Raw genomic sequence first — 115343 nt, forward strand, 5'->3', positions numbered from 1 at the left:
TCCGCTGCTGACCATCGACAAACTCTTCATCATCGGAGGTGATAAAGGCGATGTTGCGATGACCGGCATCCAGCAAGTGCTGGCACGCGGTGGTGATCCCCGCCTGGTTATCGAGCCAGACGCAGCGATCTTCAGCGCCCGGCACCTGACGGTTGATGAACACGATGGGGGTAGAGCCTGCCGCCAGCTCGCTCAGCTCCTCGTCCGGGAGCGCCTTGCTGTGGAGGATCAGCGCATCGCACTGGCGCTGCAGCAGCGCCTGAATGGCATGACGCTCGCGCGCGATATCGTGGTTGCCAGACATGACGATGGTGAACTTGTTGGCCTGATCGACCATGGTTTCGATGCCACGCATCATCTGGGCAAAGAAGGGGCCGCCGCAGAGGTCGCCAACCAGCACGCCAATGCAGTTGGAACGCTTGCTGACCAGTGCCTGGGCAAAACTGTTGGGTCGAAAATTCAGTTCCTTCATGGCCGCCAGTACGGCCTCACGCTTTTCCGGTGCTACCTGTGCCGTGTTGTTGATAACCCGCGACACGGTGGAGATAGACACATTTGCCAGCTGAGAAACGTCTTTAATCGTTGCCACTATCCATTCCTTTATTGTGGGGGAACCTGTCGGTGCCGACGCCCGAGTATACCCTGCGGCCTGATGCAATTCCCGGAGCCAGGTCACCAGGCATGTTTCCTTTGGTAACAAAACCTTACCCGATGATACCCGGCAGCAGGGAAATTTGAAAACAGGGGCCGGCTGGCGGCCCCCGACTCAATAGGCGTGATTGAGCTCCCGCTCTGACATGAAGCGCAGCGGCTGCTGCAGCTTGTGCTGATAGATGAGATCGAACGACAACACGTTTTGCACGTAGTTGCGGGTCTCCTTGTAGGGAATACTCTCGACCCACACGTCCATCGGCTTGTTGTCACTCTGCTCTCGCCAGCGTTTTACCCGTCCCGGCCCGGCGTTGTAGGCGGCCGCCGCCAGGATCCGGTTGCCGTCATAGACATCCAGCAAGCGCTTGAGATAGGCGCTCCCCAGACGAATATTCATCGTCGGATCAAACAGTTGCTGCTCGTTGCGATAGGGCACCCCCAGCTTGCCGGCAGTCTCTTTGGCAGTAGCAGGCATCAGCTGCATCAGACCGCGCGCCCCCACCGGCGACTGGGCCAGCGGATAGAGGGCACTCTCCTGACGGGAGATGGCATAGAGCAAACTGGTGTTCATGGTGCGCTCTTGCGCCATCTGGGAGAAGGTGCGTTTGAGCGGCAGCGGGAAGCGCAGGTCGAGGGCATCCCACGCTTCGGCGCGAATGCTGGCGAGAATGGCCAGCTCGTGCCAGCCCTGATTGAGGGCGATATGACCAAACTCGATGCGCTGGGCCACCGGATTGCGATCCATGTTGTGGATCCACTCCGAGCGGGCCGCCGCAATCTCGTTCATCGACAGCAGCTCACGCACCCGCAACAGGAAGGGCCAGCGCTGACTGGCCGTGCGCCAGTCCGGTACATGCTTGACGCTCTGGTTCTTGATGCGATAAGGCACCCCGGTGCGCTGGGCGGCCATAAAGCCGTAGAAACCGCGCAGGTTGGCAGTCTCCAGATAGAGATCCCGCGCCGGTTTTTGCTGCCCCTGCACCTCAAGGGAGCGCGCCATCCAGTAGCGCCAGCGATCCTCTTTCTGACGGGCCATCGGCATCATCTTCACCCAGCCGGAGAGGCCACGCCAATCCTGCTCCCAGATGGCCAGTCGCGCTCGCAGCTCGGTAATGTCGGGATCCGCCAGCTTTTTCACCGTGCTGTCGACCCAGCTGCGCTGGGCAATGGAGCGATCCAGCAGCAGGCGGCGGGCAATGGCACGCTCTACCGGTTTCACCTCGGCCTGGGTCAGGCCGAAACGGCTGCGAAACAGCGCAAGCTGGCGCAGCACCGACTCCGGTTCCTGATTGGCATAGCGGGTCAAACCAAGAGAGAGCAGCTTGCGGGAATAGGGGTTGCTGCTGAAATAGGCCGGGTTCATCGCCTTTGCGGGCTGCTCGAACAGGGTCACCATCTGATCGCCATAGCTTTGCAAGCCGCTACTCAGGGTCGCGCCAAGGTGGCGGATCAGGTTGGGGTTTTCCGCCTCGAACGCCAGCGTCATCCGCTGCCAGATCTTCTCCTGGGTACGCTGACCGGATGCCTGCCACAGCTGGAACAGCGGGGAGCAGGCATCCGGACGGGATTGGCCGCTCATCCAGATCTTGCCCGCCCCCTGCAACGCCTCTTTCGGCTTGCCAGTGTAATAGAGCGCCTGATAGTGCATGCAGAGCAGATCGGTGGAGCTCGGCTTGGCCGGATAGAAGCGCAGGAACTGCGACCACTGCTGGCTCTGGGCCAGATAGGTCAAATAACTGCGCTCCAACCGGTTGGACTGGGGGGTATCCCCATGCTGGCGGATAAAACGGGTCACATCGTTGTAATCGGCCGCCCCCGGACGAAAGGCGAGCTGATAGTAATCGAGATAGGGCAACAGGGGATAATGGGTCAAACGGGCACGAATTTGCTGGAAACGGGCCTGATCATTGGCCCGTACGGCGTCATACGCCTGACGGTAGAGCGTCTGGTCGGCAGTCTGCGCCATCAGAGTCGGCACAAACAGCGCCGACAAAACAATTCCCCATACAGCTTTCACTGAACATCTCCATTGAGGGCAATACACCGCCCGGTGGCGGTGGGTCTACTGCTTCTCATTCTACCCGTTGCCGGGCAGCGCTACAGCGGGGAGCAGAGACTATTTTTCTGCCTCGCTCAGCTGCATTTCGCGCAGTTGCTCCGGTCTGGTCAGCCGCTGTACATATTTCTCCAGATAGGGCACCGGCAGCGGCTTGGAGGCGAGATAGCCCTGATAGAAACTGCACCCCTGCGCCTTGAGAAACTCCAGTTGCTGGCGGGATTCCACCCCTTCCGCCGTGACGTTGAACCCCATATGGCGGGCCATGGCGATCACCGCCTCGACGATGGCCATGTTGTCACCATCTTTCGGGATGTCCTGAATGAAGGATCGGTCGATCTTGAGCTCATCGGCAGGCAGCCGCTTGAGGTAGCTCAGAGAGGAGTAACCGGCGCCAAAATCGTCGATGGCAAAGCTGATACCGAGCTCCTTGAGCTCGGTCATCTTGCTGATGGTGTCCTCTGCATGACCCAGCACCACGGACTCGGTGATCTCCAGATTGAGGCAGGCCGGATCCATGCCGGTTTGCGCCAGCACATCGTGGATCCGCTCGACAAAGTCGGTGGCATGGAACTGCTTGGCACTGACGTTGACCGAGATCTGCGGAATGTGGATGCCGTTCTCCTCCCACAGCACATACTGGGCGCACGCCTCGTGCAGCACCCAGTTGCCGATATCGACAATCAGGTCCGTCTCCTCGGCGATGGGAATAAACTCGGCCGGTGAGACCAGCGAGCGACCGGCCGGCTGCCAGCGAATGAGCGCCTCGACACCGATGATATCGCCGCCATCGACCATATGCTGGGGCTGATAGTAGAGGGTCAGCTCTTGCTGGCTGAGGGCGTTGCGCAATTCGTTGTGAATGAGCAGACGGCGATCCGCCTGCTGCTGCATCGAGGCATCGAAGAAGCGACGGGTCTTGCGGCCAGCGGACTTGGCCTGATACATGGCGGTATCCGCCTGCTTGAGCAGATCATCGACCCCCTGCTCCCGATCCGGAAACAGGGTAATGCCGACACTGGCGCCGATGTGCAGCACCTGCCCCACATAGCTATAAGGAGCGGCAATCTCGGTGATAAGCCGTTCGGCAATGATATCGGCCTGCATCTCCGCCTGGGGCGGGCTGGCCGAGAGCGATGGCAGCAGCAGTACAAACTCGTCACCACCGAGGCGGGCCAGACAATCCCCCTGTCGCACCAGCCGTTTGAGACGGGCGGCGACCTCTTTGAGCAACCAGTCGCCGGTGGCGTGGCCGAGGGAGTCGTTGATGGTCTTGAAGTGGTCGAGATCGATAAAGAGCAGCGCGCCAATCAGACCGTCGCGGGTCGCCTCGTTGAAGGTCTGCACCAGAGTCTCGTGGAGCTGACGGCGATTGGGCAATCCGGTCAGCTCGTCGTAATAGGCGAGATCCTGAATGCGTCGCTCGGCCGCCTTGCGCTCGGAGATATCCTCGAAGCAGATGACAAAGTGGCTGATCACCCCTTTTTCATCCTGCACCGGTGTCACTATCTCCCACTGGGGATAGGTGTGACCATCGACATGGCGACGCTGGGTCTCCCCCTGCCAACGGCTGAGGGTATTGAGCTCGTAGCCAAGCCCACCCAGGTTGGGCCAGAGATCCTCTTCCAGATGCAGGCCCAGCACCGACTGGCTGTCGAAGCCGGTGATCTGGCTGAAGGCGTTGTTGACCCGCAGGATCTTGAACCCCGGATCCGTGATGATGATCCCTTCGTGGGTCTCGAATGCAACGGCAGATAGGCGCATCTGGGCATCGGATTGCAGACGCTCCAGCTCGGCCACCATCCGTACCGAGAAGGTATTGAGCACCGAGGTGAGGTTGCTGGTATCTGCCGGAGCCGAATAGAGCAGCGCCAGATGGCCCAGAAGTTGGCCTCTGGCATCAAACAGCGGCTGACCATAATAAGTCTGCCCGGCCGCCAGCCAGGGTTGATACTCCTGCGACTCGTCGATCACCTCGAAACAGATGGCCCCCTGCTTGTAGAGCTCCTGACAGGGGGAGCCCGCCAGCGGATAGTCCTTCTGCGCCAGCCCGTCGGCGGCCAGCACTTTGACCCGATCTGCACCGCACAACTCACCCACCCAGACCGCATCCACCTTGAGGATATGGGCCAGCTGGCTGACCAGGGTATTGAAGAAATCGAGCCCGGTGCGGGCAGAGAGCGCCTGCGCCAACTGGGTGAGCAGGGTGGTTTGCAGCAACGGCAAAGAGAGGTTGAGAGAGGATACTGCACTGTTGGCGGTATCAAGAGGGGCCAGCCAGCCACAGCAGATCTGCTGGGTGGGCACAAACTGGCCACTCCAGAGCACATGGTTGAGCTGCCCCTGATCATCTTTCAGATGACCGATGAACTGTTCAGGCAGATGTGATTCATGAAGCCGGACGAGAAAGTCGGCAAAGCCTGCCTCATCTTCCGGTAACAGGCGAGCGGCCCAGGGATGATTGCCCTCCCCTTGCCACTGCTGGTAGGCCCCCTGATCAGAGAGACTCCACTGATCATGTTGCCGATCGAAAAACCACATGACTTGCGTGGCCTGCTGCTTCATTTACCACTCCAACACAACAACCAACCACGTTTGATGTCCAATCAGGCATAGCAACGCCCCCTGCATCCGCTCATCAGATCAGAGGTTGCGAGGGAAGAGTACAAACATGCGATATCAAGCAGTGGAAACCGGACATGAGGTCGACACGAAGTGCTGCCAAGAAGGGACAGAAACGATCCTATTCCCGTCATACTGCCTGCCAGTTTCATGGAGCTCAAGCTGTTTTTGGCACGAAACCGGAAAAGATCACAATTTATAAATTGCTGAATAGCCAAGGGAAGGTTATGTGACACGGATCACATTTCAATCTTTACCAATGAGTAATCTGAAGGTGAAGACACAAGCAAGACGACCCGAAGGGGGCCAATATGAAAATCGAAATTACCAGCAAAATCATCGACATCACCCCGGCTATCCGCGAGCGCATCGAATCCCGTTTTGAAAAGCTCGAACGTCTTCAGGTGCCTCTCATCACACCCCATGTGATTGTTTCCAAAGAGCGTCTGATGTTCACTGTCGAAGCCAGTGCTGGCATCCCCAACGGCAAACTGTTTGCCCAGGCAGAGCATGAGGATCTCTACGCCGCCATCAACGAACTGGGGCAAAAACTGGAGCGCCAACTCAACCGTCACACCGAAAAGCCGATTGCCCGTCGTGCCAATGCCGCGCTCAAAGAGCAGCCGCAACCGGATGAAGCTGACGCTTGATTGCATGCCGCAAGGCTAAAAATTCCAAAGAGCATAAAGGCGGGGTCACCCGCCTTTATGTTGCCTGTGATTTGCCGACAAGCATCGCGTTACACCAGTGAACAGGCGCCATCAACTGAGCCAGTGCAACCGGGTATCCACCCCCTCTTGCAAACGATCGAGGATCGGCAGCAATACCAGCGGATCCTCCTGGCGTGGCATATCGGCCAGCTTTCCTTGCAACCGCTCCCGCGCCAGCGGTGACAGGTTGTCGTAGACAGCCTTATCCAGCAGCGGTTGTTTGACCGCCAGCGGCGGTGTTTGCAGCGCCAGCCAGAGCCGCACATCCACCATGCTTCCCCCCTGCTGCAGCCGCTCATTGATGGCACTGCAGTCACTCCCCGCCCCTTCAGCCACCAGCACCTCTGCCGGTCTCAGCACAAAGTGCAGACGCCAGTCACGGCTCTGGGGAGTGGCCGCCGGTTTGGCATCAAACCAGGGCTGCTCCTCCACCGCGTCGGTCAGCAGGGCCAGATGCAGCCGGAAATCAGCCCGATCCCCATGCTGCAGGTCACGGTTGAGGCGCTGTCCCAACTGGCCCTCATCGACGAGCAGGTGATTACGGATTGAACTGGGCAGCATGGATAACTCTCGAAAATGGCGATTTCACTGGTTATCGGCCACAAATCCAATTCTTTTAATGGAAAAATCCTGCTTGGGGGTTCACAAAACCGGAAGATCTGTTAGTATGCGCCTCGCACTTGTGGAGGGGTTCCCGAGCGGCCAAAGGGATCAGACTGTAAATCTGACGGCTCTGCCTTCGAAGGTTCGAATCCTTCTCCCTCCACCATTTCAAGTGCGACAATTTGAAAGCTATACCCCGTGGAGGGGTTCCCGAGCGGCCAAAGGGATCAGACTGTAAATCTGACGGCTCTGCCTTCGAAGGTTCGAATCCTTCTCCCTCCACCATCATTCAGAAAACCCGGCCTGGTGCCGGGTTTTCGCATTTATAGCCCGCCGCAATCCATTCTCCCTCTGCACTCCAGTCCCTTATGCCATTTACCTGCAGCCGATCGCGCAATAAAAAACGGGAGGTCTGCGCCTCCCGTTTACGTTCATATCAGCCCTGTTACGGGATGAAGCGTTACAGAGTAAAGCGATAGAAGATATCGACCGCCTGAGCCACCCCGCTCATCGCTTGCAGATAGAGTCGTGGCAATACCTCGTAGCGCAGCTTGAATTCGGCGATGGGGCTGAAGACCCCGACCCCGTACTGGAACTGCAATCCCGGCAGCAAATAGGCCGACAGAGTCACCTGGGTGTTGTCACCACTGCCCGCGGTATCAAGGGAGACATCGCTCATCCCCAGCGACTCGCCGATACTCGACACCACGCCATTGGCCTGATTGACCGCGCCAGCCACCAGCAGGCCGTTGAAACCGCCATCTTCTCCGTTGGTTTGCAGCCCTTTGCCGCGCAGCAGATAGGAGAGCTGCTCTGACTGCGCCATCTGCGGCTCGGAGTAGACGGTGATCTCCGGCTTGCTGGCAGGGCCGGTCACCCGCACCCCGACCGTCACCTGACCCTCGATGGTATCGGGATCCCGGTTGGCTTCGATGTTAAGGAAGGGCCGATCCAGCGGACCGGAGAAGAGGATCCGCCCCTCCTTGATGATGAGGTTCTGACCATAGGCCTTGAAGCGGCCGTTGGTCAGCACCAGCTGGCCGTTACCTGCCAGCGGCTTCTCGGGATCCTGACGGATATTGAGACCGCCGGAGACATCGGTCTTCAGCCCCATGGCATCGAGCTTCACATCGTTGCCAAGGCGGATCGCCACCTTCATCGCCAGCGGCAGAGTTGCCTGCTTGGGAGCCGGGGGCAGATCGTCATAGACCACGGTCACGTCATCAGAGACCGCCACCGCCGAATCTGGCAGGCTCTTGACCAGAATACGTGCCCAGGGAATATCCACCTGACCGGTAATCCGGGTCTCCTCACCCAGCGACACCGCGATATCGGGCGAGACTCTGACCCGGCCCATGCCCGGATATTGCGCCTCCAGATCCTTACCCTGAATGGTGAGGCTGCCGCTGACCGGCATCTTGGCCCAGCTGAGCCAGCCGCCCAACGCCAGCGGCCCCTTGCCAACCAGCATGGAACCATCCAGCTCGGCCCGATTGCCTTCAATCTTGAGGCGGGTCACCAGCTTGGTCAGGGTCACCATGTCGGAGTGGGTCTGCACTTCACCGTCACGCAGGTTGAGCTGGCCAAACAGCAGGGGCGCCCCCAGGGTGCCGTCGAAGCGGGCATCGGCGGAGATGATCCCTTGCAGGGAGCGCACCTCAGGGATCAGCGGCGCAAAAGTATTGAGCTTGAGATCGTCAAACTTGAGCTGACCGCCGAGCAGACCGCGACCGGCGGGCTCCCTGATCAGCAGATCGGTATCGATATTGCCGATCTGTTTGGAGGCAAAATCGAGGCGAATGGCCGCCTGCTGCCGCTCGAAATCCAGGGCCAGTGCCAGCTGCTGATAGTCGGTCTTTAGACCATCTGCCACAAAAGTGCCCGGCGTGGTGCGCACCACCGCATGCAGGGTAGGCTGATTGCCACGCCAGCTGGCACGCCCATCGGCGGAGAGCGTCGCCTGCCAGCGGAAGTTGTCCGGCAACCAGGGGCGCAGCCGCTTGAGATCAAACTCGCTCAGGGCAAACTCCAGGGTGCCCTGCGCAGCGGAGACCTGACTCCCCTTGACGCAGAGGCTGGCCCCCTGGGAACCGAGGCAGAGATCCCCCATCGCCAGCCGCTGACGCGGCAGATCGAGATCCAGCGCCCACGGGGAGCTCAAGTCCCAACGGCGCAGCGGGGTTTTCAGCCGCAACTCGGAGAGCGCCCCGCGCCAGTGATCCCCGCGCACGCCGCCACCCAGTTTGAGGTTGGCGGCAACAGGGTCACCCTTCATGGTCAGGGTCAACAGATGCTGACTGATATCGCCGCTGAGGTTCAGGGCCAACTGGCTGAGCTTGGTCTCACCCTGTTTCAGCTGCGCCACCAACAGCGAGAGCTCTCCGGCCGGTTTGGCGCCGATCACCGCATTGCCCTTGAGGCTAATACCCTTCAGGTCGGTGCCGGCATAGTAGAGCCGGTCGGAAGCCAGATCCGCATCGATTTTTGGCGTCTGCTGATTGCCACTGACCTTCACCTGTCCCTTGATATCCCCTTTCAGGCCGGGATAGATGCCCCCCAGCTGGGGAGCCTGCAGGTTGGCATCGAGCTTCCACTGGGCGCTGCTGATACTGCCCTTGGCCTGCAACTGGTTGGGGCCACTTTGCAGCGAGAGCGCCGGGATCAGCCACTCCATCTTGTCGTTGCCGCTAAGCTCCCCCTTGAGGGCCAGCGGGTACTGGTTGAGCTTGCCATCCACCTTGAGCTTGGGCAGTTTCAGCTCCCAATGACCCGCTTCGTTCATCACGAAACGGCTCTCCAGCTCACCGGCCAGCGTCCCTTTCAGCTCGGGCAGCAGCTCGGCCGGATTGATCCCCTTGAACAGTGTGGTCCCCTGCCACTCGATCCCCTTGTTCCAGGCGAGCTTGCCATCGAGCTTCAGCTCCCCCTTGAGAGCGTTGAGCTGCAAAGCGATCTTGCTGAGCCGCTCCAGGTCCCCCTTGCCGTCCAGCGCAAGCTTGAAGGGGGGGACATCGGTTCCCTTGCCGGAGGTATTGAGGGCAAACTGGTAGCCGGAGAGCTTGCCCTTGGCAGTCAGGTTCCCCTTGTCCAGCCGATAGCTCGGCTCATCTTTGGCAGGCTTGTGCAACGGCCAGCCGAGGATCTTCCAGTCGAGGGCCAAATCAAAAGGGAGATCCGGGTCGAGGGTTGCCAGAGAACCCTTGAGATTGGCGGCGACCGGCCCCTTGGCCGACAACACCAGCCCCAGCTTGCCGACCGAACCGTTCAGCGCCAGCGTGGCCTGCTCACCCTGCAGCTCGCCATCCAGCAGCCCCTTGCGGGCCTTGGCATCCAGCGTCACCGCCAGCGGGTAGTCATCACTTAGCTGGATATGGCCCTTGAGCGCCAGATCGGCCATGGCGTGGCGCAGCGAGAGCTCGCGCACCTCGATGCGATCATCGGCAGCAGTGGCCGACAGCAGCAGCTTGTCGAGCCCTTCAATCAGCTCACCCTGCTTATATTTCACGCGAGTCGCGCTGACCCCTTCCAGCTGGATGGGGAAAGGAAGGTAAATGGCGGGCAGGAGAATGGGGGCTGCCTTTGCCGTGTTCGCAGCAGGCGTCCCTTTACCCTGTTTGGCTGTCTCAGCGCTGGCCTTGTCGTTGCGCGCCACCGCAGTTCCGGCTTGCTTCTCGTTAGCGGCCGGCTGTTTGGCAGATTTGGCTGTGCTGGCGGGTGCCGCGTCATCCAGCGTCACCGTCAGGTTATCGAGCACCGGGCCGCGTACAATCAGCCCCTTGCGGTTGAGGGTGGCGCCGATATCGAGGGACCCCAGGGTCACGGCCACGCCGGGCACTGCCAGATCGAGATCGGCCACCTTGAGGCTGTCGACCTGAATTTTGAGTGGCAGCGGGCGCCAGACAAAGGGTTCGGAAGGCTCTTCCGGTGCAGGCTCCGAGTCGGCCACCTTCACCACCGGATGAGTCACTTCAAGCGATTTGATCCAGAGTTTGCCCTGCAGCAACTTGCCGAGATCCCAGTCGAGCACGGCGCGATCCACCGTGACATCCACCAGCTCATCCTGCCAGCCCACCCCTTCCAGGGTCCAGCCATAGCCAAGCTGACCCGCCACCAGCTCCCCCTTAAGAGAAGGAAGCGCTCCCTTGGCCTGTTGCCACAACCACTTGTTGCCCTGATGGGTAAAGCCCAGCAGGCTGACGCCGATGAGCAGCAGGAACACCAGCCCCATCAGCCAGAGAAAAATGCGTTTTAGCCAGATCACAATGCAGACCCCCGCGCAAGATACAGCCGCAGCGGCCAAAGAAAAAAGCGTTTAGACAACATCATAATTCAGGCCCCAATGCGAAATGCAGCCGCAAGGGCTTGTCCTCTTCCGATACCCCGACCGCCAGATCCAACCTGACCTGACCGATGGGGGTGACCCAGCGCACACCGACGCCGGTACCTATTTTCCAGGGCTCACTGTAATCGGTGGTGGAGGTGCCGCCATCCACAAACATGGCCCCCAGCCACTTCTCGCTGAAGCGGTAGTTGTATTCCAGACTGGCCACGCTGGTGTAGCGGCCACCGGTCAGCTTGCCATCCGGTCCGGTGGGGGAGATGCTCTCGTAACCAAAGCCGCGCACCGTCTGATCGCCACCGGTAAAGAAGCGCAAAGACGGCGGCACCAACGAGAAGCTGTCACCTATGATGGCCCCCTGCTCGGCCCGCATCAGGAATCTGTGGTTATCGCCAAGAGTTCGCAGCCACTTGCTGCGTCCCCACACCCGCATAAAGCTGATGTCGGAGCCCCATCTGGGATCGGAGAACTCCAGCGTCAGCTGCTGGCGATCCCCCCAGTCGGGCACCAGGGTGCCGCGCACCCGCAGTCGGGACCAGGAGACCCCGGGGATCAGCAGCAAGCTGTTCCCCTCGTCGGCGCCCTGGGTATAGATCTCGTTCTCCAGCCGGATAAAGACGTCCCGATCCCAGCTCTCCGGCCGTCGCGTCCAGCGGTGCACACCGATGGTAGTGAGATCGGAGCGGGTATCGTTGTTGTCCTTGTACTGGTAGCCGGTCTGGATGGAGTAGTAGTCCCGCAGCGGATTACCCACCGGGATCTGGTAGTCGAAGCTGAGCTCGGCCTCCGGCGCCGACACCTTGGCGGTGGCAAACAGGCGGTGGCCGTAGCGGTTGACCCAGGGCTTCTCCCAGGTGGCACTCATCCGCGGGCCTACGTCGGTGGCGTAACCGATACCTGCCTCGATTTCGTGATCGACCCGGTTATCCAGCGTCACCGCAATGGGCACCCGATAGTTGCTCGCCTCGCTCAATACCGGCTTGATATCGACCTGACGGAACAGCTTGGTGGAGGAGACATCCTGCGACATCTCGGCCAGACGGATGGCGAGATAGGGGTCGCCGCTCTTGATGTTGATAAGCGGGCGAATAAGGTGAAGCGCTTCGGGGGTGGCATCGTAGCGGATCTCGCCAAAACGGTAGCGATGGCCCGATTCGAACAGAATAAAGATCTCCGCCGTCCCCTTGTCCGGGAACACCTTGACCTGACTCTTGCTCAGCTTGGCATCAAAGTAACCGCGGGCCAGCCCGAGGCTGCCCAGATCCGCCTTGATGGATTCATACTTGGCGTGGTTGAGGGGCTCCCCCTCTTTGAGGGGCAACTTGTCCAGCAGGGCGCTGTAAAGCTCGTCGCTACCCGCATCCCCCTCCAGCAGAATATCGAGGCGGGAGACGATGACCGGCTCCCCCTTGTCCACCTCAATCACCACTTTGGACGGGGTTTTCTTATCGCGACTCAGGGTGATTTTCGGCTGGTAGTAGCCATAAACCTGCAGCGCCTTTTGCACGCTCTCGGTGATTTTGGCGCGGGCCGGGCGGTATTGCCGCTCCTGATAGACTGGCAGGGCATTGAGGTAGGCTTCGACGTTATCCTTGTTCTCCCCTTTCAACCCCTTGACCTGATAGGTGAGCTTGGCGGCAAACGCGGGCGAAGCCAGCAGCGACAGCAACAGGCCCACCCCCAGTACCCGCAGGCCGCGGCGAAAGGCAGAGCCAGACAGTGAACGCCCTGCCAGCAGGGATGAAATGCATCCTGTCAAAGGTCAATATTCCTGAATCTGTGGTGAAGGAAACCAGCGCCCTTTCGGGCCAACCCCGAATGCGGCGCAGCACGCCATGCCGTGCATGGCCGTGACACCAAAATGCGCGCCAGAAAAATGGCGAACCTTATCCTAACATAGGCATCGGCCAGCGACAGCGCGGTGCCATTGGCAAATTCGCCATATCTTTTAAGAGGTTGACCACAAATCATACATTTTGGTGACAATGACGACGCCCACTTTCCCGATGGAAGCGAATTGACCTGCCCTGAACAAGGTTCACTTCGTCGTCAGACACCATTTGTCACCTCTCCTCCTCTCTTTACCACCAGAAACCCACCACGACAGAGTTTGTCGGCATAGCCCCACCCTCACCGTTTAACAGGCCCGGCACACCCTAAAGCCCGCCGTAGCGGGTGATTAAGAATTGCTCGTTCAGCGCAATCGAATTATCCCGCTGCCTTTGCGAACGTCCCTCCCTCACACTTGAACCATCAACTGAAGGAGACACATCATGCATGCACGTAGCGAACAGATGGCTGACTATATTGCCGATCGTCTCGAGTTCATCACCTTCCTCGCCTGTTGCAGCGCCCTGCTGGCCCTGCTGACCGGCATGAGTGGCCAGCAGGCGCTGGCCTTTACCGCCCTGAACCTGCCGTTTGGCCTCGGCATTTTGCTGGCGATGGCGCTGCTGGCCCCCCTGCCCGCCCACTGGCGGCTGCCGGGGATCACCTTGCTGCTGGCAGGTTGCGCTCTGATGACCCTGCAACTGGGGGGCGAATGGCTCAATCCGCTGGCCATCTGGAGCCTCTACGCCCTGCTCGGTCTGGAGATCATCTGGCAAGCGCGTCCCGCGCCGTGCTGGCCACCCGCGCTCGCCAATAATACGGCCGATAAAGGGCGGGCTGTGATGGCTGACGCCAGTGGCAAATTGGGGTACTCTTGCGCCCCGATTTGCTACCACCCTTGGCGTTAACAACCTTCGCCATCACTCCCAGGAGCGCCCCGATGAAAAAAGCCTGTGCCCAGCACATTCTGGTCAAGACCGAAAAACAGTGTCTGGAGATCAAGGAGAAGATCGAGAAGGGAGCCGACTTCGGCCAGATGGCCAAGCGCTTCTCCACCTGCGCTTCTGCAAAACGCAGCGGCGATCTGGGGGAGTTCAATAAAGGGGATATGGTCAAGCCCTTCGACGATGCCGTCTTCAAGGGCGAACTGCTCAAGGTGCTGGGACCGGTGCGCACCAAGTTCGGCTTTCATCTGATCAAAGTGCTCTATCGCAACTAAGTCATCGCAACTGACCATTTTCTCGGTGAAGCTCCCATCAGGCGGGCTTCACCGACCTCTGCATCCCCCCTCGCAAAACTGACCAAAACCACGCCAAACTCTCATCAATTTACTAACGTTATCAGGCAATTAAGTTTATCCTTCTCGGCATTGTCCACATTCGACGATAGATCCCGTGCTATGCCCCGCTCTTGCTTGTGGCCCCTGCTGGCCTGGTTACTCCCGCTCGCTGGCGCCCTCGGCAGCCGCTTTCATCTCTGGCCATGGTGGATCGGTTTTGCGATCTGTCTCATCGGAGCCCTTGTTTCCCTGATCTTGCTGGTACGCCTGCCCTGGAGCCGTAACCGCTACGCCAGCGGCCTTGGCGCCTTGCCGCTACTGCTGCCCCTGACATTTGTGGCACAGGCGCTGCGGATGCCGCTGATCAACGATGTGAGCACAGATCCCTACAATCCCCCCCAGCTACGCTGGGCGGCAGAGCTCAGAACGGCGCAGGATCTGCCAATAAATAGCGCACCGCTGAAAGCAGTTGAGGCAAAACCCGGTCCTCTCTTTACCAGGGCCTCTCCTGCCGAAGTGGTGATTGAAGCCAGCGAACTGATGCAGGAGCTGGGCTGGCAGGTACGACCCAGCCCCGACGGTCTGGATGCGGTGGTTACCACCGGCTGGTTCGGCTTTCAGGATGATGTGGCGCTGCGGGTCTTTGCTGGCCCCAAAGAGACCCGCATCGATATGCGATCAGCCTCCCGTCAGGGGCAAAGCGATCTGGGCACCAACCGGGCGCGGATCGAGGATTTCCTGACCCGCCTGAATGAGCGCCTCGGCCAGGCCTACAAACCCAATTTGAAACCGTAAGTGTGAAACAACAAGAAGGTAACTGATGCGCGTTGAGGTCAAACCCGACCGGGAATATGCCTGGTTTATCCGCCCTTTTTTCTGGCTGCAAAAGCGCAACTATGGTCAGGTGCTTATTCCGGGCAAGTGCTGGGGCCGCTCGCCGCGCCTCTTTGCCGCCGTCGCCACCCTCTACGGCGTCATCAACCGCAAGCGCTCCCCCATCGACCCCGTGCTGCGCTCGCTGGTGACGGTGCGGGTCTCCCAGCTCAACTGGTGTCGTTTTTGCGTCGACATCAACGCCATGACCCTGGTAAAGAGAGCCGGCTCCAGCGAGAAGGTGGAGGCGCTGGCCAACTGGCGCGAAAGCCCCTTGTTCGACGAGCGGGAGAAAGCGGTGCTCGACTACACCGAAGCGATGACTGGCATCGATGGGGTGAGCGATGAGCAGGCAGCCCGCCTCAAGCCCTGGTTCGACGACGATGCCATGGTGGAGCTGACCGGCCTTATCGCCTTCCAGAACATGTCGGCCAAGTTCAACGCCGCCCTCGATATCGCCCCGCAGGGCTTCTGCCAGCTGCCGGTGCAACCGGAACGCCCCGCCCAGCCTGACAGCAAGGACGCCTGATGAACCGGACCCGCCTGCTGCTTGCGCTGGTGATGGGGAGCCTTATCGGCACCTTTTTTGCCCTCGATCTCGGTCGTTACCTCACTCTGGACGCCTTGCAGGCCCAGCAGGCGGCAGTGGCGCAATGGGTCGACAGCCACTTTGTCTCGGCCAGCCTGCTGTTCGTGCTTATCTATGTGCTGAGCACCGCTCTCTCCCTGCCCGGCGCCAGCCTGCTCACCCTGGGTGGCAGCGCGGTGTTTGGTGTCGCCTGGGGACTGCTGCTGGTCTCCTTTGCCAGCACCCTAGGCGCAACCCTGGCCTTTCTCAGCGCCCGCTTCTTGCTGCGCGACTGGGTCGAGCAGCGCTTTGGCGACAAGCTGGCCACCTTTCAGTCCGGCATGGCGAAGGAGGGGGCCTTCTATCTGCTGAGCCTGCGCCTAATCCCCATCTTCCCCTTCTTTTTGGTCAATCTGCTGATGGGGCTCACCCCCATCAGAGTCAGCACCTACTACTGGGTCAGCCAGCTTGGCATGCTGCCCGGCACCTTCGTCTATGTGCTGGCGGGCAGCGAGCTTGGCCAGTTAACCAGCACCGGCAATATCCTCTCCCCCGGCCTGATGGTCGCGTTGACACTGCTCGGTCTGATGCCCTGGCTGGTCAAGAAATTGACCACACACCTTGCGCAGCGGCGACTGCTCGCCCCCTACGGCAAACCCGCTCGCTACGACTACAACCTGCTGGTAATAGGTGCGGGCGCAGGTGGGCTGGTCACCAGCTATATCGCCGCGGCGGTGAAGGCCAAGGTGGCGCTCATCGAGAAACACAAGATGGGGGGAGATTGCCTCAACAGCGGCTGTGTCCCCTCCAAGGCATTGATCCGAAGCGCCCGCTTTGCCGCAGAGCAACGTAAAGCCGACGAGCTGGGCTTTAGCCCAAGCCACTCCCGCGCCGATTTTGCCGCCGTGATGGAGCGGGTGACGCAGGTTATCAAGGAGGTCGAGCCCCACGACTCCATCGAGCGCTATCAGGGGCTTGGAGTGGAGTGCATCGAAGGAGAGGCACGACTGGTCTCCCCCTGGGAGGTAGAAGTGAACGGCCAGCGCCTTGCCAGCCGCCATATCGTCATCGCCACCGGCGCCCGGCCGCTGGTGCCCAAGCTGCCGGGGCTGGATCAGGTGCCTTACCTCACCTCGGATAGCCTCTGGCAACTGCGCACCCCGCCGCGCCGCCTGCTGGTGCTGGGCGGCGGCCCTATCGGCTGCGAGCTGGCCCAAAGCTTCGCCCTGCTCGGCATTCCCGTGACCTTGGTGGAACTCTCGGAGCAACTGCTGCCCCGCGAAGAGAGAGAGGTAGCCGACGCCCTGGCCGGGCAGATGAGCCGCGATGGCGTGCAGCTACTCACCGGCTGGCGTGCCGAACGAGCCGACTATCTGCCCGCAGCCGATGGGGATCTCCCCATCCGGCTGCAACTGCGCCGGGGCGATGAGACACAAGTGGTGGAAGGGGATCAACTGCTGCTGGCACTGGGTCGGGTCGCCAACGTCAGCGGCTTCGGGCTCGAAGCGTTGGGGGTCGAGCTTGCCCCCCGCGGCACCATAGCGGTCGATGGTTTTCTTGCCACCAACTTCCCCAGCATACTGGCAGTGGGAGACGTAGCGGGCCCTTACCAGTTCACCCACTTTGCCGCCCATCAGGCCTGGTATGCGGCAGTAAATGCCCTGTTTGGCCAGTTCATGCGCTTTCGGGCCGACTATCGGGTCATTCCGGCGGCCACCTACACCATGCCAGAGATTGCCCGGGTCGGGCTCAATCGCAAGGAGGCCGAAGCGCAGAGGATCCCCTTCGAGGCGACCCGCTTCGAGCTGGCCGAGCTGGATCGCGCCATCGCCGATGGCGAGCGCCACGGTTTTGTCGAGGTGCTGACCGTGCCAGGCAAGGATACTATCCTTGGCGCCACCATAGTGGGCACTCACGCCGGTGAACGGATCGCCGAATTTGTGCTCGCCATGCGTCACCGCCTCGGTCTTGGCAAGATCCTCGGCACCATTCACGCCTATCCCACCCTGATGGAGGGGAACAAATATGTGGCGGGTGAATGGAAACGGGCCCACCAGCCCACCCGGGTGCTGGCGTTGCTGGCCCGTTATCACCGCTGGCGCCGTGGCGCCTGACAATCAGGGAAACGTTTATGCTCAAGCCATTCTCACTGCTCGGCTCACACCTCAACTCGCACCGCAACTCTTGGCTCAAACAGCGGCTAAATGCGCTGCTGTGCGCCCTGCCACTGCTGGCCAGCGCCCCGCTGTTAGCCACCCCTCACGACAACTGGCAACGGACACTTGAGGAGGCGAAGGGGCAGACCGTCTACTTCAACGCCTGGGGTGGCAGCCCGGAGATCAACGCCTATCTGGTGTGGGCCGGGCAGGAGCTGGCGCGCGACTATCAGGTCAAACTGGTGCAGGTGAAGGTGGATGACATCGCCCAGAGCGTCAGCCAACTGCTGGCCAACAAGCAGGCGGGCAAGCAAGCTGGCGGCCCCATCGACCTGCTCTGGGTCAACGGCGAGAACTTCAAGGCGCTCAAGGAGCAGGGGCTGCTCGGCGCTCCCTTTACCGCCGAGCTACCCAACATGGCGCTGGTCGACAGCACCCTGCCGGTGAGTGAGGACTTCACCCTGCCGGTGGAAGGGCTGGAAGCCCCCTGGGGCATCGGCCAGCTCAATCTGATGGTCGACACCGAAGAGGTCGCCAGCCCACCCACCTCGGCTACAGCCCTGCTGGCGTGGGCCAAGGCCCATCCCGGTCGCTTCACCTATCCCAAGCCGCCCCAGTTCCATGGCTCCAGTTTTCTCAAGCAGATCCTGCTGGAATTGACGCCAGATCCCGCCCCCCTCTATCGGGAGGCGACCGAGAGCGACTTTGCCAAGCTCACCGCCCCGCTCTGGGCCTGGCTCGATGAGCTGCATCCGGCGCTCTGGCGCAAGGGCAAACTGTTCCCCACCAGCGCCGCCGAGACCCGCCAGCTGCTCGATGATGGCGAACTGGCCATGGCCATCAGCTTCAACCCGCAGGAGGCGCAGAGCGCCGCCCAGATTGGCGCCCTGCCCCCCAGCGTGGAGGCGATTGCCATGAAAAAAGGGGCGCTCACCAACAGCCATTTTCTCGCCATCCCCTTCAACGCCAGTGCCCGTGCGGGAGCCAAGGTGGTGGCCAACTTTTTGCTAAGCCCGGCGGCGCAGGCGCGAAAAGCCAATCCGGCATTCTGGGGTGATCCCAGCGTGCTGAGGGCCGATGCCCTGCCTGATTCAGCCAAGGGGCAACCGGCGCTGCGCTTCAAATCGGTAGCCGAGCCTCACCCCAGCTGGCAGCTCAAGCTGGAAGCGGCCTGGGCCGAGCGTTACGGCCACTGATGAGTGCCGCTGGTCACCCGCTGGCCCGCACCCGGCCGTGGCGCCGGTTAACACGCCACCCCACTATGAGTGCGGGGATAGCGGTCATTTATCTGGCGCTCTTCGTCATCCCATTGCTGGCGGGACTGTGGCAACTGCTGGCGGAGGGGATGACCGCCTCTCATCTCGCCTTGCTGCTGGCCCAGCCTGGCCTATGGCACTCAGCTGCGCTGAGCCTGTGGATTGGCGCCGCCTCCACCCTTGGTAGTCTGCTGTTGACCGCCCTGCTGCTGGCCCACAGCAACAGCCGGGCTTTCGGGCTGCTCCGTCGCCTGCTCTCGCCCATGCTGGCCATGCCCCACGTCGCCTTTGCCATCGGCTTTGCCTTTCTGCTCGCCCCCTCCGGCTGGCTGCTGCGGCTCGTCTCGCCAGCGCTGACGGGTTTTGATCTCCCCCCCGACTGGCAGACCATTCGGGATCCTTGGGGGCTCGGGCTGATTGCACTGCTCGTTTTCAAGGAGACCCCCTTTTTGCTGCTGATGGCCATGGCCGCGCAGCAACCCATCCTGCTGGCACGCCAGCAGTGGCTGGGGGCGAGCCTCGGTTTCAGCGCCCCCCAGATCTGGTGGCGCCTGCTGCTGCCAGCGCTCTGGCCTGCCCTGCGCCTGCCCATCTATGCGGTGGCGGCCTACGGAGTGGCGGTGGTGGATCTCACCCAGCTGCTCGGGCCCGACGCCCCCGCCCCGCTGGCGGTGCGGTTGTGGCTCTGGTATCAGGACCCGGATCTGCTCTGGCGCGGCGCCACCGCCAGCGGCGCCCTGCTTTTGCTCGCCATCACGGCGTTGCTGATCGCTCTGTTCAGATTACTGGAGTGGCTTCATCAAGAGGTGGGCAAAGGCTGCTGGCTCAATGGCAAACGGGCGGCGCCCCACTTCTTTGCCAACCGGCTCGCAGCGGGCTTTGCCTTCACCCTGATCACCCTCAATCTGGCGGTGCTGGCGGCGCTGCTGCTCTGGTCGCTGGCGCGCCGCTGGCCCTTTCCCGCCCTTTTGCCCAGCCAGTGGAGCAGTCATTACTGGCTGGATCTGCTGCCAACCCTGCTGCCGCTTCTGGCAACCAGCGCGCTGCTGGCGCTGGCGAGCGGCTTGCTGGCACTGGTGATCGCGGTGTGTAGTCTGGAGGCGCAAGCCGGCCGCCGCCCCTGGCCGCTCTGGCTTATCTGCTTGCCGCTGTTGCTGCCGCAAGCGAGCCTGCTGTTTGGCATCCGGCTCGGGCTGGACTGGCTTGCACATGACTCGATAAGCAGCGGCATTGGCTGGGGATGGGTGCTCTGGAGCCAGCTGTTGTTTGTCTTTCCCTATGTCTATTTGTGCCTGCACGGCCCCTATCGCCAGTTCGATCCACGGATCACCCAGAGCGCCCTGCTGCTGGGGGCAACGCCATGGCGAGCCTGGTGGCAAGTGAAAGCGCCGCTACTGGCGCGCCCGCTGCTGTTTGCCTTCAGCGTCGGGGCGGCGGTGAGTTTGGCCCAGTATCTGCCGACCCTGCTCTTTGGTGCTGGCAGAGTGGTCACCATCACCACGGAAGCAGTGGCCATCGGCAGCGGCCTCAACCGGCGGCTGGCGGGGCTCTACGGCCTGCTGCAACTGCTGCTGCCACTCGTTATCTATTTGCTGGCGCTCTGGCTGCCAGCGCGGATCAATCCGGCGCTCAAGGGGGGCGGCTCACGATGAACTCTCACGATGGAAACAGCCATATGCTGAGCACCACGCCTCTTCGACTTTACCTTGATGAAAATCTGCTGCTTTCACTCCCTGCCCTGCAAGTGGCCCCCGGCGAGGTATTGACCCTGATGGGCCCCAGCGGCTGTGGTAAAAGCTCCCTGCTGGCGGGGCTGGCAGGAGTACTGCCCGGCGCGCAGACAGATGGCGGCCCGATCCGGCTGGAGGGGGAGATAAGGCTCGGCGAGCGGCCACTCAACACCTTGCCTGCGCAAGCGCGGCGCATCGGCATGCTGTTTCAGGATGACCTGCTGTTCGACCATCTGACGGTGGCGGAGAATCTGATGTTCGGCATGCCTGCGATCATCAAGGGAAAACGCACACGGCGGGAAAAGGCAGTGGCCGCATTGGCACAGGTCGCGCTGGCGGATCAGGCTGACAAGCTGCCACAGCTGCTGTCAGGGGGTCAGCGGGCGCGGGTCAGTCTGCTGCGGGCACTGTTGGCGGAACCCGACGCCCTGCTGCTGGACGAGCCCTTCTCCCGCCTCGACAAGCCGCTGCGGGCCGCCTTTCGCGAGCTGGTGTTCGCGCAGATCAAGGCGCTGGCCATCCCCGCTATTCTGGTGACCCACGATGCGGAAGACGCACCGGGCACCATACTCAACCTCACCGAATGCCACTGTTAACCGAGGAGTGTTCACCTTGTTTGATCGCCATCTGATCCCCGTGATCCGCAGCCCCCTCACCCAGCTTGCCAAACCGCTCTGCCGTGCCGGGATCAGTGCCAATCAGGTGAGCCTCACCGGCTTTGCCATCGGCATGCTGGCGCTGCCGCTGCTGGCCTTTGGCTGCTATTCATGGGCACTCGCGGCCATCCTGCTCAACCGCTTGCTGGACGGGCTCGATGGCGCCGTGGCGCGAGAAACCGGCATCACCGACTGCGGCGGCTTTCTCGACATCACCCTCGACTTTATTTTCTACGCCGCCGTGGTGCTGGGCTTTGCCCTCGCCGCCCCCGCCAATGCGCTGCCCGCCGCCACCCTGCTATTTGCCTTTATGGGTACCGGCTCGAGCTTTCTGGCGTTTGCCATCATGGCGGGCAAGCGGGGGATCGACAATCCGGTCTACCACAACAAATCCCTCTACTATCTGGGTGGCCTCACCGAGGGGAGCGAGACCATCGCCCTCTTTGTGCTGATGTGCCTGTGGCCCGCCGCCTTCGCCCCGCTCGCCTACGGCTTTGCCCTGCTCTGCGCCATCACCACCCTGACCCGGCTCTGGAGCGGCTACCACACCCTGCGTCCCCCCCAGCCATAAACAGCACAGCCCTCACCGGAGGGCTAATCCATCGCACGATGAATTGGCGGCAAACAAGGCGCACGGAACACTTGCACGGGGATGACAATGTTTTACCATTGCGACACTTTATCAGTCTCTTTGAGAACCCTATGCGTCGCCTTGCCTCTCTTCTCACTCTGTCATTATTCCCCCTGCTCGGTGGCTGCAGCAGCGCCCCCGCGCTAAAGCCCGTGGTCGTCCCCCAACCCAAGAGCGCCTTTATCAATCAGGCGCCATCCAGCAAACCCGTTTATACACAAGGGGTTAGCAAGGGGGACTTCGCCAATCGCCCCAACGTGGACAGGTTCGTCCAGAAAATGGTCGAGAAGCACGGTTTTGACAACGCCCAGTTGCATCAGGTGCTGGCACAGGCAGAGCGTTACGACTGGATCATCCGCCTGATGGATGCCCAGGCGCCGACTACCGCCAAGCCCACCGGCCCGACCGGCGCCTGGAACCGCTATCGCGCCAAGTTCATCACCCCGGACAACGTACAGAACGGCGTCAACTTCTGGCGTGAATACGCAAGCGAGCTGAACCGGGCGGAGCAGATCTACGGGGTGCCGCCGGAGATCATCGTCGGCATTATCGGGGTCGAGACCCGCTGGGGCCGGGTGATGGGCAAGACCCGCATTCTGGATGCGCTGGCCACCCTGGCGTTTGATTATCCGCGTCGCGCCGAGTTCTTCACCAGCGAGCTGGAAGCCTTCCTGGTGATGACCCGCGACGAGGGGATGGATCCCACCGAACCCAAGGGCTCCTATGCGGGCGCCATGGGCTATGGCCAGTTTATGCCCTCCAGCTTCCAGCGCTATGCGGTGGACTTTGACGGCAACGGCCACACCAACCTGTGGGATCCGGTGGATGCCATCGGCAGCGTCGCCAACTACTTCAAGGCCCACGGCTGGGAGAAAGGCCAACCGGTAGCGGTGCGCGGTCAGGGCCAGCTGCCCGGCTACGAGCACGGCTTCCAGACCCGCTACCCAGTGGCCTCCCTGCGCCGCGCCGGGCTCACCCCCACCAGTACCCTCGGCAACCACAGCGAAGCGAGCCTGCTGCGCCTCGATGTGGGCACCGGCTACCAATACTGGTACGGTCTGCCCAACTTCTACACCATCACCCGCTACAACCACAGCACCCACTACGCCATGGCGGTGTGGCAGCTGGGGCTGGCGGTGAAAGAGGCCAAAGGCGGTTACTGAGTCATTTGCTTATAAACACGAGGCAGGCCTGTCCAGGCCCGCCTCGTCTGCACTCCACACGGCGCCTTCTGGCGCCGTGTCGGTTTAAAGCATCCCAGCCGCGGTCAGTCTGTCCAGCTCAGCGATCAGCTGGGTCGGTTCTGCCCGTTGGGTGTAGTCCACATTGACGAAGTGGTAACGTACCACCCGATCCTGGCCAAGGATATACGTCGCCGGGACTGGCAAAGTAAAACTGTCATCCCCGTTGCTGGCCGGAATATCGATACCAAAACGCTCATAAATTGGGCGCAGCACCTCGGGCAGCTCGAATACCAACCCCAGCGAAGCCGACACCCGGTTGCCTTCATCGCTGAGCACGGTGATCGCCAGCTCGTTGGCGGTGAGAGTGTCCTGCGCGGTTGTTGGCATCTCGGGAGTCAAACCGAGGAGGGTGACCCTCCGTTTCACAAACTCGGGCAACGCGATATTGAGTGCCTGCATCTCGAGATTGCAATAAGGACACCAACCACCTCGATAGATGTTGAGCACTACAGGCCCCTCAGCCAGATAGTGGGAGAGCGGGCGCACCACCCCGTGCTGATCGGGCAACGCAAAGTCTGGAAACTGATCGCCAGTGACAAATGCCCCTTGTTCCAGTCCGCTCGCCCGTAGCGCTTCTGTTGCCCCCTCCATCACCGCCAGTACATCACCTAGGACTTTAGTTCGCTTTATCGCATCGTACTCTTTGATTTTTTGCTCAAGTGTGGGCATGATTACCATCCTTTCTGTAGTGGTCACTACAATATCAAACAAGCCACCAACACTGGTCAAGATATTTTTTAGTGATCACTACAAAAAGACAACGCAAGCAGGAATCGAAATGGCAAGACCGGCATCATTTGACAGAGAACAAGTTCTGGAGGTTGCCCTCAACAGCTTCTGGGAAACGGGCTTCAGCAACACTGGCATCGCCACACTCGTTGACAGAATGGGGTTGAAGCCCAGCAGCCTGTACGGCGCCTTCAGCTCAAAAGAGGGATTGTTTATCGAAGTGTTGCAGCGCTATTCAACACAGAGTCTGGCGCAGATCGAACTGTTGCTGGCCTCGGCAGATTCTCCCCTAGCCGGTGTGCGAGCACTGCTCGATGCTGTTGCTCGGGATGCCATTGCCAGCGAGACACATCGTGGCTGCCTGCTGGTCAATACCCTGCTGGAAGTGGGGCGCCAAAATCCAACGATTCAGCATGAAGCCAGCGTGCACTTAGCCGAAGTGGAAAAGCGGGTGGCCAATAACTTGCGCCAGGCACAAGCAGCTGGAGAGTTGGCCGCCGAGCGCGATATCGACACCCTCGCGGCTTTGTTGATGACCATGGTGTGGGGAATGCGCGTACTGGGTCGCACCCATCCACCTGCCGCCAAGGTACAGGCTGTGTTGGCCCAGATACAGGCCATGCTTTAAACCCCAGACCAGCAGGCCCTCGCACAATTCGTAGCCACCACAGAAAAACAGAGGAGCCGATTTGGCTCCTCTCTTCACCTTGTCTTTAGCCCGAGGACCCGGGCGCTGACGTGATGCGTGGCTTATACACCAGCCTTGGCCAGTGCCGCGGAGACGATCTGCTGGGCCTCCTGCTGGATGAGGTCGAGGTGCGCGTCGCCCTTGAAGCTCTCCATGTAGATCTTGTAGATGGACTCGGTGCCGGAGGGACGCGCCGCGAACCAGCCGTTTTCGGTCACCACCTTGAGGCCGCCGATGGCGGCATCGTTGCCCGGCGCCTTGGTCAGCTTGGCGATGATGGGCTCACCAGCCAAAGTTGAGGCTTCCACCAGCGCCGGATCCAGTTTGGAGAGCACCGCTTTCTGGGCACTGTTGGCCGGTGCGTCGATACGGCGATAGCTGGAGCGGCCAAACTTGGCTTCCAGTGCGTCGTAGTGGGCCTGCGGATCCTTGCCGGTCACCGCCAGAATTTCCGCCGCCAGCAGCGCCAGAATGAAGCCATCCTTGTCGGTGGTCCAGACTGTGCCATCTTTGCGCAGGAAGGAGGCGCCCGCGCTCTCCTCGCCGCCAAAGCCGAACTCGCCGCTGTAGAGGCCATCCACGAACCATTTAAAGCCGACCGGCACCTCTTTGAGGGTGCGGCCAATCTCGCCGGCCACCCGGTCGATCATGGAGGAAGAGACCAGCGTCTTGCCAACGGCTGACTCTTTGGACCAACCGGTTCTGTGGGTAAACAGATACTGGATCGCCACCGCCAGATAGTGGTTCGGGTTCATCAGACCGGACTTGGTGACGATGCCGTGACGGTCGTAGTCAGGGTCGTTGCCAAGGGCGATGTCGAACTTGTCCTTGAGGGCAATCAGGCTCGCCATTGCGAACGGGCTGGAGCAATCCATCCGGATCTTGCCGTCTTTATCAAGAGTCATGAAGGAGAAGGTCGGGTCGACCTTGTAGTTCACCACCTCGATATTCAGGCCATAGGTCTTGGCGATGACGTCCCAGTAGGCGACGCCGGAGCCACCCAGCGGATCGACACCGATCTTGATGCCCGCGTTCTTGATGGCATCCATATCCAGCACGTTCTTCAGATCATCCACATAGGGGGTGACATAGTCGTGCTCGACCACGAACGGGCTCTTGAGCGCCTCGGCGAACGGCATCCGTTTCACGCCAGCCAGACCCGCTTCCAGAATGGCGTTGGCACGGTCCTCCACCCACTTGGTGATCTCCCCTTCAGCGGGGCCACCATGGGGCGGGTTGTACTTGAAGCCACCATCTTCCGGCGGGTTGTGAGACGGGGTGATCACCACACCGTCAGCGCGGGCAGCAGGCTTGCTGGCCCCTTCTTTGCCAGAGTTGTAGCGCAGGATGGCGTGCGAGATGACCGGGGTCGGGGTAAAACCGAGGCCAGCCTGAATGCGGGTCTCGACGCCGTTGGCAGCCAGCACTTCGACGGCGCTGGCAAAGGCGGATTCGGACAGGGCGTGAGTATCCATGCCGACAAACAGCGGGCCAGTGATGCCGGCCTGCTGGCGATACTCCACCAGCGCCTGGGTCACCGCCAGAATATGGGATTCGGTAAAGGCACTGTGCAGGGCGCTGCCACGGTGGCCGGAGGTACCGAAGGCCACCCGCTGCTCGGGGCGGCTCATGTCCGGCTTGTTGAGGTAGTAGGCGCTGACCAGACGGGGGATGTTGGTCAGGTCGCTTAAACGGGCCGGTTGACCGGCGTGGGAATGCTGAGCCATGGCGTTTTCCTTGCGTAATGGCGGCCTTGCCGGGCAAGGCCTGAGTCTTGAAGAATCGTTAAATTGCGCCACACACTTGCGCGATCACCTCTTCGCCATAGCCCATGCTGGCCATCAGCTGGGCCACCATGTTCTGCTTGCGGCTGGTGTTGGTGTTGGTGATCACCCAGAACGGGGTCTCCGGTACCGGCTTGGGCTTGGTGGTGCTGCCACTGGCGCGCAGAGCCTCGGGATCCTGCGAGAAATAGACGCGCTTGCGCCCCTTGATTTCGGTGGCCTGGGTAAAGCCTTCCGGGTTATCCTGGTAGAGGGTACTCAGCACCAGCATAAAGCGGTTGATGGACTTCTCTTCTTTTTGCAGCTCACCGGAATCGAGCAGGGCTTGCAGCCCTTGTTGGGTGGCTACCGTACTGGGCTGCGCGACGGCAACGGGCTCGGCAACCGGCACACCTTGGTTAGCAGGCTGTTCCAGCAGACGGCGCAGGATATCGGAGGCACTCTCACCAATGTGCCGGGTCTGGCTGGCGATATAGAAGTAGAGATCGTCATCAAGCTCGATGGTTTTCATAGGGATGCGCTGGACTCGTCGAAATTCGGATGCGGCGATTATACATAGGCAAACCCGACAGCCCAAGCAAGGGGCTGGCAGATGTACATGAATCTCATCGAGAATACGGCATAATAGCGGGCCAAGTGTGTGATCAGCCGCACTGATAGCCGATCCGGACAGGATTTTTTAGAAAAAAAACCACATAAAATCCCAATCCATTGGACGAAATCCTTTTCTTTCCAGTGCGTTAAATAAAACAGCGATACGCACCCACGACCGACAAGGTGTCATTTTGCAACAAAACAGCATATTGAACTTCAAGGTGCAGGGTCAGGGCCCGGCGGTCATTCTGATCCACGGCCTGTTTGGCAGCCTCGACAACCTCGGCCTGCTGGCCCGAGCCCTATGCGAGCACTATCGGGTAGTCAGCGTCGATCTGCGCAACCATGGCGCCTCCTTTCATAGCAGCGAAATGAGCTATCCGGCGCAAGCGGCCGACATCATGACCCTGATGGATCGGCTGAATATTGCCGAAGCCACCCTGATTGGCCACTCGATGGGTGGCAAGGTGGCGATGCAGCTCGCCAAGCTGGCGCCAGAGCGGGTGACCAAGCTGGTGGTGGCCGACATGGCGCCGGTCGCCTATCCCCACTCCCGCCACCAGAATGTGTTCGCCGGACTCAACGCCACACTGCGCACGGCGCCGCAAAGCCGCAGTGAAGCGGAAGCCATGCTGGCGCAGCACATCGAGATCGCCGGGGTACGCCAGTTCCTGCTCAAATCGTTCGCCAGAGGCGAGCATGGCTGGGGTTGGCGCTTCAATGTGCCCGCCCTTGAGCAAAACTACGCCAACATCATGGGCTGGCCAGCGGATAAACGCCGCTTCGAGGGGCCGGTGCTCTTTATCAAAGGGGGGGATTCTGACTATATGCAGCCCCAATACAGCGAGACGGCACTGGCCCAATTCCCGGCGGCAAAGGTGCGGGTTATCGCCGGAACAGGCCACTGGCTGCATGCGGAAAAACCGGCCCTGTTCAACAAATTGGTTGTGGATTTCCTGTCGACAGGCGGTTAACAGTTTCAAATCCTTTGTGATATAGTGCGCCGGTCATAAGGAGTGTGCGCAATCCATGCTAAGTGAACATATCGACCTGATCGAAAGTTTGGGCCTCAAGTTATTTTTTGTGGCCATTTTCATATTGATTGGCCTGGCCATTCAGGACGTGCTCAAGCGCGGCAATGTGCCCCGTTTCGGTCGTTTCATCGTCTGGTTGGTACTGTTTCTGGGTTGTGCAGGTTTTGTCGCCAAGGGGCTGATCGAACTGGGCTGGGAAGGCTCAGGACTCGGCTAACTTATTTTCATCTGTGATGTATGGCCAAACAGCAAACTGATCGAACAACACTGGATCTGTTCGCAAATGAGAAGCGCCCCGGCAGGCCAAAGACCAATCCACTCCCCCGCGAGACCCAGCTCAAGATCAACAAGCGTAACCAGCTTAAGCGCGATCGGGAAAATGGGCTGAAGCGGGTAGAGTTAAAGGTGGAGGCCGAGTTGCTGGAGCGCCTGAACCAACTTGCGTTACAACAGAACATCAGCCGAGCCGAGCTGATCCAATCTATCCTGAAACAACAGATTGAGTCCGCCTTTGCGGTGGACATTGCAGTCTGAGCGTTGAGCATTAACACCAAATACGGGTAACTAAACACTATGGCAAGTGTAGGTCTGTTTTTTGGCAGCGATACCGGTAACACCGAAGCTGTCGCCAAGATGATCCAGAAAGAGCTGGGCAAAAACCTGATTGAAGTCCGTGACATCGCCAAGAGCAGCAAGGCCGACATCGAGAGCTTTGATCTGCTGATGTTCGGCATCCCGACTTGGTACTATGGCGAAGCCCAGGCCGACTGGGACGACTTCTTCCCCGATCTGGGCGAAATCGACTTCACCAACAAGCTGGTCGCCATCTTCGGTTGCGGTGATCAGGAAGACTATTCCGAGTACTTCCTCGACGCCATGGGCACCCTGCGTGACATCGTCGAAGCCAAAGGCGCCATCATCATCGGTCACTGGCCGACTGCCGGCTACGAGTTTGAAGCCTCCAAGGCACTGGTCGATGACAAGCACTTTGTCGGTCTGGGTATCGATGAAGATCGCCAGCCGGAGCTGACTGCCGAGCGCGTCAAGGGCTGGTGCAAGCAGCTGCACGAAGAGATGTGCCTGGGCGAGCTGGAGTAATCCGCCTCCCCTCATACCTCTGACAACAAGGGCCCCGACGGGGCCCTTGTTGTATCTGCAAGTGGCGATGCCTGCCTTCATTCTCCCCTGTTATTCACCTCTGTGCTCCGGTTTGGCTCGCACATAGAGGGTGCGCTTGACCTGCGCCACCAGCTCGCCGCTCTTGTCCTGTACCGTAACCTCGAATTCGGGGAAGTGTTTGTTGCCACCTTCGGTCGCCGCCATGATTTCGGTCAACTTGCCCTCGGTCAGGTTGAACTCGGCCACCAGCTTGCCCTTGCCGGGCTTGATGTAGTTGATGCTGCCCGCCTTGTCCCAGACGTAGTAGCGATTCTTGAAGTAGCCCATCAGCATCAGTGGATAGATGGGGTCCGTCATGGCAAACATGCTGCCGCCAAACTGGGTGCGGTTGGCGTTCTTGTTCCACCAGCGGGATTTGAGGGTCACCCGGCAGTAGCGAAAGTCATCGCTCAGGGTCTCTATCTTGATACCGGCACCCCAGAAAGGGGGCCAGGCGTTGAGTGCGCGGCGCACCCAGGCCGCATTGTCAAAAAGCCAATCCATGGATCTCATCCGACCAGAAATATGAAAGTTACATCTTATCAACATCTGCCATGCCAGCAAGTCGGACGACACGATTGATTATTTCAATCCAACCGGCAATTTATGGCTAAACCCCTTGAATTGCTGGGTTTATTTTTAGGGAGGCTACGACCTATAATGACAGGCCAAGCGAGTTCAAGGTTGCCATTCCTGCGGCAGTCCATCAGAATAACCCCACCTTCGAGAATGCGAATAAGTAGAATATGGCAGACAACAACCAAGCGTTAAAAAAGGCCGGGCTCAAGATCACCTTGCCCCGGGTCAAAATCCTGGAAATCCTGCAACAGCCGGACTGCCAGCACACCAGCGCCGAAGATCTCTATAAACGACTGATCGACCTGGGTGAAGAGATTGGTCTCGCTACCGTCTATCGCGTTCTCAACCAGTTTGATGATGCCGGTATCGTTACCCGTCACCACTTCGAAGGTGGCAAGTCGGTATTCGAGCTGGCCACTCAGGAGCACCACGACCACCTGGTTTGCCTCGACTGCGGCAAGGTGATCGAGTTCTCCGACGAGGTGATTGAGCAACGTCAGAGCGAGATTGCCAAAAAGCACAACATCCGTCTCACCAACCACAGTCTCTACCTCTACGGTCACTGTGCCAGCGGTGAGTGCAAGCACGACGACTAAGTCGGCTGCAACATCAGATCACGGACAATAAAAAAGCCAGCATCAGCTGGCTTTTTTATTGTCCGAAACAGGATAGAAGCACAATGGAGGGCAGAGTCTCCCCTGCCCCACTGTATCAGCCTTCTACCTTGCCCCAGGAGTCGCGCAGGGCAACGGTGCGGTTGAACACCAGATGCTCCGGGCTGGAGAGCTTGTTGTCGGCGCAGAAGTAGCCTTCGCGCTCGAACTGGTAAGCCTGCTCCGGCTTTGCGTTCTTGAGCGAAGCCTCGACACGTGCACCTTCGATGATCACCAGGGATTCCGGGTTCAGGGCCGCTTCGAAGTCCTCCTCGGCGCCCGGGTTCGGCACCTTGAACAGACGGTCATAGAGACGCACTTCTGCCGGCAGGGAGTGAGTGGCGCTGACCCAGTGGATCACCCCTTTCACCTTGCGGCCATCGGCCGGATCCTTGCCCAGCGTCTCGGGGTCGTAGCTGCAGTAGATACAGGTGACCTTGCCGTCGGCATCCTTCTCAATGCGCTCGGCCTTGATGACGTAGGCATTGCGCAGACGCACTTCCTTGCCCAGCACCAGACGCTTGAACTGCTTGTTCGCTTCCTCTTTGAAGTCGGCTTCGTCGATGAGGATTTCGCGGGTAAAGTTCAGCTCGCGGGTACCCATCTCGGCGTTGCTCGGGTGAGCCGGGGCGGTCAGCACTTCATCGGCAGCCAGGTTCTCGATCACCACCTTCACCGGGTGCAGCACGGCCATGGCGCGCGGCGCATTCTCGTTGAGGTCTTCACGGATGCAGGCTTCCAGCATGCTCATCTCGACGATGTTGTCCTGCTTGGTCACGCCGATGCGCTTGCAGAACTCGCGGATGGAGGCCGGAGTGTAACCACGGCGACGCAGACCGGAGACGGTCAGCATGCGCGGGTCGTCCCAACCATCGACGTGCTTCTCGGTCACCAGCAGGTTCAGCTTGCGCTTGGACATGACGGTGTATTCGAGGTTCAGACGAGAGAACTCGTACTGACGCGGGTGGCAGTCGATGGTGATGTTGTCCAGCACCCAGTCGTACAGACGACGGTTGTCCTGGAACTCCAGAGTACAGATGGAGTGGGTGATCCCTTCCAGGGCGTCCGAGATGCAGTGAGTGAAGTCATACATCGGGTAGATGCACCACTTGTCACCGGTCTGGTGGTGGTGGGCAAACTTGATGCGATAGATAACCGGATCGCGCATCACCATGAAGGGAGAAGCCATGTCGATCTTGGCGCGCAGGCAGACAGAGCCCTCGGCAAACTCGCCGTTCTTCATCTTCTCGAACAGGGCCAGGTTCTCTGCCACGCTGCGGTCACGGAACGGGCTATTCTTGCCGGGCTCGGTCAGGGTGCCGCGGTACTCGCGCATCTGCTCGGGCGTCAGCTCGTCCACATAGGCCAGACCCTTTTCGATCAGCTCAACGGCGTAGCCATGCAGCTTGTCGAAATAGTCGGAGGAGTAGCAGATCTCGCCGTTCCACTGGAAGCCGAGCCACTGCACGTCCTGCTTGATGGACTCTACGTACTCGATATCTTCCTTCACCGGGTTGGTGTCATCGAAACGCAGGTTGCACTGGCCCTGATAGTCGCGGGCGATGCCGAAGTTCAGGCAGATGGATTTGGCGTGGCCGATATGGAGATAACCGTTCGGCTCGGGCGGAAAACGGGTATGCACGCTGCTGTGCTTACCGCTGGCCAGATCTTCATCAATGATCTGACGAATAAAGTTAGTTGGGCTGTTCGCCTGACTCATGGCTCACCTCAAAAAAGCGTCACTGGCGGAAGTTGTGCCGGCTGGCACCCTCATCCCCCCGCCGTCAAGCCGGGTATGATCCCTCATTACGCGCCCTGCCTCAACCTGAATTTGGCACTTCCGGGCCTTTTCCCGGCCATAGCGCCACTAAAAACGGGAGGGGTTGACACATTACGCACCAAATGCATAAAAAAGCCCCGCACAAGGCGGGGCTGAAAGTGATGAAAAACACAAAACAGACAATTACACACAACAAAGGCTCACACGCACAGTCAACCTTTCCCAAACCCGATTAGCCATCGCCCTTGGGAAAGGCGGGTCTTGCGACCCACCTGATGTTAACGGTTGACTGCTATCAGTTCAGTTCGGTGACGCGGCTGGTGCGCTTGCCATCGAAGCTGGTGGTACGCAGGTAGACCTTGCCATTCACGCTCGGCTTGGCAGCGGCGTCATAGGCACTCCAGTTGGTACCGTCCAGGCTGTACTGGATGGGCAGACCCGGCAGATCCACGTTCGCTTCCAGCACACCGTTCACTACCTTGGCACCCGGTACGGAGAGGCGGTATTCAACACCGGCCTGATCCAGTTTCGGCAGCACGCGCTGACCCAGTACGTTGGCGAACTGGTTCCACTCTTTGTTGAGGGTGGCCTTGTTAACGAACTTGGTCTCGCCGGAGAACTCGCGGTTCTTCACGTAATCCAGCTCGAAGCCACCTTTGTGCCAGGCACGCTCAGCCACAGAGAAGATACGCGGGTAGACCATGTACTCATACTGAGCATCGGTACGCACAGTTTCACTCCACTGCTGACCGGAGATACCCTTGAACTTGACCGGATCCTGGTCACCCTTAGCCACGAAGGCGTTACCGTCGCGGTCAACCGAGGTCTCGGCGTTCTGCGGCAGGTTTTCCGGGGCGAAGGCAAACACCTTGCGAGTGTCGTTGAAACGGGTTGCCCAGTAGTAGCCACGCTCAGCCGGGTGTACTTCATTCGGGAAGTCGAAGTAGAGGTAATCCGGGTTGGAGAGCACCACTTCGTAACCCTTGTGCGCCCACTTCATCGCTTCGTTGAAACCACCCCAGTAGAGGGTTTCCCAGAAGTTGACACGGGTTTTGTCGGTGGCGAAGTCCTTGGCACCGCTGGCGTACTTCAGACCATCTTCCCACGCCTGCAGGGTAGAGAAGCCGCGGTCTTTGACCATTTGGCCCACTTCCTTGGCGAAGTAAACCGGCAGCTCGCCCACTTCCTTGATCTTGCCATCGTCGATCATCTTCTGGCACATCGGGGACTTGCCAAACGGCTTGTCCTGCTTGCTGGAGTCGACGTTGCCTTTCCAGGCGACCAGCTCCTCTTTCTTGGTGACGGCCGGATCCTGATAGCCACCGCCCTGCATGATGTTCTTCGCTTCGTCACCACCGTAGTGCCATGCGGTCAGCGGCTGACCGGCGGCCTGGTGCATCTGGGCAACTTCATCCATCACCTTGGCAACGAAGGTGGCAGCACCCGGCTGGCAAGGGTTGATGAAGGACATCTTGTCGTAGAACTGGACCGAGGTGACGTTGGAGGTGTCAGCCGGGTCAGTCAGACGGAACTGGTTGGCTTCCGCTTCTTTGCCTTCCGCCATCAGACGCTTGTAGCGCGCTTCCATGGAGACCACGGCGGCACGAGCGTGGGCCGGCATGTTGATCTCGGGGATCACAGTCACACCATGCGCCTTGGCGTAGCGAACCAGATCCACGTAGTCAGACTTGCTGTAGAAGCCGGAGCCCTGATTGTCGCTGGTCGGGCCAGAGCCCAGTTGCGGCATCAGGCACTTGGTTTCGGACTCGTCGTGGCAACGCTGGCTACCGACCTGGGTCAGCTCCGGCAGACCCGGGATCTCCAGACGCCAGCCTTCATCGTTGGTCAGGCCGAGGTGCAGCACGTTGAGCTTCATGGCAGACATCTGGTCAACCAGCTTCTTCATGGTCTCCAGGCTACGGAAGTGACGGGCCACGTCGGTCTGCATACCGCGGTACTCAAAGCGCGGCGCATCCTCGACGGTCATCGGGCTGACCATCTTGTCGTTGACGCCCAGCAGCGAGATCAGGGATTGTGCCCCCCAGAAGGCCCCTGCAATATCGTGCCCCTGGATCACGGTGCCCTTCTGGCCGATGGTCATGTCATAACCTTCAACCTGCTTGAACTTGCTACCAAGCTTGATAGTGACCGGGTAGCCGGTGTCGGAGAGGGTAACACCCAGCTTGGTCAACTGCGCTTTCAGGGCCTCGGCGCGATCGGTCGGCAGATCCAGGGCATTGAGCTTGATAGTGGAGAAGTCGACCTGCGGACCGGCCTGGACCACCTGCTTCATCGGGGTCGGCAGGATCTGGTTGTCGATCTTGCCCGCTGGCAGCAGGGTGCTGGTCTGGTTGGCGGCGAAACGGGTTTCGCTGTTCATCAGGATGTTCTTGTCATCCTTGGTACGCTTCCAGCCATCAGCCGGCATCGGCTTCTCGTAGGTGCTGGCATCATTGATGTTGCTCATGCTGGCCAGTACTTTCGGCTCGGCACCTTCGCTGGCAACATACCAGTTCGGCATGATGTCAGATTCGAACAGTACCCAGTATTCCACCACCAGCGGCACTTCGACCGTGGCATCCTTGGCAAAGCCCTGGAACTTCTCGGTTGGCGTCAAACGATAGAGATCGCCGGTCAGGTGAGTGATGGTGAACTGGTCGTTATCCACACGCTGGATACGACGGATGGAGGAGACGTAGATGCTCCAGTCTTTGGAGGTGACGTCAGCACCGGTATTGGTCAGGTGCAGCTTGGCAACGCCACAGCTCGCCCACTCGGAACCGAGCGCCTGGCAATCGAGGCCGGCACCGGCACCGTCGTTGGTGACCACTTCATACTTGACCACCAGGTTGTTGGCGAGGGAGTCGACCACGGCCTGCTTGGCGGCATCGGCTGCCTGGACCTGGCTGACAAAAGCGGTAGACATGGCAATGGCTAACAGAGAATGTTTCAAGTTCATAACTGCTGCTCTCATTTGAAGTAAAGGTTGGATTTTCTTGGCTTTTTTATATGGGGCCCCTGAGCGGGGCCCTTAGTTATGTCAACAATGGACTTAGACTTGAGGTGAGCGAGTCGCTCGATTAACGCAGGGCTTTCATCTCACCGGCGATGATTTCGGCCAATGGGCCCAGAATCACCTGCAGGTTCTGCTCACCGAGTTTGACCACACCGGCCGCACCCAGGGCTTTCAGCTTGCGCTCATCGACGATGCTGCGGTCTTTCAGAGTCAGACGCAGACGGGTAATGCAGGCATCGATGGAGACCAGGTTCTCTTGACCACCCAGCACTTCCAGGTATTGCTTGGCCAGCTCGGTACGGTTGGTAGATTGAGCGGCAGCCGGAGCAGTATCTTCGTCATCTTCACGACCCGGGGTTTTCAGGTTCAGCTTGGCAATCACTACGCGGAACACTGTGTAGTAGAGGCCGAAGAAGACCAGACCCTGAGGGATCAGCATGTACCAGTTGGTCGCCAGCGGGTTACGGCTGGAGAGCACCATATCCACCAGACCGGCACTGAAACCGAAACCGGCCATCCACTGCATGGAGGCAGCGATGAACACGGAGATACCGGTCAGTACGGCGTGGATGACATACAGTACCGGCGCCACGAACATGAAGGAGAACTCGAGCGGCTCGGTAACACCGGTGAAGAAGGAGGCAAAGGCAGCTGCGATCATGATGGAGGCAACTTTCTCTTTGTTCTCTTTCTTGGCGGAGTGGTAGATGGCCAGAGCGGCACCCGGCAGACCGAACATCATGATGGGGAAGAAGCCAGCCTGGTACATACCGACCACGCCTTTCACCTGATCCAGGCTCTTGCCAGCGGCCAGAGCGGCATCGATGGTAGCCTGACCACCCAGGAAGTTCGGGATGTCGTTGATACCGGCCACGTTGAACCAGAACACGGAGTTCAGGGCGTGGTGCAGACCGATCGGGATCAGCAGACGGTTGAAGAAGGCGTAGATACCGGCACCGGTAGAGCCCAGGCTCACGATGGACTCACCGAAGGAGACCAAACCACCGTAGATTGCCGGCCATACGGCCATCAGGATGAAGGATACAACGATCATCACCACTGAGGTTACGATCGGTACCAGACGGCGACCGGAGAAGAAGGAGAGTGCCTTGTGCAGCTCGACGCTGCTGAAGCGGTTGTACAGCTCAGCGGCGATAACACCACACAGGATACCCACGAACTGGTTGCTGATCTTGGCAAACGCGGCAGGAACCTGCTCCACCGGGATGCTCTTGATCTGGGCCACAGCGCCCGGGCTCAGCAGGGTGGTAACGACCAGGAAGCCGACCAGACCTGCCAGCGCAGCAGAACCGTCTTTATCCTTGGACATACCGTAAGCGACACCGACTGCGAACAGTACGGACATGTTATCGATAATGGCTGCGCCCGCCTTAATCAGGAAGGCAGCCAGCGCGCTGTCACCACCCCAACCATTCGGGTCAATCCAGTAGCCAACCCCCATCAGGATCGCTGCGGCAGGCAATACCGCTACCGGCACCATCAGGGCACGGCCGATCTTTTGCAAATAACCGAGAATGTTCACGGTTCCTCTCCTTAGTTAATGTTTTTCTAGAAATTAAGTGCTTATCACGTTTGACGCATAAGCCATCAAGGCTTGATTGGCAGTCTAGGGCTTTTATTTCGCTGCGCAAATTAATAAACCGATAATCGTGATCGTTATCACCCAAACAAGATAAAGGTGGTGGATAGATGTGGCTTAGTTCGCAATCTTTATTTACGCTATAAAACAACTTGAATCCGTCTTAGCCAATTGCCACCGCCAAACCGGTCGCAACCCGACACAGAGGTATCCCATATGCGCCTGATCCCGTTGAAATCTGCCAGCCAAGTAGGCCTGTGGTCTGCTCGTTACATCGTTGACCGCATCAACGCGTTCAAGCCGACCAGCGATCGCCCTTTCGTACTGGGCCTGCCCACCGGTGGCACCCCGCTCAACACCTACAAGCGCCTGATCGAGTTGCACAAAGCCGGTGAAGTGAGCTTCCAGAACGTGGTCACCTTCAACATGGACGAGTACGTCGGCCTGCCGGAAGATCACCCGGAGAGCTACCACAGCTTCATGCACAACAACTTCTTCAGCCACATCGACATTCGTCCCGAGAACATCAACATCCTCAACGGCAATGCCGAGGATCTGGTGGCCGAGTGCAAGCGCTATGAAGACAAGATCAAGTCCTACGGCAAGATCCACCTGTTCATGGGTGGCGTGGGTAACGACGGCCACATCGCGTTCAACGAGCCGGCCTCTTCCCTCTCCTCCCGCACCCGGGTCAAGACCCTGACCGAAGACACCCGTATCGCCAACTCCCGCTTCTTCGGTGGCGACATGGAGCAGGTGCCCAAACTGGCCCTGACCGTGGGTGTCGGCACCCTGATGGATGCGGAAGAGATCATGATCCTGGTCACCGGTCACGGCAAGGCACTGGCCCTGCAGGCCGCCGTGGAAGGCAGCGTCAACCACATGTGGACCATCTCCACCCTGCAACTGCATCCGAAGGGAATGATGGTGTGCGACGAGCCCTCCACCATGGAGCTCAAGGTCAAGACCGTTCGCTACTTCCAGCAACTGGAAGCCGCCAACATCGGCCGTCTGTAAGGAGTCGTCATGTACGCATTGACCAACTGCACCCTCTACACCGGCAGCTGCGTGCTGACCGGCTACGGGGTGCTTATCGAGGGCGACAAGATTGTCGCCATCTCTCACCTGGCCGAACTGCCTGCGGGCATCGAGCAGATTGACCTCAAAGGCGCCAACCTGACCGCCGGTTTTATCGATGTGCAGCTCAACGGCTGTGGCGGGGTGATGTTCAACACCGACATCACGGTCAAGACCCTGGCAACCATGCAGGCGGCCAACCTCAAATCCGGTACCACCAGCTTCCTGCCGACCCTGATCACCAGTCCGGATGCCGACATGAAGCAGGCCGTTGCGGTGACCCGTGATTACATGGCTGCACACCCCAACGAGGTGCTGGGCGTCCATCTGGAAGGGCCTTACACCAACCTCAAGCGCAAGGGGATTCACCCTGCCGCGCAAATTCGCCAGCCAGCGGACGAGATGATCGACTTCTTCTGCGCCAACGCGGATGCCATCACCAAAATCACCCTGGCTCCGGAGCGCAACGAGCTGGCCCATATCCGCCGTCTGGTGGAAGCGGGCATTCTGGTCTCGGCCGGTCACACTGCCGCCAGTTACGATCAGGCCATGGCCGGGTTCGATAACGGTATTCGCTTTGCGACCCACCTCTACAACGCCATGACTCCGACCCTCAACGGTCGCGAGCCGGGCGTCGTGGGCGCCATCTACGATCGCAAAGATGTCTATGCGGGCATCATCGTCGATGGCCACCATGTGCACTGGGCCAACGTGCGTCTGGCTCACAAGGCGCTGGGGGAGCGACTGGTGCTGGTCACCGATGCCACTGCGGCAGCCGGAGCGCCGGAAGGCTTTGAGAAATTTGATTTTTGTGGCACCACCGTCTTTTTACGCGATGGTCAGTGTGTCGACGAGAATGGTACACTCGGCGGTTCCTCCCTCACCATGATTGAGGGGGTGGAAAATCTGGTCAAGCAGGTCGGATTACCGCTCGATGAAGCACTGAGAATGGCCAGCCTCTACCCCGCTCGCGCCATTGGATGGGACTCACGTCTCGGTAGTATCCAGGTCGGTAAAGTAGCCAACCTCACTGTCTTCGATCAGGACTTCACGGTCCGTGGGACCGTGGTTAACGGACACTACACACAACAGTGACATCATGACTGGCGGACAAATAGCAAACGTAGATCTTATCAAGCAGGTCAACAGTGCAGCCGTGTATCGGCTCATCGACCTGCAAGGCCCCATCTCCCGGGTCAAGATTGCCGAGTTGAGTCAGCTGGCCCCGGCCAGCGTGACCAAAATAACCCGGCAACTGATCGAGCATGGCCTGATCAAGGAGACCTCTCCGCAAGCCTCAACCGGCGGGCGGCGTGCCATCTCCCTGACCACCATCAAACATCGCTTTCAGTTTGTCTCTGCCAAGCTGGGCCGCGGCTACCTGCAACTGAGTCTCTATGACCTCGATGGCAAGGAGCTCGACCAGCACGTCATTCAGGTGACCGAGATCGACCAGCAACCCGTGGTCGACATGCTGCTGCGAGAGATTGGCGCCTTTATCGATGCCAACCGCGAACGTTGTCGCAACCTCATCAGCATCGCGCTGACCATGCCGGGTCTGGTCAACCCGGAATCCGGCATGGTCATCTACACCCCCAAGTACCAGATCCGTAATCTGGGGCTGGCGAAGCTGCTTGAGAACCACTTCAACCTCCCCTGCTATGTGGGCAACGACACCCGCTCGCTGGCGCTGGCCGAACACTTCTTCGGCGAGTCCCGCGACTGCATGGACTCCATTCTAGTGAGCGTCCATCAGGGGACGGGCTCGGGGATCATCACCAAGGGTCAGGTGTTCCTCGGTCAGAACCGCAACGTCGGCGAGATCGGCCATATTCAGGTCGAGCCGCTCGGCAAGCGCTGCCACTGTGGCAACTTCGGCTGCCTCGAAACCATCGCCTCCAACGAAGCGATCATCGACAAGGTGAAGGAGCTCATCAGCCGCGGTCACCAGAGCGCACTGCAAGAGAAACACATCACCATTCAGGAGGTGTGCAAGGCGGCACTGGCAGGTGATGAGCTGGCCCGCAGCGTGATCGAGAACGTGGGTGAGCATCTGGGACGAGCGGTGGCTATTACGGTCAACCTGTTCAACCCGCAGAAGGTGCTGATCGCCGGTGAAATCACCGCCGCCGAAGAGATCCTCTTCCCGGCAATTCGTCGCTGTGTCGAGCATCAATCCCTGCCGAGCTTCCACCGTGGCCTGCCCATCGTGAAAGCCCGCTTCCAGAACCAGCCGACCTATGGCGGCTTTGCGCTGGTCAAGCGCGCCCTGCTGGAGGGAGATCTGCTGCAGATCATCATGGAGCAGAAGTAAGGCACTGATCTTGCGAGATAACAAAACGGCAGCCACTGGCTGCCGTTTTCTATTGTGTGCTTGCTGGCGATTTAGCCCGCCCGACATGGCTTGAACAGATCCAGCTTGTTGTCGTAAACACGGGTCTGCACATCCATGATCCCCAGCATGGAGTGAAAGAGGTTGTCATGGGAGAAGCGCTGACTGCTCGCCTCCGCCGCCAGGCAACCCATATCCAGCTGGCGATCGGCCTGCAACTGAGGCGAGAACCAGGTCAGCAGCGGCACCCGGGTCTGATCATCCGGCGCGAACTTGTATGGCGTACCGTGCAGATAGAGTCCCATGGCCCCCAGGGATTCGCCGTGATCGGAGAGATAGACCAGTCCCACATCGTACTGGCTCTCCAACGACTTGAGCTTGTCTATCAGCAGCCCCACCACCTTGTCGGTGTAGCGGATGGTGTTGTCATAGGTATTGACCAGCTCTTCGTTACTGCAGTTTTCAATGTCGCTGCGCGGGCAGTCCGGCATAAAGACGCGCTCGCTGGCAGGGTAACGACGAAAATAGGTCGGGCCATGGCTGCCCATCAGGTGAAAAGCCACCAGCTTGTTGCCCTTCATGCTGGCAATCTGCTGATCCAGCCCCTCCAGCAGCACCTCGTCATAGCAAGACTCCCCCTGACAGAGCGCAGGATAGGATTTGGGGAGGATCTCGATGGTCGGCACATTGCGGCACACCCCTTTGCAACCGCCATCGTTCTCTTTCCACAACACCGAGACTCCGGCATGTTGCAGCACATCGAGCAGGCCGTCACGGGAGCTGGCGAGCTGGTCATCGTAGCCACGGCGCGTGAGGTTGGAGAACATGCAGGGCACCGAGACCGCAGTAGCCGTACCGCAGGAGCGCACATTCCTGAACGACACCACTCCCTGCTCTTTGGCCGTAAAGCTGTTGGTCGCCTTGCCATACCCGTTAAGGGAGTAGTTCTGGCTGCGCGCCGTCTCCCCCACCACCAGGAACATCAAAGTCGGCTTGCTTCCCCGTGCCACCACCCTGGCATCGGTCCCCAAGTGCTGGTAAGGGATCGGCGTGGCAAACAGCACATCCCGCCCATATTTGTAGAGGCCGTGCACATAGTTGGCAGGCACAATCTCTTTGGCCAGCGACTTGTTGTTGCGCCCGACCGAGGCGTAATCCTGATAGTAAAGTGACGCGACGCCCCCGATAAACAGCAGAGAAATAGCCAGTGCACCTGCCCGCCACGCCAACCCCTGATACCAGCGAGCCGGATAGCGGATCCGCAGTGACCAGAGCACCAGAACAGGCAGCAGCCCGGTCAGCAGAAACCAGAGCGCAACCGAGCCATTCAAATAGGCCCCGGCCTCACCGCTGTTGGTCTCCACTATGTTCTGGATCATGCCTACATCAAAGATGACGCCGTATTTGAGCATGGCGTAGCTGACGATGGAGCCAGTCAGAATGAGCACGGTAAAAAAGGGCTTGAGCACAAACCGGAACGTGAAGGGAATAAACACGGCATTGAGCGCCGCGATCAGCACCAGCGGGATCGAGATGGCAAATCCGGCTTTGACATGGGTCAGGGCGCTAAGCACCGTATAGAAATGCAAAAAGATTGGCCAGTTCAGTACCAGGGCGAAAAAGAGCACCAGCAACAGATTGGTCTGCAGTACACCGAGAGTTACACGCATAAACAACTCCTACATACCGGCCTGCAGCGCAGCGGGCCGGCCAAGCCAACAAAAACGACGGGGCCAGCGTAGGAAGTAAAACTTAAGCGCGAATTAAGAGGAGAAGCATGGCGCTCGTGCGCACCATCACAGCACGGAGTGCTCCGCGGCACCGAAATGGATTTTTAGTTGTCTATCCATCGGATTTTGCTAGCTTGTTGAGTAGGCATTCACGAAATGCAGGTTAACCGATGGCACTGATCCAAGCCTCGATAGAGCAATTGAGAGTAGGCCACTATATCCATCTCCCCACGGGATGGACCAACCACCCGTTTATGTTCAATACCTTCAAGATCAAGGATCAGCAGCAACTCGACATTCTCCGTCATCTTGATCTCACCCTGCTGATGGTCGACCCCGACAAGAGCGATCTGCCCATCGAGCCGCTGCTGCGCGGCGATATCCCGGATGCCGGGCCTGATCTTGATGAACTGGAAGAGCTGATTGCCTCGGGCCCGCCCCCCTTTGATGAGAAAGCCTTTCGCCGCTCCATGCGCGCCGCCGACAAAGCCTTTGGCCAATCCATGAGCGAGCTGCGCGATGCACTCGGGGCACTCAACCTCAAACCGGATGAAGGACTGGCCAACACCGCCCAGATTGTCCGTAATGCCGCCTTCACCCTCAGTCAGCATGAAGGGCCTCTCGGGCTCCACCTTATTCGCAGCCCCCACACCGATATCCTGCTGCAACACAGCCTCAATGTGGCTTTTATTGCCATGCTGATGGCCCGCGAACTCGGCATGAACCCCATTGAGATTGAGGAGACGGGACTTGCGGGACTTATCCACGACATCGGCGAACTGAAAATCCCGAGCCAGATCACCCAAAAACGGGGGGATCTCAACAAGGCCGAGCAGAACTTCCTCAATATGCATCCCCAGTACGGGCTGGAGATGCTGACCCAGCTCAACGCCTTTGAACCGAAAATCCGTCAGGTCGCCCATCTGCACCACGAGCGGCTCGACGGCAGCGGTTATCCGCTCGGGATCAAGGGCGGGGAGATCCCGCCGCTGGCGCGGTTGATCGGGCTGGTCGACTTCTACGACGAGCTGCTCCATCCCCGCAACAGCGGTAACCCGGCCGCGCCGAGTCAGGCCATCAGCCAGCTCTACAAGTTATCCCAGAAGAAGTTCGACCAGAATCTGGTCAAGTTGCTGGTCAAGGTGCTGGGGGTCTATCCGCCGGGATCACTGGTGAAACTCTCGGACGAGAGCATTGCGCTGGTGCTCTCCACCGAGCCCACCATGCCCCTCAAACCGAAGATCCTGCCCTATATCAAGGCCCAGCGGCCGGAAGCCGTCGCCATGATCGATCTGCGGGAAGATGAACGCACCATCACTGCTTTTATCAAACAGGAAGAGCTCGATGAGGGGCAACGGCAGTTCTTCAACCTGACCCGCCGCTTCTGCTACTACTTTGCATTCTGAGTTATCCCCAGAAGCTGGGGATAACTCATTGGACAAACCGGAATAATTGCTCAAACCCCCATCAGAAGGTTGCCAACTGACCATGTATAAAAAACGCCCAGCCAAGAGGCCGGGCGGAGCATGCCACCTCCGTGTGGCGTATCCAGCGGATACATTCATGCTCCATCCATCAATATCAACCCGCTGCCGCTTACACAAATATCAATTTAACATGCTGATTTAATATGGTTTTATCCACTTGTTCTGGCAAACTGACGGCCTGTTACTCCCAGTTGGGCCAACAGAACAAGATCCTGATCACACTTATTCACGGGCTGGCTATTTTTTCAGCTGGCTTATGAGGAGCGTTTTTTATGCAGTTGGTCCTCTCCTTGCTGCAACAGATGAGCGTCAGCCTGGTGATCGCCTATCTCTTCTCGAAAAGCCCGCTGCTGCGCCCGCTTGCCAACTATTCCGTGAGACTACCTCACAAGATACTGATATACATCATCTTTTCTAGCTTTTGTATCCTCGGCACCTATGTGGGCCTCGATATCGATGATGCCATCGCCAACACCCGGGCGGTCGGCGCCGTCTTGGGGGGATTATTGGGGGGGCCGCTGGTAGGCTTTCTGGTGGGGCTGACCGGCGGCCTGCACCGCTATACGCTGGGGGGATTTACCGATCTCGCCTGCGCCATCTCCACCACCTGCGAGGGGTTGCTCGGGGGCATAGTGCACTGGCGACTGATGCGCTCGGGGCGAACGGATGCCCTGTTTGAACCGCGTATCGCCTTCTTTACCACCCTCTATGCCGAGATCATGCAGATGGTGATCATCCTGCTGGTGGCGACCCCGTTCGACAAATCCCTGCTGCTGGTGCGCACCATCGCCACCCCGATGATTCTGGCCAACTCCTGCGGCGCGGCGCTCTTTATCAGCATGATCCGCGACCAGCAGCGGATGTATGAGAAGTTCTCCCGGGTCTTCTCCGCCAAGGCGCTCAATATCGCCAACCGCACAGTGGGGATCATGAGTCAGGGCTTTACCCCGGAGGCGAGCAACAAGATTGCCCGTATCATTCAGGAGGAGACAGGCGTGGGGGCGGTCGCCATCACGGACACCGAGCAGATCCTCGCCTTTATCGGCACCGGCGAAGATCACCATCTGCCGGGTACCCCCATTGCGTCAGCCATTACCATGCAGGCCATCGCCCAGAACAAGGTGCTGTTTGCCGATGGCAACAGTCAGCCCTATCGCTGCAGCCTCTCCCCCGCATGCCAGCTGGGCTCGGTGCTGGTGATCCCGCTGCAGGGGGACAAAGGAGTGATCGGCACCATCAAACTCTACGAGCCGAAGAAGCGGCTGTTTCTCAAGATCAACCACACCCTGGGTGAAGGGATTGCCAACCTGCTGTCACAGCAGTTGCTGGCCGGTCGGCTGGAGCAGCATCAGCGGCTGCTGGTGCAGTCCGAGTTGAAACTTATCCAGGCCCAGATCAACCCCCACTTTCTGTTCAACACCCTCAACACCATCAGTGCCATCACCCGGCGCGATCCGGACAAGGCGCGAGACCTTCTGCTGCACCTGTCGCTGTTCTTTCGCAAGAACCTCAAACGCCAGAGCGGCCTTGCGACCCTGCTGGAGGAGCAGGAGCACTGCCAATCCTATCTGGAGATCGAGCTGGCTCGCTTTGGCGATCGGCTGACGGTGATAAACGAGATCCCGCCCCATCTGGCCACACTGCGACTGCCCAGCTTCACCCTGCAACCGCTGATCGAGAATGCCATCAAGCACGGCATCTCGACCCTGCTGGAGCAAGGGCGCATTCGCCTTTATACCGATGAGCAACCCGCCAGCGTCACCATCCATGTGGAAGATAATGCAGGCACCTGGCAAGCACATCCCGCTGGCGACGGTCTGGGCATGACCATTGTCGATCGGCGACTGAAAAGCGCCTTTGGCGAGCGCTATGGCGTGACTATTGCCTGCGAGCCTGAGCAGTGGACCCGGGTGTCGTTCACCATCCCCAAGGAGCAACCATGATCCGCACCCTGATAGTCGATGACGAACACTACGCCCGCGAAGAGCTGAGGCAGCAGCTGGCCTGCGATCCTGCCATCGAGATCGTGGGGGAAGCGGCCAACGCCATCGAGGCGCTGCCGCTTATTCAGCGCCTCAAGCCCGATGTGGTATTCCTCGATATCCAGATGCCCAAGCTGAGCGGCATGGAGCTGGTCGCCATGCTCGACCCCCTGCCCCGGATCGTCTTTGTCACCGCCTTTGACGAATATGCCATTCAGGCCTTTGAAGAGAACGCCTTCGACTACCTGCTCAAACCGGTGGAGCCCGCCCGGCTCGCCAAGACCCTCGCTCGCCTCAAGCAGGATATCTCCCCGCAGCCCATAGATCGGCTGGCCCCCACCATCGAACATATTCCGGGCTATCTGCACAATCGGGTCAGGCTGCTGCCCATCGCGCAGGTGGAGTATGCCTTCTCCGATCTGGGCGGGGTCCATGTGGCCTGTCAGGGCGAGCTGTTCCACACCCAGCTCACCCTCAAATCGCTGGAAGAAAAGAGCCCGCTGCTGCGCTGCCACCGCCAGTATCTGGTCTCCCCCAACGCCATCTTCGAGATCCGGCTGCTGGATAACCAGCTGGCAGAGATTGTCACCCCGAGCGGCGCCCGGGTGCCGGTCAGCCGTCGCTATCTCAAGGAGCTCAAAGATCAGCTGGGGCTGGACTGAACCGCGGAGTGTGCGCCTGATCACAGCCGCCGACCGCTCGGCGCGCCAAAGCGCCGCTCGGGGAGTTTCACCTGCCAGTCAGGCGCAACCGTTTTAGACTCGCTCTGCACACTAAAAAATAACAATGCAGGAGCGTAGCAATGATCTGGTTCTTCCTCTGTGTCGGCTTACTTGTGGCCGGCTACTTCATATACGGCAAATTCATCGAACGGATATTCAGCCCGAAACCCGAGCTGAAAACCCCCGCCATCACCATGGCTGACGGGGTGGACTATGTCCCCATGTCGGACAAGAAAGTCTATCTGGTTCAACTGCTCAACATCGCAGGTGTCGGCCCCATCTTCGGCCCCATCCTGGGTGCCCTCTACGGCCCGGTCGCCATGCTCTGGATCGTCTTTGGCTGCATCTTCGCCGGTGCGGTACATGACTACTTCTCCGGCATGCTGTCTGTACGCGCCAAGGGGGCCTCGGTGCCAACCGTGGTCGGTGAGCATCTGGGCACCGCCGCCAAGCACTTCATGAACCTGTTTGCCGTGGTGCTGCTGATGCTGGTGGGCGTGGTATTCGTGCTGAGCCCGGCAGGCCTCTTGGCCAACCTCACCTCCACCGATCTGGTCTACTGGATCGTGGCAATTTTTGCCTACTACATCCTCGCGACCATAGTCCCCATCGACAAGATCATCGGTCGCTTCTATCCCATCTTCGGCGCCCTGCTGGTCTTCATGTCGGTCGGCCTCATCGTTGGCCTGATCGTCTCCGGCAAAGGCTTCTACAACACCGGGATGGACTTCTCCAACCTGCACCCGACCGAACTGCCGCTGTGGCCGCTGCTGTTCATCACCATCGCCTGTGGCGCGGTATCAGGCTTCCACGCCACCCAGTCACCGCTGATGGCGCGCTGCATGCAGAACGAAAAATCCGGCCGCTTCATCTTCTACGGCGCAATGATCGGTGAAGGGATCATCGCCCTTATCTGGTGCACCCTGGGTCTCTCCTTCTACGACAGCACCGAAGCGCTCAACGCTACCATGGCCAACGGCGGCCCGGCAGCCGTGGTACACGAAGTCTCCACCAGCCTGCTCGGCACAGTCGGCGGCATTCTGGCCATCCTCGGCGTGGTGATCCTGCCCATCACCTCTGGTGACACCGCGTTTCGCAGTGCTCGCCTGATCGTGGCGGACTTCCTGAAGATGACCCAGAAGCCGCTGGCCAAGCGTCTGCTGATCGCCATCCCCATGTTTATCCTTGGCTTCATCATCTCCAAGGCTGAATTCGGGGTGATCTGGCGCTACTTCGGCTGGGCCAACCAGACCACCGCCGTCATCATGTTGTGGGCTGCGGCTGCCTACCTCATCAAAGAGGGCAAGCTGCACTGGATCTGCACCATTCCCGCCATGTTCATGACCGCTGTGGTGATCACCTATCTGGCCAACGCCCCCATCGGGTTCGGGCTGGAGATGGGGACCTCCACCATCATCGGCTTGGCTGCAACGGCGGCCATTACCGTGGCCTTCCTGATGAAGTTCCGCCAACCACTGGTTAGCAATCCCAGTGAAGGGTGATGTCTGACTTGAGGTGGTAAAAAAGGGGCCAAAAGGCCCCTTTTAAATTGATAAAAAAACCAATAAAACAACTCGTTATTCCCTTAAGCTCCTATACAGCACAAGCCCTTAAGATTCCGTGCGGCCTGACGATAAATATGTGATTTTCAATTGCTTTCCCGAATATATGAATCAATGATAAAGCTGTGCTTAAAGCCAGTGGAGGTTATACATGTTCCTTGATTACTTTGCCCTTGGCCTGCTCGTCTTTGTCGCGCTGGTCATCTTCTACGGAATCATCGTGATCCACGATATTCCTTACGAAATCGCCAAACATCGGAATCATCCCCATCAGGATGCCATCCATGTTGCCGGCTGGGTCAGTCTCTTCACCCTGCATGTGTTGTGGCCCTTCCTCTGGATCTGGGCAACCATCTATCGCCCCGATCGCGGCTGGGGCTTTAACCAGCGCCTGCAAAAAGATGAAGATGATATCGCGGCCCTCAGAGAAGAGCTGGCTGAACTGAAGGGCCGTCTCAACCATATCGAACAGCAAGAGCAACAGGGATAAATCATGGACCTGCTACTGATCCTGACCTATACGGCACTCTGTGTAGCCATTTTCAAAATCTTCCGCATCCCGCTCAACAAGTGGACTGTTCCGACTGCCGCGCTGGGTGGTGTGGTGCTCATCGGCACCCTCATCATGCTGATGAACTACAACCACCCCTACTCCGAGATGGCGCGCAACTACTACCTCTCAACCCCCATTGTGCCGCTGGTCAAGGGCCGGGTGGTCGAGGTGCCGGTACAAGCCAACCAGCCGGTGAAAAAGGGTGACGTGCTGTTTCGCCTTGATGATGAGCCCTTCAAGCTGAAGGTGGAAAGCCTGACTGCACGGCTCGATGCCAACAAGGATCAACTCAAGTCGATCGATGCCAGACTGCGCTCCGCCAAGCTGGATCGGGATCGCGCCAGCGACCTGATGCGCCGTGGCGTCGGCAAGCAGCGCGACCTCGACGTAACCCAGGCGAGCGTGGACGAGATCGCCGCCCAGATGGATCAGCAACGCGCCATGCTGGAAGATCTGCAGGCCCAGCTCGATGAAGCCAAATACCAGCTGGCCCAGACCGTGGTCTATGCCCCAAGCGATGGCCATGTGGTGCAGCTCGCCCTGCGTCCCGGCATGATCGCCACCCCCTTCATGTATCGTCCGGTGATGACCTTCATCCACAAGGATGAGACCGCCTATGTCGGCTGGTTCTGGCAGAACAGCATGCAGCGTCTGGCGGTGGGTGACGAGGCCGAAGTGGTGATCGACGGTATCCCCGGCAAGATCTTCAAGGGCAAGGTGACCGCCGTGATCCCGGCCATTGCCGCCGGCAACGTGCAGGCCAACGCCATGCTGCTGGATCAGATCAGCGCTATCCGCCCGGGCCGCATGCCGGTGCTCATCTCCATCACCGACCCCGAGTGGGCCAAGTATCAGGTGATTGCCGGTGCCAGCGGACAGGCCGCCGTCTATACCGAGTACTTCCACCACGTCTCTGTGATGCGCAAGGTACTGCTGCGCATGGCAAGCTGGATGAACTACATCTTCCCGTTCCATTGATCAGCACCCAGGCACCCTGCGGGCCGGCATCATGCCGGCCCGCTGTTTTTGTGACGGCAAGCACCCTATAATGGCGCCATCTTGCACCACCCCACATCGACATACCCAAGCCTGCATGTTCGTCCTCAGACCCTATCAGACCGACGCCGTCAACGCCGTGATCAGCCACTTTCGCAAACACCCGGATCCCGCCGTGGTGGTGCTGCCAACCGGTGCTGGCAAGAGTCTGGTGATTGCCGAGCTGGCCCGCAAGGCGCGTGGTCGGGTACTGGTGCTGGCCCACGTCAAGGAGCTGGTGGAGCAGAACCACGCCAAGTACGAGGCGTGGGGGCTCAAGGCCGACATCTTCGCCGCCGGTCTGGATCGCAAGGAGGCAAGCGCCCAGGTGGTATTTGGCTCGGTGCAGTCGGTAGCGCGCAATCTGGCCGCCTTCGACGGGGCGTTTTCGCTGCTCATCATCGACGAGTGCCATCGAGTCTCGCTCGATGACGACAGCCAGTACCATCAGGTGATCGACCACCTCAAGGCCGCCAATCCGGCCCTCAAGATCCTCGGCCTCACCGCGACCCCCTATCGGCTCGGGCTGGGCTGGATCTACCGGCGCCACTACCACGGCATGGTCAAGAGCCACGGCGAGCGGCTGTTCGGCGACTGCGTGTTCGAGCTGCCCCTGCGTTTTATGGTCAAAAACGGCTACCTGACGCCGCCGCGCATGGTGGATGCTCCCATAGTCCACTACGACTTCAGCAAGCTGGTGGCGCGGGAGAACGGCCTCTTCAGCGAGGCGGATCTCAACGGCGAGCTCAAACGCCAGCAGCGGGTCACCCCCCATATCCTGAGTCAGGTGCTGGAGTATGCCGCCGACCGGCAAGGGGTGATGATCTTCGCCGCCACCGTCGAACACGCCCGCGAAATTCACGGCCTGCTGGGCGCCAGAGGGGAGCAGGCAGCCCTTATCACCGGCGAGACACCTGGACCGGAGCGCGATGCCCTTATCAGCGCCTTCAAGGCGCGCGAGCTCAAGTTCCTGGTCAACGTGGCGGTGCTCACCACCGGCTTTGATGCCCCCCATGTCGATCTTATCGTGATGCTCAGGCCCACTGAGTCGGTCTCCCTCTACCAGCAGATCGTCGGGCGGGGCCTGCGTCTCTCGCCGGGCAAGAGCGATTGTCTGGTGCTCGACTATGCGGGCAACAACTTCAACCTGTTTGCCCCCGAAGTGGGGGAGCCCCGCCCCCACGCCGGTACCGAGCCGGTGCAGGTGCCCTGCCCCGCCTGCGGTTTTGCCAACACCTTCTGGGGCAAGACCGACGAGGATGGCAAGGTGATCGAGCACTACGGCCGCCGCTGTCAGGGACTGTTTGAAGATGACGAGGGCAACCGCGAAGAGTGTGACTACCGCTTTCGCGCCAAGATCTGCCCCGGCTGCGGTGCGGAGAATGACATCGCCGCCCGCCGCTGCCAGAGCTGCGATCAGCTGCTGGTGGACCCTGACGACAAGCTCAAAGAGGCGCTCAATCTCAAGGATTGCATGGTGATCCGCTGTGCGGGGCTAACCCTCACCGCAGGACGCGGCAAACAGGGGGAGCGGCTGGAGGTGACCTACCACGATGAGGATGGGCTGACCCTCAGTGAATACTTCGGATTTCACTCCCCGGGCGCACGGCGCTTGTTTCAACAGCACTTTGTGCGTCATCATTGGCCCGCCCCGGGGCTGGAGCCCGAATTTGCCACCCTGGCGAGCGTGCTGGCCGCGCAAAGCCAGTTCCGTCATCCGGATTTTGTCATCGCCCGCAAATCGGGTCGCTTCTGGCAGATAAAAGAGAAAATTTTTGATTATGAGGGTCGCTATCGTACCGCCAACTCGCTGGCATGATGGCGACCGGCATACATGGCATGAATTGCGTTATCCCGTCGATCCCGCATCGGCTGGTTGAATTATCAGGGTCGGCACCACTGCCGGGCCCTTCGTCACGTTAGAGGATGTTATGCAGCGGCTGTTGATTGGTTTTTGTGCTCTCTTTTCTTCTCTGGCGGCTCATGCCGCCCCGCTGACGCCCCCTCAGGGTGGCCAGTACGCCATCATGGTGCAGGGCAATAACGGCGTCGAGTTCGCCCGCCATGCGGATCAGATGATCGCCCCCGCCTCCACCATGAAGGTGCTCACCGCGCTGGCGGCCCGCCTCGAGCTGGGTGCAGATTTCCGCTTCGCCACCGACATTCAGGCCCAACCCGGAGCCAAACAGGGTGACACCATCAACGGCGATATCTGGATCAACTTCGTCGGCGACCCCACCCTCTCCCGCATGGATCTGCTGGCGCTGTTCAAGCAGCTCGGCGTCACCAGCATCAAGGGGAATGTCTACGTCAACACCGGCGCCTACAACGGCTACGAGCGCGGCAACGGCTGGTCGTGGGGGGATCAGACCCTCTGCTTCGCCGCTCCCGTCTCCTCGGTCATCATCGACAAGAACTGCGCCTACGGCACCATCACTGCCACCCAGATTGGCAAACCGGCGGTGGGCAATGTAGCTACCGGCGTGCCCATCGGCATCGGTGCCGACAACGTGGAAGTGATGAGCTACGCCGACATGGCGCGCCAGTTCTGTGCACTGGAAGTGGACATGGCCAAGGGCAACTTCTACGAACTCAAGGGCTGCATCACCCCGAACAAGGATCCGCAGGGTCTGCGCTTCGCCATCCACGACGTGGAAGCCTGGGGCTGGGACAACATCCGCTGGGCGATGAACCGCGCCGGCATCAAGCATGATGGCCTGCTGCGGGTCACCCACAAGGCCCCTGAAGGAGCAGAGACCCTCGGCACCCACTACTCGGTCTCCCTGCCGGTGATGCTCGCCAAGATGCTGAAGAAATCGGACAACCTCTACGCCGATACCTTCCTCAAAACCGTGGGTCGTCACTACTACAACAAGCCGGGCAGCTATCGCAGCGGCACCATGGCGGTGCGCGCCATTCTGACCAAGAACGGCATCGATCTGGGCAATGCCACTCTGGCTGACGGCTCCGGTCTCTCCGCTCACAATCTCATCAGCGCCCGTCAGATGATGTCGGTGCTGAACTTCATCCAGAAGAATGATGCCGAGCTTGGCCTGATCAAGCTGCTGCCGAGTTCCCAGGTGGATGGTACCCTGGCGTGGCGCCGCAGCGTCACCGCCCCCATGATGAAGAACAAGGTGCACGCCAAGACCGGCACCATCACCGGCACCTCCAATCTGGTGGGCTTTATCGACACGGCAGGCGGCCAGCGCAAGGCGTTCGTGATGTTCCAGCGCGGCCTGTCCCAAGATCCGGCCACCCATGAGCGCTACCGTGCCAGCAAGGCGCCGTGGCCCTGGACGGTGTTCGAGAAGGGGGTGCTGGAGAGCATCTATCAGCAGCAGCCGATCCATATCGCCGATGAGAGCTGAGCCAATAGGCCCGCTCGAATCAGGGTATCGATAATTTCGGCTTCAAGTCGCCACGAGGCAGGGCTATGCTGTTGCCTGCCTCATATCAACGGCCATACATAAACGGCTTAAAAAACGGAGAGAAAATATGTTTGCAGTGATTTTTGGTCGCCCGGGTTGCCCCTACTGTGTCCGTGCCGTACAGATCGCCGAGCAGCTGACCGAACAGCGCGATGACTTCAAATTCCGCTACGTGGATATCCATGCCGAAGGCATCACCAAAGAAGATCTGGCCAAGAGCGCCGGCAAGCCGGTCAATACCGTGCCGCAGATCTTCCTGGATGAGCAGCATATCGGTGGCTGCACCGATTTCGAAGCCTACGCCAAAGCGAATCTGGGTCTCTACCAGTAATGCCAGCGGGTCATCCCGAGCGGGTTGACCACCAGATCGTATAAAAAAATCCGGCGCTATCAGGCGCCGGATTTTTTTATGGGCAACACGCGCACATCATCCCCGATCAGGGGGTCACCGACTGGGCGGCAAAGCGCGCAATGATGGGGTTGTGATCCGAACTGTCGGTCGCCGGTGAACTCACCTCGACCAAATCCAGATTGCGGTAGTAGAGGTGATCCAGCGGGCGACCGAAGGCGGTGCGGCGCAAGTCAGGCACCGGCACGGCCTCTTGCAGACCCAGCTCGTCCACCAATTTGCTTAACCAGAACTGACGTTTGTCGCTCCAGGTATTGAAATCACCGGCCAGGATCACCGGCCCCTGATGGCGGCGCACCAAGGCAGTCAAATCGTTGAGCTGCTCGCGGAAGGTGGCCATCCCAAGCTCGAAATTGACCGCATGGATATTGATGACCATGACGCCATCAGGATCGCCCTGCAGCGGATAGAGGCTCACCAGCCCGGATTTGGGGATACGCAGCAATGGCTCGGGGGAGCGCACGCCACAGACGAACGCCTGCGGGGTCTTGGCCACCGTCATCACCCCGAACGACACGCCGCCCTGAGTGAAGGCTTGCAGCTGTTGCCACTGGAAATCACCGGCGCGCAGCCAGTCGAGCATATCGGGACGGGTGGCCGACTCTTGCAGCAGCACCAGATCCTGCCCCTTGGCATAACTGTCCATCCCTTCACGCCAGTTCTTGCGCTGGCCCTTGTAGAGATTCCACACCGTCACCCCAAATTCACGGGGCAACGCCGTGGTCGCCAACGCTACCAGCGGCGGACGCTGGCAGTCGAGTCCCGGCACAATCCCTTGAGCTGTGACCAGATGGTTCTGATCCGGCACATCAAAACAGCCTACCAACCCCAGGGTCAGCAGGGAGGTGCCAAGAATGCGATAACTATTTTTCATTGGCTAACAACCGCCCGCCTTTGCTTTTTGTTGCGACCATCACAAACGTCATCCACGCCGACTAAGCTGATAGTCCCTGTTCCACCCAACCAGAAGGACGCTGTCTCATGGCGAAAGAACTTCGGTACAACGTGACGTTTTATGATCAACAAGGAAATTGTCATCAAGTGGAGCTGGCCACCGTCTATCAGATAAGACGGGACCCTCAATGCGATCTCTGCCTGTTCGACACCCTGCAATATGTGGGCTCGGAAGAGATGCTGGAACGCATGATACGGCAAAAAACCGGGCTTGAGCAGGAAATATCCATCATCAATGCCCGGCTGATTTAATCAGGCACTCACCGGAACCGGGCGGGATTTGCCCTGTTCGTCGATGGCGACATAGGTGAAGATCCCCTCGGTCACGCAGTAGCGCTGGGCATCGTTTTCCCGCAGTACCGGTTTGACCCACACCTCCAGCTTGAGCTTCATGGAGCTGCGGCCGATCTTCATGCAGCGGCCGTAGCAGCAGACCACATCGCCCACCTTGACCGGACTGTGAAAGGTCATGCCTTCGACGGATACGGTACAAATACGTCCTTTTGCCAGCTCCTTGGCCATAATGCCCCCACCTATATCCATCTGGGACATGATCCAGCCACCAAAGATGTCGCCATTGGGGTTGGTATCGGCTGGCATTGCCAGGGTTCTCAGCAACAACTCCCCATCGGGGTGACGTTTTGTATCTACCATCATTACCGCCTCTCTCTCATGGATGGCGGCATGATAGGGGGCGATCACCCCCTTGGCAAACCTCAATTGCCCGAGGCGGCGAGCTCGGCAAACCAGTGGGCCGGATCGGGCCAGCGATAGTTGAATCCCATCTGCTGGCAAATCAGCTGACCGTCGATGGGCTGAAATTCACCGGCAGGCTCGATAAAGACCGGCACGGGCAATCCCTGCTGACGCGCCGCAAAGGGGTAGAACTGCTCGCGGCGCGGATGCACCGGCGCGCTCAGGTTGAAGACATCCCCGTCCTTGCCCCGCTCCAGCAGCAAGATGCAAGCCGCCACCACATCGTCCAGATGGACCAGATTGACCGACTGGGCGCCGCCATCGAGAGTCTTGCCCGCAAGGAAACGGCCGGGATGGCGATCCGGGCCATAAAGGCCGGAGGGGCGCACTATCATCACCGTCTCGAAACCGGCTGCCAGCACCGCCTGCTCCGCCGCCAGCATCCGCTCGCCACGGGCATGGCGCGGTTTGGGCTGCTCACCCTCTTCTTGACCCGCCCCCCATACCGAGGTGGCACTGACAAACAGCACCCGCCGGGTGCCACTCGCTTTGGCCAACGCGCAGGCCTTTGCCACCGCCTGCGGGTAGTCATCGGTCTTACTCGGCGGTACGCAGATAACCAACGATTCGCAGGGGATGGGCCACGGCGCGTTTTGATCAGCAACGGGCATCTCGGCAGAGCCCATATTGGCAGAGATGGTCAGCGGATGGGCGTTGATCCCCTCCCCCTGCAGACGGGCCGCCTTCTCGGCGCTGCTGACCGTCACCACCACCTGCTTGCCTGCCGCCAGCAGGGCCCGCGCCAGCGGCAGCCCGAGCCAACCCGCCCCCAGAATGCCGATCGTCCCGGCTACATCTTGCTCTGTCATGGTCGCCTTCTTATCTATCTAACGAAAGTAGAACATATATTCATGAGAATATATTACGACAAAATTATTTAGTACAAAATAGAGTTTATATACACGCATATATGAATATTATTATATTGCTTTATTAGCATAAATTGCTTCCAGTACCCAATCATATACGTGTTGTAGTTCTGAAATTTTCCTTTTTATGTTATCCTCAATGTTGCCATCGATACTTAAAAATGCCCAAATCGTTAAATGCGGGGATATATCTTTTTTTAGCTTTCGACCATCTGACTCTAGTGTTACGGGATAGTTTCTTTTCCTACCACGAAAACTTTTATTTTCATCAAGACAAGTTAAAGCTTCGTCTAAAATCGAACCCCATATTTTCCGATTAAGTTCTGACAATAGATATTCACGGCCCCCTAAAAACCTCTCCCTAATATTTAATCTTGAGGCTCCTTGCCAAGCATCACGTGAAAATCGAATAACAATATCATTTGAACTTTCTATTTTTGACTTTAATTTTTCTATATCAGGATTATTCAATATGAATGGAGTAATTAGCCACCGCCCAGTCTTTGCACTACCTTCTAGATTAACACCTATTCTTACTTTACCAGTTTCCGTATCTACAGAAATATTCCATTGGACTCCTTCTCGTCCATCACTCATGCCAAATATTGGTCGATTTAATTGTCCAAAAGGCCTACCTTTTACATTGAGGCATGATGAAAAAATCTGGAGAAGCTCTACGTATCGTGAATCAATTCGCTGAAAATGATACTTACGTTTCCCCCCTCTATTATCTGACTCTGCATCAAGGCTGGAATCAATTCCCTCTGGAACACGCACTCTTTTTATGTTTGTTTGATTTTCAAGAATAGAAATTATTGCAACATGCGCATCATCAGCACTTAAGTTAAAAAACTCGCGTCCTTTTTGGCGTAATGGAGCTAGTTTCGAATGAACTAGAGATTCAAATTCCTTGCATTTATCCACGACTATGGAATAGGCTACCACCCATATAAAGTCCCCCGTAGCACCGCTATTTATTTCATTACACCTCTCATATGGTGTTCTTGTCGTCATACCAATTTTACATACAGGTAAATTTATGTCTTTCACCTCTAAAATGTAAACATAACCACTACTATTATCTACTGGCTTATCCATTCATTCCCTTCTATTAAATTAGTTGTCACATGAACAATAAAACCCTTTAACAACCCTCTAGCCTTACAAATCACACTCTATATTTTTTGAGCCATAGTTTCCACTACATCAATAATATCGAGGATATGCTTCCACATAAATCCGACTTGCAGACAAAAATATTAATACCGTACCTCAATTGTACCCTAATCATGTCTATTTAAAAAAGCGGGCCAATGGCCCGCTTGGTTATATTTTGCTCACCCATCCTCACACCGGCGGATGGAAATGGCTGGCTTCGCGGGTGGCCATCTCCTCGTAGGTGGCCCACTTCTGCCACGCCACTTTTTGCGCCACCTGCATCAGCCGTTCGGCCTCCTCCGGATGGCTCTGGGCCAGCACCCGATAACGGGTCTCCTCCTGCCGGTATTCAGCAAGGGGAATGGTGGGGCGCAGGCTGTCGAGGCTGAAGGGGTTCTGCCCCGCACTGCGCAATACCGGGTTGTAGCGCATCAGCGGCCAGTGACCGGAGGCCACCGCGCGTTTTTGCTGGGTCAGGCCAAACTCCATATCGATGCCGTGGGCGATACAGTGGCTGTAGGCGATGATAAGCGACGGGCCCGGATAGGCTTCGGCCTCACGCAAGGCCTGCAGCGCCTGCTGCGGATTGGCACCAAAGGCGATGCGGGCCACATAGACGTTGCCGTAGGAGATGGCCTGCAACGCTACATCCTTCTTGGCCAGCGTCTTGCCCCCCGCCGCGAATTTGGCGACGGCACCGAGCGGGGTCGATTTCGACATCTGGCCGCCGGTGTTGGAGTAGACCTCGGTATCCATCACCAGCACGTTCACATCGCGCCCGGAGGCGAGCACATGATCGAGCCCCGATGAACCGATGTCATAAGCCCAGCCATCGCCGCCGATGATCCAGACCGAACGGCGCACCAGCTGATCGATGAGTGACAGCAGCTCGCGGGCCTTGCCGGATTTCACCTCTTCCAGCCGCTCGCGCACTTGCGCGACCCGGGTGCGCTGGGCGCGGATCTCCGACTCCAGCCGCTGTGGGGCGCTAATCAGGGTATCGACCAGCTCTGCGCCCAGCTCTCCCTTCATCGCTTCGAGGGCCGCCACCGCCTGACCGTGATGCTGATCGGCGGTGAGACGAAAACCAAAGCCGAACTCGGCGTTGTCCTCAAAGAGGGAGTTGGACCAGGCGGGCCCCTTCCCTTCGCCGTTCTTGGCCCACGGTGTGGTCGGCAGGTTGCCGCCATAAATGGAGGAGCAACCGGTGGCGTTGGCCACTAGCATGCGATCGCCAAACAGCTGGGTCAGCAGCTTGAGATAAGGTGTCTCGCCACAACCGGCGCAGGCACCGGAGAACTCGAACAGGGGTTCGAGGAACTGGGCACCGCGCACCGTGGAGAAGTCCACCCGCTCGCGAGCAGGCCAGGGCAGGCTCTCGAACCAGCGCAGCGCCTGTTTCTGGCCAGCGAGATGCGGCGCCTTGTCCATCATGGCGATGGCGCGCTCGCCCTCATGACTCTCATCCGCTCCGACCCGCACCGGACAGGCCTGCACGCACTGGCCGCAGCCGGTGCAATCCTCCGGATAGAGCTGCAAGGTGTAGCGGCTGTCGGGGAAGCCCTTGGCGGTGACGGGCACCGACTGCGCTGCCTCGGGGGCGGTCGCCAGCCAGTCCTGATGGTAGAACTTGGCCCGCAGCGCCGCGTGGGGGCAGACAAAGACGCAGTTGCCGCACTGGATGCAGATATCGGAGTGCCAGATCGGGATCTCGCGGGCGATATCCCGCTTCTCGAAGCGGCTGGTGGCAGTGGGGTAAGTGCCATCCACCGGCAACATGGAGACGGGGATCAGATCGCCGCGCCCCGCCAGCATCTCGCCAGTGACCCGCTGGACAAACTCGCTGCCACCCGGTGCCAGTGGCAACGGATAGTCGCTGATCTGCTCGTCACCGGCCGGGATCACCACCTTGCAGAGGTGAGCCAGGGTATCGTCCACCGCCGCGAAGTTACGCTCGACCACCTCGGGTCCCTTGCGGGCATAACTCTTCTCGATGCTCTCCTTGATCAGCGCAATGGCCTCATCCCGTGGCAACACCCCTGCCAGCGCGAAGAAGCAGGTCTGCATAATGGTGTTGATGCGATTGCCCATGCCGTTTTGCTCGGCCACCCGATCCCCATCGATGCAGTAGAGCTGGATATTGAGGGCGCGAATACGGGCGCGCAGCCGCTCGGGCAGCTCAGCCCAGACTCGTTCAGCCTCGTAGGGGGCATTGAGCAGCAGGGTCGCCCCTTCCGCGGCGTGCTCCAGCAAGTCTACCGACTCGACAAAACCCCACTGGTGGCAGCCGATAAAGCTCGCCTGCTCGATAAGCCAGGGGGCGTCGATGGGCTCGGGGCCAAAGCGCAGGTGGGAGACGGTGCGCGAGCCCGACTTCTTGGAGTCATAGACGAAGTAGCCTTGGGCGTGGAAGCCCTCCAGCTCGCCGATGATCTTGATGCTGTTCTTGTTGGCACCAACCGTGCCGTCGGCGCCGAGACCGAAGAAGAGCGCCCGCACCCGGCTGGCAGGCTCAAGATCACCGATGGGATGCCATGCCAGACTGAGGCCCGACACGTCATCGACAATCCCCACGGTAAAGCGGGGGCGCGGCGCATCGGATGCCAACTCCTCGAACACCGCCGCGCACATGGCGGGGGTGAACTCTTTGGACGAGAGGCCGTAACGGCCGCCACTGAGCCAGGGCAGCCGCTTGATAAGGCCGCGCTGCAAACCGTCGATAAGGGCGCTCTGCACATCCAGCAGCAGCGGCTCACCGCCCGCCCCCGGCTCCTTGGTGCGATCCAGCACCGCCATGCGCCGCACGCTCTGCGGCAGCGCATCGAGCAGCGCCTGTACCGGGAAGGGGCGATAGAGGCGAATGACCAGTACCCCGGTCTTTCGATCCTGCCGATTGAGCCAATCCACAGTGGTACGGGCAGTAGCCGCCCCCGAGCCCATCAGCACGATGACGTCGGTGGCATCGGGCGCGCCGTGGTACTCCACCAGCCGGTAGTGGCGGCCGGTCAGCTCGCCGAGATTGTCCATGCATTGCTGCACCCGCGCCGGTACCGCTTCGTAGAAGGGGTTGACGCTCTCGCGGGATTGGAAATAGGTATCCGGGTTCTGGGCGGTGCCACGCATCACCGGATGATCCGGGTTGAGGGCCCGCGCACGGTGGGCGCGCACCCAATCGTTGTCGATAAGAGCGCGAATTTCATCCCGATGCAGCGCGGTGATCTTGTTCACCTCGTGGGAGGTGCGAAAGCCGTCGAAAAAGTGGATAAAGGGCACCCGGCACTGCAGGGGGACGCTGTGAGCGACCAAGGCCAGATCCTGCGCCTCCTGCACCGAGCCGGAGGCAAGCATGGCAAAGCCGGTGCTGCGCGCCGCCATCACATCCTGATGGTCGCCAAAAATCGACAGCCCCTGCGCTGCCAGCGAACGGGCCGCCACATGGAACACCGCCGAGGTCAGTTCACCGGCGATCTTGTACATGTTGGGCAGCATCAGCATCAGCCCCTGACTGGCGGTGAAGGTGGTGGCGAGCGCCCCCGCCTGCAGGGCGCCGTGTACCGTGCCTGCCGCCCCCCCTTCGCTTTGCATCTCCACCACTGTGGGAATGTTGCCCCACAGGTTGGTCTGCCCCTCCGCCGCCCAGGCATCGGCCAGTTCGGCCATGGTCGAGCTCGGGGTAATGGGGTAGATGGCACACACTTCGCTCAGCTGGTAGGCCACCCGGGCCGCGGCTTCGTTGCCGTCGACCATGATCAGTTCATGTTTCATTGGGACTCCTCCGGTTGGCGCAGCTCGATGGCGTGACAAGGGCACTGGTCGTGACAGGCACCGCAGCCGGTGCAGCGCTCGGCATCCACCTGATAGCCCTTGCCCGGCCCCAGCTTGGCGATGGCCTGCTCGGGGCAGCTGCCATAGCAGCCGTCGCACTCGAAGCAGTTGCCGCAGGAGTAGCAGCGCGCCGCCTCGTAGCGGGCGGCCACCTCATCCAGCCCGCCGATGATCTCGCCAAAGTCATCCCGCGCCCATGCCGGTTTGACCGGCTGACTGCTGGCCGGGGCGTGGGTCTGGAACCAGAGTTGCAACTGCTCTGGCCCCACCAGCGGGTAGGAGACCATCTTTTGGTAGTGGCGACCGCGCAGCCAGGCATCCATATGGCGCGCCGCCTTCTTGCCATGGCCGGTGGCGATGGTGACGGTGCGCTCGGAGGGCACCATGTCGCCGCCCGCAAACAGACCCGGCACATCCGTCATCAGGTTGCCAGCCACCTGCACCACTCCCTCCTTGTTGACCCGCACGCCGGGAATGCTCTCCAGCACCGAGAGGTCGACCTCCTGACCGAGCGCCAGAATAAGGGAGTCTGCTTCGAGGGTTTCAAACTTGCCGGTGGGCACCGGCTTGCCCTCGGTATCCAGCGCCATCACCTCCACCTCGATGTTGGTGTTGTCGAGCTGGCGGATGCTGCGCAGCCAGTTGATCTTGATCCCCTCCTCCTCGGCCTCGTCGGCTTCAAAGGCGTGAGCCGGCATATGGTCCCGGTCACGGCGGTAGATGATCATCGCCTCTTCCACACCGAGGCGACGAGCGGTACGGGCAGCATCCATGGCGGTGTTGCCGCCGCCGTAGATGGCCACCCGCCGTCCCAGTTTGGGGGGTGGCAAGCCCTGCTCTTCGGCCAGACTGGCCTGTTCGAGGAAACTCACCGCATCGAGGATCTTGCCCGCTTCCCGGGCCGGAATATCGACCCGCTTGGCCAGATGGGCGCCGATGGCCATAAAGACGGCGTCAAAGCCCCCCTCATCGCGCTCGCGCAGCACATCCTCCACCTTGTGGTTGAGGGTCAGGGTCACCCCGGCCGCCACGATGCGGGCCACCTCCCGATCCAGCACATCGCGGGGCAAGCGGTAGGCGGGAATACCAAAGCGCAGCATGCCGCCGGCAAGCGGCCCCGCTTCGCGGATCTCCACCTGATGGCCGAGCCGGTTGAGGTGCCAGGCGCAGGAGAGGCCGGAGGGACCGGCGCCTATGACCAGCACCTTCTTGCCGCTGGCAGGGGCAGGGTTTGCGGGCTGCCAACCACGGGCCAGCGCCTCGTCGCCGAGGAAACGCTCGATGGCATGGATAGAGACGGATTCATCCACCTGACCGCGGTTGCAGGCGCTCTCGCAGGGGTGATAGCAGACCCGGCCATGAATGGCGGGCAAGGGGTTCTCTTCGATCAGGGTCTGCCAGGCCGCCTCAAAACGGCCGGCCTGCGCCAAAGAGAGCCAGGCCTGGATATTTTCTCCGGCCGGGCAGGCGTGATTGCAGGGTGGCAGGGCCGGCCGCCAGACGGGTAGCCGAGTACGCACCGGGCCTGTTCCCGTTTTCAGGGAGAGATCCGGCAATGGGGTCATGTCCAGTTGTTTGCTCATACATTGCTTTCTTCTTTTTGTGTGACAGGCCCCACCCGATGGCGCTTGATACCGTGTAGCCGAAGCGGACGGTGGCCGGATGGGGAAGAAGCGAAAGCGTTAGAAACTGGGAACTGAGTCGATAATGGCCGCTTTTTTGTACTGATTAGCGAATCAGGATCAAAAAATGTTGCACTTTATGGTTCATAGAGACCAGAACGTGACTCAAGTAACATCTTCTCCAGCTGACCGCTGGCTTTCAGTTTGGCGAGCCCCCGATTGAAGGTTTTGATCAGTTCGTCAGCATTGGCGCGCTTTCGGCTGATCAGCAGGTGACCTTCAACTTTCATGACTGGTTTTGAATGGGTTGCAAAGAGATCGACCGTGCTGGCCGGGTAGAACTGACGCAGGGAGTAGTAGCCGACATCGATGTTCTCCAGGGTCAGGTCAGCGCGGCCGGAGAGCAGCAGATCAAAGCTCTGGCGCAGTCGGGTGACGAACTGCACCTGCAGCGGCACCTGCGCGATGGCTGCAAAAAAATCTGCATTGTAGGTATAGCCACTGACCGCAGCCAACTTGCGATCCGCCAGATCCTGATAGCCACGCCATTCCAGCGGATCTGACTTGAGATAGAACCAGACGTAGGTCTCGCTCAGGATGGGATCGCTGTAGAGATGGGTTTTGCGCCGCTCGCTCGACTCATACCAGTGGACAGTGCCATCCACCACCCCCTCCTCCGACAAGCGAAAGGCCCGCTTCCAGGGAAGAAACTGGAACTTGACGCTTACCCCTTCACTCTTGAACGCCTCGCTCACCACATGAGGGATAAGCCCCTGATATTTCAGCGTCTCGGAGCAGTAAGGGGGATACTCTCCCGTGGTCAGGGTCAGCTCCTGCGCCCAGAGCCCGTGGCAAAAAAGGCTCCCCGCCAGCAACCAGCTTATTTTCATCCCGATGCCCTCTTGTTCTGTTTTCCCAACTATAGACCGCCCCCCTGAAAGGATTGCCGGATCGCCGGGGAACCGTTATGTTCCACTTTTTCCAGGCGAACGCGCCGCGTCACAAGGATATGAAGATGCCCAGGCTAGACAGCATTCACCTCTACCCCATCAAATCGACTGCAGGTATGCCGCTGGCTCGCGCCCGGGTGACCGAAGAGGGACTGGCAGGGGATCGCCGCTACATGGTGGTCAAACCGGACGGCACCTTTATCACCGCCCGAACCCATCCCCAACTGCAACAGGTCGTGGCCACCCCCATCGAAGGGGGCTTGCAACTGCGCTATCCGGGCTTTGAACCGCTCACCCTGCAAGAGGCAGACTTTAGCCGCACCCCGCAAGCTACCGGAGTCTGGAGCGACCGTTTCACCGCCCTGCACACCGACCCCAAAGCCGATGGGTGGCTAAGCCGGGTGACAGGGGAGACGGTGCAACTGCTCTGGCTGGGTGAAACCTCTGATCGCTTTCGCGAGAAGACCGGCACCCGGGTCAGCTTTGCCGACGGTTATCCGCTGCTGCTGATAAGCCAGGCATCCCTTGAGGATCTCAATCTGCGCTCCGATGCGCTGCACCAGATGAGCCAATTCCGCACCAATCTGGTGGCAAGCAATACCCAGCCCTTCGAGGAGGACAGCTGGGTGCGTATCCGCATCGGCGAAGTGGAATTTAAAGTGGTCAAGCCCTGCAGCCGCTGCATCATGACCACGGTGGAAGCAGGCACCGATCGCTTCAACGCCCTGAAAGAGCCGCTGACCACCCTCACCCGCTACCGCCGTGGCGAGGATGGCGAGGTCTACTTCGGCCAGAATCTGGTGGCGCTGAACGAGGGGTGGATTGAGGCAGGCAGCGAGATAGAAGTGCTGGAGCGTACCCGTCCGGTAGTCTATCCCGCCGCCGCTCCGAAGAAGCGCGAGCTGGTCTGCGTGGCCCGCGAACCGCTGGCGCGGGATCTGGAGACCTTCTGGTTCGAAGCCGCCGATGGCGAGCCTCTGCCCGACTACCTGCCTGGCCAGCATCTGCCCATCAGCCTCGATATCAAAAACGAGAGGATTCAACGACGCTATACCCTGAGCTCCACGCCGGATCACCCGGAGCGTTACAGCATCAGCGTCAAAAAGGTGGAGGGTGGCCGCATCTCCCACTGGCTGCACCAGCAGTTGCAGGTGGGTGATCGGCTGCTGGCCGCCAACCCCGCTGGTGAGTTTCACTTAGGGTCCGAGCGCAATCTACTGTTGCTCTCCGCAGGCTCCGGCGTCACCCCCATGCTGGCGATTGCCAGCACCCTGGCGCTACGCGGGGAGCTGGAAGAGGTTCACTTTATGCACCTGTGCCGCAGTGAAGCGGACATTCCCGCCGCCAGCGAACTGCACGCAATGGCGCAGCAGGGGATGACCCTCACCATTATCCTGAGCCAGCCGGACAATCACTGGCAGGGGCTGCAAGGGCGACTCAATGATGAGCATCTGCAACTGGTCAAAGGGCTGGCCGAAAAAGAGGTCTTTATCTGCGGCCCCCACGGCTTTATGGCCGATGCTGCCGCCAAAGTTGCGGCCCTCGGCGTTCCGGCCGCGCGTATTAAACAGGAGAGTTTTGGCGGCGCCATTCTCTCGGTGGCCCGCCCCCATCAGGCGGTGCAACTGCGTATCGGCGCCCAAGCCTTTACCGGCAACAATCAGGGCACTGTGCTGGATCAGGCCAACAAGCAAGGTGTAGAGCTGCCATGGAGCTGCCGCGCCGGCATCTGCGGCAGTTGCAAACAGACGCTGATCTCGGGCGAGGTGGATCACCCCGACGCTCCCGCCATCACCGCCGCCGAGCGGGCGGAGGGCAAGATCCTTGCCTGCTGCGCCGTGCCGCTCACCGACCTTGAAATCCTATGATCGGGTGATCGGACCGCATTAACTCACGCCACCCCAGATGACCGGGGAATTGACCCCGGTCATCTTTATCCACACTTGTTCACCTGACCCGCCCTTAATTTGTCCCCACGGCCTTCATCAGTTAGTTTCCCTTCCTATACTCTCAGAGCAAAAAGCCTTGCCAGCCATTGACTTGGCGATGCTCCATACGACACTCAGCCATAGGGAAAGGACGCCCATACCATGGAACAGAACAAGCCCGCCTTTCAGCTCAACCTGCTGCTATCCGTCATCACCCTGATCCTGCTGTCACTGGTGTTTTTCGCCTACAGCTGGGCGGGTAAACAACTGGAAGAGAGTTATCGACAACAATATGTCTCCTACCTGCTGGCCGACGAACTGCGCCAATCCTCTGATGATCTGACCCGACTCGGGCGCACCTACGTCATCACCAAGGATCCAGCCTACGAACAGCAGTACCTGCGGATCCTGGCCATTCGCAACGGCGAGCAGCCGAGACCGGATGGCTACAACCGTATCTACTGGGACTTTGTCGCCGCCAACGGCCAGAATCCCCGCCCCGACAGCAATGTTCGCCGTGGCCTGATCGACCTGATGAAGGATGCCGGTTTCACCGACGGTGAGCTCGCCAAACTGAACGAGGCCAAAAACAACTCGGATGCGCTGGTCAACACCGAGGTCGCCGCCTTCAAGCTGGTACAGCAGACCGATGGCGATCTGGTTGCCAACCAGCAAAAAGCCATCGCCATGATGCATGACAAGGCCTATCACCAGAACAAGGGGCGCATCATGTCCCCCATTGATGACTTCTACGTGATGATGGAGCAGCGCAACCATGAGGCAGTCGAGAGCGCCATCGCCAATACCGACATGCTGCGCTATCTCTTTATCGCCCTCGGTCTGGTGTTGATGTTCTTCCTCTGGCGCACCTATCGCTCCCTGCTCGATCTGGTGGGCACCTCGGTCGAACAGCTCAAGACCGATCTCCATATGATGGCGGAAGGGGACTTCTCGCGCCCCATCAAGGTGCCGCCAGGATCGAAAGAGAGCCTGATCGGTCTGCTCGGCGGCATGCAGACCACCCTCAAGGGGATCATCGCCAAGGTCTCCCACTCCACCGAGGAGTTATCCCACTCTGCCGACAGCATCGCCCAGATCGCCGAGCAGACCGCCCAGTTTGCTACCGATCAGCAAACCAGCACCCAGACCATGGCCGCCGCCATCGAGGAGCTGGTGGTGAGCATCAGTCACCTCTCCGACAACGCCACCCATGCCGACGAACTGAGCAAGGTCTCAGCCAATACCCTGGAGGAGGGATCAGGGGTCATTAAAGAGACGCTCGGCAGCATCGAGAATATCTCCACCACTGTGGGGGATGCAGCCAGCACCATCTCCGAGCTCAACGGCCATACCCAGCAGATTTCGGAGATCATCGGGGTGATCCGCGGCATCGCCGATCAGACCAACCTGCTGGCCCTCAACGCGGCCATCGAGGCGGCGCGGGCCGGTGAACAGGGTCGCGGCTTTGCGGTGGTGGCCGACGAGGTGCGCAATCTGGCCAGCCGCTCGGCGGCGTCAACCCAGCAAATCACCGGGATGATCAGCAAGATCCAGAGCGGGGCCGATGCCTCCATCCGCAGCATGGAGAACACGGTCAACAACGTCTCTCGCGGTGTCACGCTGGCCAACCAGACCGGCGAGGCGATCGCCAGCATCCAGAGCCACGCCTCCAACCTCACCGGTCTGATGGGGGAGATCAGCCACACCCTGCGCGAGCAGTCCACCGCCGCCAACGAGGTGGTCTCTACCGTCGGCAACATCACCTCTCTCTCCGAGCAATCGGGGGATGCCGCCCGTCACGTATCTCAAGAGGCGGCCAAGCTCAAGCAGCTGTCACGGGTACTGCGCCAGGAGATGGGACACTTCAAGCTTTAAAGAACGCTGAAAAGCAAAACGGCTGCCCGAAGGCAGCCGTTTTTTATGCGGGGTTATCCCCCGTCATTCAGTATCTATCAACCACGCAGGGCGGCGATACGCTGCTCGATGGGCGGGTGGCTCATGAACAGCTCGCTCATGGAGCGCTTGCCGTTGATGCCAAAGGCCATCATGGAGCCTTCCAGCTGCGGCTCGGCACCGCGGGAGAGGCGCTCAAGGGCGGCAATCATCTTGTCGCGACCGGCCAGCTTGGCGGCACCGGCATCGGCACGGAACTCACGCTGACGGCTGAACCACATGACGATGATGGAGGCCAGAATGCCGAACAGCATCTCCAGCACGAACACGGTGATCATGTAAGCAAAACCGCCGGTGCTGCTGCTCTCTTCCTCGTTGTTGGAGCTGAAGAAGTTGCTGATCACGCCAGCCACGATACGGGCGAAGAACATCACGAAGGTGTTCACTACACCCTGGATCAGGGTCAGGGTCACCATGTCGCCATTGGCCACGTGGCTAACCTCGTGGGCCAGTACCGCTTCCGCCTCGTCACGGCTCATGCTGTAGAGCAGGCCGGAGGAGACAGCCACCAGCGAATCATCGCGGCGGGCGCCGGTCGCAAAGGCGTTCATCTCGGGAGAGTCGTAGATCCCCACTTCCGGCATCTTGATACCCGCTTCGCGGGCCTGACGGGCCACAGTGCTCACCAGCCAGTGCTCGGTCTCGTTACGGGGTTGCTCGATGACCTGGACGCCATAGCTGCGCTTGGCCATCCACTTGGACATCAGCAAGGAGATAAAGGAACCCCCAAAACCGAACACGGCACAGAACACCAACAGCCCGGAAATGCTGGACTTGTTGATCCCCAGAACCGAGAACAGGATATTGAGTACCACCCCCAGCACCAGCATGACGGCCAGGTTGGTCACCAGGAATAGCATAATTCGCTTCATATAGACTCCTTGTGAAGATAAGGGACATGACCGGGGATCACTCGGGATCCCCACCTGATCATGTTAATGTCGACATTCTAGGGAGATTCGATGAATGTTCGCTGAATATGCCGTCAAAGTAGCGGCGAGATATCGAGACGCCCCTGCAAATCGGCTTCAAGCGGATTGTTTATAAACGGAATTTCGCCGAGGAAGGGGGCAGGCAGCAAGCCCCTCAGGGTGTCCAGATTTTCCTGATAATGGCTCATGGAACCATGGAGCCGATTAATTACCCACCCCGCCACCGGCAGCTGATCATTGCGAATGGCGGCAAAGGTGAGCAGCGCATGATTGAGGCAACCCAGCTTGGCCCCCACCACCATGATCACCGCCATGTTCTCCTGCTTGACCCAGTCCGACAGCAGATGCTTGCGATCGAGCGGCAGATACCAGCCCCCCGCCCCTTCCACTACCGCCAGCTCGGCCCCGGCCTGTTCAATCTTGCGTAGCCCCTCGCTCAACCCCTGCATAGTGATGGGCTGGCGCGCCTCGCTGGCGGCGATATGGGGCGCAATCGGCGGCTCATAGGCGAACGGATTGACCACCTCATAGGGCAGCGGCAGGCTCGCCGCCTCCTGCAACAGAACGGCATCCAGGTTGCGCAGCCCGTCCGGAGTGCGAGCACATCCGGCCGAGACCGGCTTGTAACCCGCGCACTTGATTCCCTGTGCGCTAAATTCGCGCAGCAGGGTGCGCGCCACCAGCGTCTTGCCCACATCGGTATCGGTGCCGGTGATAAAGAATGATTTCATACGGTTCTCTCCTTGACAGGGGGTGGCACACTGCCCTGCAAACTCTGTGGTTCCCGGCGCTCAACGAGGCTTGCTGAGGCGGCCGAGGCACACTCGATAACTGGCGACCAGCCTGCCATCGGGCTGGCGAAACGCCTCATACGCCTGAGCCAGCTGCTGCAATCTGGCGCGACCGCTTAGACCGGCCGGGGCGGCACTCCCCTGATTGTCATTGACCTGATTGGCCCCAATCCCCTTGAGATCGCGCAACAGCTGCGGCAATTCAAGATAGGCGAGATCCCAAGTGATACAACGCAGCTCGGGAGCAGATACCCCGGCGCTCGCCAGCGCCTGCTCCAATTGTGGCAGGCTGAGGAAGCGATTGACATGGGCGCGACCATCAAGCTGCTGCCAGGCGGCTCGCAACTGCCAGAGCGACTCATCGAGCAGGGTCGAGAAAAAGATCTGGCCGCCCGGTTTGACCACCCGCAGCAGCTCGCCAAAAGCCTGGGCCGGACGCTCGCACCACTGCAGCGCCAGACTGGAGAAAACCCAGTCGAACGTGCTGTCGGCGAAAGGAAGCTGCTCCGCATCGCCGCAGAGCAGGCGAGCACCGCTGTCACGCAAGGCGGCCTGCGCCAGCATGCCGGGGGCGAGATCCAGCCCCACCAGCTGGTGACAACGGTTCGCCAGTTGGGGCAAGAAAAAGCCGGTACCGCAGCCCAGATCCAGCCCGCTCACCGTCAGATCAGTGCCAACCGGCCTGCTCGGCATCCATTCCAGCAGCGCCTGACCCACCTCCTGTTGAAAGCGGGCATGGGCATCGTAATGACGAGCGGCGGCGCCGAAGCGACGAGCAAGCTGCGCCTTGTCGACCGTTTGAAAACGCTCAGTCATGGTGAGCCTCCCCAAGCGGTGTAACTGCTGGGCAGACCCCCAAGGCATCGAGCAGGCGATCCACATCCTGCTCGCGGTGAGCCGCGCTCAGGGTAATACGCAGCCGAGCCGTAGCGACTGGCACAGTGGGCGGGCGGATGGCGCTCACCCAGACGCCGCATTCGCGCAGCCGTTCAGCCAGTTGCAGGGCAACACTGCTCTCCCCCACCAGCAGCGGCTGAATGGGAGTGTCGCTCGCCCCCAACTGCCAGCCCAACGACTGCCCCCCTTGTCGGAAGTGGGCAATCAGCTGGCCAAGATGGGCACGGGCATCATCAGCGGCGCGCACCAGTTCGATGCTCTTGCTCACCGCACAAGCCTGCGCAGCCGGCATATGGGTGCTGTAGACATAGTGGCGGGCGAAGTTGGCCAGATAATCCACTAGCTCACGGCTGCCGCCGACAAAGGCGCCAGCGACGCCAAGCGCCTTGCCAAAAGTGCCCATCTGGATGTGTACGCTGGCAGGAGGAACCCCTTGCGCCGCCAGGGTACCGCGCCCCTCGGATCCCAGCACACCGAGACCGTGGGCATCGTCGATCATCAACCAGTTGCCGCTCTGGGCGGCGAGGGTTGCAAGCTCGCGCCAGGGGGCCTGATCCCCGTCCATGCTGAACACCCCCTCCGAGACAATCAGTCCGCGATTTGGCTCAAGCTGCCGTGCAAGGGCCGCCATATTGTTGTGGCCAAAGCGCTTCATCTTGCAAGGGAGCTGGCTGCCCATCTCCTGCAAAGAGGCGTGGTTGAGTTTGTCCTGCCACAGCAGGTGCTCCTTGCCGAGCAGCGCTTTGAGCACCGCCTGATTGGCGGAAAAACCGCAGTTGAACAGCAGCACCGCCTCCACCCCGAGCCACTCGGCCAGAGTCTCCTCAAGCTGTTGGTGGGCACGGCTGTAACCGGTCACCAGCGGCGAAGCACCAGCGCCCGCGCCATAGCGCTCAATCCCCGCGTTGAAGGCGGCCTTGATGGCGGGATGATCAGCCAGCCCCAGATAGTCGTTGGCGGAAAAGTTGAGGTAGTCGCGCCCTGCAACCCTGAGCCGCCCGCCACTCGCGCCATCGGTCGCGATGCGGTTGCGCAGCAGGCCGACCTGCTCGCGCCCGGCCAGCGCCGCGCTCAACCCAAAGGGGCCCGTTACTGCAGGGCCGCTCATGAGCGCGCAGCCCCTGCACGGGGGCGGGTGGCGTCATAAAACATCTCGGCAGGCTCGCTCTGGCGACTCACCTCGGCCAGCAGTTCCTCTTCTTGAACCTTATCCGGCTTCTGGGCCCGCTGGGCAGGGCGAATGCCGAGCCGCTTGAACAGCTGCATATCGCTGTTTTCGTCCGGGTTGGGGGTGGTCAGCAACTTGCAGCCATAGAAAATGGAGTTGGCCCCGGCCATAAAACACATGGCCTGCATCTGCTCATTCATCTTCTCCCGCCCGGCTGAGAGGCGCACATGGGAGGCGGGCATCATGATCCGTGCCACGGCGATGGTGCGGATAAATTCGAACGGATCGAGGTTCTCCTGATCCTCCAGCGGCGTTCCCTTCACCTTGACCAGCATGTTGATGGGCACACTCTCCGGGTGGCGCGGCAGGTTGGCGAGCGCCATCAAGAGGCCCGCACGGTCTTTGGCCTGCTCGCCCATGCCGACGATACCGCCGGAGCAGACCTTCATGCCGGCGCTGCGCACATGCTCCAGGGTATCGAGCCGATCCTGATAGGTGCGGGTGGAGATGATCTCGCCGTAAAACTCCGGCGATGTATCGAGGTTGTGGTTGTAGTAATCAAGCCCCGCAGCGCCAAGACGCGCCGCCTGATCGGCGGTGAGCATCCCCAGCGTCATGCAGGTCTCCATGCCGAGCCCGCGCACCTCCTCGATCATCCGGATGATGTAGGGCATGTCCTTCTCTTTGGGATTGCGCCAGGCGGCCCCCATGCAGAAACGGGACGAGCCGTTGGCCTTGGCTTCGCGGGCCCGCTCCAGCACCTTCTCCACCTCCATCAGCCGCTCGGCCTCAAGACCGGTGTGGTAACGGGCGCTCTGGGGGCAATATTTGCAATCTTCCGGGCAGGCACCGGTCTTGATGGAAAGCAAGGTGCTCACCTGCACTTCGTTCGGGTCAAAGTGAGCGCGGTGGACAGTCTGGGCCTGAAACAGCAGATCGTTGAACGGCAGGGCAAACAGGGCCTGAACCTCGGCGAGGGTCCAGTCATGGCGAAGGGCGTGACCGCCCGCGGTGAGAGCATTCATACATGGCTTCCGGTTGTTATTAGTGGGATCCTGCGCCCGCCATCTTGGGATGGACGGCCACAAAACCCGCCGCCGGGCCCGCGCGCTCAGGGTTATGCGCAGTGCCAAGTGGCTGAAATTGTTGGCTAGTGTAGAGAGCACGCGTAGACTGTCAACACCGACCAGATCAAACCAATTGACAACAGAACAACAAATGACCAATCAAGAATTCGACCTGCACCACATCTGGCACCCCTATACCTCCCTCACTCACCCCCTGCCCTGCTATGAAGTGGCCAGCGCCAAAGGGGTGACCATCACCCTCAGCGACGGCCGTGAACTGGTGGATGGCATGAGCTCCTGGTGGGCTTGCGTGCACGGCTATCAGGTGCCGGAGTTGGACGCCGCCGCCACCGCCCAGCTCGGCAAGATGTCTCACGTGATGTTTGGCGGGCTGACCCACACCCCGGCGGTCGAGCTCTGCCGCAAACTGGTGGAGATCACTCCGAAGGGGCTTGATCGGGTATTTCTGGCCGATTCCGGCTCGGTGGCAGTGGAAGTGGCACTCAAGATGGCCCAGCAGTACTGGCATGCCAAGGGGACGCCCAGAGCCAAATTTGTCGCCCTGCGCAGCGGTTATCACGGCGACACCTTTGGCGCCATGAGCGTCTGCGATCCCGATGGCGGCATGCATGAGCTCTACAAAGGGTTTCTGCCGGAACACTATTTTGTCGATGCGCCGAGCTGTCGCTTCCACGCCGAGTGGGATGAGCAGTGCGTAGTGGAGCTGGCGACACTCATGGCGGATCATCACGAGGAGATCGCCGCCATCGTGCTTGAGCCCATAGTACAGGGCGCTGGCGGCATGCGCTTCTATCACCCCCGCTATCTGCAGTGGGTGCGCGCCCTGTGCGACGAATTCGGCGTGCTGCTCATAGCTGACGAGATTGCCACCGGCTTTGGCCGCACCGGCCAGCTGTTTGCCTGCGACTGGGCGGGGATCAGCCCCGACATCATGTGTCTGGGCAAGGCGCTTACCGGCGGCTACCTCACCCTCTCGGCGACCCTGACCACCGAGCATGTCGCCCGCACCATCTGTGACGGCAAGGCCGGCGTCTTTATGCACGGCCCCACCTTTATGGGCAACCCGCTCGCCTGCGCGGTGGCCAACGCCTCCATCGATCTGCTGCTGGCCTCACCGTGGCAGGAGCGGGTGCGCACCATCGAGCATCAGCTGCGAACAGAACTGGTAGAGCTGACCCTGCACCCGGCGGTCGCGGATGTGCGGGTGCTCGGCGCCATCGGGGTGGTGGAGATGAAAGAGCGGGTGGATGTAGCGCGCATCCAGCGCAAGTTTGTCGAACTGGGCGCCTGGATCCGCCCCTTTGGCAAGCTGGTCTACCTGATGCCCCCGTTCGTCATCACCCCTGAAGAGCTGCGGGTATTGACCGGCGCCATCCGTCAGGCCATCACCGAAGGCGAGTTTTAAGGCATGCAGCGGGCGGCCATCGCAGCCGCCCGTTTGACTACCGGCATTTGATATATAAAGAGGGCAACTTTATCCACTTCAGTGCAGTTTCACTTGCCGTAATGTGAGCAAAACACCAGACCTGAGGCCCCAAGAGGGGTAAACTGCTGCGGTTTTACCATCAAGAAAGACTGCTCATGCGCCTCTCCATTGCTGCCAAAATCAACTTTTTCCTGCTCTTCATCTTCTCCATGGTACTGGTCTTCTCCGCAGCCTATCAGGCGGTGCGCGAGCGCGATCTCATCCTGAGCCTCATCAAGGAGCAGAGTCAGGAGCAGACCGAAGCCTACTTCGACGGTCTCAACATGCTGATGCTGACTGGCAAAATGGATGCCCGCGATACCCTGCGCGCCAAGTTTCTCGACCATGCCCATGTGGAGGATGCCCGCATCGTTCGTGGCGACGCGGTGAGCAAACAGTTCGGGCCGGGACGGGAGACCGAACAGGTAAAGGATGAGTTTGATGAGCTGGCACTGGCGGGCAAAGGGAGCCTGGAGGTGGTGCACAACGGCATGCACAGCCGTCTGGTGGTAACCCGACCGCTGCAGGCCAAGAAGGATTTTCGCGGCACCGACTGCACCAGCTGTCATCTGGTGCCGGAGAACACTGTGTTAGGAGCGGTGCGCTTTGACTACTCCCTCGATTCGCTGTTTACCCGGGTCGAGCAGAATATTCTCACCTCGGCGCTCATTCTCACCGGCATCTTCGGGATGGGACTGCTGCTGACCCTCTGGGTCATCCGCACCTGGATCGTGCGCCCTCTCAACCAGTTGACCCGCTCCATGGAAGAGGCCACCGACCTGCACGACTTCGGTCACCGGCTGGAGGGGGATGACGGCGACGAGATTGGCCGGGTGGCGGTGGCCTACAACCAGATGCTCGACAGTGTGGAGCGCCAGCTCGGCAAACGCACCAAGGCCAGCAGGCAGGAGCCGGATCAGCCCCGCTAAGACGAACGCTTAACCGACGTAGTAGAAGAGCAAGCTGGCGATCAGCACCAGTAGCAGGATGGCCAGATTGACATGCCGGGAGTCATCCTGACGGCGGCTGCGCTTGCGCTCCAGCAGCAACACCACCAGCGTCAGGGCGCAGCAGCTCCAGAGCCCGTAGACCAGCCATGGGGTAAGGGCCGGGTCCCAATAATCGCGCACCTCGATCCCGCCATAGACCAGAAAACCGTAGGCAATTTCGGGACGGGCATAGTGGTAAAGGGAGAGCAGCACGATAAAGCCGCCCCAGCAGAGCATCACCAGCCCCTGTAACACCCGTGTCAGCCAATCTGGCCCATGCCGCCGATCTTTCACCCACCTCTCCTGCGCCCGTGACACTCTTGTTGAGTGAACCATGCCGAAAACCCCACCAGAGTCCGACATTTTTGCTTGTTTATCAAACCCGCGCGGGTAAGATTGACGGCTTAGTCTGCCATGGTGGGCCATCTGTGCCCGGGCCAGACTCCCTAGTGTTGCAAATAGCGCTGCAAGAACAAGCTGGAGACAATATTTCGATGACGCACGCATCCGTAGTAGATGTGCTGGCCGGTAAGTATCCGGTCGGCACCACCCAAACTGTCAAAGGGTGGATCCGGACTCGCCGTGATTCCAAGGCGGGGATCTCATTTTTGGCCATTTCCGATGGCTCCTGTTTCCATCCGGTACAGGCAGTTGTCCCCAATACCCTGGCCAATTACGAGAATGAAGTGCTGCGTCTGACCACTGCCTGCTCCGTGGAAGTGACCGGCGTGGTTGCCGCCTCTCAGGGCAGCGGCCAGGCTTTCGAACTGCAGGCGACCGAGGTGAAGGTAGTCGGCTGGGTCGAAGATCCGGACACCTACCCGATGGCCGCCAAGCGCCACAGCATCGAATACCTGCGTGAACAGGCCCACCTGCGCCCGCGCACCAACATCGTTGGCGCCGTGACCCGCGTTCGTCACTGCCTGGCGCAAGCCATCCACCGCTTCTTCCACGAAGAGGGTTTCCTCTGGGTTGCGACCCCGCTCATCACCGCCTCTGACACCGAAGGTGCCGGCGAGATGTTCCGCGTCTCCACTCTGGATATGGAAAACCTGCCGCGCACCGACGCCGGCAAGGTGGACTACAACGAAGATTTCTTCGGCAAAGAGGCTTTCCTGACCGTATCCGGCCAGCTGAACGCCGAAACCTATGCCTGCGCCCTCTCCAAGGTCTACACCTTCGGCCCGACCTTCCGCGCTGAAAACTCCAACACCAGCCGCCACCTGGCCGAGTTCTGGATGGTTGAGCCGGAAGTGGCCTTCAACGATCTGGAAGATAACGCCGCACTGGCCGAAGCCATGCTGAAGTATGTCTTCAACGCCGTACTGACCGAGCGTCGCGACGATCTGGAGTTCTTCGCCCAGCACGTGGACAAGGATGCCATCGGCCGTCTGGAGCGTTTCGTCTCCTCCGACTTCGCCCAGATCGACTACACCGACGCCATCGAAGTGCTGAAAAATTGCGGCAAGAAGTTCGAGTTCCCGGTCTCCTGGGGTATCGATCTCTCCTCCGAGCACGAGCGCTATCTGGCCGAGGAGCACTTCAAGTCTCCGGTGGTGGTGAAGAACTACCCGAAAGATATCAAAGCCTTCTACATGCGCCTCAACGACGACGGCAAGACCGTTGCCGCGATGGACGTACTGGCACCGGGCATCGGCGAGATCATCGGTGGTTCCCAGCGTGAAGAGCGTCTGGACGTGCTGGATGCCCGTCTGGCCGAGATGGGCCTGAACAAGGAAGATTACTGGTGGTATCGCGACCTGCGTCGCTTCGGTACCGTGCCGCACTCCGGCTTCGGTCTGGGCTTCGAGCGTCTGGTGGTCTACGTGACCGGCATGGGCAACGTCCGCGACGTGATCCCGTTCCCGCGTACTCCGCGTACCGCCGAGTTCTGATAAGCGGCATCTTGCCACTGCATTGCAAAAGCCGACCTGCGGGTCGGCTTTTTTATTGTCACCGTTATGGGTGATACTCAGGATCAACCGGCACAAGGAACTCGTCGCCTATGGGATATCGCCTGCTGCTCTCGCTACTGCTGTCCTGCATGCCTGTTCAACTGTGGGCCGAGCCCGTTCGTCTGACCACCCTGGAGTGGCCCCCCTACACCAGCCAGAGCCTGCCCGATGGCGGCCTCACCGGTCATATCGTCAAGCGTGCCTTTGCCGAGGCGGGACTGGAGGTGACATTCGACTTCTACCCCTGGCAGCGGGCAGTGCGGCTGGCGGCCGACCCGACCCAGCCTTATAGCGGCTATTTTCCCGAGTACCTCTCCGACACCCTGCCCACCCTGTGGCGCAGCTCCCCCAGCGTAGGCGACAGCGTGCTGGGCATGGCGCAGCGCTCAGGCCCCCCCATCCCCTGGCAGCAGCTCACGGAGCTCGCGCCCTACCGGATCGGCGTGGTGGAGGGATACGTCAACACCCGTGAATTCGATGCCCTGATGGCCAGCAAGCGCCTCAACACTGCCGCCGTCGATGCAGACCTGCTCAACCTGCGCAAATTGCAGCGCGACCGGCTCGATCTGGCGGTGATCGACCGGGATGTCTTTCACTGGCTCATCAACCATGATCGCAAGCTGAGCAGCGCCGGATTGCAATTTCACCCGAAGATCCTCGAACACAAGAGCCTGCACATCATGTTTCGTCCCGATCAGCAGGCGTTGCAGCAACGGGTGGCGCAGGCCATTGTCAGATTGGATATTGCCAAGCTGAGCGAAGATTATCAGCGCCGCTATCTGCAGCAAGCACCTGCGGCCAAGTGAGCCAACCCGCCGAAGTCAGCCCTTGCTGGCAAAAATAGCCTGAGCGCTTGCTTTTTCATCCTCTTCTGCCGCAATCGAGCCCTTTTTATGCCCCTCCCCTGTAGCCCTGTTGCCGCACTGTGCTGCCACCATGACCACCGGATGGCTTGGCCCCGAGTGATACCACTCTGTGACAAAAATAATCTTTTTGTTAGTACGTGGTTTTTAAGTGGTTTAATCAAAAATTCATCGAGTTATTGAAGTAACTCAATTTTTTCACTTTTTCAGGGGAGCAGAATAGCAACTAACCCTTTTGGGCTAAATAAAACAGACAATGACAATTCATGGTTCAGGCTACCCGCGGCAATATGGGTTGAATCACACGAGGTAACGGAATGATCTTGATGGAATTTTTAGTGGTACTCGGCTGCTTGCTGCTGGGTACCCGCTTTGGGGGCATGGGACTCGGTCTCATCAGTGGTATCGGTCTCTTCCTTCTGACCTTCGTCTTCGGCCTGGTGCCGGGCGAACCGCCTGTTCAGGTAATGCTGACCATTCTGGCGGTGATCGGCTGTGCCGCCACCCTGCAGACTGCCGGTGGCCTCAACCTGATGATGCAAGTGGCCGAGCGTCTGCTGCGCCGTCACCCGCAATACATCACTATCCTGGCGCCGCTCACCACCTGGACCCTCACCTTCCTGTGCGGTACCGGCCACGTGGTCTACACAATGTTCCCCATCATCGCTGACATCGCGCTGCAGAAGAACATCCGTCCCGAGCGCCCGATGGCTGTCGCCTCCGTTGCCTCCCAGATGGCCATCTGCGCCTCCCCGGTCTCCGTTGCCGTGGTCTCCATGGTTTCCATTCTGGCGGCCGGTCACGGTATCGGTCAGGCTTACGGCCTGCTCGACATCCTGATGATCGCCATCCCCTCCTCCCTGACCGGTGTCATCGTGGCTGCCCTGTGGAGCCTGCGTCGCGGCAAGGATCTGGACAAGGACGAAGAGTTCCAGGCCAAGATCAAAGACCCGGAGCAGCGTGCCTTCATCTACGGTGGTGGCGAAACCCTGCTTAACACCAAGTTCCCGAAAGAGGCCTACTGGTCAACCTGGATCTTCTTCGCCGCCATCGCTGCCGTGGTATTGCTCGGCGCTAACGAAGGTCTGCGTCCGGTGTTCACCATCAAGGACAAGACCGGCCCGCTCTCCATGAACCTGGTGATCCAGATGATGATGCTGATCGCCGGTGCCATCATCCTGATGCGCTGCAAGGTCAAGCCGGGCGAGATCGCCAACGGTGCCGTCTTCAAGGCAGGCATGGTCGCCATCTTCTCCGTATTCGGGGTTGCCTGGATGAGTGAGACCTTCTTCCAGGCCCACATGCCGCTGCTCAAAGAGACCCTGGCCCATGTGGTACAGGCCCAGCCCTGGACCTACGCCCTGGTGCTGTTCCTCATCTCCAAGCTGGTAAACAGCCAGGCCGCCGCCCTCACCGCCATCGCCCCCATGGGTCTGGCGCTGGGTGTCGAACCCAAGCTGCTGATCGCCTTCCTGCCGGCCAGCTACGGCTACTTCGTGCTGCCGACCTACCCGAGCGATCTGGCCTGTATCGGTTTCGACCGCTCCGGTACCACCCGCATCGGCAAGTTCATCATCAACCACAGCTTCATCATTCCGGGGCTGATCGGGGTGGTGACCTCCTGCTCACTGGGCTTTATCCTCACCAGCATCCTGCTCTAATCGCAGCGGCGTTTACCACGCCATTGCAATACAGGCCCCCGCTTCGGGGGCCTGCTTTTTCCCGCTCTGTTACCCCAACCATTTCCCCGCCGCCATTTCCGGACACAATGCCTTTACCTCTGCCCCTGCCGCTGGGTAGCATGCTCCCTCGTTCACCATTGGAATCTCATCCATGTCTCGCGTCATCCTGCTCTGGAGCGGTGGCAAAGATGCCATGCTGGCCCTCTGTCATGCCCGCCAAGCGGGCCATCAGGTGGTGGCACTGGCCACCTTTGCGCCGCCAGAGCCCCGATTTCTCGCTCACCCCTTGCCGCTGGTGCGCCGTCAGGCGGAAGCCCTCGGGCTGCCCCATCTGCTGGTCACCATAGAAGCGCCGTTCGATCTCGGTTATGAGTGGGCACTGGCACGGCTCAAGGAGGAGTGGCAACTCGATGGGGTAGTCACCGGCGATATCGACAGCGTGGGCGGTGCGCCTAACTGGATCCGCGAGCGCTGCCGCCCGCTTGGTCTCACCGTCCATACCCCGCTCTGGCAGCAATCTCGCCAAGCCTTGCTGGCGGATATGCTGGCCCGCGGCATCGTCGCCCACCTCTCCTGCATCGATACCCGGGTGCTGGCGCCGGAATGGGCCGGGCGAATGCTGGATGCGGCCACCCTGACCGAGTTGCAGCAACGGGCCGAGCACGAGGGCTTCGATGCCTGCGGCGAGCAAGGGGAGTACCACACCATGGTGACCGACGGCCCGGGCTTTGCCACCCCGCTGCGCCTCGATGGCTGGCAGGTGGCGCGGCAGGATCACCTGGCCTATCTGGCCGAACCGCAGGGGTAACGGCCGCAAGCCATCTGGCCAACTCACTCAGCTAGCGCGAAAAATCGAGATAAAAAAACGGGGGGCAACAGCCTCCCGTTTGGATTTGAGCGGACCAGTTTTGAGCGGGCCATGACGACCCGAACAAGGGATAAACCGGCTTATTTCGCCAGCTTGCCCAGCACCCGCTGCAGCAGGCGGATGCGCGGCTCGATGCTCTCCAGCAGCAGGAATTCCGCCTCCGAGTGGAAACCGCCGCCCATGGGGCCGAAACCATCCAGCGACGGCACCCCCGCGGCGGCGGTGAAGTTGGCATCCGAGCCGCCACCGGCTTCCAGCCAGTTGAAGGGGATCCCCTCCTCCTTGGCTGCCGCCTCCACCAGCGCCATCAGCGCCTCGGTGTCACCGCTCGGTCGCATCGCCGGCTTGAAGGTCTGGCGATCCACCTCGACCCGACAGCCCGCGAGGAAGGGGTTGTTGGCCATAAAGGTGAGCCGATCGTGTACCGCAGCGGCCTCTTCGTTGCTCCAGAAGCGCAGATCGACGATCGCCTCGGCAAAGTCCGGCACCACGTTGACGCCGGTGCCGCCCTGTACCACGCCGACGTTCATGGTGGTGCCCGTGGTCATGTTGACCTGCTCGTTGATGGCCAGCACCCAGTGCGCCAGCTCGGTGATTGCAGAGATCCCTTCGGTCAGGGCCGAACCGGCGTGGGACGCCTTGCCGTGGAAGGTGATGCGGTACTTGGCATTGCCCTTGCGGGCGCTGATAAGATCTCCGCTCGGGCGAGCAGCTTCAGCCACCAGCACGCAGCCGCTCTGTTTGGCCTTCTCCACCAGCCAATCTTTCGACCAGGGGGAGCCAATCTCTTCGTCGCAGTTGCAGCAGACCAGCACCTTGAGCTTGGCAAGCAATACCGGATCCATCTCTTTGAGGGCATACCAGATAGAGAGCAAGCCGCTCTTCATGTCCGAGACGCCGGGGCCAAAGGCTTGATTGCCTTCGATGTTCAGCGGGCGTTTGGCCGCCGTCCCCTCGGGGAAGACGGTATCCATGTGGCCGCACAGCATCACGTCGTAGTGATCGGCACCCGGCGCATTGGTGATCTCGAGGCAGGGGCCGCACTCGGCAGCAAACTGGTGGCGAGTCACCTGCCAGCCGATGGCCTCATATTTCTCGGTCATGATGTCGGCCACCTTCGCCACCCCGGCCGGGGTGCGAGTACCGCAATCGAGGTTGATGAGCGGGGCCAGATCGGCCAGATAGCTATCGAGGGAAAACGGGCTCTTTACAACTGTCATTATCTTCTCCATGCAACAATCAGCGTTGATGGCCGATCGTCTATTGCAACAATGCGACACAGTGAGAAAAAGGCGGGCAGCCATGCCACCCGCCCGACCGGTAAATTCCAAACACCACTACATAACCCACATCACTACATAAACAGCAGATAGTTGAGGGTCAGCGCCGTCAGCAGCGCCCCCGCCATCGGCACGCTGGTGCGCTTGACCACGGTAAAGGGCGATACCTTGGCAATCCCCGCACAGGCGATCAGCACAGCCGCGATGGGGGAGACGGTACGGCCGATACTGGAAGCGAGCTGCATCGGCAGCAGCATGGTTACCGCAGGTACGCCAAACTTGGCTGCCACCGCCGGTGCCAGGGTCGAGAAGCTTAGGAACGCCGCATTTCCGGAGCCCATGATGACCGCCGCTACCATGATCAGCGCCACCATCACCAGCGTCATCAGACCGCTGCCGATACCGGCATTGCTGGCAGAGTGCAGCAGGGTATCGATGGCGCCGATGGCCTTGAGGGATTCGGCAAACAGCTCGGCACAGACGATGAGCGCCACCACGGGGCCAAACACCTTGCCCATGCCGTCGAGGAAGCTCGACAGCCCGGCAAAAGCGGTACGCACCGAGCGGCTACGCAGCAGCTCGCACAGCATGCCGATAAAGACCGACAGCAGCATGGCCACCTCCACGCTCATCTTGATGTCGCTCACCAGCAGCTTGGAGAAGGTCATCATCAGCACGAAGGGGATGATCGGCAGCAGGGCATACCAGGTGGGCGCCTGCACGCTCTCGGTGCCCTGTTCGTCCAGCTCGGCGTGATCGCCGCGATGGAGCGCAGGATCCCAGCCATCCTTGCGATCGCAGTGACGCTGCCAGAAGAAGTGCAGCACCATGGTCACCAGCAGCATGGGAGCCACCAGCCAGATCTGGTAGTCGACAAAATAGCTGGTCGGATCCATGCCGGATTGACCGGCGGAGAAGATGGCGTTGGTCTGGGTCGGGCCAATTTCAAACGCCTGGGAGGTGGCGATGACACCACAGGCGGAGGCCGGGCTGATGCCGAGGTTGCGCATCACCGGATACATGGTGACCATCAACAGCAGGCCAAGGCCGGTGGCGGAGGTGACGAACAGGGAGACGAATACCGCTACCAGATAGCAGATGGAGAGCATCAGGTAGCTGGACTGGATGCCGGCCACCGGCTTGACCGCCACTCGCACCAGCGCCTGGGAGGCCCCGATATGAGACATGTAAGTGGCAAAACCCGCCACCGCCATGATGGTGAGGCCGAGGCCCGCCGCGCGGTAGGAGAAGATCCCCTTGAACACTTCGAACAGGTCGAACAGGGCGAAGCCGGTGCTCTTGTCAGCGGGGAGAATGGGGTGCAGCCCCAACCAGTAGGCCACTGCAAAAATGGCCATGCCCGCCAGCGCCAGCACCGCCTGCGGGTTGTAATCCTTGATGATGCCGTAGACCACGGCGACCAGAACGAGCAAGACGAATAAAAGTTCCAATATTCACTCCTGATAAATTTATCGAAGAGCGAAATCTAGTGATCTGACCACTGTTTGCCTTTGATCCCTATCAATAAAGGTGCCGTCACCGTGACTCATTAGCATAATATGTCGGCCATGTAACAATTTTTCGTTATTTCAACTACCGGAAAACCTTTATCACCCCATATCCGGGAATTGTGTGACGCGACTCCCCTCTTTTTTGCGTTGGATCAACATATGACGGCGCCGAACTGGCGAAGATGCGCTTCGACACATAGCGACCATTTCGCGCCGGAGAGAGTTATGACAAGCCAAGCCACCGCAGGTGCTTCGACCTGCGACTACAAGCTGTGGGACATCCTCGTCGAGTCTGCAAAGGAACGCACTACCATTCGTTACTCCAAACTGGCCAAGCAGGCCGGGCTGGAGCAGTGCCAGGATGAACTGCGCACCCTGCTGCAACGCATCCGCATGTACTGCACCGAAAACAACCTGCCGATCCTCTCCGCCATCGTGGTGGACGACGTGGGCAAATACACTGGCCTCTCTTCCAGCCTGCCTGATGCACCCTGGGAACGGGCCCGGGTCTTTGACCATGAGTGGACCACCCTGCACTGATTGAGGTGCTTGATAATGCCGACCAAAACGCGCCCGCTGGCGCGTTTTGGCTATCTGGCCTTTGCCCTTTCTCTTTTTCTCCTGCAAAAGCGGCTTTTCTCCTGCAAAAGCGGCTTTTCTCCCGCAATAGCCGCCCCATTGGGCACGCCCGCCGCACAGCTTATGATCTTGAGCTCAAAGCGCCGTTCAGGTGTGACCAGTCCCGGTAAAACCCGCGAGCCGGACCATCGGCGTTGCCATGGGATTGCCACAATGCCAGAATCGGGCCCTTGCACTGTGTTGATTCGGATTTTCGGGCACGGCCACGGCCAGCGCCCACAAGAGAAGGACTCCCCATGGCCATCACCCTCTATGGCATCAAGAACTGCGACACCATCAAGAAAGCCCGCAAGTGGCTGGATGAGGCCGGTATCGACTACCGCTTTCACGACCACCGCGCCGACGGCCTGAACCCGGACGATCTGGACAGCTGGCTGGCAAAACTCGGCTGGGAAGCCCTGCTCAACAGCCGCGGCACCACCTTCCGCGCCCTGCCGGATGAAGCCAAACAGGGACTCGATACCGCCAAGGCGCGCGCCCTGCTGATGGAACATCCGGCCATGATCAAGCGCCCGCTGCTCGACCGTGACGGCGAACTGACCCTGGGTTTCAAGGCTGATCACTACCAATCCCTCTTCTCCCGTTAAGGACAACTAAGGACAACTGATGTCGGATGTCATCGCACTGGCCAAGGATCTGATCCGCCGCCCCTCCGTTACCCCCCTCGATGAAGGGTGTCAGACCCTGATGGCGGAGCGCCTCGCCAGGATCGGGTTCGTTATCGAGCCCATGGTGTTTGAGGACACCACCAACCTCTGGGCCCGTCGCGGCAGCGAGGGGCCGCTGTTCTGCTTCGCCGGCCACACCGACGTGGTGCCCGCCGGGCCGCTGGACAAATGGCACACCCCGCCGTTCGAGCCGACCATCAAGGATGGCGTGCTCTATGGCCGTGGTGCCGCCGACATGAAGGGCTCGCTGGCTGCCATGGTGGTAGCGGTCGAGCGCTTCGTGGCCGAGCATCCGGATCACACCGGGTCCATCGCTTTTCTCATCACCTCCGATGAGGAGGGGCCCTTTATCAATGGCACCACCCGGGTGATCGACACCCTGGAGGCCCGCAACGAGAAGATCCGCTGGTGCATCGTCGGTGAACCCTCCTCCACCGCCGTTGTAGGCGATGTGGTGAAGAACGGCCGCCGCGGCTCCATCACCGGCGATCTGTTGGTTCGCGGAGTGCAGGGCCATGTCGCCTATCCCCATCTGGCGGACAACCCCATTCACAAAGCCGCGCCAGCGCTGGCGGAACTCGCTGCCACCGTGTGGGATGAGGGCAACGCCTACTTCCCGCCCACCAGCTTCCAGATCGCCAACATCTCGGCCGGCACCGGCGCCTCCAACGTCATTCCGGGCGAGCTGCAGGTACAGTTCAACTTCCGCTTCAGCACCGAACTGACCGACCTGGATATCCGCGAGCGGGTCGAAGCGCTGCTGGATAAACATGGCCTCGATTATCAGCTGAGCTGGACCCTCTCCGGCCAACCGTTCCTCACCGACACCGGCAAACTGCTGGCGGCGGCAGTCTCTGCCATCGAGGCGGTGAATGGCCAGCAGCCAGCCCTGCTCACCACCGGCGGCACCTCCGACGGGCGCTTTATCGCCCCCACCGGCGCCGAGGTGATTGAGCTCGGGCCGGTCAACGCCACCATTCACAAGGTGAACGAGTGCGTGAAGGCGGACGATCTGGATCTGCTGGCGGACATGTACCAAGGGGTGCTCGAGAGATTGCTGGCATGACGCAGGAACAACTGCTGGGGCTCGACGAGAGCCACCTTATTCTGGTGGGGCGCGGCCCCCATCGTCTGACCGCCGCCACCGCGGCGGCCTTCAATGACATGCAGGTGGCGGCCGCCTATGAGGGGTTCAACCTGCAGGCTGCCTCCAGCTGGCGCAGCTTCGAGCGCCAGCTCGCCATCTGGAATGGCAAGTGGCGCGGCGAACGGCCTCTGCTCGATGCCAACAGTCAGCCCATCGATGCCCTGCAGCTGGGCGAGATAGAGCGGCTGCACGCCATCCTGCGCTGGAGTGCCCTGCCCGGCACCAGTCGTCACCACTGGGGGACCGATCTCGATATCTACGACCCGGACTGCCTGCCCGCCGATACCAAACTGGCACTGGAGCCCTGGGAGTATGAAGCCGGGGGCTGGTTTGCAGATCTCAGCGAGTGGCTCAGCGATCATATGAGCGACTTCGGCTTCTTCCTGCCCTATGCCAAACCAGTCGGTGCAGGTAGCGGCGTCGCCTACGAGCCCTGGCATATCAGCTTCTCGCTGGAGTCCGACGAGCAGCGACTCGATCCCGCGGCACTGGCGCTTTGCCTGCAACAGGCGGATATTGAAGGCAAGTCGACCATATTGGCCAACCTTGATGAAATTTTGGCCCGTTATGTCACCACCTGTCCTGACGAAAGGAAAATCCCATGAATCTCTGGCTGTGGATAGGGTTGCCGCTGCTGTTCCTGCTCGGGCTGTTTCTCAATGCCATCAAAGACATGAAACGGCTGGAGAAGCAGTTGCCCAACTACAAGGACAAGATCCGCGAAGTGAAGGATGACGAGGACGACTGAATCCCGCCCCATCCCGTGGGGAGCGCCCTTGTGCTCCCCTCTCCCTCTGCTGTGCCGTTTCGCTTTTCCCCGCCCTTTCTTCCCTGCGCATCCTGAAATCGACGCTCCTTTGACTCCGCTTTCGATAACCCCGTCACTGTCAGAATATGGCGCGGCCATGCTGAAAAAAGGGATGAAAAATGTAAGAAAGTGCAAATTGATGCACAAATAAGCCACACAAGGGGGGCCTAACTGCATATAATGTGCCTACTTTGCACATTACTAGGAAGGAGTTCGCCCTTGGATGCCGCTACCATCAACAGTTTCTTTTTTGTCGCTGCCCTGTTGGTGGGAGCCAGCGTACTGTTGAGCGCCCTCTCTTCCCGCCTCGGTATTCCCATTCTGGTTATCTTCCTCGCCGTCGGCATGCTGGCCGGTGAGGATGGCCCAGGAGGCATCCACTTCGCTGACTACTCCATCGCCTATCTGGTGGGCAACCTGGCGCTTGCCATCATTCTGCTCGACGGCGGCATGCGCACCCGGGTCTCCTCGTTCCGGGTGGCGCTCTGGCCTGCCCTGTCGCTGGCGACGGTCGGGGTGGCCATCACCACCGGCCTGACGGGGCTCGCCGCTGCCTGGTTGTTTGACCTCAACCTGATGCAGGGGATGCTGATCGGCGCCATCGTCGGCTCCACCGATGCGGCGGCGGTCTTCTCCCTGCTTGGCGGACGCAGCCTCAACGAGCGGGTGAGCGCCACTCTGGAGATAGAGTCAGGCAGCAACGACCCCATGGCAGTGTTTCTCACCGTCACCCTCATCGAGGTGCTCGCCACCGCCCAGCAAGGGCTGGATGGGGGCTTCCTGCTGCTGCAACTGGTCAAGCAGTTCGGTCTTGGCGCCGGGATTGGCCTTGGCGGCGGCTGGCTGCTGTGGCGCCTCATCAACACCGCCCGCTTGGCGCCGGGGCTCTATCCGCTGCTCACCGTCAGCGGCGGCCTGCTGATCTTCGCCCTCACCACGGCGGTCGGTGGCAGCGGCATTCTCTCCATCTATCTCACCGGTCTGTTGCTCGGTAACCTCGCCCTGCGCAGCCGCAGCACCACATTGTCGGTGCTGGACGGTCTGACCTGGCTCAGCCAAATCGGCATGTTTCTGGTGCTGGGGCTGCTCGCCTCCCCCCACAAGCTGCTGCCCATCGCCCTGCCCGCGCTGGCGCTGGCGATGTGGATGATCCTGTTTGCCCGCCCGGTGTCGGTCTGGATCGGGCTGCTGCCGTTCAAGAACTTCGCCCCCCGCGAGCGCTGGTTTATCTCCTGGGTCGGCTTGCGCGGCGCCGTGCCCATCATTCTGGCAGTGTTCCCCATGATGGCGGGACTTCCCAATGCCCAGCTCTACTTCAACGTCGCCTTCTTCGTGGTGCTGGTCTCGCTGATTTTGCAGGGCAGCTCGCTACCGCTGGCATCAAAACTGGCACGGGTGGAAGTACCTGCACCACCGTCCCCCATCAACCGCTCCGGACTCGAGATCGATCTCGACAGCCAGTGGGAGACCTTCGTCTACCAGCTGGGGGAAGAGAAGTGGTGCATCGGCTCGCCACTGCGGGATCTGCAGATGCCCACCGGCACCCGGATCTGCGCCCTGTTTCGTGGCCGCGAGCTGCTCCACCCCTCGGGCAGTACCTGTCTGCAGGCCGATGACATCCTCTGCGTCATCGGTCACGAACGTGACCTCCCTGCCCTCGGCCAGCTCTTTAGCCAGGCGCCGGAGCAGGATCTCGGCCCCCGCTTCTTCGGTGACTTCCTGCTGGAAGCAGCCGCGCGGCTGGTGGATCTCGCCCCTCTCTACGGGCTGGATGTGAGCGAGGTGGCGGATCAGACACTGGGTGATTTTATTGCCAGTCAGTTGGGCGATAATCTGGTGGTCGGTGACCACATCGAATGGCAGGGCCTGATCTGGACCGTGGCCGAAATGGACGAGAGCGTGCCGAGCAAGATCGGGGTGCGCTTTCAGGAAGATGACCCGGTCTGACCGACCGTCCCGTATCAAGTCCCCAGCAAGAAGGGAGAGAGTTATGCCATATCAAAGTTTGCTGTCCGGCCCCCTGCCCCCCGCAGCCAATCTGGGGGTGATTGAAGGCTTTTTTGGCAAGGGATGGAGCTGGCAGGCCCGCGCCCGCTACGCCCAGTGGCTGCCACGCCACGGTTACGGCTTCTATATCTACGCCCCGAAAGAGGATGGCTATCTGCGCAAGCATTGGGCCCTCCCCTGGCCCGAGCAGCAGTTGGCAGATCTCGCCGAGCTGGCGCGTCAGTGCCGCGCCAACGGGCTCGCCTTCGGGGTGGGCTTGAGCCCGATGGGGGCTCATCACGACTACGATCGCAAACGCCCGGCGCTGCTTGAGAAAGTGCGCCTCATCGACGAGATGTTGCAGCCCGATATTCTGGCGGTGCTGTTTGACGATATGAAGGGGGATACCCCGGATCTGGCCCGTCACCAGCTCACCATCGCCCACGACATCGCGGCCCACAGCAAGGCGGCCCGCCTCATCTTCTGCCCCAGCTACTACTCGACCGATCCGGTGCTGGAGAAGGTGTTCGGTGCCATGCCACCGCGCTATCTGGAGGAGATTGGCGAACAGCTAGACCGCCGCTTCGAGATCTTCTGGACCGGCCCCAAGGTCTGCTCGACCGAGTATCCGGCGGTACACCTCAAGCAGGTGACCGAGCTGCTCGGCCGCAAGCCCTTCCTGTGGGACAACTACCCGGTTAACGATGGCAGCAAGGCGAGCAGCTACCTGCACCTGCGCGCCTTCGAGAACCGCCCCGCCGAGCTGGCAGAGCTGGTCTCTGGCCATGCGGTCAACCCGATGAAACAGGCAGCGCTCTCCGCCCTGCCCCTCGCTACCCTGCCGATGAGTTACCGACTCGGCAAGCAGTACGACCCCGACAAGGCGCTGCATGCAGCCCTCAACGCCACCTGTGGCCCGCAGATCTCGGCGATGATCGAGGCCGACCTGCCGCTGTTTCAGGATCTGGGGCTGGCACAGCTCACCCCCGAGCAGATTGCCGCCCTCAAGGCGCGCTACCTGCCGTTTCGCGATCAGGCTTGCGTAGACGAAATCGTGCGCTGGCTGGACGGCGAGTATGTGTTCGACCCGGACTGCTTGACCGATTAAACCGCCCCGCGGGGCTGGAAGGAGGTTGTATGGATGCACACCTGCTTTATCAGAATCTGGCGGTGATCGCTGCCTTCTTGCTGATCTACAGCCTGATCGCGGGGCGCTTTGAATCAAAACTGGTCAACGGCCCCCTGCTCTTTCTGCTGACCGGCTGGTTGCTGGGGCCGGGTGGTGTGGAGCTGATCGCCCTCTCTATCGACAGCGCCGGCATCAAGCTGCTGGCCGAGCTGACGCTGGTTATCGTGCTGTTCAACGATGCCGCCAACACCAACTGGCAGGTATTGCTGGCCAACCGCCAACTCCCCATCCGGCTGCTGCTGATTGGCCTGCCCCTCACCCTGCTCTGTGGCGCCCTGTTTGGCCACTGGATCTTCCCCGACCTGCCACTGCTGGAGATGGCGATCCTCTCGACCATTCTTGCCCCCACCGATGCGGCGCTCGGCAAGGCGGTGGTAAGCAACCCCGCGGTGCCGGCACCGGTGCGTGAAGGGCTCAATCAGGAGAGCGGCCTCAACGACGGTATCTGCGTGCCTGTGCTGCTTCTGCTGCTGGCTCTTATCGCCCCCACAGAGCAGCACGCAGGCACCGCCACCTTGGCTATCACCCTGATGCTGGAGGAGATCGGCATTGGCCTGCTGGTCGCCTTTGTACTGACCAGCCTCACCATCCGGCTACTGAAAATCTCCTATCTCAACGGCTGGCAACTGCCGCTCTGGCGCCAGCTCACCATGCCGGGGCTGGCCCTGCTCTGCTTTGCGCTGGCACAGACTCTCGGTGGCAGCGGCTTTATCGCCGCCTTTGTCGGCGGTCTCTTTATCGGCCACCGCCTCGGCGAGCACAAGCACGCCTATATGGACAGCTGCGAAGGCTACGGCGACCTGCTCTCCGTGGTGATCTGGATGGTGTTTGGCGCGACCCTGATGCCCATTCTGCCGGAGCTGCTGCACTGGCAATACTGGCTCTATGCTATTGCCAGCCTCACCCTGCTGCGGATGGTGCCGGTTTGGCTGAGCCTCATCGGTACCGGCCTCAAGCCGGAGCTCAAACTCTTTATCGGCTGGTTCGGCCCGCGGGGCCTTGCCAGTATCGTCTTTGCGGTGATGGTGCTGCAAAACGAGCCTGCCCTGATTGGCCAGCGCCCCATCATCGCCACCGTGCTCTGCACCATCATATTGAGCGTCATCCTGCACGGCCTCACCGCCAACCCCTGGGTCGAGCGTTTCAAGCCTCGCTGAGCCACCCGGTGCTCATAAAAAATGCCACCGACCGGTGGCATTTTTCTTTTGTGGCGAGAGTCACTGACAGCTCTTACCCGAGCGCCAGCCAGACTCCCACCCCCAGCATCAGAGTACCGGCGATGCGGTTCATCAGGGTGACGTTGCCGCTCTTGGCGAGGAAGTGGCGCAGAGTGCGGCCACCGCTGGCGTAGAGCAACAGGCAGGAGAACTCGATGACCAGGATCAGCGCCACCAGCGCGCTGATCTGCGGCGCCATCGGCTTGTCGGCAGAGATAAAGGGAGGCAGCAGGGAGATCATGAAGGCCCACCCCTTGGGGTTGGCGATGGCGGTGACAAAGCCCTGCAGCGCCAGCCCCATGGCGCTGGTCTGTTGACCGGCCGAGAGATCCGCCGGAATGGCCATCTTCCCCTTGGCCTGCCACATCTGGATGCCAAGCCAAACCAGATAGGCGCCCCCCACATATTTGAAGGCGGCGAAGATCCCCGGATAGTTGAGCATGATGGCTGCCACCCCGATCACCGACAGCACCGAGACCAGCCCGACCCCGATCAGCTCTCCCCACATCATGTGCAGGGTACGGCGCACCCCAAGGCTCATCCCCAGCGTCATCGACAGAGTCATGCACATGCCGGGGGTCACCGAGACAAAGAAAAAGGTCGGGATAAACAGAGCCAGAATGGCCGGATCGATCCAGCTGGACACAACACACCTCCATATGACGAGAGCGGGAAATCACGAAAACGGGACAGGATTGACACAACCCAGCCAGTTGTACCACATATTCAGGGGATAAAGCGCTAAATCATGCCTAAATGGCTCCTTTCTCACAAGAAAAAACCTTTTCTTCAGCACATTTCAGCAATAAAAGCCTGTGACAGCTCCTGACGTGCATGTGTAATATGTCGGCTCCTCCAATTCCGGATTAGAGCCATTTATGTCATTGAATAATCTATCAATACGTGTCCAGGTCTTGATACCTTTGCTGCTGGCCAGCCTGCTGATGATGGTGATGATCGCCATCAGCAAACAGGGTCTGGATGAAGCCATCAATGACATAGATGAGACGACCCAGACCGTGGTCCAGCACAAGGACGATATTGCCAAACTGATCCACGCCACCTACCGGCTACGCACCAGCGCCATCTATGGCCTCTACGATGCCAAGCTGTTTGCCGCACTGCCCGCAAACCTCAACAGCGCCGAGCAGGAGATCAACGCCATCCTCGGCCGTCTGGTGCTCCCCGGTGCCGAGCAGGATAACCGTCAGGTCGCTGCTGCCCTGCAGGCCTACCTCAGCCATACCCGCAGCAACATGCTGCCGCTGCTGGCGCAAAAACATCAGGGTGGCGGCGATCCGGTCGCCTACGAGGCGGCTCGCCTCCATTTCCGCGAGCTGGGTGAACAGCTGATCAAGCAGATCGACAGCATGTCCGCCCACATCAACCAGCTGATCCAGCAAGAGCTGGCCGAAGAGCAGGCCCACTACGACGCCACCCTGCTGCGTACCCTGCTGCTCACCGCCGGTACCCTGCTGGCGGCGCTGATCTGTGGCTGGGTCCTCTCCGGGCGCATCGTCAGCCCCATCGGTCAGTTGCAAGAGGTGATGCACGCCGTGGCGCAAGGGCGCTTCAACGTGCGCGCCAAAGCGGAGGGCAACAACGAGCTGACCCGTCTGGCCAAAGATATCAATCTCACTCTGGGGCAACTTGGTAGCACCATCGAGAGCCTGACCGGAATCAGCAACAGCGTCGCCTCCGCCGCCACCGAGCTGGCCGCCGTGATGACCCAGTCCGAGGCCAATGCAAAGCAGCAGCACAGCGAGATCGAACAGGTCGCCTCCGCCGTGACCGAACTCTCCAGCACCGCTGACAACGTCAACCACAACGCCGCCATCGCCGACGAGCTGGCGCGGGATGCCAATGGCCGGGTCGAACAGGGGCTCGCCCTCTTTACCGAAAGCATCGCCGCCAACAGCCGGATGGCAGGCAGTCTGGAAGATGCCGCCGCCATCGTGGCTCAGCTCAAATCCCAGTCCGAGCAGATCGGCAAGGTAATTGAAGTGATTCAGGGGATCTCCGAGCAGACCAACCTGCTGGCGCTCAATGCCGCCATCGAAGCGGCACGAGCCGGTGAAACGGGGCGCGGCTTTGCGGTGGTGGCCGACGAGGTGAGAATGCTGGCAGCCCGCACCCAGGACTCCACCAAGGAGATCCAGGCCATCATCGAGCGGCTGCAGGGCCAGTCCCAGTCCGCCAACAACGGCGTACAGGAGACTCTGGAGATCCTCAGCCATAACCAGCGCTTGTCGGCTCAGGTGCAGGATCTGCTAAGCGGCATTACCGGTGCCGTGCGCCAGATCAACGACGCCAACGCCCAGGTCGCTACCGCCGCCGAGGAGCAGTCCTGCGTTACCGCCGACATCAACCGCAACATCACCAATATTCACGAGATCGTGAGCCAGAGCTCTGCCGGCATCAGCCAGAGCGCCAGTGCCAGCAACGAACTCTCCCAGCTCGCCGAGCAGCAACGCAAGCAGCTGGCCCAATTCCAGCTGTAAGCGAACAAAGTGAACCAGACAAAAAGGCCCGCAGGGGCCTTTCTTGTTGATGGAGCAATGGCTTTGTCTCTGTTTTAAACGCCATTTTTTGGCCGTTGGTGCCATAAGGGGCTGGGCTGCCCTGTCAAATATCGGTATGGTAGAGGCACGTCACTCCCCCTCACGTGAGAACACCATGAGCCTGAGATTCAAGAAACCCGCTTTTATCGCCTTGGGGCTCATCGCCCTCATTTCCGCCGCCTGGCTCGACTACTACCTGCCGGAGCACACCATCGCCACCATCACCGGGGTCGAGGTGAAGCGCACCGACAAGGATGGCCCCATCAGCCAGAAGAACCCGGCTGACGGCCCCACCACCGACGTCTATTACATCTACACCGAGCGCCCCGGCGAGAAGATCCGGGTGTTCCGCAACGAAGATACCGAGTGGGGCTGGCCCTTCTACTTCAAGTTCAACGCCGCCGACGTCCAAGCCAAGGCCAAGTCCATGGAGTTCGAGAAACGCCTGGCCATCATTACCTCCTACGGCTGGCGCGTGAACATGTTCTCCATGTTCCCCAACGTCACCAAGATTGAGAGCACGGAACCTGACGCCTCCACCTGGAGCTTCTTCCGCTGGTTCTGGTTCGGCCTCTGGGCACTGGTGATGGGCAAAGCAGCCATTGCGACCTGGCGCTACTTCGATCGTCTTGAGGACGAGATATGAGTGAGCCGAGCAAGACCCGCACCAGCTTTTACCGGCGACTCTACGTGGCCTGGCTGATCAGTCAGGGCACGGATACGGTACCTGCCATCATGGAGGCGACCGGCATGCCGCGCCGCACCGCGCAAGATACCCTGAGCGCGCTGGCCGAACTCGATATCAGCTGCGCCTTCGAGCAGACCGAGGGGGCTCGCCACCTGCAGGGGCACTACCGTATCAGCGACTGGGGGCCCATCAATCCGGCGTGGATCAAGGCCCAGCTGCCTCTTATCAAGGAGACGCTGAGCTATCCCTGATCAGGGCGCTAAGCAACAATAAAAAAGAGAGGCCAGCCGGCAAGGCTGGCCCCTCTTTTTTCAGGCCGATGGCGTGACAGGTGGCTCTACTCGGGCATGGCCGAATCCTCAAGCTCCCCGTCTGACTCGCCGCGGGTGCAGTCGATGATGGAGCGCTTGGGGTTGTTGGGATCGCGCAGCAGCAGGGGCGCCAACCCCTCGTCATGCTTCTGCTCGTCACCAAACTCGCTGCCGTAGGCGTTGTGGGTCAACCGGCGGGCATTGGCGATGGGAGTATCGACAAAGAGAGCGTGCACTTCGAAGCTGGAGGCGGGCACGATAAAGCCGACCACCGGCAAGCCGTGCAGCTCCTCGTGCACCTTGTACCAGGCAAAGCCGTCGCTCACCTTGTAGGGGGTGTAGTTGGCCAGTTGTAGATTGGCGGGCCTGCCCGTCTCATCCACATAGAGATCGGTAAATTCACAGGTCGCCAGCCCCTGCCACATCCGCTCGAATGGCGTCGCACAGCCAGTCAGTTGCAACCCGGCCAGCAGCACCAAGCCTCTCTTCCACATTCCCCGCCCCTTCTTGCAAAAATGAACCGGCGCTCAGTCAAACGCCCGCAGCCGCGTCACCAGCAGATCGATAAAGCCCGGACGATCCAGCCCCAACAATACCAGCGCATTGGCTGGCTTGCCGGTCAGACCATAACGATCCACCACCGTCATCCCCACGGTATGCTCACCCCGGGTCTCGATATCGACCCGGCACTCGACCCCGTGGAACAGCTCGGGAGCCAGCAACCAGGCAATGGTACAGGGGTCGTGGAGCGGTGCACCAGCAAATCCCCACTTGGGATCCCGATGGTAGATCATGAAAAAGTCGAGCAGCCCGGCCACGCACTGGGCCACCGGATTGGTGATGGCGCGCACCCGCTCGATATCCTCATCCATCACCTGCGCCTCATGGGTCACATCGAGGCCACACATGGTGATGGGGATACCCGACTTGAACACCATATCGGCCGCTTCCGGGTCCACATAAATATTGAATTCCGCCGCCGGCGTCCAGTTGCCAGCCCCTGCGGCGCCCCCCATCAATACGATGCGGGCAATCTTGGGTTTGAGCTCGGGATGCGCCGCCAGCAGCAGGGCGATATTGGTCAGCGGCCCGGTCGGCACCAGGGTCACAGGTTCTAGGCTCTCGCGCAGACATTTGGCCATCAGCTCGATCCCCGTCATCCTCTGCGGTGCAAAGGCGGGATCCGGCAACTTGGGGCCATCGAGGCCCGATTCGCCATGGACGTTGTCGGCGATGATCAACTCGCGGGCCAGCGGTTTCGGTGCCCCCGCCGCCACCGGAATATCGTCACGTCCCAGCAGGGTGAGGATGCGCAGGGCATTGTTGAGGGTCTTGTCCGGCGTCTGGTTGCCCGCGCTGGTGGTGACCGCCAGCACGTCAAGTTCAGGGCTGGCCAGCGCCAGAATCAGGGCGATGGCGTCGTCGTGGCCGGGATCACAATCGAGAATAACGGGCAGTGCCATGGGATGAGTCCTTACAACATAACAGGGAGCCATACCTTAACAAGCAAGCCTCGGATGAACTCGGGAGGGGGTCACAAAACGGGGCCTTGTTGCTGACCTGGGCGGTTTGCACGGCACACCGCCCCGCTCAACGCGGCTCATTATCAAAAGGTTGCATGGCGTCATCCCATTCATTTTCCGAGACTGCGCACCGCCCATTCGCCCAGCCGCGCCGGTTCGGGTATGATCGCCCCCCGTTTTCTGCCCGTGCCCCCTATGTCCGTTATCGTCGATACCTTCATTGCTCCGCCCTGCAAGGCCGCCATCGAGATCCTGTTCGAAGATGAGCACCTGCTGCTCATCAACAAGCCAAGCGGCCTGCTGAGCCTCTCGGGCAAAAATCCGCAGAATCTCGACTCTGTTCATTATCGACTGGTGCAGGATTTCCCCGGCTGCACCCTGGTGCATCGCCTCGATTTTGGCACTTCAGGCATCATGGTGGTGGCCAGAAACAAGGCCATCAATGCCCTGCTCTGCCAGCAGTTCAGTCAGCGGGCGGTGAGCAAAGCCTACAGCGCCCTGCTGTGCGGTCATTTGATTGACGACGAAGGGGTTATCGACGCCCCCATCGCCAAGGATCCGTCGATTTTCCCGCTGATGAAGATCTGCGCCGCCAGCGGCAAGCCCGCCCGCTCCCGCTATCAGGTGATTGAGCGTCTGGATCAGCTAATGCAAGATCAGGCTGTGCCACTGACCCGGGTGCGGCTGGTGCCAGAGACCGGCCGCACTCATCAACTGCGGATCCACAGCCAGTTGCTGGGCCACCCCATCCTCGGCTGCGATCTCTATGGCGGTCTGCTGCAACCGGGTTGCGAACAGGCGCCGCGGCTGATGTTGCACGCCAGCGAGCTGGATTTTACTCATCCGGTAAACAGCGAGCCGATGCAGATCCGCTGTGCCGCCCCTTTTTAGAGGCAATGGGTAGAGGCCGTCAGTAGATGGTAATAAACGCGAGTGCGGCGGGATCAGTGAAAGGGGTGACGGGAAAAGAACAGGGGACAAACGGCGGATAAAGATAGGGGCCGTGCTTTCGCAACGGCCCCCACCCCCCACTCTTTGTGATGCTATCAGATCAGCTTGCGGGCAGCGCCCAGTACGATCTTGATGGCATCAGATTCGGTCTTCGCCATGGTCTCGGCGTTCGGGATCTCTTGCTGGGTACGGTTGACGATAACGCCAGCCACCATACCGGCACGCAGGCCCTGGCTGGAGCACATGGTCAGCAGGGTTGCGGACTCCATCTCATAGTTCAGCACGCCCATGGCTTGCCACTCTTTCATGGAACCCTGGAAACGGCTCACTACGCGGCCGGATACGGTGTCGTAACGCTCCTGACCCGGGTAGAAGGTGTCAGAGGAGGCAGTCACACCGATGTGCAGCTTGGAGCCCATCTCTTTGGCGGTGTTCACCAGCGCAGTGGTGCAGTCGAAGTCGGCAACAGCCGGGAACTCCATCGGAGCAAAGTGCAGGCTGGCACCGTCGAGGCGCACGGAACCGGTGGTCACGATCACGTCACCCACGTTCAGGTGCGGCTGGATGGCGCCAGTGGTACCGATACGCAGGAAGGTGCGAATACCCAGCTGGGCCAGCTCTTCTACCGCGATGGAGGTGGACGGGCCACCGATACCGGTAGAGCAGATGATCACGGCCTTGCCGTCCATCTCGCCGCGCCAGGTAGTGAATTCACGATGGCTGGCCAGGTGCACCGGGTTATCCAACAGCTCTGCGATACGCTTCACGCGCTCGGGGTCACCGGGGACGATCGCCAGGGTGGCGCCTTGCAGATCCGCTTTCTTCAAACCCAAGTGAAATACATCAGACATATTGGACTCCTGGTTGCCCCCTGCCAGCATGGTCAGGGCACAAGTTAAGATGATTCTTTATGATACTTTCAAGCCTTTACCCCCCTCTTCGGGGAGGCGCCAACTATGGTCGAAAGCGCTTTCCAATTCCTTGAAGCGCCTCACACTTCCACGCATTGACAGTGACAAACATTGCGCAAAACGTTTGCTAACTCAATGAAATAATTGACAAACGTTTTCTGCCAATCGAGTCAGATGCAGGAAAGTCAAGCCTGGTTCAGCGCTTAATTAACGACTCGTGATCGACCCCGTAAAGTTGTAAACAAGATGCTTTTGTATCCCTTTCTAGATGGTAGCCTAGCTCTCAACTACCACTTAATGGCTAACTATAGGAAGTCCATCATGGCTACATTCAAGTTCTATATTCCCGCTATCAACCTGATGGGTGCCGGCTGTCTGCAAGAGGCTGCCGCCGATATCAAAGGTTACGGCTATCGCAAGGCGCTGATCGTCACCGACAAAATTCTCAACCAGATCGGCGTGGTCGCCAAGCTCACCACCCTGCTGGCTGAACATGGTATTGAAAGCGCTGTTTTCGATGAGACCAAACCCAACCCCACTACCAGCAACGTCGAAGCGGGTCTGGCCATGATCAAGGCCAACGGCTGCGATTGTGTCATCTCGCTGGGTGGCGGCTCGCCCCACGACTGCGCCAAGGGCATTGCGCTGGTCGCCGCCAACGGTGGCAGCATCAAGGATTACGAAGGGGTGGATCGCTCCGCCAAGCCGCAGTTGCCGCTTATCGCCATCAACACCACCGCCGGTACCGCCTCCGAGATGACCCGCTTCTGCATCATCACCGACGAAGCGCGCCACGTGAAAATGGCCATCATCGACAAGCACGTTACCCCGCTGATGTCGGTCAACGATCCCGAGCTGATGCTGGCCAAGCCGGCCGGTCTCACCGCCGCCACCGGTATGGATGCCCTGACCCACGCCATCGAAGCCTATGTCTCCACCATCGCCACCCCGGTAACCGATGCCAGCGCCGTGATGGCCATCGAGCTGATTGCCAAGCACCTGCGCACCGCCGTTCACCATGGCGATGACCTGCATGCCCGCGAGCAGATGGCCTACGCCCAGTTCCTGGCCGGCATGGCCTTCAACAACGCAAGCCTCGGCTATGTGCACGCCATGGCCCACCAGCTGGGCGGTTTCTACGACCTGCCCCACGGTGTCTGCAACGCCGTGCTGCTGCCCCACGTTCAGGCGTTCAACGCCCAGGTGAGCGCGGCTCGTCTGAAGGATGTCGCCCGCTACATGGGGGTGGATGTGAGCGCCATGAACGACGAGCAGGGCGCCGCCGCTGCCATTGCCGCCATCAAGCAGCTGGCGCTGGATGTGAAGATCCCGGCCGGTCTGGAGCATCTCGGCGTCAAGGCCGATGACTTCGATACCCTGGCCAGCAACGCCCTGAAAGATGCCTGCGGCTTAACCAACCCGAAACAGGCGAGCCACGAAGAGATCGTTGCCATCTTCCGCGCGGCGATGTAAAGGCCACCGGATTGCCAGAAAGGGTCGCAGTGCGGCCCTTTTTATTGGCTGATGGATCAATGGCTTTTTACTTCCGTGGAGGGAGTCGGTATGATTTGCCGAGCCAAAAAGACTGTATGGATGATCTGAACTCGATATGCGGATGAAACACCTGATTGCCGCGGCTTTGACCGCCCTCACCCTCTCCGGTTGCAGCCTGGTCTATCGTATCGATATTCCCCAGGGCAACTATGTGGAACAAAAACAGGTCGACAAACTGCGCCAGGGGATGACCCGCGAGCAGGTCAGCTATGTACTGGGAACCCCCATGCTGCGTGACGGCTTTGACCCCAACACCTGGTACTACCTCTATGAATTCCAGCCGGGCCACGGCGACAAGGAGCGCAAAGAGCTCACTGTCACCTTCGCCAATGACAGGCTGACCACAGTGACGGGTGACTTCCCACTGCCAGCAGCTTTCAATACCCCGCTCTGATATCCCGCAAAACCGGCCTCGCGCCGGTTTTGTTTTATCCAGCCCCGCGTAATTCATCCTGCCCGACAACACTGAGTCATTTCTCCCCATTGCAGCTGCCCGCAAATTGCCTGATGCTGATGAGCAGCCACCATGGCATCAACACCATCGAATGACACAGGGAGAATCCCCATGAGCCGGATCCTGATTGCCGGAGCCAGCGGCCTGATCGGTCGCGAACTGCTGCAGCAACTGCCTGCCGAACATGAACTGACCCTGCTATGTCGCCAGCCGGGCAAGGAGGCACACCACTGGCTGCCGGTCAATTTTGATGATCTGGCCAGCGTCACCCTCTCCCGCCCGGTCGATATCGCCTTCTGTGCCCTTGGTACCACCCGCAAGGAGGCGGGCTCTGCCGAGGCGTTTCGCCGGGTCGATCTCGACTATGTGGTCGCCTTTGCCGAGCTGGCCCGCCGCCACGGTTGTCAACGGCTGATCGTGGTCTCGAGCATGGGGGCCAGCGCATCGTCCCCGGCTCTCTATCCGCGTACCAAGGGAAAGATGGAGCAGGCCCTGCTGGCCCAATCCTGGCCACGGCTCGCCATCGTGCGGCCCGCCATGCTGCTGGGGGATCGCCAGCCACCGCGCCTCTCCGAGCAGGTCTTTCAGACCATCTACCCGCTGTTTCGGCCACTGCTGGTGGGCAAGCTCGCCCGCTGGCGCGCCATCGAGGCCCGTCAGGTGGCTCGCGCTATGATCGCCCTCTCGAAAATGCCCGCCGGGTGCGAAATTGTCGAAAACGAGCAGTTGCTGACCCTCTGAACCCGGCCTTCCCCACTGATTACGCACAGTGCTGCAAAAACAGCAGGGCAAGCCAATTGGCTTGCCCTTTGTCTATCTGTTGGCGAGGTATCCTGACCGCCTCTTGCCATCACAGGCTGCGCTCGGCTGTCAGGGCAACATCCATCAACCGCGAATATGGTCGATAAAGGTGTCGATCTGCTCACGGGTGCAGGCGGGGTTCATAAAGACCGCCTTCTCTCCGGCGATATAGGAGTACTTGCCGCGGGCGTCATAGTCGGAGTGGGCCACCGCCTCCACCCAGTTGGTGTAGAGCCCCACCTTGCCGCGCCCCTTGAACAAGCTGCGGTGATAGTCAGTGTTGCGCTGCAACCGCGTCTTGTAGGCGGGATCGCTTGAGCGGGCCAGCTCGAAGGCGAATTCGGCTTCCGGATCGCTCACCCACTCGGGGTTGTAGATCTTGAAGCCGACGCTCGGCCCCTGATTCTCCTGCGCCACCAGCTTGACGTTGCCGAGCTGGCTTAACCGGAAGCGGAAGTAGTTGGCATTTTGCAGGCAGTGGGCCAGCACGATACGATACCCCTCCACTCCCATGTAGTTGAGCGCCGCATAGGCACCGAACAGGCCGCTCGCGCCGCGGGAGCACTCGATGGTGGATTGCAAGTGGGTCTGGCCCTGAATGTCCCGCTCGAAGTAGGAGAAGTTCTCCGGGTCATTCTCCATCGCCTTGAGATCATCCTGCTCCTTGATCATCACCAGACTGGAGGTGTAGGGCACATAGCCCCACTTCTGGAAGTCGACGGTAAAGGAGTCGGCATATTTCAGCTCGGCAAAGCGTGCCACGTTGCGCTCGATCCCCGCCAGAGTGGCGCTGTTGATGGCGAGCGGGTTGGCGGCAAAGTCGTAACCCAGGAAGAAGATCATCGACCAGCCGATGGCGGCATCGACGTGGATGTGAGGTTTGACCGCCACCTCGAACTGCTCGCAGAGGCGATTGCGCAGCTCGAACACGGGTTTCACCTGATCCACACCGAAGGTGTCGGTGGTGCCCATGGTGAGCATGATGGTCGGCACCACGTGTTTCAGGGCAAAACAGGCGGTCAGGGTGCGCTCGAGGTGGTCGAGATCGATGTCGTTGTTCTCGCCGACCTGAATGCGGATGGTCTTGTTCTCGATGTCGACCCCGAGCAGGGAGAGGTTGGTAATGTTGGAGTAGTGACCGCCCTGGGAGTTGATTATGCGGTAATCCTGATAGTGGCCTAGCCCCTTGTGCTTGGCCTCCGGCAAGGTTTTGCGAATGCCGAGCAGGTAGCCGTAGAGGTTACAGAAGGTACCCCCCTGGGTGAAGATGCCGGTGGCCCGCTCGGGGTCATAGCCTGCCAGCAGGGCAATCTGGCGCACCACCTTCTTCTCCAGCTCCTCGGCCACTCCGGCGTATTCGGAGTAGACCAGATTGGGGTTGGCCAGAATTCCCATCTGGGCGCCGTAGATGGCGGGATCCGCCGACATGGTGATGACGTTCTCGACGCTGGAGGGATTCTCCCAATCCTTCGACAGGGCGGCGGCAAACAGCAGTTCGGCCATCGGCTCGCCCGAGGTGCGCATGGTGGCGGGCACCGGCATGGTCTCGCAGAGATCGGCCAGGCGGGCACGGCCATCAGGCCAGGCGTTCAGGCGGGCATCGGGCGCCAGACCACGGGCCCGAAATTCGTTGAGGGTGGCAAATCCGGGTTCGCGAAAAACGGGCCAGAGATCGGGATTGCGCGAGAAAAAGTTGGCTTTGACTGTGGCGAAACGGGCGGAGAAATCGGGGTGAACGGCATTGACGCTTTCGTCTTGCAAATAAACTAAGTCACTCATTTTTATACCATTAGTACAGCAAATGTGCGGCCGTTATACCCCTGTACCTGCGGGGCCGACAGTGACAATATCTAATGGCCTACCCTACTTTTTGTCATGTATCAGCCATAACAAGGGCTGGCAAAAAGGCGCCTTTGAGGCGCCTCTTTAGATTTCGTGATCTTGCTCCCACCCTGGCTGACAGCGCCCTCACTACCAGACCACCATCAGCGCAGCGTCCCCCTCAACGCAGGGAGGTCAACAGCCACTCGGCAAACTCCGCCAGCTCGCTCTGCTGATGCGGAAAGGCCGCCAGCCAGGGCTGCAGGCGCGCGGCGACAGCCTCCGGTCGATAGCCGCAACCCGCCAGTTCGGCCGCCAGCAGATCAAACGGGGCCGGCTCCAGAGTATCGCTAAAGAGCTGCGCCCGGGTGATGACCCCTTTCTCCACATCAAAGTGCAACTCCACCCCGCCCCAGCTGAACCGCTCCTCCAGCAGATGGCTGAAGGCCGGGGCATGGCCATAGTTCCACTCCCAGCTGCGCTGGCGGGCGAAGGTCTCGGCAAAGCCCGGCAGATCCGGCATCTGCTCGGGGGAGATATGCTCGGGCTCAACTCGCGCGCCGTAATGGTGGAAGAAGGCCTCGACCAGCGCCTCGCTCACCTGTTGATGACCGATCCCTGGCAACAGTTCGCACAGATTGGCCACCCGGCTGCGCACCGAGGTGATCCCCTTGGCCGCCAGCTTCTTGGGGTCGGGGTTGAGGTAGTTGGCAAGGCGGCCGAGATCGGCATCCAGCAGCAGGGTGCCGTGGTGGAACCCGCGATCCAAAGTCTCCCGATAGGCCGACCCCGATACCTTGCGCTCCCCGTCAGGGGTGGCCACCAGCAGATCGTTGCGACCGGAGGCAAACGCCTCGATCCCCAATCGCTTGAGCCCGTCCAGCACGATGGCGGTGGAGACGCTCTTGTCATACTCCGGCTTGCCCGCCATGAAGGTGAAGCAGCTGTTGCCAAGGTCGTGGAACACGGCGCCGCCACCGCTGCTGCGACGCGCCAGGGTCACCCCGTCCTCTTCCATCCGGCGGGTATTGCACTCCTTCCACGGGTTCTGGGCTCGGCCGATCACCACGGTATTGGCGTTGCGCCAGAGGAACAGCACCCGCTGACCGGGGTCCATCTGGCGGAAGATGCACTCCTCAACGGCCAGATTGAACAGGGGATCGTGAGAGTCGGAGAGAAGCAGACGCAAGCGGGACATAAAAAGACCTTATCCGGAACTGGGGGCAGCATGATAACACTGACGGGGTACCATCACTGAGCCGTTGCACATTAACCGGTGCGCAGCAGCCGCGATACATTTGCGTCACACCTGACTGCCCTATAAAAGTATCTATTGATATAACGACACAGCTTGACGTGCAACCACGGAAAAAATGCAGTCAAGCCACAATGACAACGATAAAAACGGGAAAAAGTGGCTAGAATGCGACCACTTCGATAGGCCATATGACTCTCTTATTGGTCACATAACTTGCAAAAAAACGGCATGTATCCATCCCGTGTGATGAACGACACAAAAATGACTTCCCAACCCCCCTATACCCCATTGCAAACGCCTTTTCTCCCCTTGCAGGTGACACAAAATTGCTTGAATCTAGCCTAGACACCGCTCCCGAGAGAAACGTTGTATGACGGAGAACGCAGCCCCCCGCCAGCCCCTCAGCTGGTTTCTGCCAATGCTGGTCGGTATGGTCATCGCGACCCTGACCTCTTCCCCCGTGCGAGCCGGCGAGCAGGTCATCGTCCAGTTGCCGTGGCAACACCAGTTCCAGTTTGCCGGTTACTACGCGGCCATCGCCAAAGGGTTTTATCGGGAGGCCGGTCTGCATGTCACCCTGCGCGAAGCGGACTCCCGCACCGATGTGGTCAGCGAGGTGATCTCGGGAAAGTCCCAGTTTGGCATCAGCGGCAGTGACCTGCTGCTGGATCGGGCTGCCGGTCGCCCGGTGGTGGTGCTCGCCGCCCTGCTGCAGCACTCGCCGCTGGTTCTGCTCACGCTGGATAGGCCAGATATTCGCAACCCGGCCGATCTGGCCAACAAGCGACTGATGCTGGAGCCTGGCTCCAACGAGCTGCTGACCTACCTTTCCCACCATACCCGCAGCCGCGACTGGGTCACCCTTCCCTACAAACAGGGGATAGAGGCACTGCTGGCGGGCAAGGTGGATGCCATCAGCGCCTACAGCACTACCGAGCCCTTCTATCTGCAACAAAAAGGGATCCCCTATCGGGTCTTCAGTCCGCGCACCATCGACTTCGACTTCTACGGCGACAACCTGTTTACCTCCGAGCGGGAGCTGATCACCCGACAGGATCGGGTCTACGCCTTCCAGCAGGCCAGCCTCAAGGGGTGGCGCTATGCGATGGACCACCCCGAAGAGATGATCAACCTGATCATGGAGCAGTACCCGACCGGGGCTGGCCGTGAACAGCTGGAGTTCGAGGCTCGCGAAACCAGAGAGCTGATGCAGCCAGATCTGATCGAACCTGGCTACATGCAGCAGGAGCGCTGGCTACAGATCGCCAAAACCTATCTGGAGGCGGGCATGCTCACGGTATTGCCCAACCTCGACCGCTTTATCTACGACCCGGCGCAGGAGCGGCTGCGCCAGCAACGGCAACTGCTCGACAAGAGCGTGGCGGTGGCCATGCTCATCACCTTTACCCTGATGACCCTGCTCGGCATCTTCTTGCACCTCTATCTGCGCCTGCGTGAGGAGGCGCGGGATCGCCAGCGGCTGACCCGTGAACTGGCCCAGAGCGAGCAGCACTATCGCTTCGTGGCGGAGAACAGCGCCGATGTGATCTGGACCATGGATGCCGCCAGCTTGCGCTTTCGCTATGTCAGCCCGGCCATCGCCCCTCTGAGCGGCTACGAAGCCCCCGAGTTGTTTGCCCTGCCCCTCAAACAGCTGCTGCCGGATGCCTCAAGGCAACTGCTGCGCGAGGAGATCTCCGCCACCCTGGAGGCCTGGCAGCGGGGGGAGCATGACCAGACTCGCCGGGTCATTCGCACCCAGCTGCGCCACAAGGATGGCCATCTGGTGGCGACCGAAACCATCATCACCCTCCATGGCAACCACAATGCCCAGCCGGAGGCGATCCTCGGGGTCACCCGGGATATCACCGAGCGGGCAGCGCGAGAGGAGATGATGCGCCGCCTCGCCTTCTACGACCCCCTCACCGGGCTGCCCAATCGCCGCTTGCTGCAGCAACGGCTCAAGGAGCTGATGGAGCAGGAGACGCCCCGTCCGCTGGCATTGATGTTTATCGATCTCGATCACTTCAAGCCGATCAACGACACCTTCGGTCATGAGACCGGGGATATTCTGCTCAATATGGTGGCCGAGCGGATGAGCCACTGCGTGCGCAAACAGGATCTGGTGGCACGGCTGGGGGGCGACGAGTTCGTTATCTTGCTGCCGGAGACCGGCGACGAAGTGCTGGCAGTAGCCGACAAGCTGCACCAGCAGCTGCGCCATTCGTTCCAGCTGGAGGGGCAGGAGCTGCTCATCTCCAGCAGTATCGGGCTGGCGCTCTACCCCGAGCACGGGGAGGATGCCAAGACCCTGATGCACCACGCCGATCAGGCCATGTATCAGGCGAAGAATCGCGGCCGCGGCCGGGTCTGCCTCTATACCGAAGGCCTTGATCCCGAGCAGGGCGCCCTGCTGTGGCAACCCGGCCACGAGTGCGGTCACCCGCGCATCGATGCCGAGCATCGCCAGCTCTTCGTGCTGACCAACCGGCTGCTGGAGCGGATGAAAGATCAGCACGAGGATCCGGCCCCATTTCTGGAGAGTCTGGAGAGCCTGTTCGACATGGCTCGTCACCACTTCGCCTTTGAAGAGCAGATGCTGGCGGAGATAGACTATCGGGAACTCGTCAGCCACCGTCAGGATCACCAGCGCCTGCTCAACAAAGCGAGCCAACTGCTGCACGCCGCCAAAGCGGGGACATTGGGCAACGACGAGCTGCTCAACTTCATCATTCAGGAGCTGGTAGTCGGCCACATGAGTCAGGCGGATCGCCGCTACTTCCCCCTGTTCAGATCTGAGCGCAGCCTGTCGGTTGCGGAGGTGGTCGCCTAGTCCCCCTCTGCTCAGACCCGAGCGTAATGCGCCTCTTGCGAAAGGGGCGACCTAGTCACCGCGCAGGGCCACCACGGGGTCGAGACGCACTGCCCGCAGTGCAGGAGCGACCCCGGCCAGCAGACCCACCAGAGCGCTGCAACCGAGCGCCAGCAGCAGATAGAGAGGATGGAGGGTGAGCGGCAAGCCGGCCGCCAGCAGGGTGAGCAGTAGCTTGAGCCCCCCGAGCAGGGCCAGTCCCATGGCCCCGCCCAGCAGCGCCAACACCACGGCTTCGAGCAGGAACAACAATAGAATGCGCCGCCGTGGGCAACCCAACGCCATCAGCAAGCCCACTTCAGGGATCCGCTCCTGCTGGGCGATGCTCATGATGCTGAAGATGCCGACCGCCCCGATCAGCAGCGAGATAATGCCGAGCCCGCCAACCGCCAGCTTGATGATGGAGAGGATCTTGTCGAGGCTGGTCAGCATGTCCTGCTGGGAGGTGAGGGTGAAGTCCTCGGCGCCGTGGCGGGCGATCAGCACCCGCCGGATCTGGGCGGTGATATCGGCCTCCGTCTGTCCGGCGCGATAGATGACGTCGATCTCCTGCAGCCCCTCCTTGTTGAACAGCGCCTGGGCGTGAGCGGCGGGCAGATAGATCATGTCATCCAGATCAAAGCCGAGAAATTGCCCCTTGGGCGCCAGCACGCCGGCCACCCGAAAACGGCGATCACCGGCCCGCAGCAGACTGCCCGGCGCATCTCCGCCGGGAAACAACTCAGCCGCCACCTTGGCCCCCAGCACCGCATAGGCGCGGGGCATGGCACTGTCGTCCGCGGGCAGAAAACGTCCCTGCACCAGGGTGAGTCGCCAGCCGGAGAGCGCCGCCGAACCGGTGCCCAGAATGGCAGTGCTGCGGGTCAATCCGCGGCTGCGCACCTCCCCTTGCCCCTGCACCACAGGGAGCGCCGCCTCTACCCCTGCCAATCTGGCTAGGGCATCGGCATCCTCCAGCAGCAGGGGACGGCTGCTGGAGAGGATGCCGGGCGGGCCGCCGGCGGTCTCTGTCTTGCCCGGGGTCACGGCGATCAGCCGGGTGCCAAATTGGGAGAAGCTGTCGAGCAGATAGAGCCTGAGCCCCTCGCCGATGCCGGTGAGCAGGGTCACCGAGGCGATCCCGATGGCGATGCCGAGCGCCGACAGCAGACTGCGGCTGCGCCCCGCCAACAAGGCGCGCCAGAGCCAGAACAGCAGATCAGCTGCGCGCATCAGCCACCGCTCCATTGCCCGCTGCGCAGGCTGCTGACCGGATCTTGCCTTGCGGCCCGGGAGGCGGGCAGCCAGCTAAAAAACAGTCCAGTCAGCAGGGCCGCCGGTATGGTGCAGAAAGTAGCGAGCAGAGGGACTGCCGCCGGAAATCCGGGCCAAATCACTCCGGCGAGGCCAACCAGGGCATAGCCCAACACAGTGCCAAACAGCGCGCCACTGCCGCTCAGCAGCAGCGCCTCCCACAAAAACAGCTGGCGGATCTGGCGACTATCGGCACCCAGCGCCTTGAGCAGGCCGATCTCGCCGGTGCGCTGGCGGGTGCTGATCAGCGCCAGATTCATCATCATGATGCCGGAGACCAGCAGGCTGATGGCGCCGATGCCGGCAACTGCCAGGGTGAGGGTCGAGAGAATGGTGGAGAAGGTGGCCAGCATGGCGTCACGGCGCACCACGGTTACATCGAGCACCCCGTGGCGCGCCTGCATCAGCTGCTCCAGTCGCTTGACCAGCGGGGGCACTGCTTGTCCCGCCAGCGGCTGGATCAGCAGCCGAAACAGCCCCTCGGTGTTGAACAGCCGCATGGCGCTACCCACCGGGATCAGCGCCGCCTCGGCCATATCCATCCCCAGATTGCTGCTCTGGCTGGTGAAGACCCCCACCACCCGAAAGCGGCGATTGTCAAAACGCAGCCACTGACCGACCGGATCGGCCTGACCGAACAGCTCACGGGCCACCTTGGCCCCGAGCAGGACGGCCGGTCGATCCTCTGCGGCATCCCCTGGCAGCCAGCGGCCGGAGAGCAGTTCCAGCCCGTGGGTATCGCGTAGCCCGTTGCTGCTGCCAAGCAGCATAGTCTGGCGCAGCCGCGCCCCCTGCTTGGCCTCGGCAAAGCCCATCACCAGCGGCACCAGCCGCACGTTTGGCTGATGCTGGCCAAGGTAGTGCATGTCATCGAGTGTGATCTGCCGCAGACTGTTGCCGGTGACCGGCGGCAGCCCGCCGGTGGTCTCCTTGCGGCCCGGGAACATTACCAGCAGATCCTTGCCAAGGGAGCTGAACTGGTCGGCCACATAGCGCCTCGCCCCCTCCCCCAGCGCGGTGAGCAGCAGCACCGAGGTGACGCTCAGACTCACCGCCAGGATCAAGACCAGCGCCCGTGAACGCTGACGCAGCAAGGCCACGGCGGCAAAGCGGATCACATCGGGCCGCCGCATTCAGCCACCGCCGCTATCAATGTTGATGCGGCCATCGTTCATCAGGATCCGCCTGCCCGCCCGCTCACCGAGGCGCGGGTCGTGAGTCACCACCACCAGCGTGATCCCCTGCTCCCGGTTGAGCCCCTCCAGCAGGGTAATCACCTCCTCCCCGGAGCGGGAGTCGAGATTGCCGGTGGGTTCGTCGGCCAGGATTAGCCGCGGCGCCATCGCCATGGCACGGGCGATGGCTACCCGCTGACGCTGACCGCCGGAGAGCTCGGCGGGGCGGTGCCCGGCCCGGTTCTCCAGCCCCAGCTCCCCCAGCAACTGCTGGCTTCGGCGATGGCGCTCGGCGGGGGCGATCCCGCACAACATCAGCGGCAGCTCGACGTTTTCACGGGCGGTGAGGCGGGAGATAAGGTGAAACGACTGGAACACGAAGCCGATGCGATGGCCGCGCAGCTGGGCTAGCGCCGGCTCTGACAGAGTGGCGGTATCCTCCCCTCCCAGCCAGTAACGCCCCTCATCGGGCCGATCCAGCAGCCCCAGCACATTGAGCAGGGTCGATTTGCCGGAGCCCGAGGGGCCCATCACCGCCAGATACTCCCCCTCGGCAACCCGCAGGGAGACGCGGTCGAGGGCAGCCACTTCGCTCCCCCCCAAAGTGAAACGACGGCTGACGGCATCAAGGCGAATGAGATCACTCATCCGTCTGCTCCGTGGCGGCGCTGAAAGGGCCCTCCCCGACAATCTGTCCGGGCTGAGCTGCCAGCCGATCACCGGCGGCGAGCCCCTCGGCCACCTCAATCCAGTTCCAGTTCTCCACACCCCAGCGGGGTACCACCCGCACCAGCTTATCCCCTTCCAGCCGCAGCACGCTGCCATCGTCGGCCCGGCTGCTGGCCGCTACCCGCAGCACATCGGTGGCGCGGGTCACTTCGACTTCGAGGTCAGCGCTGTAGCCGATAAGCAGGGGCACATCGGTGGGCAGGGCAGTGAGCGCCGCCTCCACCTCCACGGTGCGGGCCTGCTTCTCCAGCTCCTTCACATAGGGGGCGATACGGGTGACGGTGGCGGCAAAATCGCGCCCAGGCATGGCATCGAGCAGTACCCGGGCAGACTGGCCCACCTTGAGGCGGGCGGCATCCACCTCATCGATGGGGGCAGAGACATACAGACAGCGATCGTCGATGAGATCGATAACCGGGGGCATGGCCACTCCGGGCGGTGAGGGGGTCATGTATTCGCCCAGCTTGCTGTTGACCTCCGCCACCACGCCGGCAAACGGCGCCAGCAGACGACGCTCGCTCAAGCGAGCCTCCACCTGGGCGACCTGCGCCTCGTCGACCCGCTCCTGCTGACGGGATGCCTGACAGACATAGCGGCGGGTATCGGCCAGATTCTGGGCCTGCTCGGCGAGGGTGCGGGAGGTGAGATTTTTGGCCAGCAAGGTGGCCAGCCGGTTGGCCTCCCGCTCGTAGTAGGCCGCCTCGCTGCAACGCTCCTCGCGCTGGGTCTTGCCAAGGGCCTGCTGGGCACGGGCACGGGCAAGATCGGCGTGAATGTCGTCACTCCAGAGGGTCAGCAGCAGATCTCCCTGCGCCACCCGCTCCCCAGCCTTGACGGCGATCTGCTCCACCACGCCGCCACCGGGCAGACTGAGTCCGGCCCGCTGACACGACTTGATGGTGCCAGCCCGGGTGTTGACCACGGTGACCAGCACATCCCCCCGCCCGACCTCAGCCAGCCTGATCGGCGTCGGCTGCGGTCGCCACCACCATGCCACAGCAGCCACCGCCACCACAACGCCACTTCCCCACCACAACCAACCTCTCTTCATCGCGCATCCTTTCGCTAGTGACTCCCGTCATGTGCGTCGGGAGAGCAGGGCATAATAGAGCAAGGGTATCACCACCAGGGTGAGCAAAGTGGAGACCAGGATCCCGAAAATCAGGCTGATGGCCAGTCCGTTGAAGATGGGATCATCAAGGATAAACAGAGCCCCGATCATCGCCGCCAGCGCCGTCAGCATGATGGGTTTGGCCCGTACCTGCGCCGCTTCGATCACCGCCTGCTCGAACGCCACTCCGGCGCTGCGCTGCTGCTCGATAAAGTCCACCAGCAGGATGCTGTTGCGTACGATGATCCCGGCCAGGGCGATCATCCCGATCATCGAGGTAGCGGTAAACTGGGCTCCCAACAGGGCGTGGCCCGGCATCACCCCTATGATGGTGAGCGGAATGGGGGCCATGATGATGAGCGGCACCAGATAGGAGCGGAACTGGGCCACCACCAGCAGGTAGATGAGGATCATCCCCACCCCGTAGGCGATACCCATGTCGCGGAAGGTCTCGTAGGTGATCTTCCACTCACCGTCCCACAACAGCGCCACCTCCCCCAGTTTGTCGGGCTGCTGCACGTAATATTGGGGCAGGTCGATATCAGCACCGGCGGCAAACATGCCGTAGAGCGGGCTGTCGGTATGGCCACCCATGTCGGCCACCACCATCACCATGGGCTGCATGTTCTTGTGCATGATATAGCTGGGGGCCACCTCATCACGGCGACTCACCAGCTCGGAGACCCGCACCAGCTGGCCACTCTGGCTGCGCACCTTGAGGGCCAGTACGCCCGCCAGATCCCGTTTGTCACCGGGAGCCAGTTCGATGCGGATCGGCACCGGATACTTGGCGCCGTGTCCCTGCAACCAGCTGGCATCCTGATAACCCACCCCGCCATTGAGGGTGTTCACCAGATCGCCGAGATCGACCCCGAGCAGGGCCGCCTTGCTGCGATCCACCACCAGCCGCCACTTGGGCTGCGGGTCAGTCAGATAGATATCCACATCCACCAGATCCGCCGTGGCTACAAAACGGGCCTGTACAGCGCGAGCGGCCGCTTCGCGGGCGGCCTGAGTCGGGCCATAGATCTCGGCAACGATGGGGGACCAGACCGGCGGGCCGGGCGGCACCTCAACGACTTTCAGGTTGCCCCCTGCCGCACTGGCGATGGCCTGCAGCGGCTCCCGAACCGACTGGGCAATCTGGTGACTGCTGCGATCCCGTTCATGCTTGTCCACCAGATTGACCTGAATATCCCCCACGTTGGCGCCGCTGCGGATAAAGTAGTGGCGCACCAGGCCGTTGAAATTGATGGGGGCTGCGGTGCCGGCGTAGACCTGGTAATCCTTCACCTCCTCCACCTTGGCAAGCTCCCTCCCGACCGCCAGCAGGGTGCGCTCGGTCTGCTCCAGGGTCGCCCCCTCCGGCATATCGAGCACCAGCTGAAATTCCGACTTGTTGTCAAAGGGAAGCATCTTGAGCACCACCCACTGCACCACCGGCATGGCGGTGGCGGCCCCGACCAGCAGCAACACCACCAGCCAGAGTTTGCGTCTGGCGCGCTTGGCGCCATCACCGATCAGGAAAGGGGTCATCAGCCGGTGAAAAAGACCCGCCTTGGCCTCGCCGTGGGCACCGTGCACCTCCCCCTTGAGCAAATGGCTCGCCAGCCAGGGTGAGAAGATGAAGGCCACCAGCAGGGAGATAAGCATCCCCATGCTGGCATTGATGGGGATGGGGCTCATGTAAGGGCCCATCAGGCCGCTGACAAAGGCCATCGGCAACAGGGCCGCGATGACGGTCAGGGTCGCCAGTATGGTCGGCCCCCCCACCTCGTCCACCGCCCCCGGAATAAGCTCCTTGAGCGACCCCTTGCCCAAACCGCGATGGCGGTGGATGTTCTCCACCACCACGATAGCGTCATCCACCAGAATGCCGATGGAGAAGATCAGCGCAAACAGCGACACCCGGTTGAGGGTAAAGCCCCAGGCCCAGCTGGCAAACAGGGTCAGCGCCAGGGTGATGACGATGGCAACGCCAACTACCAGCGCCTCGCGCCAACCCATGCTCACCAGTACCAGCAGCACCACCGCCGTGGTGGCAAAAATCAGCTTGCCGATCAGGGTGTTGGATTTGGTCTCGGCGGTGACGCCGTAGTCCCGGGTCACCGTCACCTCGACTCCTGCCGGGATAAGCCGGTTCTGCAAACTCTCGACCCGCGCCTCCACCCGCTTGGCCACATCGACCGCGTTCTGGCCCGGCTGCTTGCCGATGGCCAGGGTCACCGCCGGATAACTGGCTTGCCCCATCCCCATCCAGCTGCGCTTGGTCGGGGTCTCCTGACCCAGAGAGACCCTGGCCACCTCCCCCAGATAGACCGGCTTGCCGTCGTGCAGCCCCACTACCAGCTCGCGGGCCTGCTGATCGTTTTGCAGGAACTGCCCGACCTGCACCTTGATCTCCCGGTTATCTTGCTCGATGGCCTGTGTCGGGCCCACCTGATTGGCGGCCGCAAGTCGCTGGCTCAGCTCACCCCAGCTGATGCCGTGGGCGCTGAGGGCCGCCGGATCCGGCATCACCCGCAACACGGCGCTCTGGCTGCCCAGCGTGTAAATATCGCGGGTACCGGGAATGCGCTTGAGTTCGGTCTCCAGCTCATGGGCGACCTGGGTCAACTCGGGAGCCCCCAGTTGCTTGCTCCCCTCTTTGCTCCATAAGGTCAAACTGACGATAGGGACATCATCGATCCCCCGGGGTTTCACCAGCGGCTGACCGACTCCGATCCCCTGTGGCAACCAATCGCGGTTGGAGTCGAGCTGGTTGTTGAGATCGACGATGGCCTGCTCGCGGCTCACCCCCACCTTGAACACCACCACCAGCAGGGCGCCATCAGGTTGGGAAAAAGAGTAAAGGGTATCAATACCCTTTATCTGAGAGACCACCTGCTCGGCTGGGGTGGTAACGAGAGAGGCCACTTCAGCCGGAGTGGCTCCCGGGAAGGGAATATAGACATCGGCGAAGGTGACATCGATCTGCGGCTCCTCCTCCTTGGGGGTCACCAGCACTGCAAACAGACCGAGCAACAGCCCCACCAGCGCCAGCAGCGGGGTGATGGCCGAGCCCTGAAACAGCGCAGCCAGCCGACCGGCAGGCCCCAGCCTCTCCTTGTTGCCGTTCAGCTCGCTACTCATGGGCCACCTCCTGCTGCTGCGCCCAGGCATCGGGGGCCAGCTTGTCACCGGCTTGCAGCCCGGCCAGGATCTCGCACTGTCCCTCGACGCAATGGCCGACCCGCACCGGCGTCAGGGCCCAGCCAGCGGGCTGCTGCAGATAGACGCCGTTGAACTCCCCTTGCCGCAGCAGGGCGCGATCCGGCACCTGCAACACCTGACGCTCACCCTGCTTGAGCTGCACCTTGAGCCACATGCCGGGCAATACCCCGGCAGTTTGCGGCGGCAAGTCGAGGCGCAACTTGAAGGCGTGGCTCTGGCTGTCGGCATAGTTGAAGCGGGTCAGTTTGACCGGGGTAACAGACTTGCCATCCGGCAGCAGCACCTGCACATCCGCAGGCTCACGAGCCAGCGAAAGGGCGGATTGGGGCAACTCCACCTCCACCCGCAGTGTGTCTAGAGAGAAGCCGGAGAGCAGCGGGGTACCGGGGGCGACAGTCTCCCCCAACTCCACCAGCCGTTTGGTCACCACTCCGGCGTAGGGAGCCAGAATGCGGGTATAACCGTAGGCCTCGCGGGCCTGAGTGAGAGCTGCATCGGCAGCGTTCACCTCGGCGCGGGCGGCGCGATCAGTCGCCTGGGCATTGTCGAGCTGGGCGCGGGTGATCACCCCCTTGGCAATCAGCGCCTGAAAGCGGGCAAGCTGGCGCTCGGCTTCCACTTGCTGAGCCTGCGCCCGCGCCAGCCGCGCCTCGGCACCCGTGACGGCGGCAAACTGCTCCTTGCCGCTGATCTCCAGCAGCGGCTGCCCCGCCTGCACCTGATCGTTCACATCCACCAGCATACGGGAGACCCGGCCGCTGGTCTGGGCCGCCACCGTCCCCTGATTGATGGCACTGACGGTGCCATCCAGCGTCAGCCAGTCGGTCACCGCCTGTGGCGCCACTGTCAACAAGGGCTCTGGCTCCCCGTCCGCGGCAAAGGCCCGGGGGGATGTCATGGCCTGCGATGTCATCACCAACAAGGTGATCCCCAGCAACCGGATCTTTTCCATCATTACTCTCCTTCCCTGGCGTAATCTGTCACTTCACGGGATCAGGCGGTATGGGACTGGCGCACCTTATCCACTCCCCGAACTGGCGCCTTGGCCAGCACCCTGGCCAGCCCTCTGTCAAACAGCAAGATCCCGGCCACCATGGCCGCTATAAACAACATTATCATGGGCTGCCCGCTGGAAATGAGACTCAGAGCAGGCCCCGGGCAGATACCCACCAATCCCCAGCCGATGCCAAACAGCGCCGCCCCGCCGATCAGCCGGCGCTCCAGCCGAGGGGCTGGTACGGCTGCGATGGGATCCCCCAGCACACTCTGGCGACGGGGTTTCACCAGCAGAAAATAACCCGGCATAAAGACCAGCAGGGCCCCTCCCATCACGAAGGCGAGGCTGGGATCCCAGGCCCCGGCCAGATCGAGAAATCCGGTGACCCGGGCGGGATCCACCATGCCGGAGATGGCCATCCCCAGTCCGAACAACACACCCGCAAACAAACTTGTCAGCAACTTCATGGCGAACAGCCTCTTACAACAGATGATGAGTAACGAAGACGGTGATAAAGCCCGCCGCCATAAAGGTCAGGGTAGCGACGATGGAGCGCAGGGAGAGCCGCCCCATGCCACAGATGCCGTGGCCGCTGGTGCAGCCATTGCCAAGACGGGTACCGACCCCGACCAGCAGACCGGCCAGTAGCACAACGGGCCAGCCGGGCAGCGTGGTGAATGCAGGCATACTGGCCCAACCCAGAGTCAGCGCCAACCAGGCGCCCGCCCCGAGCCCCAGCAGAAATAGCACCCGCCACGGCGCACGGTGTTGCAGCGCACCGGCCAGAATGCCGCTGATCCCGGCCACCCGGCCGTTGAACAAC

96 protein-coding genes, 2 tRNA genes and 1 pseudogene (2 of these 99 only partly in view) are annotated in these 115343 nt (G+C 60.5%); 56 read left to right on the forward strand and 43 right to left on the reverse strand.

Features of this window, described 5'->3' with window-relative positions:
• From ACTG19_RS05145 to ACTG19_RS05155, 3 genes are all read right to left on the reverse strand, one after another.
• Positions 1 to 589: the 5' portion of a LacI family DNA-binding transcriptional regulator gene (locus ACTG19_RS05145; protein ID WP_005350588.1), read on the reverse strand. Its footprint begins 410 nt before the window's first position; 589 of the gene's 999 nt are visible here — the first part of the coding sequence; its start codon is at positions 587 to 589; the stop codon falls past the left edge of the window.
• A gap of 177 nt (positions 590 to 766) precedes the next feature.
• Positions 767 to 2668, reverse strand: coding sequence for a transglycosylase SLT domain-containing protein (locus ACTG19_RS05150; protein ID WP_124929765.1), 1902 nt, complete (start codon positions 2666 to 2668; stop codon positions 767 to 769).
• Positions 2669 to 2767: 99 nt separating this feature from the next.
• The gene (locus ACTG19_RS05155; protein ID WP_416244845.1) at positions 2768 to 5272 is read right to left on the reverse strand and encodes a putative bifunctional diguanylate cyclase/phosphodiesterase; all 2505 of its coding nucleotides are present in this window, start codon (positions 5270 to 5272) and stop codon (positions 2768 to 2770) included.
• Between the two features lie 368 nt (positions 5273 to 5640).
• On the opposite strand from ACTG19_RS05155, the gene hpf reads away from it, so the two are divergent.
• Positions 5641 to 5979 carry a ribosome hibernation-promoting factor, HPF/YfiA family gene (gene hpf, locus ACTG19_RS05160; protein WP_005334257.1) on the forward strand — a complete coding sequence of 113 codons (339 nt, stop codon included), beginning with the start codon at positions 5641 to 5643 and terminating at the stop codon, positions 5977 to 5979.
• A gap of 111 nt (positions 5980 to 6090) precedes the next feature.
• Here the strand turns inward: hpf and ACTG19_RS05165 are convergent, their stop codons facing one another.
• Positions 6091 to 6600 carry a VC2046/SO_2500 family protein gene (locus ACTG19_RS05165; RefSeq protein ID WP_113739094.1) on the reverse strand — a complete coding sequence of 170 codons (510 nt, stop codon included), beginning with the start codon at positions 6598 to 6600 and terminating at the stop codon, positions 6091 to 6093.
• A gap of 123 nt (positions 6601 to 6723) precedes the next feature.
• On the opposite strand from ACTG19_RS05165, the gene ACTG19_RS05170 reads away from it, so the two are divergent.
• Positions 6724 to 6808 (forward strand) — tRNA-Tyr (locus tag ACTG19_RS05170).
• A gap of 34 nt (positions 6809 to 6842) precedes the next feature.
• Positions 6843 to 6927, forward strand: a tRNA-Tyr gene (locus ACTG19_RS05175).
• Positions 6928 to 7102: 175 nt separating this feature from the next.
• Here ACTG19_RS05175 and tamB read toward each other — a convergent pair.
• Together tamB and tamA are read right to left on the reverse strand one after the other, a co-directional pair.
• The gene (gene tamB / locus ACTG19_RS05180; RefSeq protein ID WP_439988821.1) at positions 7103 to 10903 is read right to left on the reverse strand and encodes an autotransporter assembly complex protein TamB; all 3801 of its coding nucleotides are present in this window, start codon (positions 10901 to 10903) and stop codon (positions 7103 to 7105) included.
• 61 nt (positions 10904 to 10964) lie between these two features.
• On the reverse strand, positions 10965 to 12740 hold the full coding sequence (gene tamA / locus ACTG19_RS05185; RefSeq protein ID WP_213389144.1) for an autotransporter assembly complex protein TamA: 1776 nt from the start codon (positions 12738 to 12740) through the stop codon (positions 10965 to 10967).
• A 514-nt stretch (positions 12741 to 13254) separates the two neighbouring features.
• Between tamA and ACTG19_RS05190 the strand changes: the two are divergent.
• The 10 genes and pseudogenes from ACTG19_RS05190 to mltB all read left to right on the forward strand — a co-directional run bounded on the left by ACTG19_RS05190 (position 13255) and on the right by mltB (position 23123).
• A pseudogene (locus tag ACTG19_RS05190) lies at positions 13255 to 13628 on the forward strand (hypothetical protein).
• A 123-nt stretch (positions 13629 to 13751) separates the two neighbouring features.
• The gene (locus ACTG19_RS05195) at positions 13752 to 14030 is read left to right on the forward strand and encodes a peptidylprolyl isomerase (RefSeq protein ID WP_005334269.1); all 279 of its coding nucleotides are present in this window, start codon (positions 13752 to 13754) and stop codon (positions 14028 to 14030) included.
• Positions 14031 to 14210: 180 nt separating this feature from the next.
• Positions 14211 to 14885, forward strand: coding sequence for a DUF1499 domain-containing protein (locus ACTG19_RS05200; RefSeq protein WP_113738754.1), 675 nt, complete (start codon positions 14211 to 14213; stop codon positions 14883 to 14885).
• 25 nt (positions 14886 to 14910) lie between these two features.
• On the forward strand, positions 14911 to 15492 hold the full coding sequence (locus tag ACTG19_RS05205) for a carboxymuconolactone decarboxylase family protein (protein ID WP_113738755.1): 582 nt from the start codon (positions 14911 to 14913) through the stop codon (positions 15490 to 15492).
• On the forward strand, positions 15492 to 17645 hold the full coding sequence (locus ACTG19_RS05210) for an FAD-dependent oxidoreductase (RefSeq protein ID WP_439988822.1): 2154 nt from the start codon (positions 15492 to 15494) through the stop codon (positions 17643 to 17645). Before ACTG19_RS05205 ends, ACTG19_RS05210 begins: the two co-directional genes overlap by 1 nt.
• 17 nt (positions 17646 to 17662) lie before the next feature.
• Positions 17663 to 18883 carry an ABC transporter substrate-binding protein gene (locus ACTG19_RS05215; RefSeq protein ID WP_439988823.1) on the forward strand — a complete coding sequence of 407 codons (1221 nt, stop codon included), beginning with the start codon at positions 17663 to 17665 and terminating at the stop codon, positions 18881 to 18883.
• A 65-nt stretch (positions 18884 to 18948) separates the two neighbouring features.
• The gene (locus tag ACTG19_RS05220) at positions 18949 to 20595 is read left to right on the forward strand and encodes an ABC transporter permease (protein WP_439989591.1); all 1647 of its coding nucleotides are present in this window, start codon (positions 18949 to 18951) and stop codon (positions 20593 to 20595) included.
• A gap of 23 nt (positions 20596 to 20618) precedes the next feature.
• Complete coding sequence (locus tag ACTG19_RS05225) at positions 20619 to 21269, forward strand: ATP-binding cassette domain-containing protein (RefSeq protein ID WP_439988824.1); 651 nt, start codon at positions 20619 to 20621, stop codon at positions 21267 to 21269.
• Positions 21270 to 21285: 16 nt separating this feature from the next.
• Entirely contained in the window at positions 21286 to 21900 is a 615-nt protein-coding gene (locus ACTG19_RS05230) for a CDP-alcohol phosphatidyltransferase family protein (protein ID WP_439988825.1), read from the forward strand.
• Between the two features lie 131 nt (positions 21901 to 22031).
• Positions 22032 to 23123 (forward strand): lytic murein transglycosylase B, encoded by a 1092-nt coding sequence (gene mltB / locus ACTG19_RS05235; RefSeq protein ID WP_113738761.1) that lies wholly within the window; start codon positions 22032 to 22034, stop codon positions 23121 to 23123.
• Between the two features lie 84 nt (positions 23124 to 23207).
• Here the strand turns inward: mltB and ACTG19_RS05240 are convergent, their stop codons facing one another.
• Complete coding sequence (locus tag ACTG19_RS05240; protein ID WP_113738762.1) at positions 23208 to 23873, reverse strand: peroxiredoxin-like family protein; 666 nt, start codon at positions 23871 to 23873, stop codon at positions 23208 to 23210.
• On the opposite strand from ACTG19_RS05240, the gene ACTG19_RS05245 reads away from it, so the two are divergent.
• On the forward strand, positions 23872 to 24561 hold the full coding sequence (locus ACTG19_RS05245) for a TetR/AcrR family transcriptional regulator (RefSeq protein WP_237672020.1): 690 nt from the start codon (positions 23872 to 23874) through the stop codon (positions 24559 to 24561). The two genes, ACTG19_RS05240 and ACTG19_RS05245, sit on opposite strands and share 2 nt — an antisense overlap.
• Before the next feature lie 122 nt (positions 24562 to 24683).
• On the opposite strand, the gene pgm is transcribed toward ACTG19_RS05245, so the two are convergent.
• The gene (pgm, locus tag ACTG19_RS05250; RefSeq protein WP_113738763.1) at positions 24684 to 26348 is read right to left on the reverse strand and encodes a phosphoglucomutase (alpha-D-glucose-1,6-bisphosphate-dependent); all 1665 of its coding nucleotides are present in this window, start codon (positions 26346 to 26348) and stop codon (positions 24684 to 24686) included.
• 58 nt (positions 26349 to 26406) lie between these two features.
• Positions 26407 to 26916, reverse strand: a complete 510-nt coding sequence (gene seqA, locus ACTG19_RS05255) for a replication initiation negative regulator SeqA (RefSeq protein WP_162628332.1) — start codon at positions 26914 to 26916, stop codon at positions 26407 to 26409.
• Positions 26917 to 27190: 274 nt separating this feature from the next.
• On the opposite strand from seqA, the gene ACTG19_RS05260 reads away from it, so the two are divergent.
• From ACTG19_RS05260 to fldA, 4 genes are read left to right on the forward strand one after another with little or no spacing between them, the layout of a single operon-like run.
• A complete protein-coding gene (locus tag ACTG19_RS05260) occupies positions 27191 to 27973 on the forward strand; it encodes an alpha/beta fold hydrolase (protein ID WP_162628333.1) in 783 nt (260 codons plus the stop codon).
• 55 nt (positions 27974 to 28028) lie between these two features.
• Entirely contained in the window at positions 28029 to 28250 is a 222-nt protein-coding gene (locus tag ACTG19_RS05265; RefSeq protein WP_005334296.1) for a DUF2788 domain-containing protein, read from the forward strand.
• A gap of 20 nt (positions 28251 to 28270) precedes the next feature.
• Complete coding sequence (ybfE, locus tag ACTG19_RS05270; RefSeq protein WP_005334297.1) at positions 28271 to 28567, forward strand: LexA regulated protein; 297 nt, start codon at positions 28271 to 28273, stop codon at positions 28565 to 28567.
• Between the two features lie 39 nt (positions 28568 to 28606).
• The gene (gene fldA, locus ACTG19_RS05275; RefSeq protein WP_005334298.1) at positions 28607 to 29131 is read left to right on the forward strand and encodes a flavodoxin FldA; all 525 of its coding nucleotides are present in this window, start codon (positions 28607 to 28609) and stop codon (positions 29129 to 29131) included.
• Between the two features lie 90 nt (positions 29132 to 29221).
• On the opposite strand, the gene ACTG19_RS05280 is transcribed toward fldA, so the two are convergent.
• A complete protein-coding gene (locus tag ACTG19_RS05280) occupies positions 29222 to 29695 on the reverse strand; it encodes a DUF4442 domain-containing protein (RefSeq protein WP_180993667.1) in 474 nt (157 codons plus the stop codon).
• A 242-nt stretch (positions 29696 to 29937) separates the two neighbouring features.
• Here ACTG19_RS05280 and fur point away from each other — a divergent pair, with 242 nt between their 5' ends.
• Positions 29938 to 30366 (forward strand): ferric iron uptake transcriptional regulator, encoded by a 429-nt coding sequence (gene fur / locus ACTG19_RS05285; protein WP_033113453.1) that lies wholly within the window; start codon positions 29938 to 29940, stop codon positions 30364 to 30366.
• A 115-nt stretch (positions 30367 to 30481) separates the two neighbouring features.
• Here the strand turns inward: fur and glnS are convergent, their stop codons facing one another.
• The 3 genes from glnS to nagE all read right to left on the reverse strand — a co-directional run bounded on the left by glnS (position 30482) and on the right by nagE (position 36762).
• Entirely contained in the window at positions 30482 to 32143 is a 1662-nt protein-coding gene (glnS, locus tag ACTG19_RS05290; protein WP_439988828.1) for a glutamine--tRNA ligase, read from the reverse strand.
• Positions 32144 to 32498: 355 nt separating this feature from the next.
• Complete coding sequence (locus tag ACTG19_RS05295) at positions 32499 to 35162, reverse strand: beta-N-acetylhexosaminidase (protein WP_439988829.1); 2664 nt, start codon at positions 35160 to 35162, stop codon at positions 32499 to 32501.
• Between the two features lie 121 nt (positions 35163 to 35283).
• Positions 35284 to 36762 (reverse strand): N-acetylglucosamine-specific PTS transporter subunit IIBC, encoded by a 1479-nt coding sequence (gene nagE / locus ACTG19_RS05300; protein WP_043818489.1) that lies wholly within the window; start codon positions 36760 to 36762, stop codon positions 35284 to 35286.
• Between the two features lie 273 nt (positions 36763 to 37035).
• Between nagE and nagB the strand changes: the two genes are divergently transcribed.
• Genes nagB through nagC form a run of 3 tightly spaced genes read left to right on the forward strand, consistent with a single transcriptional unit; the run spans position 37036 to position 40210 of the window.
• The gene (gene nagB / locus ACTG19_RS05305) at positions 37036 to 37836 is read left to right on the forward strand and encodes a glucosamine-6-phosphate deaminase (RefSeq protein WP_005334308.1); all 801 of its coding nucleotides are present in this window, start codon (positions 37036 to 37038) and stop codon (positions 37834 to 37836) included.
• Between the two features lie 9 nt (positions 37837 to 37845).
• On the forward strand, positions 37846 to 38991 hold the full coding sequence (gene nagA / locus ACTG19_RS05310; RefSeq protein WP_113738765.1) for an N-acetylglucosamine-6-phosphate deacetylase: 1146 nt from the start codon (positions 37846 to 37848) through the stop codon (positions 38989 to 38991).
• A gap of 4 nt (positions 38992 to 38995) precedes the next feature.
• The gene (gene nagC / locus ACTG19_RS05315) at positions 38996 to 40210 is read left to right on the forward strand and encodes a DNA-binding transcriptional regulator NagC (protein ID WP_005334312.1); all 1215 of its coding nucleotides are present in this window, start codon (positions 38996 to 38998) and stop codon (positions 40208 to 40210) included.
• 71 nt (positions 40211 to 40281) lie between these two features.
• Here the strand turns inward: nagC and ACTG19_RS05320 are convergent, their stop codons facing one another.
• The gene (locus tag ACTG19_RS05320; RefSeq protein ID WP_439988831.1) at positions 40282 to 41898 is read right to left on the reverse strand and encodes a phosphoethanolamine transferase; all 1617 of its coding nucleotides are present in this window, start codon (positions 41896 to 41898) and stop codon (positions 40282 to 40284) included.
• 230 nt (positions 41899 to 42128) lie between these two features.
• On the opposite strand from ACTG19_RS05320, the gene ACTG19_RS05325 reads away from it, so the two are divergent.
• From ACTG19_RS05325 to ACTG19_RS05365, 9 genes are all read left to right on the forward strand, one after another.
• Complete coding sequence (locus ACTG19_RS05325) at positions 42129 to 43364, forward strand: HD-GYP domain-containing protein (protein WP_040066103.1); 1236 nt, start codon at positions 42129 to 42131, stop codon at positions 43362 to 43364.
• A 353-nt stretch (positions 43365 to 43717) separates the two neighbouring features.
• Positions 43718 to 45388 (forward strand): LytS/YhcK type 5TM receptor domain-containing protein, encoded by a 1671-nt coding sequence (locus ACTG19_RS05330; protein WP_439988832.1) that lies wholly within the window; start codon positions 43718 to 43720, stop codon positions 45386 to 45388.
• On the forward strand, positions 45385 to 46089 hold the full coding sequence (gene btsR, locus ACTG19_RS05335; protein ID WP_019445442.1) for a two-component system response regulator BtsR: 705 nt from the start codon (positions 45385 to 45387) through the stop codon (positions 46087 to 46089). Before ACTG19_RS05330 ends, btsR begins: the two co-directional genes overlap by 4 nt.
• Before the next feature lie 140 nt (positions 46090 to 46229).
• Complete coding sequence (locus tag ACTG19_RS05340) at positions 46230 to 47651, forward strand: carbon starvation CstA family protein (protein WP_111899653.1); 1422 nt, start codon at positions 46230 to 46232, stop codon at positions 47649 to 47651.
• A 211-nt stretch (positions 47652 to 47862) separates the two neighbouring features.
• The gene (locus ACTG19_RS05345) at positions 47863 to 48201 is read left to right on the forward strand and encodes a DUF3302 domain-containing protein (protein ID WP_005344404.1); all 339 of its coding nucleotides are present in this window, start codon (positions 47863 to 47865) and stop codon (positions 48199 to 48201) included.
• Positions 48202 to 48204: 3 nt separating this feature from the next.
• Complete coding sequence (locus tag ACTG19_RS05350; RefSeq protein WP_439988833.1) at positions 48205 to 49242, forward strand: HlyD family secretion protein; 1038 nt, start codon at positions 48205 to 48207, stop codon at positions 49240 to 49242.
• Between the two features lie 115 nt (positions 49243 to 49357).
• Positions 49358 to 51118, forward strand: a complete 1761-nt coding sequence (locus tag ACTG19_RS05355) for a DEAD/DEAH box helicase (protein WP_439988834.1) — start codon at positions 49358 to 49360, stop codon at positions 51116 to 51118.
• Between the two features lie 112 nt (positions 51119 to 51230).
• Positions 51231 to 52670 (forward strand): D-alanyl-D-alanine carboxypeptidase/D-alanyl-D-alanine endopeptidase, encoded by a 1440-nt coding sequence (gene dacB, locus ACTG19_RS05360; RefSeq protein ID WP_439988835.1) that lies wholly within the window; start codon positions 51231 to 51233, stop codon positions 52668 to 52670.
• 94 nt (positions 52671 to 52764) lie between these two features.
• Complete coding sequence (locus ACTG19_RS05365) at positions 52765 to 53061, forward strand: GrxA family glutaredoxin (RefSeq protein ID WP_223849348.1); 297 nt, start codon at positions 52765 to 52767, stop codon at positions 53059 to 53061.
• Between the two features lie 106 nt (positions 53062 to 53167).
• Here ACTG19_RS05365 and ACTG19_RS05370 read toward each other — a convergent pair whose 3' ends face one another.
• The gene (locus ACTG19_RS05370) at positions 53168 to 54013 is read right to left on the reverse strand and encodes an endonuclease/exonuclease/phosphatase family protein (RefSeq protein ID WP_439988836.1); all 846 of its coding nucleotides are present in this window, start codon (positions 54011 to 54013) and stop codon (positions 53168 to 53170) included.
• A 107-nt stretch (positions 54014 to 54120) separates the two neighbouring features.
• Here ACTG19_RS05370 and ACTG19_RS05375 point away from each other — a divergent pair, with 107 nt between their 5' ends.
• Complete coding sequence (locus ACTG19_RS05375) at positions 54121 to 54345, forward strand: hypothetical protein (protein ID WP_005337874.1); 225 nt, start codon at positions 54121 to 54123, stop codon at positions 54343 to 54345.
• Here the strand turns inward: ACTG19_RS05375 and yciA are convergent, their stop codons facing one another.
• The 6 genes from yciA to ACTG19_RS05405 form a co-directional block, all read right to left on the reverse strand.
• Positions 54346 to 54750, reverse strand: coding sequence for an acyl-CoA thioester hydrolase YciA (gene yciA / locus ACTG19_RS05380; RefSeq protein WP_005337875.1), 405 nt, complete (start codon positions 54748 to 54750; stop codon positions 54346 to 54348).
• A 59-nt stretch (positions 54751 to 54809) separates the two neighbouring features.
• Positions 54810 to 55658 (reverse strand): NAD-dependent epimerase/dehydratase family protein, encoded by an 849-nt coding sequence (locus ACTG19_RS05385; RefSeq protein WP_236768565.1) that lies wholly within the window; start codon positions 55656 to 55658, stop codon positions 54810 to 54812.
• A 111-nt stretch (positions 55659 to 55769) separates the two neighbouring features.
• Positions 55770 to 56816, reverse strand: a complete 1047-nt coding sequence (locus ACTG19_RS05390; RefSeq protein ID WP_236768564.1) for a GIY-YIG nuclease family protein — start codon at positions 56814 to 56816, stop codon at positions 55770 to 55772.
• Positions 56817 to 57065: 249 nt separating this feature from the next.
• On the reverse strand, positions 57066 to 60641 hold the full coding sequence (gene nifJ, locus ACTG19_RS05395) for a pyruvate:ferredoxin (flavodoxin) oxidoreductase (RefSeq protein ID WP_439988837.1): 3576 nt from the start codon (positions 60639 to 60641) through the stop codon (positions 57066 to 57068).
• Entirely contained in the window at positions 60638 to 62284 is a 1647-nt protein-coding gene (locus ACTG19_RS05400) for an NAD(P)-binding protein (protein ID WP_439988838.1), read from the reverse strand. The genes nifJ and ACTG19_RS05400 overlap by 4 nt, the downstream gene beginning before the upstream one ends.
• Positions 62285 to 62460: 176 nt before the next feature.
• Positions 62461 to 63213 carry a substrate-binding periplasmic protein gene (locus ACTG19_RS05405; protein WP_005337880.1) on the reverse strand — a complete coding sequence of 251 codons (753 nt, stop codon included), beginning with the start codon at positions 63211 to 63213 and terminating at the stop codon, positions 62461 to 62463.
• Positions 63214 to 63338: 125 nt separating this feature from the next.
• Here ACTG19_RS05405 and ACTG19_RS05410 point away from each other — a divergent pair, with 125 nt between their 5' ends.
• Positions 63339 to 65141: an MOSC N-terminal beta barrel domain-containing protein gene (locus tag ACTG19_RS05410; protein WP_439988839.1), complete on the forward strand. Its 1803-nt coding sequence runs from the start codon at positions 63339 to 63341 to the stop codon at positions 65139 to 65141.
• Positions 65142 to 65363: 222 nt separating this feature from the next.
• Complete coding sequence (locus ACTG19_RS05415) at positions 65364 to 67076, forward strand: methyl-accepting chemotaxis protein (RefSeq protein WP_439988840.1); 1713 nt, start codon at positions 65364 to 65366, stop codon at positions 67074 to 67076.
• A gap of 77 nt (positions 67077 to 67153) precedes the next feature.
• On the opposite strand, the gene htpX is transcribed toward ACTG19_RS05415, so the two are convergent.
• The 5 genes from htpX to bioB form a co-directional block, all read right to left on the reverse strand.
• Positions 67154 to 68026, reverse strand: coding sequence for a protease HtpX (gene htpX / locus ACTG19_RS05420; protein WP_005337890.1), 873 nt, complete (start codon positions 68024 to 68026; stop codon positions 67154 to 67156).
• A 113-nt stretch (positions 68027 to 68139) separates the two neighbouring features.
• The gene (bioD, locus tag ACTG19_RS05425; protein ID WP_005337893.1) at positions 68140 to 68817 is read right to left on the reverse strand and encodes a dethiobiotin synthase; all 678 of its coding nucleotides are present in this window, start codon (positions 68815 to 68817) and stop codon (positions 68140 to 68142) included.
• Between the two features lie 60 nt (positions 68818 to 68877).
• Positions 68878 to 69693 carry a malonyl-ACP O-methyltransferase BioC gene (gene bioC / locus ACTG19_RS05430; RefSeq protein WP_439988841.1) on the reverse strand — a complete coding sequence of 272 codons (816 nt, stop codon included), beginning with the start codon at positions 69691 to 69693 and terminating at the stop codon, positions 68878 to 68880.
• Positions 69686 to 70882 carry an 8-amino-7-oxononanoate synthase gene (bioF, locus tag ACTG19_RS05435; protein WP_113738779.1) on the reverse strand — a complete coding sequence of 399 codons (1197 nt, stop codon included), beginning with the start codon at positions 70880 to 70882 and terminating at the stop codon, positions 69686 to 69688. The genes bioC and bioF overlap by 8 nt, the downstream gene beginning before the upstream one ends.
• Positions 70879 to 71967, reverse strand: a complete 1089-nt coding sequence (bioB, locus tag ACTG19_RS05440) for a biotin synthase BioB (protein WP_439988842.1) — start codon at positions 71965 to 71967, stop codon at positions 70879 to 70881. The genes bioF and bioB overlap by 4 nt, the downstream gene beginning before the upstream one ends.
• A 193-nt stretch (positions 71968 to 72160) precedes the next feature.
• On the opposite strand from bioB, the gene bioA reads away from it, so the two are divergent.
• Positions 72161 to 73435 carry an adenosylmethionine--8-amino-7-oxononanoate transaminase gene (gene bioA / locus ACTG19_RS05445; protein ID WP_421264291.1) on the forward strand — a complete coding sequence of 425 codons (1275 nt, stop codon included), beginning with the start codon at positions 72161 to 72163 and terminating at the stop codon, positions 73433 to 73435.
• A gap of 176 nt (positions 73436 to 73611) precedes the next feature.
• Complete coding sequence (locus ACTG19_RS05450; RefSeq protein WP_439988843.1) at positions 73612 to 74424, forward strand: HAMP domain-containing protein; 813 nt, start codon at positions 73612 to 73614, stop codon at positions 74422 to 74424.
• A gap of 9 nt (positions 74425 to 74433) precedes the next feature.
• On the opposite strand, the gene ACTG19_RS05455 is transcribed toward ACTG19_RS05450, so the two are convergent.
• Positions 74434 to 74778 carry a hypothetical protein gene (locus ACTG19_RS05455; RefSeq protein ID WP_113738783.1) on the reverse strand — a complete coding sequence of 115 codons (345 nt, stop codon included), beginning with the start codon at positions 74776 to 74778 and terminating at the stop codon, positions 74434 to 74436.
• Positions 74779 to 74978: 200 nt separating this feature from the next.
• On the opposite strand from ACTG19_RS05455, the gene asnS reads away from it, so the two are divergent.
• The 4 genes from asnS to ACTG19_RS05475 all read left to right on the forward strand — a co-directional run bounded on the left by asnS (position 74979) and on the right by ACTG19_RS05475 (position 79792).
• Positions 74979 to 76379, forward strand: a complete 1401-nt coding sequence (asnS, locus tag ACTG19_RS05460; RefSeq protein ID WP_043818544.1) for an asparagine--tRNA ligase — start codon at positions 74979 to 74981, stop codon at positions 76377 to 76379.
• 110 nt (positions 76380 to 76489) lie between these two features.
• Positions 76490 to 77245, forward strand: a complete 756-nt coding sequence (locus ACTG19_RS05465; protein ID WP_064338337.1) for a substrate-binding periplasmic protein — start codon at positions 76490 to 76492, stop codon at positions 77243 to 77245.
• Positions 77246 to 77619: 374 nt separating this feature from the next.
• Positions 77620 to 78963 (forward strand): anaerobic C4-dicarboxylate transporter, encoded by a 1344-nt coding sequence (locus ACTG19_RS05470; RefSeq protein ID WP_005337916.1) that lies wholly within the window; start codon positions 77620 to 77622, stop codon positions 78961 to 78963.
• Between the two features lie 172 nt (positions 78964 to 79135).
• Positions 79136 to 79792 carry a hypothetical protein gene (locus ACTG19_RS05475; RefSeq protein ID WP_113738784.1) on the forward strand — a complete coding sequence of 219 codons (657 nt, stop codon included), beginning with the start codon at positions 79136 to 79138 and terminating at the stop codon, positions 79790 to 79792.
• A 140-nt stretch (positions 79793 to 79932) separates the two neighbouring features.
• Here ACTG19_RS05475 and ACTG19_RS05480 read toward each other — a convergent pair whose 3' ends face one another.
• Both ACTG19_RS05480 and dcuC read right to left on the reverse strand, forming a co-directional pair.
• Positions 79933 to 81072, reverse strand: coding sequence for a M20 family metallopeptidase (locus ACTG19_RS05480; RefSeq protein WP_058058027.1), 1140 nt, complete (start codon positions 81070 to 81072; stop codon positions 79933 to 79935).
• 134 nt (positions 81073 to 81206) lie between these two features.
• Complete coding sequence (gene dcuC, locus ACTG19_RS05485) at positions 81207 to 82583, reverse strand: C4-dicarboxylate transporter DcuC (protein ID WP_128836092.1); 1377 nt, start codon at positions 82581 to 82583, stop codon at positions 81207 to 81209.
• A gap of 285 nt (positions 82584 to 82868) precedes the next feature.
• Between dcuC and ACTG19_RS05490 the strand changes: the two genes are divergently transcribed.
• The 8 genes from ACTG19_RS05490 (at position 82869) to ACTG19_RS05525 (ending at position 90237) form a co-directional block, all read left to right on the forward strand.
• Entirely contained in the window at positions 82869 to 83183 is a 315-nt protein-coding gene (locus tag ACTG19_RS05490) for a hypothetical protein (RefSeq protein WP_005337929.1), read from the forward strand.
• Between the two features lie 335 nt (positions 83184 to 83518).
• Positions 83519 to 83869 (forward strand): ArsC family reductase, encoded by a 351-nt coding sequence (locus ACTG19_RS05495; protein ID WP_201990443.1) that lies wholly within the window; start codon positions 83519 to 83521, stop codon positions 83867 to 83869.
• Positions 83870 to 83888: 19 nt separating this feature from the next.
• Positions 83889 to 85016 carry a succinyl-diaminopimelate desuccinylase gene (gene dapE / locus ACTG19_RS05500; protein ID WP_201990445.1) on the forward strand — a complete coding sequence of 376 codons (1128 nt, stop codon included), beginning with the start codon at positions 83889 to 83891 and terminating at the stop codon, positions 85014 to 85016.
• Positions 85013 to 85702, forward strand: a complete 690-nt coding sequence (locus tag ACTG19_RS05505; protein ID WP_113738788.1) for a M15 family metallopeptidase — start codon at positions 85013 to 85015, stop codon at positions 85700 to 85702. The genes dapE and ACTG19_RS05505 overlap by 4 nt, the downstream gene beginning before the upstream one ends.
• Positions 85699 to 85845, forward strand: coding sequence for a hypothetical protein (locus ACTG19_RS05510; RefSeq protein ID WP_005337933.1), 147 nt, complete (start codon positions 85699 to 85701; stop codon positions 85843 to 85845). The genes ACTG19_RS05505 and ACTG19_RS05510 overlap by 4 nt, the downstream gene beginning before the upstream one ends.
• Positions 85846 to 86124: 279 nt before the next feature.
• Positions 86125 to 87852, forward strand: a complete 1728-nt coding sequence (locus ACTG19_RS05515; RefSeq protein WP_113738789.1) for a potassium/proton antiporter — start codon at positions 86125 to 86127, stop codon at positions 87850 to 87852.
• Positions 87853 to 87895: 43 nt separating this feature from the next.
• On the forward strand, positions 87896 to 88999 hold the full coding sequence (locus tag ACTG19_RS05520) for a beta-N-acetylglucosaminidase domain-containing protein (protein WP_113738790.1): 1104 nt from the start codon (positions 87896 to 87898) through the stop codon (positions 88997 to 88999).
• A 29-nt stretch (positions 89000 to 89028) separates the two neighbouring features.
• Positions 89029 to 90237, forward strand: coding sequence for a cation:proton antiporter (locus tag ACTG19_RS05525; RefSeq protein ID WP_113738791.1), 1209 nt, complete (start codon positions 89029 to 89031; stop codon positions 90235 to 90237).
• Between the two features lie 73 nt (positions 90238 to 90310).
• Here ACTG19_RS05525 and ACTG19_RS05530 read toward each other — a convergent pair whose 3' ends face one another.
• A complete protein-coding gene (locus tag ACTG19_RS05530) occupies positions 90311 to 90943 on the reverse strand; it encodes a LysE family translocator (protein ID WP_005344345.1) in 633 nt (210 codons plus the stop codon).
• Between the two features lie 232 nt (positions 90944 to 91175).
• Between ACTG19_RS05530 and ACTG19_RS05535 the strand changes: the two genes are divergently transcribed.
• The 3 genes from ACTG19_RS05535 to ACTG19_RS05545 all read left to right on the forward strand — a co-directional run bounded on the left by ACTG19_RS05535 (position 91176) and on the right by ACTG19_RS05545 (position 93797).
• On the forward strand, positions 91176 to 92798 hold the full coding sequence (locus tag ACTG19_RS05535) for a methyl-accepting chemotaxis protein (RefSeq protein WP_113738792.1): 1623 nt from the start codon (positions 91176 to 91178) through the stop codon (positions 92796 to 92798).
• Between the two features lie 175 nt (positions 92799 to 92973).
• Positions 92974 to 93504 (forward strand): DUF1523 family protein, encoded by a 531-nt coding sequence (locus ACTG19_RS05540; RefSeq protein ID WP_005337948.1) that lies wholly within the window; start codon positions 92974 to 92976, stop codon positions 93502 to 93504.
• Positions 93501 to 93797, forward strand: a complete 297-nt coding sequence (locus ACTG19_RS05545; protein WP_005344341.1) for a winged helix-turn-helix domain-containing protein — start codon at positions 93501 to 93503, stop codon at positions 93795 to 93797. The genes ACTG19_RS05540 and ACTG19_RS05545 overlap by 4 nt, the downstream gene beginning before the upstream one ends.
• Before the next feature lie 86 nt (positions 93798 to 93883).
• On the opposite strand, the gene ACTG19_RS05550 is transcribed toward ACTG19_RS05545, so the two are convergent.
• Complete coding sequence (locus ACTG19_RS05550; RefSeq protein ID WP_005337958.1) at positions 93884 to 94351, reverse strand: hypothetical protein; 468 nt, start codon at positions 94349 to 94351, stop codon at positions 93884 to 93886.
• Positions 94352 to 94384: 33 nt separating this feature from the next.
• Positions 94385 to 95320 carry a pyrimidine-specific ribonucleoside hydrolase RihA gene (gene rihA, locus ACTG19_RS05555; protein ID WP_439988844.1) on the reverse strand — a complete coding sequence of 312 codons (936 nt, stop codon included), beginning with the start codon at positions 95318 to 95320 and terminating at the stop codon, positions 94385 to 94387.
• 255 nt (positions 95321 to 95575) lie between these two features.
• Between rihA and ACTG19_RS05560 the strand changes: the two genes are divergently transcribed.
• Positions 95576 to 96271, forward strand: coding sequence for an RluA family pseudouridine synthase (locus ACTG19_RS05560; RefSeq protein ID WP_439989592.1), 696 nt, complete (start codon positions 95576 to 95578; stop codon positions 96269 to 96271).
• A gap of 155 nt (positions 96272 to 96426) precedes the next feature.
• On the opposite strand, the gene udp is transcribed toward ACTG19_RS05560, so the two are convergent.
• Positions 96427 to 97182: a uridine phosphorylase gene (udp, locus tag ACTG19_RS05565; protein WP_005337975.1), complete on the reverse strand. Its 756-nt coding sequence runs from the start codon at positions 97180 to 97182 to the stop codon at positions 96427 to 96429.
• Between the two features lie 381 nt (positions 97183 to 97563).
• On the opposite strand from udp, the gene yiaY reads away from it, so the two are divergent.
• From yiaY to ACTG19_RS05580, 3 genes are all read left to right on the forward strand, one after another.
• Positions 97564 to 98715, forward strand: a complete 1152-nt coding sequence (yiaY, locus tag ACTG19_RS05570) for an L-threonine dehydrogenase (RefSeq protein WP_439988845.1) — start codon at positions 97564 to 97566, stop codon at positions 98713 to 98715.
• 136 nt (positions 98716 to 98851) lie between these two features.
• A complete protein-coding gene (bamE, locus tag ACTG19_RS05575) occupies positions 98852 to 99190 on the forward strand; it encodes an outer membrane protein assembly factor BamE (protein ID WP_005337980.1) in 339 nt (112 codons plus the stop codon).
• A 171-nt stretch (positions 99191 to 99361) separates the two neighbouring features.
• Positions 99362 to 99991 carry an NAD(P)H-binding protein gene (locus ACTG19_RS05580; RefSeq protein WP_113738797.1) on the forward strand — a complete coding sequence of 210 codons (630 nt, stop codon included), beginning with the start codon at positions 99362 to 99364 and terminating at the stop codon, positions 99989 to 99991.
• A 144-nt stretch (positions 99992 to 100135) separates the two neighbouring features.
• Here the strand turns inward: ACTG19_RS05580 and ACTG19_RS05585 are convergent, their stop codons facing one another.
• Together ACTG19_RS05585 and ACTG19_RS05590 are read right to left on the reverse strand one after the other, a co-directional pair.
• The gene (locus tag ACTG19_RS05585) at positions 100136 to 101830 is read right to left on the reverse strand and encodes a pyridoxal phosphate-dependent decarboxylase family protein (protein WP_236268457.1); all 1695 of its coding nucleotides are present in this window, start codon (positions 101828 to 101830) and stop codon (positions 100136 to 100138) included.
• A 223-nt stretch (positions 101831 to 102053) separates the two neighbouring features.
• The gene (locus ACTG19_RS05590; RefSeq protein ID WP_439988846.1) at positions 102054 to 103070 is read right to left on the reverse strand and encodes a lipoate--protein ligase A; all 1017 of its coding nucleotides are present in this window, start codon (positions 103068 to 103070) and stop codon (positions 102054 to 102056) included.
• Between the two features lie 430 nt (positions 103071 to 103500).
• Here ACTG19_RS05590 and ACTG19_RS05595 point away from each other — a divergent pair, with 430 nt between their 5' ends.
• Positions 103501 to 105963 carry a diguanylate cyclase domain-containing protein gene (locus ACTG19_RS05595; protein WP_439988847.1) on the forward strand — a complete coding sequence of 821 codons (2463 nt, stop codon included), beginning with the start codon at positions 103501 to 103503 and terminating at the stop codon, positions 105961 to 105963.
• A 51-nt stretch (positions 105964 to 106014) separates the two neighbouring features.
• Here the strand turns inward: ACTG19_RS05595 and ACTG19_RS05600 are convergent, their stop codons facing one another.
• The 8 genes in view from ACTG19_RS05600 to ACTG19_RS05635 are tightly spaced (at most 41 nt apart) and all read right to left on the reverse strand, a layout consistent with a single transcriptional unit that may run on beyond the window.
• Entirely contained in the window at positions 106015 to 107214 is a 1200-nt protein-coding gene (locus tag ACTG19_RS05600; protein ID WP_043818601.1) for an ABC transporter permease, read from the reverse strand.
• Positions 107214 to 108428: an ABC transporter permease gene (locus ACTG19_RS05605; RefSeq protein ID WP_069527918.1), complete on the reverse strand. Its 1215-nt coding sequence runs from the start codon at positions 108426 to 108428 to the stop codon at positions 107214 to 107216. The genes ACTG19_RS05600 and ACTG19_RS05605 overlap by 1 nt, the downstream gene beginning before the upstream one ends.
• Positions 108429 to 109118, reverse strand: coding sequence for an ABC transporter ATP-binding protein (locus ACTG19_RS05610; RefSeq protein WP_040066014.1), 690 nt, complete (start codon positions 109116 to 109118; stop codon positions 108429 to 108431).
• Positions 109111 to 110250: an efflux RND transporter periplasmic adaptor subunit gene (locus ACTG19_RS05615; protein WP_113738801.1), complete on the reverse strand. Its 1140-nt coding sequence runs from the start codon at positions 110248 to 110250 to the stop codon at positions 109111 to 109113. The genes ACTG19_RS05610 and ACTG19_RS05615 overlap by 8 nt, the downstream gene beginning before the upstream one ends.
• Before the next feature lie 27 nt (positions 110251 to 110277).
• A complete protein-coding gene (locus ACTG19_RS05620; RefSeq protein WP_113738802.1) occupies positions 110278 to 113442 on the reverse strand; it encodes an efflux RND transporter permease subunit in 3165 nt (1054 codons plus the stop codon).
• A complete protein-coding gene (locus tag ACTG19_RS05625; protein ID WP_429215758.1) occupies positions 113435 to 114475 on the reverse strand; it encodes an efflux RND transporter periplasmic adaptor subunit in 1041 nt (346 codons plus the stop codon). Before ACTG19_RS05625 ends, ACTG19_RS05620 begins: the two co-directional genes overlap by 8 nt.
• Positions 114476 to 114516: 41 nt before the next feature.
• A complete protein-coding gene (locus tag ACTG19_RS05630; protein WP_429215721.1) occupies positions 114517 to 114987 on the reverse strand; it encodes a DUF6691 family protein in 471 nt (156 codons plus the stop codon).
• A 13-nt stretch (positions 114988 to 115000) separates the two neighbouring features.
• On the reverse strand, positions 115001 to 115343 hold the 3' portion of the coding sequence (locus ACTG19_RS05635) for a YeeE/YedE family protein (RefSeq protein WP_021231150.1). It continues 71 nt past the right edge of the window; only the last 343 of its 414 coding nucleotides appear in the window; its start codon lies off the right edge, out of view; the stop codon is at positions 115001 to 115003.

The organism is Aeromonas sp. 3P (assembly GCF_051919745.1).
Classification (GTDB): Bacteria; Pseudomonadota; Gammaproteobacteria; order Enterobacterales; family Aeromonadaceae; genus Aeromonas; species Aeromonas veronii.

Excerpts from the sequence above, each read along its gene's own strand:
- ACTG19_RS05155 (WP_416244845.1), bottom strand. The coding sequence starts at position 5,272 with ATGAAGCAGCAGGCCACGCAAGTCATGTGGTTTTTCGATCGGCAACAT.
- seqA (WP_162628332.1), bottom strand. The coding sequence starts at position 26,916 with ATGAAAACCATCGAGCTTGATGACGATCTCTACTTCTATATCGCCAGC.
- ACTG19_RS05470 (WP_005337916.1), top strand. The coding sequence starts at position 77,620 with ATGATCTTGATGGAATTTTTAGTGGTACTCGGCTGCTTGCTGCTGGGT.
- yciA (WP_005337875.1), bottom strand. The coding sequence starts at position 54,750 with ATGATGGTAGATACAAAACGTCACCCCGATGGGGAGTTGTTGCTGAGA.
- ACTG19_RS05615 (WP_113738801.1), bottom strand. The coding sequence starts at position 110,250 with ATGAAGAGAGGTTGGTTGTGGTGGGGAAGTGGCGTTGTGGTGGCGGTG.
- ACTG19_RS05330 (WP_439988832.1), top strand. The coding sequence starts at position 43,718 with ATGCAGTTGGTCCTCTCCTTGCTGCAACAGATGAGCGTCAGCCTGGTG.
- ACTG19_RS05320 (WP_439988831.1), bottom strand. The coding sequence starts at position 41,898 with ATGCGTGTAACTCTCGGTGTACTGCAGACCAATCTGTTGCTGGTGCTC.
- ACTG19_RS05295 (WP_439988829.1), bottom strand. The coding sequence starts at position 35,162 with ATGAACTTGAAACATTCTCTGTTAGCCATTGCCATGTCTACCGCTTTT.
- ACTG19_RS05535 (WP_113738792.1), top strand. The coding sequence starts at position 91,176 with ATGTCATTGAATAATCTATCAATACGTGTCCAGGTCTTGATACCTTTG.
- ACTG19_RS05350 (WP_439988833.1), top strand. The coding sequence starts at position 48,205 with ATGGACCTGCTACTGATCCTGACCTATACGGCACTCTGTGTAGCCATT.
- ACTG19_RS05625 (WP_429215758.1), bottom strand. The coding sequence starts at position 114,475 with ATGGAAAAGATCCGGTTGCTGGGGATCACCTTGTTGGTGATGACATCG.
- ACTG19_RS05595 (WP_439988847.1), top strand. The coding sequence starts at position 103,501 with ATGACGGAGAACGCAGCCCCCCGCCAGCCCCTCAGCTGGTTTCTGCCA.
- rihA (WP_439988844.1), bottom strand. The coding sequence starts at position 95,320 with ATGGCACTGCCCGTTATTCTCGATTGTGATCCCGGCCACGACGACGCC.
- ACTG19_RS05550 (WP_005337958.1), bottom strand. The coding sequence starts at position 94,351 with ATGTGGAAGAGAGGCTTGGTGCTGCTGGCCGGGTTGCAACTGACTGGC.
- ACTG19_RS05475 (WP_113738784.1), top strand. The coding sequence starts at position 79,136 with ATGTCTCGCGTCATCCTGCTCTGGAGCGGTGGCAAAGATGCCATGCTG.
- ACTG19_RS05410 (WP_439988839.1), top strand. The coding sequence starts at position 63,339 with ATGCCCAGGCTAGACAGCATTCACCTCTACCCCATCAAATCGACTGCA.
- mltB (WP_113738761.1), top strand. The coding sequence starts at position 22,032 with ATGCGTCGCCTTGCCTCTCTTCTCACTCTGTCATTATTCCCCCTGCTC.
- bioD (WP_005337893.1), bottom strand. The coding sequence starts at position 68,817 with ATGAAATCATTCTTTATCACCGGCACCGATACCGATGTGGGCAAGACG.
- bamE (WP_005337980.1), top strand. The coding sequence starts at position 98,852 with ATGCGGATGAAACACCTGATTGCCGCGGCTTTGACCGCCCTCACCCTC.
- dacB (WP_439988835.1), top strand. The coding sequence starts at position 51,231 with ATGCAGCGGCTGTTGATTGGTTTTTGTGCTCTCTTTTCTTCTCTGGCG.
- ACTG19_RS05495 (WP_201990443.1), top strand. The coding sequence starts at position 83,519 with ATGGCCATCACCCTCTATGGCATCAAGAACTGCGACACCATCAAGAAA.
- ACTG19_RS05605 (WP_069527918.1), bottom strand. The coding sequence starts at position 108,428 with ATGCGGCGGCCCGATGTGATCCGCTTTGCCGCCGTGGCCTTGCTGCGT.
- ACTG19_RS05585 (WP_236268457.1), bottom strand. The coding sequence starts at position 101,830 with ATGAGTGACTTAGTTTATTTGCAAGACGAAAGCGTCAATGCCGTTCAC.
- ACTG19_RS05370 (WP_439988836.1), bottom strand. The coding sequence starts at position 54,013 with ATGAAAAATAGTTATCGCATTCTTGGCACCTCCCTGCTGACCCTGGGG.
- bioB (WP_439988842.1), bottom strand. The coding sequence starts at position 71,967 with ATGAATGCTCTCACCGCGGGCGGTCACGCCCTTCGCCATGACTGGACC.
- ACTG19_RS05325 (WP_040066103.1), top strand. The coding sequence starts at position 42,129 with ATGGCACTGATCCAAGCCTCGATAGAGCAATTGAGAGTAGGCCACTAT.
- yiaY (WP_439988845.1), top strand. The coding sequence starts at position 97,564 with ATGGCTACATTCAAGTTCTATATTCCCGCTATCAACCTGATGGGTGCC.
- ACTG19_RS05620 (WP_113738802.1), bottom strand. The coding sequence starts at position 113,442 with ATGAGTAGCGAGCTGAACGGCAACAAGGAGAGGCTGGGGCCTGCCGGT.
- ACTG19_RS05580 (WP_113738797.1), top strand. The coding sequence starts at position 99,362 with ATGAGCCGGATCCTGATTGCCGGAGCCAGCGGCCTGATCGGTCGCGAA.
- bioF (WP_113738779.1), bottom strand. The coding sequence starts at position 70,882 with ATGAGCGGCCCTGCAGTAACGGGCCCCTTTGGGTTGAGCGCGGCGCTG.
- ACTG19_RS05450 (WP_439988843.1), top strand. The coding sequence starts at position 73,612 with ATGCGCCTCTCCATTGCTGCCAAAATCAACTTTTTCCTGCTCTTCATC.
- asnS (WP_043818544.1), top strand. The coding sequence starts at position 74,979 with ATGACGCACGCATCCGTAGTAGATGTGCTGGCCGGTAAGTATCCGGTC.
- ACTG19_RS05195 (WP_005334269.1), top strand. The coding sequence starts at position 13,752 with ATGAAAAAAGCCTGTGCCCAGCACATTCTGGTCAAGACCGAAAAACAG.
- ybfE (WP_005334297.1), top strand. The coding sequence starts at position 28,271 with ATGGCCAAACAGCAAACTGATCGAACAACACTGGATCTGTTCGCAAAT.
- ACTG19_RS05340 (WP_111899653.1), top strand. The coding sequence starts at position 46,230 with ATGATCTGGTTCTTCCTCTGTGTCGGCTTACTTGTGGCCGGCTACTTC.
- ACTG19_RS05630 (WP_429215721.1), bottom strand. The coding sequence starts at position 114,987 with ATGAAGTTGCTGACAAGTTTGTTTGCGGGTGTGTTGTTCGGACTGGGG.
- ACTG19_RS05355 (WP_439988834.1), top strand. The coding sequence starts at position 49,358 with ATGTTCGTCCTCAGACCCTATCAGACCGACGCCGTCAACGCCGTGATC.
- ACTG19_RS05610 (WP_040066014.1), bottom strand. The coding sequence starts at position 109,118 with ATGAGTGATCTCATTCGCCTTGATGCCGTCAGCCGTCGTTTCACTTTG.
- ACTG19_RS05590 (WP_439988846.1), bottom strand. The coding sequence starts at position 103,070 with ATGTCCCGCTTGCGTCTGCTTCTCTCCGACTCTCACGATCCCCTGTTC.
- ACTG19_RS05215 (WP_439988823.1), top strand. The coding sequence starts at position 17,663 with ATGCTCAAGCCATTCTCACTGCTCGGCTCACACCTCAACTCGCACCGC.
- fur (WP_033113453.1), top strand. The coding sequence starts at position 29,938 with ATGGCAGACAACAACCAAGCGTTAAAAAAGGCCGGGCTCAAGATCACC.
- hpf (WP_005334257.1), top strand. The coding sequence starts at position 5,641 with ATGAAAATCGAAATTACCAGCAAAATCATCGACATCACCCCGGCTATC.
- nagA (WP_113738765.1), top strand. The coding sequence starts at position 37,846 with ATGTACGCATTGACCAACTGCACCCTCTACACCGGCAGCTGCGTGCTG.
- ACTG19_RS05405 (WP_005337880.1), bottom strand. The coding sequence starts at position 63,213 with ATGAAAATAAGCTGGTTGCTGGCGGGGAGCCTTTTTTGCCACGGGCTC.
- ACTG19_RS05220 (WP_439989591.1), top strand. The coding sequence starts at position 18,949 with ATGAGTGCGGGGATAGCGGTCATTTATCTGGCGCTCTTCGTCATCCCA.
- nagB (WP_005334308.1), top strand. The coding sequence starts at position 37,036 with ATGCGCCTGATCCCGTTGAAATCTGCCAGCCAAGTAGGCCTGTGGTCT.
- ACTG19_RS05545 (WP_005344341.1), top strand. The coding sequence starts at position 93,501 with ATGAGTGAGCCGAGCAAGACCCGCACCAGCTTTTACCGGCGACTCTAC.
- ACTG19_RS05560 (WP_439989592.1), top strand. The coding sequence starts at position 95,576 with ATGTCCGTTATCGTCGATACCTTCATTGCTCCGCCCTGCAAGGCCGCC.
- ACTG19_RS05490 (WP_005337929.1), top strand. The coding sequence starts at position 82,869 with ATGACAAGCCAAGCCACCGCAGGTGCTTCGACCTGCGACTACAAGCTG.
- ACTG19_RS05505 (WP_113738788.1), top strand. The coding sequence starts at position 85,013 with ATGACGCAGGAACAACTGCTGGGGCTCGACGAGAGCCACCTTATTCTG.
- ACTG19_RS05390 (WP_236768564.1), bottom strand. The coding sequence starts at position 56,816 with ATGGATAAGCCAGTAGATAATAGTAGTGGTTATGTTTACATTTTAGAG.
- ACTG19_RS05525 (WP_113738791.1), top strand. The coding sequence starts at position 89,029 with ATGGATGCACACCTGCTTTATCAGAATCTGGCGGTGATCGCTGCCTTC.
- ACTG19_RS05540 (WP_005337948.1), top strand. The coding sequence starts at position 92,974 with ATGAGCCTGAGATTCAAGAAACCCGCTTTTATCGCCTTGGGGCTCATC.
- ACTG19_RS05510 (WP_005337933.1), top strand. The coding sequence starts at position 85,699 with ATGAATCTCTGGCTGTGGATAGGGTTGCCGCTGCTGTTCCTGCTCGGG.
- ACTG19_RS05600 (WP_043818601.1), bottom strand. The coding sequence starts at position 107,214 with ATGCGCGCAGCTGATCTGCTGTTCTGGCTCTGGCGCGCCTTGTTGGCG.
- ACTG19_RS05200 (WP_113738754.1), top strand. The coding sequence starts at position 14,211 with ATGCCCCGCTCTTGCTTGTGGCCCCTGCTGGCCTGGTTACTCCCGCTC.
- ACTG19_RS05415 (WP_439988840.1), top strand. The coding sequence starts at position 65,364 with ATGGAACAGAACAAGCCCGCCTTTCAGCTCAACCTGCTGCTATCCGTC.
- ACTG19_RS05280 (WP_180993667.1), bottom strand. The coding sequence starts at position 29,695 with ATGGATTGGCTTTTTGACAATGCGGCCTGGGTGCGCCGCGCACTCAAC.
- ACTG19_RS05480 (WP_058058027.1), bottom strand. The coding sequence starts at position 81,072 with ATGACAGTTGTAAAGAGCCCGTTTTCCCTCGATAGCTATCTGGCCGAT.
- btsR (WP_019445442.1), top strand. The coding sequence starts at position 45,385 with ATGATCCGCACCCTGATAGTCGATGACGAACACTACGCCCGCGAAGAG.
- htpX (WP_005337890.1), bottom strand. The coding sequence starts at position 68,026 with ATGAAGCGAATTATGCTATTCCTGGTGACCAACCTGGCCGTCATGCTG.
- pgm (WP_113738763.1), bottom strand. The coding sequence starts at position 26,348 with ATGGCTCAGCATTCCCACGCCGGTCAACCGGCCCGTTTAAGCGACCTG.
- ACTG19_RS05225 (WP_439988824.1), top strand. The coding sequence starts at position 20,619 with ATGCTGAGCACCACGCCTCTTCGACTTTACCTTGATGAAAATCTGCTG.
- fldA (WP_005334298.1), top strand. The coding sequence starts at position 28,607 with ATGGCAAGTGTAGGTCTGTTTTTTGGCAGCGATACCGGTAACACCGAA.
- nagC (WP_005334312.1), top strand. The coding sequence starts at position 38,996 with ATGACTGGCGGACAAATAGCAAACGTAGATCTTATCAAGCAGGTCAAC.
- glnS (WP_439988828.1), bottom strand. The coding sequence starts at position 32,143 with ATGAGTCAGGCGAACAGCCCAACTAACTTTATTCGTCAGATCATTGAT.
- dapE (WP_201990445.1), top strand. The coding sequence starts at position 83,889 with ATGTCGGATGTCATCGCACTGGCCAAGGATCTGATCCGCCGCCCCTCC.
- ACTG19_RS05465 (WP_064338337.1), top strand. The coding sequence starts at position 76,490 with ATGGGATATCGCCTGCTGCTCTCGCTACTGCTGTCCTGCATGCCTGTT.
- ACTG19_RS05265 (WP_005334296.1), top strand. The coding sequence starts at position 28,029 with ATGCTAAGTGAACATATCGACCTGATCGAAAGTTTGGGCCTCAAGTTA.
- ACTG19_RS05400 (WP_439988838.1), bottom strand. The coding sequence starts at position 62,284 with ATGAGCAAACAACTGGACATGACCCCATTGCCGGATCTCTCCCTGAAA.
- udp (WP_005337975.1), bottom strand. The coding sequence starts at position 97,182 with ATGTCTGATGTATTTCACTTGGGTTTGAAGAAAGCGGATCTGCAAGGC.
- ACTG19_RS05165 (WP_113739094.1), bottom strand. The coding sequence starts at position 6,600 with ATGCTGCCCAGTTCAATCCGTAATCACCTGCTCGTCGATGAGGGCCAG.
- nifJ (WP_439988837.1), bottom strand. The coding sequence starts at position 60,641 with ATGAAACATGAACTGATCATGGTCGACGGCAACGAAGCCGCGGCCCGG.
- ACTG19_RS05345 (WP_005344404.1), top strand. The coding sequence starts at position 47,863 with ATGTTCCTTGATTACTTTGCCCTTGGCCTGCTCGTCTTTGTCGCGCTG.
- ACTG19_RS05210 (WP_439988822.1), top strand. The coding sequence starts at position 15,492 with ATGAACCGGACCCGCCTGCTGCTTGCGCTGGTGATGGGGAGCCTTATC.
- bioA (WP_421264291.1), top strand. The coding sequence starts at position 72,161 with ATGACCAATCAAGAATTCGACCTGCACCACATCTGGCACCCCTATACC.
- ACTG19_RS05240 (WP_113738762.1), bottom strand. The coding sequence starts at position 23,873 with ATGCCCACACTTGAGCAAAAAATCAAAGAGTACGATGCGATAAAGCGA.
- ACTG19_RS05245 (WP_237672020.1), top strand. The coding sequence starts at position 23,872 with ATGATTACCATCCTTTCTGTAGTGGTCACTACAATATCAAACAAGCCA.
- ACTG19_RS05520 (WP_113738790.1), top strand. The coding sequence starts at position 87,896 with ATGCCATATCAAAGTTTGCTGTCCGGCCCCCTGCCCCCCGCAGCCAAT.
- ACTG19_RS05205 (WP_113738755.1), top strand. The coding sequence starts at position 14,911 with ATGCGCGTTGAGGTCAAACCCGACCGGGAATATGCCTGGTTTATCCGC.
- ACTG19_RS05375 (WP_005337874.1), top strand. The coding sequence starts at position 54,121 with ATGGCGAAAGAACTTCGGTACAACGTGACGTTTTATGATCAACAAGGA.
- bioC (WP_439988841.1), bottom strand. The coding sequence starts at position 69,693 with ATGACTGAGCGTTTTCAAACGGTCGACAAGGCGCAGCTTGCTCGTCGC.
- ACTG19_RS05385 (WP_236768565.1), bottom strand. The coding sequence starts at position 55,658 with ATGACAGAGCAAGATGTAGCCGGGACGATCGGCATTCTGGGGGCGGGT.